113 protein-coding genes and 2 pseudogenes (1 of these 115 only partly in view) are annotated in these 110,511 nt (G+C 60.0%); 64 read left to right on the forward strand and 51 right to left on the reverse strand.

The window, feature by feature from the left end:
- Positions 1-150: 150 nt before the first annotated feature.
- From ACM6IT_RS17930 to ACM6IT_RS17975, 10 genes are all read right to left on the reverse strand, one after another.
- Entirely contained in the window at positions 151-423 is a 273-nt protein-coding gene (locus tag ACM6IT_RS17930; RefSeq protein ID WP_007970256.1) for an HPr family phosphocarrier protein, read from the reverse strand.
- Between the two features lie 15 nt (positions 424-438).
- Positions 439-1,296, reverse strand: a complete 858-nt coding sequence (gene rapZ / locus ACM6IT_RS17935) for an RNase adapter RapZ (protein WP_056728354.1) — start codon at positions 1,294-1,296, stop codon at positions 439-441.
- Between the two features lie 2 nt (positions 1,297-1,298).
- The gene (ptsN, locus tag ACM6IT_RS17940) at positions 1,299-1,763 is read right to left on the reverse strand and encodes a PTS IIA-like nitrogen regulatory protein PtsN (RefSeq protein ID WP_056728355.1); all 465 of its coding nucleotides are present in this window, start codon (positions 1,761-1,763) and stop codon (positions 1,299-1,301) included.
- A 12-nt stretch (positions 1,764-1,775) separates the two neighbouring features.
- On the reverse strand, positions 1,776-2,084 hold the full coding sequence (hpf, locus tag ACM6IT_RS17945) for a ribosome hibernation-promoting factor, HPF/YfiA family (RefSeq protein ID WP_007941242.1): 309 nt from the start codon (positions 2,082-2,084) through the stop codon (positions 1,776-1,778).
- Between the two features lie 74 nt (positions 2,085-2,158).
- On the reverse strand, positions 2,159-3,652 hold the full coding sequence (locus ACM6IT_RS17950; protein WP_056728357.1) for an RNA polymerase factor sigma-54: 1,494 nt from the start codon (positions 3,650-3,652) through the stop codon (positions 2,159-2,161).
- Positions 3,653-3,877: 225 nt separating this feature from the next.
- The gene (gene lptB, locus ACM6IT_RS17955; RefSeq protein WP_008054366.1) at positions 3,878-4,603 is read right to left on the reverse strand and encodes an LPS export ABC transporter ATP-binding protein; all 726 of its coding nucleotides are present in this window, start codon (positions 4,601-4,603) and stop codon (positions 3,878-3,880) included.
- Entirely contained in the window at positions 4,603-5,151 is a 549-nt protein-coding gene (gene lptA, locus ACM6IT_RS17960; protein ID WP_056728359.1) for a lipopolysaccharide transport periplasmic protein LptA, read from the reverse strand. The genes lptB and lptA overlap by 1 nt, the downstream gene beginning before the upstream one ends.
- On the reverse strand, positions 5,138-5,710 hold the full coding sequence (gene lptC / locus ACM6IT_RS17965; RefSeq protein WP_056728360.1) for an LPS export ABC transporter periplasmic protein LptC: 573 nt from the start codon (positions 5,708-5,710) through the stop codon (positions 5,138-5,140). The genes lptA and lptC overlap by 14 nt, the downstream gene beginning before the upstream one ends.
- Positions 5,711-5,717: 7 nt before the next feature.
- Positions 5,718-6,242 (reverse strand): KdsC family phosphatase, encoded by a 525-nt coding sequence (locus ACM6IT_RS17970; protein WP_008046159.1) that lies wholly within the window; start codon positions 6,240-6,242, stop codon positions 5,718-5,720.
- Entirely contained in the window at positions 6,242-7,216 is a 975-nt protein-coding gene (locus ACM6IT_RS17975; protein WP_056728361.1) for a KpsF/GutQ family sugar-phosphate isomerase, read from the reverse strand. The genes ACM6IT_RS17970 and ACM6IT_RS17975 overlap by 1 nt, the downstream gene beginning before the upstream one ends.
- Positions 7,217-7,491: 275 nt before the next feature.
- Between ACM6IT_RS17975 and ACM6IT_RS17980 the strand changes: the two genes are divergently transcribed.
- The 10 genes from ACM6IT_RS17980 (at position 7,492) to hisC (ending at position 15,442) form a co-directional block, all read left to right on the forward strand.
- Entirely contained in the window at positions 7,492-8,301 is an 810-nt protein-coding gene (locus tag ACM6IT_RS17980) for an ATP-binding cassette domain-containing protein (protein ID WP_056728364.1), read from the forward strand.
- On the forward strand, positions 8,301-9,098 hold the full coding sequence (gene mlaE, locus ACM6IT_RS17985; RefSeq protein ID WP_056728366.1) for a lipid asymmetry maintenance ABC transporter permease subunit MlaE: 798 nt from the start codon (positions 8,301-8,303) through the stop codon (positions 9,096-9,098). The genes ACM6IT_RS17980 and mlaE overlap by 1 nt, the downstream gene beginning before the upstream one ends.
- Positions 9,098-9,565: an outer membrane lipid asymmetry maintenance protein MlaD gene (gene mlaD, locus ACM6IT_RS17990; protein ID WP_056728368.1), complete on the forward strand. Its 468-nt coding sequence runs from the start codon at positions 9,098-9,100 to the stop codon at positions 9,563-9,565. Before mlaE ends, mlaD begins: the two co-directional genes overlap by 1 nt.
- Positions 9,566-9,576: 11 nt before the next feature.
- The gene (locus ACM6IT_RS17995) at positions 9,577-10,230 is read left to right on the forward strand and encodes a phospholipid-binding protein MlaC (protein ID WP_056728370.1); all 654 of its coding nucleotides are present in this window, start codon (positions 9,577-9,579) and stop codon (positions 10,228-10,230) included.
- On the forward strand, positions 10,227-10,532 hold the full coding sequence (locus tag ACM6IT_RS18000; RefSeq protein ID WP_056728372.1) for a lipid asymmetry maintenance protein MlaB: 306 nt from the start codon (positions 10,227-10,229) through the stop codon (positions 10,530-10,532). Before ACM6IT_RS17995 ends, ACM6IT_RS18000 begins: the two co-directional genes overlap by 4 nt.
- A gap of 114 nt (positions 10,533-10,646) precedes the next feature.
- The gene (locus tag ACM6IT_RS18005; protein ID WP_008046181.1) at positions 10,647-10,886 is read left to right on the forward strand and encodes a BolA family protein; all 240 of its coding nucleotides are present in this window, start codon (positions 10,647-10,649) and stop codon (positions 10,884-10,886) included.
- A 22-nt stretch (positions 10,887-10,908) separates the two neighbouring features.
- On the forward strand, positions 10,909-12,174 hold the full coding sequence (murA, locus tag ACM6IT_RS18010) for a UDP-N-acetylglucosamine 1-carboxyvinyltransferase (protein WP_056728381.1): 1,266 nt from the start codon (positions 10,909-10,911) through the stop codon (positions 12,172-12,174).
- Positions 12,175-12,299: 125 nt separating this feature from the next.
- The gene (gene hisG / locus ACM6IT_RS18015; protein WP_008018703.1) at positions 12,300-12,935 is read left to right on the forward strand and encodes an ATP phosphoribosyltransferase; all 636 of its coding nucleotides are present in this window, start codon (positions 12,300-12,302) and stop codon (positions 12,933-12,935) included.
- A gap of 126 nt (positions 12,936-13,061) precedes the next feature.
- The gene (gene hisD / locus ACM6IT_RS18020; protein WP_056728382.1) at positions 13,062-14,387 is read left to right on the forward strand and encodes a histidinol dehydrogenase; all 1,326 of its coding nucleotides are present in this window, start codon (positions 13,062-13,064) and stop codon (positions 14,385-14,387) included.
- Positions 14,388-14,389: 2 nt separating this feature from the next.
- Positions 14,390-15,442, forward strand: coding sequence for a histidinol-phosphate transaminase (hisC, locus tag ACM6IT_RS18025; protein WP_414918443.1), 1,053 nt, complete (start codon positions 14,390-14,392; stop codon positions 15,440-15,442).
- A gap of 61 nt (positions 15,443-15,503) precedes the next feature.
- Here the strand turns inward: hisC and algW are convergent, their stop codons facing one another.
- Complete coding sequence (algW, locus tag ACM6IT_RS18030; protein WP_056728386.1) at positions 15,504-16,664, reverse strand: Do family serine endopeptidase AlgW; 1,161 nt, start codon at positions 16,662-16,664, stop codon at positions 15,504-15,506.
- Positions 16,665-16,767: 103 nt separating this feature from the next.
- On the opposite strand from algW, the gene ACM6IT_RS18035 reads away from it, so the two are divergent.
- From ACM6IT_RS18035 to cysN, 3 genes are all read left to right on the forward strand, one after another.
- Positions 16,768-17,526, forward strand: coding sequence for a Nif3-like dinuclear metal center hexameric protein (locus tag ACM6IT_RS18035; RefSeq protein ID WP_414918444.1), 759 nt, complete (start codon positions 16,768-16,770; stop codon positions 17,524-17,526).
- A 247-nt stretch (positions 17,527-17,773) separates the two neighbouring features.
- Positions 17,774-18,691 carry a sulfate adenylyltransferase subunit CysD gene (gene cysD / locus ACM6IT_RS18040; RefSeq protein ID WP_008046199.1) on the forward strand — a complete coding sequence of 306 codons (918 nt, stop codon included), beginning with the start codon at positions 17,774-17,776 and terminating at the stop codon, positions 18,689-18,691.
- 9 nt (positions 18,692-18,700) lie between these two features.
- Positions 18,701-20,599: a sulfate adenylyltransferase subunit CysN gene (cysN, locus tag ACM6IT_RS18045; RefSeq protein WP_414918445.1), complete on the forward strand. Its 1,899-nt coding sequence runs from the start codon at positions 18,701-18,703 to the stop codon at positions 20,597-20,599.
- A 153-nt stretch (positions 20,600-20,752) separates the two neighbouring features.
- Here cysN and ACM6IT_RS18050 read toward each other — a convergent pair whose 3' ends face one another.
- Genes ACM6IT_RS18050 through ACM6IT_RS18060 form a run of 3 tightly spaced genes read right to left on the reverse strand, consistent with a single transcriptional unit; the run spans position 20,753 to position 24,142 of the window.
- Positions 20,753-21,655 (reverse strand): acyltransferase, encoded by a 903-nt coding sequence (locus tag ACM6IT_RS18050; RefSeq protein WP_223542488.1) that lies wholly within the window; start codon positions 21,653-21,655, stop codon positions 20,753-20,755.
- On the reverse strand, positions 21,656-23,755 hold the full coding sequence (pta, locus tag ACM6IT_RS18055; RefSeq protein WP_056728390.1) for a phosphate acetyltransferase: 2,100 nt from the start codon (positions 23,753-23,755) through the stop codon (positions 21,656-21,658).
- 60 nt (positions 23,756-23,815) lie between these two features.
- Entirely contained in the window at positions 23,816-24,142 is a 327-nt protein-coding gene (locus ACM6IT_RS18060; RefSeq protein ID WP_056728391.1) for a DUF3565 domain-containing protein, read from the reverse strand.
- Between ACM6IT_RS18060 and ACM6IT_RS18065 the strand changes: the two genes are divergently transcribed.
- From ACM6IT_RS18065 to ACM6IT_RS18075, 3 genes are all read left to right on the forward strand, one after another.
- A complete protein-coding gene (locus ACM6IT_RS18065; RefSeq protein ID WP_007901600.1) occupies positions 24,111-24,596 on the forward strand; it encodes an FKBP-type peptidyl-prolyl cis-trans isomerase in 486 nt (161 codons plus the stop codon). The two genes, ACM6IT_RS18060 and ACM6IT_RS18065, sit on opposite strands and share 32 nt — an antisense overlap.
- A gap of 122 nt (positions 24,597-24,718) precedes the next feature.
- The gene (locus ACM6IT_RS18070) at positions 24,719-25,201 is read left to right on the forward strand and encodes a glutathione peroxidase (RefSeq protein WP_056728393.1); all 483 of its coding nucleotides are present in this window, start codon (positions 24,719-24,721) and stop codon (positions 25,199-25,201) included.
- A 195-nt stretch (positions 25,202-25,396) separates the two neighbouring features.
- On the forward strand, positions 25,397-26,500 hold the full coding sequence (locus ACM6IT_RS18075) for an NADH:flavin oxidoreductase (protein ID WP_414918446.1): 1,104 nt from the start codon (positions 25,397-25,399) through the stop codon (positions 26,498-26,500).
- 133 nt (positions 26,501-26,633) lie between these two features.
- On the opposite strand, the gene ACM6IT_RS18080 is transcribed toward ACM6IT_RS18075, so the two are convergent.
- Together ACM6IT_RS18080 and cysZ are read right to left on the reverse strand one after the other, a co-directional pair.
- Complete coding sequence (locus tag ACM6IT_RS18080) at positions 26,634-27,833, reverse strand: glycosyltransferase family 4 protein (RefSeq protein ID WP_414918447.1); 1,200 nt, start codon at positions 27,831-27,833, stop codon at positions 26,634-26,636.
- Positions 27,834-27,869: 36 nt separating this feature from the next.
- On the reverse strand, positions 27,870-28,622 hold the full coding sequence (gene cysZ / locus ACM6IT_RS18085; RefSeq protein WP_414918448.1) for a sulfate transporter CysZ: 753 nt from the start codon (positions 28,620-28,622) through the stop codon (positions 27,870-27,872).
- Positions 28,623-28,937: 315 nt separating this feature from the next.
- Here cysZ and trxB point away from each other — a divergent pair, with 315 nt between their 5' ends.
- On the forward strand, positions 28,938-29,894 hold the full coding sequence (gene trxB, locus ACM6IT_RS18090) for a thioredoxin-disulfide reductase (RefSeq protein WP_056728400.1): 957 nt from the start codon (positions 28,938-28,940) through the stop codon (positions 29,892-29,894).
- Between the two features lie 91 nt (positions 29,895-29,985).
- Here the strand turns inward: trxB and ACM6IT_RS18095 are convergent, their stop codons facing one another.
- The 7 genes from ACM6IT_RS18095 to ACM6IT_RS18125 all read right to left on the reverse strand — a co-directional run bounded on the left by ACM6IT_RS18095 (position 29,986) and on the right by ACM6IT_RS18125 (position 34,544).
- Positions 29,986-31,236, reverse strand: a complete 1,251-nt coding sequence (locus ACM6IT_RS18095; protein ID WP_409078294.1) for an aspartate aminotransferase family protein — start codon at positions 31,234-31,236, stop codon at positions 29,986-29,988.
- Positions 31,237-31,445: 209 nt separating this feature from the next.
- Positions 31,446-31,784: a HopJ type III effector protein gene (locus ACM6IT_RS18100; protein ID WP_056728404.1), complete on the reverse strand. Its 339-nt coding sequence runs from the start codon at positions 31,782-31,784 to the stop codon at positions 31,446-31,448.
- Entirely contained in the window at positions 31,777-32,073 is a 297-nt protein-coding gene (locus ACM6IT_RS18105) for a DUF1244 domain-containing protein (protein WP_046040093.1), read from the reverse strand. The genes ACM6IT_RS18100 and ACM6IT_RS18105 overlap by 8 nt, the downstream gene beginning before the upstream one ends.
- A 96-nt stretch (positions 32,074-32,169) precedes the next feature.
- Positions 32,170-32,541 (reverse strand): dihydroneopterin triphosphate 2'-epimerase, encoded by a 372-nt coding sequence (gene folX / locus ACM6IT_RS18110; protein WP_056728405.1) that lies wholly within the window; start codon positions 32,539-32,541, stop codon positions 32,170-32,172.
- Positions 32,542-32,543: 2 nt separating this feature from the next.
- The gene (folE, locus tag ACM6IT_RS18115; RefSeq protein ID WP_008046221.1) at positions 32,544-33,104 is read right to left on the reverse strand and encodes a GTP cyclohydrolase I FolE; all 561 of its coding nucleotides are present in this window, start codon (positions 33,102-33,104) and stop codon (positions 32,544-32,546) included.
- A gap of 19 nt (positions 33,105-33,123) precedes the next feature.
- Entirely contained in the window at positions 33,124-33,834 is a 711-nt protein-coding gene (gene folM, locus ACM6IT_RS18120) for a dihydromonapterin reductase (RefSeq protein WP_414914016.1), read from the reverse strand.
- Positions 33,835-33,974: 140 nt separating this feature from the next.
- Positions 33,975-34,544, reverse strand: a complete 570-nt coding sequence (locus ACM6IT_RS18125; protein WP_409078291.1) for an antibiotic biosynthesis monooxygenase — start codon at positions 34,542-34,544, stop codon at positions 33,975-33,977.
- 223 nt (positions 34,545-34,767) lie between these two features.
- Here ACM6IT_RS18125 and ACM6IT_RS18130 point away from each other — a divergent pair, with 223 nt between their 5' ends.
- Positions 34,768-35,727, forward strand: a complete 960-nt coding sequence (locus ACM6IT_RS18130; protein ID WP_414914015.1) for a MerR family transcriptional regulator — start codon at positions 34,768-34,770, stop codon at positions 35,725-35,727.
- A 3-nt stretch (positions 35,728-35,730) separates the two neighbouring features.
- Here ACM6IT_RS18130 and ACM6IT_RS18135 read toward each other — a convergent pair whose 3' ends face one another.
- Positions 35,731-36,336 carry a hypothetical protein gene (locus ACM6IT_RS18135; protein ID WP_056728415.1) on the reverse strand — a complete coding sequence of 202 codons (606 nt, stop codon included), beginning with the start codon at positions 36,334-36,336 and terminating at the stop codon, positions 35,731-35,733.
- 54 nt (positions 36,337-36,390) lie between these two features.
- A complete protein-coding gene (locus ACM6IT_RS18140) occupies positions 36,391-36,867 on the reverse strand; it encodes a PAS domain S-box protein (RefSeq protein WP_056728416.1) in 477 nt (158 codons plus the stop codon).
- 102 nt (positions 36,868-36,969) lie between these two features.
- Here ACM6IT_RS18140 and ACM6IT_RS18145 point away from each other — a divergent pair, with 102 nt between their 5' ends.
- From ACM6IT_RS18145 to ACM6IT_RS18160, 4 genes are all read left to right on the forward strand, one after another.
- Positions 36,970-37,425 (forward strand): flavodoxin, encoded by a 456-nt coding sequence (locus tag ACM6IT_RS18145; protein WP_223542484.1) that lies wholly within the window; start codon positions 36,970-36,972, stop codon positions 37,423-37,425.
- A 225-nt stretch (positions 37,426-37,650) separates the two neighbouring features.
- On the forward strand, positions 37,651-38,433 hold the full coding sequence (locus ACM6IT_RS18150) for a class II aldolase/adducin family protein (RefSeq protein ID WP_056728421.1): 783 nt from the start codon (positions 37,651-37,653) through the stop codon (positions 38,431-38,433).
- Entirely contained in the window at positions 38,433-39,335 is a 903-nt protein-coding gene (locus tag ACM6IT_RS18155) for an alpha/beta fold hydrolase (protein ID WP_414914014.1), read from the forward strand. The genes ACM6IT_RS18150 and ACM6IT_RS18155 overlap by 1 nt, the downstream gene beginning before the upstream one ends.
- A 170-nt stretch (positions 39,336-39,505) precedes the next feature.
- Complete coding sequence (locus ACM6IT_RS18160) at positions 39,506-40,417, forward strand: SDR family oxidoreductase (protein ID WP_056728425.1); 912 nt, start codon at positions 39,506-39,508, stop codon at positions 40,415-40,417.
- Between the two features lie 74 nt (positions 40,418-40,491).
- Here the strand turns inward: ACM6IT_RS18160 and ACM6IT_RS18165 are convergent, their stop codons facing one another.
- Positions 40,492-41,262, reverse strand: a complete 771-nt coding sequence (locus tag ACM6IT_RS18165) for an N-acetylmuramoyl-L-alanine amidase (protein ID WP_414914012.1) — start codon at positions 41,260-41,262, stop codon at positions 40,492-40,494.
- Between the two features lie 564 nt (positions 41,263-41,826).
- Here ACM6IT_RS18165 and ACM6IT_RS18170 point away from each other — a divergent pair.
- From ACM6IT_RS18170 to ACM6IT_RS18185, 4 genes are all read left to right on the forward strand, one after another.
- Positions 41,827-43,620 (forward strand): DUF1302 domain-containing protein, encoded by a 1,794-nt coding sequence (locus tag ACM6IT_RS18170; protein ID WP_414914011.1) that lies wholly within the window; start codon positions 41,827-41,829, stop codon positions 43,618-43,620.
- A gap of 23 nt (positions 43,621-43,643) precedes the next feature.
- On the forward strand, positions 43,644-45,014 hold the full coding sequence (locus tag ACM6IT_RS18175) for a DUF1329 domain-containing protein (RefSeq protein ID WP_414918449.1): 1,371 nt from the start codon (positions 43,644-43,646) through the stop codon (positions 45,012-45,014).
- A gap of 141 nt (positions 45,015-45,155) precedes the next feature.
- Complete coding sequence (locus tag ACM6IT_RS18180; protein WP_414918450.1) at positions 45,156-47,702, forward strand: LuxR C-terminal-related transcriptional regulator; 2,547 nt, start codon at positions 45,156-45,158, stop codon at positions 47,700-47,702.
- Positions 47,703-47,901: 199 nt separating this feature from the next.
- On the forward strand, positions 47,902-48,213 hold the full coding sequence (locus tag ACM6IT_RS18185) for a hypothetical protein (RefSeq protein WP_414918451.1): 312 nt from the start codon (positions 47,902-47,904) through the stop codon (positions 48,211-48,213).
- Between the two features lie 56 nt (positions 48,214-48,269).
- On the opposite strand, the gene ACM6IT_RS18190 is transcribed toward ACM6IT_RS18185, so the two are convergent.
- Positions 48,270-49,067, reverse strand: a complete 798-nt coding sequence (locus ACM6IT_RS18190) for an IclR family transcriptional regulator (RefSeq protein WP_414918452.1) — start codon at positions 49,065-49,067, stop codon at positions 48,270-48,272.
- Between the two features lie 163 nt (positions 49,068-49,230).
- Here ACM6IT_RS18190 and hmgA point away from each other — a divergent pair, with 163 nt between their 5' ends.
- The 3 genes from hmgA to maiA are packed head-to-tail and all read left to right on the forward strand — an operon-like array spanning position 49,231 to position 52,491.
- The gene (gene hmgA, locus ACM6IT_RS18195) at positions 49,231-50,535 is read left to right on the forward strand and encodes a homogentisate 1,2-dioxygenase (RefSeq protein WP_056728438.1); all 1,305 of its coding nucleotides are present in this window, start codon (positions 49,231-49,233) and stop codon (positions 50,533-50,535) included.
- A gap of 3 nt (positions 50,536-50,538) precedes the next feature.
- Positions 50,539-51,843, forward strand: coding sequence for a fumarylacetoacetase (fahA, locus tag ACM6IT_RS18200; RefSeq protein ID WP_414918453.1), 1,305 nt, complete (start codon positions 50,539-50,541; stop codon positions 51,841-51,843).
- Between the two features lie 12 nt (positions 51,844-51,855).
- Positions 51,856-52,491 carry a maleylacetoacetate isomerase gene (gene maiA / locus ACM6IT_RS18205; protein WP_223542478.1) on the forward strand — a complete coding sequence of 212 codons (636 nt, stop codon included), beginning with the start codon at positions 51,856-51,858 and terminating at the stop codon, positions 52,489-52,491.
- Between the two features lie 87 nt (positions 52,492-52,578).
- Here maiA and ACM6IT_RS18210 read toward each other — a convergent pair whose 3' ends face one another.
- The gene (locus ACM6IT_RS18210; RefSeq protein ID WP_056728445.1) at positions 52,579-53,382 is read right to left on the reverse strand and encodes a SirB1 family protein; all 804 of its coding nucleotides are present in this window, start codon (positions 53,380-53,382) and stop codon (positions 52,579-52,581) included.
- Positions 53,383-53,565: 183 nt separating this feature from the next.
- Here ACM6IT_RS18210 and ACM6IT_RS18215 point away from each other — a divergent pair, with 183 nt between their 5' ends.
- Complete coding sequence (locus ACM6IT_RS18215) at positions 53,566-54,585, forward strand: Glu/Leu/Phe/Val dehydrogenase family protein (RefSeq protein WP_056728446.1); 1,020 nt, start codon at positions 53,566-53,568, stop codon at positions 54,583-54,585.
- A gap of 193 nt (positions 54,586-54,778) precedes the next feature.
- Here ACM6IT_RS18215 and ACM6IT_RS18220 read toward each other — a convergent pair.
- A pseudogene (locus ACM6IT_RS18220) lies at positions 54,779-55,018 on the reverse strand (YebG family protein); the annotation flags it as partial.
- A 275-nt stretch (positions 55,019-55,293) separates the two neighbouring features.
- On the opposite strand from ACM6IT_RS18220, the gene ACM6IT_RS18225 reads away from it, so the two are divergent.
- A complete protein-coding gene (locus tag ACM6IT_RS18225; protein WP_008000650.1) occupies positions 55,294-55,794 on the forward strand; it encodes a phosphate-starvation-inducible protein PsiE in 501 nt (166 codons plus the stop codon).
- Here ACM6IT_RS18225 and ACM6IT_RS18230 read toward each other — a convergent pair.
- Positions 55,791-56,108, reverse strand: a complete 318-nt coding sequence (locus ACM6IT_RS18230; protein ID WP_414918454.1) for a DUF3509 domain-containing protein — start codon at positions 56,106-56,108, stop codon at positions 55,791-55,793. The two genes, ACM6IT_RS18225 and ACM6IT_RS18230, sit on opposite strands and share 4 nt — an antisense overlap.
- Positions 56,109-56,350: 242 nt before the next feature.
- On the reverse strand, positions 56,351-57,727 hold the full coding sequence (locus ACM6IT_RS18235; protein WP_414918455.1) for an L-serine ammonia-lyase: 1,377 nt from the start codon (positions 57,725-57,727) through the stop codon (positions 56,351-56,353).
- Positions 57,728-57,862: 135 nt separating this feature from the next.
- On the opposite strand from ACM6IT_RS18235, the gene ACM6IT_RS18240 reads away from it, so the two are divergent.
- The 5 genes from ACM6IT_RS18240 (at position 57,863) to ACM6IT_RS18260 (ending at position 63,823) form a co-directional block, all read left to right on the forward strand.
- Positions 57,863-58,810: a LysR substrate-binding domain-containing protein gene (locus tag ACM6IT_RS18240; RefSeq protein WP_056728454.1), complete on the forward strand. Its 948-nt coding sequence runs from the start codon at positions 57,863-57,865 to the stop codon at positions 58,808-58,810.
- Between the two features lie 214 nt (positions 58,811-59,024).
- Positions 59,025-59,432, forward strand: a complete 408-nt coding sequence (locus ACM6IT_RS18245; RefSeq protein ID WP_008046771.1) for an HPF/RaiA family ribosome-associated protein — start codon at positions 59,025-59,027, stop codon at positions 59,430-59,432.
- 253 nt (positions 59,433-59,685) lie between these two features.
- Positions 59,686-60,258, forward strand: a complete 573-nt coding sequence (locus ACM6IT_RS18250) for an RNA polymerase sigma factor (RefSeq protein WP_414918456.1) — start codon at positions 59,686-59,688, stop codon at positions 60,256-60,258.
- A complete protein-coding gene (locus ACM6IT_RS18255) occupies positions 60,255-61,244 on the forward strand; it encodes a FecR family protein (RefSeq protein WP_414918457.1) in 990 nt (329 codons plus the stop codon). The genes ACM6IT_RS18250 and ACM6IT_RS18255 overlap by 4 nt, the downstream gene beginning before the upstream one ends.
- A gap of 149 nt (positions 61,245-61,393) precedes the next feature.
- Positions 61,394-63,823 carry a TonB-dependent siderophore receptor gene (locus ACM6IT_RS18260; protein WP_414918458.1) on the forward strand — a complete coding sequence of 810 codons (2,430 nt, stop codon included), beginning with the start codon at positions 61,394-61,396 and terminating at the stop codon, positions 63,821-63,823.
- 86 nt (positions 63,824-63,909) lie between these two features.
- On the opposite strand, the gene ACM6IT_RS18265 is transcribed toward ACM6IT_RS18260, so the two are convergent.
- Positions 63,910-64,785 (reverse strand): helix-turn-helix domain-containing protein, encoded by an 876-nt coding sequence (locus ACM6IT_RS18265; protein ID WP_414914000.1) that lies wholly within the window; start codon positions 64,783-64,785, stop codon positions 63,910-63,912.
- A 137-nt stretch (positions 64,786-64,922) separates the two neighbouring features.
- Here ACM6IT_RS18265 and ACM6IT_RS18270 point away from each other — a divergent pair, with 137 nt between their 5' ends.
- Positions 64,923-65,825, forward strand: a complete 903-nt coding sequence (locus tag ACM6IT_RS18270; RefSeq protein ID WP_056728462.1) for a DMT family transporter — start codon at positions 64,923-64,925, stop codon at positions 65,823-65,825.
- A 6-nt stretch (positions 65,826-65,831) separates the two neighbouring features.
- Here ACM6IT_RS18270 and ACM6IT_RS18275 read toward each other — a convergent pair whose 3' ends face one another.
- Both ACM6IT_RS18275 and ACM6IT_RS18280 read right to left on the reverse strand, forming a co-directional pair.
- Entirely contained in the window at positions 65,832-66,341 is a 510-nt protein-coding gene (locus ACM6IT_RS18275) for a DUF2165 family protein (protein WP_414918459.1), read from the reverse strand.
- 194 nt (positions 66,342-66,535) lie between these two features.
- A complete protein-coding gene (locus ACM6IT_RS18280; RefSeq protein ID WP_414918460.1) occupies positions 66,536-67,510 on the reverse strand; it encodes a 2-hydroxyacid dehydrogenase in 975 nt (324 codons plus the stop codon).
- Positions 67,511-67,704: 194 nt separating this feature from the next.
- Between ACM6IT_RS18280 and ACM6IT_RS18285 the strand changes: the two genes are divergently transcribed.
- Positions 67,705-67,962 carry a hypothetical protein gene (locus ACM6IT_RS18285; protein ID WP_414913996.1) on the forward strand — a complete coding sequence of 86 codons (258 nt, stop codon included), beginning with the start codon at positions 67,705-67,707 and terminating at the stop codon, positions 67,960-67,962.
- 106 nt (positions 67,963-68,068) lie between these two features.
- Here the strand turns inward: ACM6IT_RS18285 and ACM6IT_RS18290 are convergent, their stop codons facing one another.
- The 3 genes from ACM6IT_RS18290 to norR form a co-directional block, all read right to left on the reverse strand.
- Positions 68,069-68,527, reverse strand: coding sequence for a GNAT family N-acetyltransferase (locus ACM6IT_RS18290; protein WP_414918577.1), 459 nt, complete (start codon positions 68,525-68,527; stop codon positions 68,069-68,071).
- Positions 68,528-68,554: 27 nt separating this feature from the next.
- A complete protein-coding gene (locus ACM6IT_RS18295) occupies positions 68,555-69,457 on the reverse strand; it encodes a chemotaxis protein CheV (RefSeq protein WP_056728469.1) in 903 nt (300 codons plus the stop codon).
- Between the two features lie 255 nt (positions 69,458-69,712).
- A complete protein-coding gene (norR, locus tag ACM6IT_RS18300; RefSeq protein ID WP_414913995.1) occupies positions 69,713-71,263 on the reverse strand; it encodes a nitric oxide reductase transcriptional regulator NorR in 1,551 nt (516 codons plus the stop codon).
- A gap of 156 nt (positions 71,264-71,419) precedes the next feature.
- On the opposite strand from norR, the gene hmpA reads away from it, so the two are divergent.
- Together hmpA and ACM6IT_RS18310 are read left to right on the forward strand one after the other, a co-directional pair.
- The gene (gene hmpA, locus ACM6IT_RS18305; RefSeq protein WP_414918461.1) at positions 71,420-72,601 is read left to right on the forward strand and encodes an NO-inducible flavohemoprotein; all 1,182 of its coding nucleotides are present in this window, start codon (positions 71,420-71,422) and stop codon (positions 72,599-72,601) included.
- 226 nt (positions 72,602-72,827) lie between these two features.
- A complete protein-coding gene (locus ACM6IT_RS18310; RefSeq protein ID WP_056728475.1) occupies positions 72,828-73,337 on the forward strand; it encodes a disulfide bond formation protein B in 510 nt (169 codons plus the stop codon).
- A gap of 552 nt (positions 73,338-73,889) precedes the next feature.
- Here ACM6IT_RS18310 and ACM6IT_RS18315 read toward each other — a convergent pair.
- A complete protein-coding gene (locus ACM6IT_RS18315; RefSeq protein WP_056728477.1) occupies positions 73,890-74,150 on the reverse strand; it encodes a hypothetical protein in 261 nt (86 codons plus the stop codon).
- A gap of 27 nt (positions 74,151-74,177) precedes the next feature.
- Between ACM6IT_RS18315 and cyoA the strand changes: the two genes are divergently transcribed.
- The 7 genes from cyoA (at position 74,178) to ACM6IT_RS18350 (ending at position 80,551) form a co-directional block, all read left to right on the forward strand.
- Positions 74,178-75,122, forward strand: a complete 945-nt coding sequence (cyoA, locus tag ACM6IT_RS18320) for a ubiquinol oxidase subunit II (protein ID WP_056728479.1) — start codon at positions 74,178-74,180, stop codon at positions 75,120-75,122.
- 3 nt (positions 75,123-75,125) lie between these two features.
- Positions 75,126-77,156 carry a cytochrome o ubiquinol oxidase subunit I gene (gene cyoB / locus ACM6IT_RS18325; protein ID WP_056728481.1) on the forward strand — a complete coding sequence of 677 codons (2,031 nt, stop codon included), beginning with the start codon at positions 75,126-75,128 and terminating at the stop codon, positions 77,154-77,156.
- 3 nt (positions 77,157-77,159) lie between these two features.
- Positions 77,160-77,786 carry a cytochrome o ubiquinol oxidase subunit III gene (locus tag ACM6IT_RS18330; RefSeq protein WP_056728483.1) on the forward strand — a complete coding sequence of 209 codons (627 nt, stop codon included), beginning with the start codon at positions 77,160-77,162 and terminating at the stop codon, positions 77,784-77,786.
- Positions 77,787-78,134, forward strand: a complete 348-nt coding sequence (gene cyoD, locus ACM6IT_RS18335; protein ID WP_056728485.1) for a cytochrome o ubiquinol oxidase subunit IV — start codon at positions 77,787-77,789, stop codon at positions 78,132-78,134. It abuts the gene before it with no gap.
- A gap of 11 nt (positions 78,135-78,145) precedes the next feature.
- Entirely contained in the window at positions 78,146-79,033 is an 888-nt protein-coding gene (cyoE, locus tag ACM6IT_RS18340; RefSeq protein WP_056728486.1) for a heme o synthase, read from the forward strand.
- A gap of 443 nt (positions 79,034-79,476) precedes the next feature.
- Positions 79,477-80,115, forward strand: coding sequence for a DUF6036 family nucleotidyltransferase (locus ACM6IT_RS18345; RefSeq protein ID WP_414918462.1), 639 nt, complete (start codon positions 79,477-79,479; stop codon positions 80,113-80,115).
- Complete coding sequence (locus ACM6IT_RS18350; protein WP_414918463.1) at positions 80,099-80,551, forward strand: hypothetical protein; 453 nt, start codon at positions 80,099-80,101, stop codon at positions 80,549-80,551. The genes ACM6IT_RS18345 and ACM6IT_RS18350 overlap by 17 nt, the downstream gene beginning before the upstream one ends.
- Before the next feature lie 101 nt (positions 80,552-80,652).
- Here the strand turns inward: ACM6IT_RS18350 and ACM6IT_RS18355 are convergent, their stop codons facing one another.
- Together ACM6IT_RS18355 and ACM6IT_RS18360 are read right to left on the reverse strand one after the other, a co-directional pair.
- Positions 80,653-80,931: a DUF3077 domain-containing protein gene (locus ACM6IT_RS18355; protein WP_056728492.1), complete on the reverse strand. Its 279-nt coding sequence runs from the start codon at positions 80,929-80,931 to the stop codon at positions 80,653-80,655.
- A gap of 493 nt (positions 80,932-81,424) precedes the next feature.
- A complete protein-coding gene (locus ACM6IT_RS18360; RefSeq protein WP_414918464.1) occupies positions 81,425-82,843 on the reverse strand; it encodes a PLP-dependent aminotransferase family protein in 1,419 nt (472 codons plus the stop codon).
- A gap of 148 nt (positions 82,844-82,991) precedes the next feature.
- On the opposite strand from ACM6IT_RS18360, the gene ACM6IT_RS18365 reads away from it, so the two are divergent.
- From ACM6IT_RS18365 to ACM6IT_RS18410, 10 genes are all read left to right on the forward strand, one after another.
- A complete protein-coding gene (locus ACM6IT_RS18365; RefSeq protein WP_414918465.1) occupies positions 82,992-84,092 on the forward strand; it encodes a hypothetical protein in 1,101 nt (366 codons plus the stop codon).
- Between the two features lie 42 nt (positions 84,093-84,134).
- A complete protein-coding gene (locus ACM6IT_RS18370; protein WP_414918466.1) occupies positions 84,135-85,415 on the forward strand; it encodes an ATP-grasp domain-containing protein in 1,281 nt (426 codons plus the stop codon).
- Between the two features lie 51 nt (positions 85,416-85,466).
- On the forward strand, positions 85,467-85,961 hold the full coding sequence (locus ACM6IT_RS18375) for a RidA family protein (RefSeq protein ID WP_008018868.1): 495 nt from the start codon (positions 85,467-85,469) through the stop codon (positions 85,959-85,961).
- 84 nt (positions 85,962-86,045) lie between these two features.
- Entirely contained in the window at positions 86,046-86,531 is a 486-nt protein-coding gene (locus tag ACM6IT_RS18380; protein ID WP_223542468.1) for a cupin domain-containing protein, read from the forward strand.
- A 246-nt stretch (positions 86,532-86,777) separates the two neighbouring features.
- A complete protein-coding gene (gene yfcF / locus ACM6IT_RS18385; protein ID WP_056728502.1) occupies positions 86,778-87,422 on the forward strand; it encodes a glutathione transferase in 645 nt (214 codons plus the stop codon).
- Positions 87,423-87,454: 32 nt separating this feature from the next.
- Complete coding sequence (locus ACM6IT_RS18390) at positions 87,455-88,795, forward strand: KamA family radical SAM protein (RefSeq protein ID WP_414918467.1); 1,341 nt, start codon at positions 87,455-87,457, stop codon at positions 88,793-88,795.
- Between the two features lie 31 nt (positions 88,796-88,826).
- A complete protein-coding gene (locus ACM6IT_RS18395) occupies positions 88,827-89,702 on the forward strand; it encodes a branched-chain amino acid aminotransferase (RefSeq protein WP_056728599.1) in 876 nt (291 codons plus the stop codon).
- Between the two features lie 18 nt (positions 89,703-89,720).
- Entirely contained in the window at positions 89,721-90,479 is a 759-nt protein-coding gene (locus tag ACM6IT_RS18400; RefSeq protein WP_414918468.1) for a TauD/TfdA family dioxygenase, read from the forward strand.
- 67 nt (positions 90,480-90,546) lie between these two features.
- On the forward strand, positions 90,547-91,506 hold the full coding sequence (locus ACM6IT_RS18405) for a diiron oxygenase (RefSeq protein WP_414918469.1): 960 nt from the start codon (positions 90,547-90,549) through the stop codon (positions 91,504-91,506).
- Between the two features lie 14 nt (positions 91,507-91,520).
- A complete protein-coding gene (locus ACM6IT_RS18410; protein WP_414918470.1) occupies positions 91,521-92,321 on the forward strand; it encodes an N-acyl homoserine lactonase family protein in 801 nt (266 codons plus the stop codon).
- Between the two features lie 26 nt (positions 92,322-92,347).
- On the opposite strand, the gene ACM6IT_RS18415 is transcribed toward ACM6IT_RS18410, so the two are convergent.
- From ACM6IT_RS18415 to ACM6IT_RS18425, 3 genes are all read right to left on the reverse strand, one after another.
- Entirely contained in the window at positions 92,348-93,778 is a 1,431-nt protein-coding gene (locus ACM6IT_RS18415; protein ID WP_414918471.1) for a PLP-dependent aminotransferase family protein, read from the reverse strand.
- Between the two features lie 333 nt (positions 93,779-94,111).
- Complete coding sequence (locus ACM6IT_RS18420; protein ID WP_414918472.1) at positions 94,112-94,816, reverse strand: hypothetical protein; 705 nt, start codon at positions 94,814-94,816, stop codon at positions 94,112-94,114.
- A gap of 140 nt (positions 94,817-94,956) precedes the next feature.
- Positions 94,957-95,862: a LysR substrate-binding domain-containing protein gene (locus ACM6IT_RS18425; RefSeq protein ID WP_056728515.1), complete on the reverse strand. Its 906-nt coding sequence runs from the start codon at positions 95,860-95,862 to the stop codon at positions 94,957-94,959.
- A gap of 284 nt (positions 95,863-96,146) precedes the next feature.
- On the opposite strand from ACM6IT_RS18425, the gene ACM6IT_RS18430 reads away from it, so the two are divergent.
- Together ACM6IT_RS18430 and ACM6IT_RS18435 are read left to right on the forward strand one after the other, a co-directional pair.
- Positions 96,147-97,895 carry an amidohydrolase gene (locus ACM6IT_RS18430; protein ID WP_223542462.1) on the forward strand — a complete coding sequence of 583 codons (1,749 nt, stop codon included), beginning with the start codon at positions 96,147-96,149 and terminating at the stop codon, positions 97,893-97,895.
- Entirely contained in the window at positions 97,892-98,836 is a 945-nt protein-coding gene (locus ACM6IT_RS18435; RefSeq protein ID WP_414918473.1) for a CobW family GTP-binding protein, read from the forward strand. The genes ACM6IT_RS18430 and ACM6IT_RS18435 overlap by 4 nt, the downstream gene beginning before the upstream one ends.
- 43 nt (positions 98,837-98,879) lie before the next feature.
- Here the strand turns inward: ACM6IT_RS18435 and ACM6IT_RS18440 are convergent, their stop codons facing one another.
- Together ACM6IT_RS18440 and ACM6IT_RS18445 are read right to left on the reverse strand one after the other, a co-directional pair.
- Positions 98,880-100,400, reverse strand: a complete 1,521-nt coding sequence (locus ACM6IT_RS18440) for an ATP-binding protein (RefSeq protein ID WP_414913979.1) — start codon at positions 100,398-100,400, stop codon at positions 98,880-98,882.
- Positions 100,397-101,116, reverse strand: a complete 720-nt coding sequence (locus tag ACM6IT_RS18445) for a response regulator transcription factor (protein WP_056728524.1) — start codon at positions 101,114-101,116, stop codon at positions 100,397-100,399. Before ACM6IT_RS18445 ends, ACM6IT_RS18440 begins: the two co-directional genes overlap by 4 nt.
- Before the next feature lie 186 nt (positions 101,117-101,302).
- On the opposite strand from ACM6IT_RS18445, the gene msrB reads away from it, so the two are divergent.
- From msrB to msrA, 3 genes are read left to right on the forward strand one after another with little or no spacing between them, the layout of a single operon-like run.
- On the forward strand, positions 101,303-101,821 hold the full coding sequence (gene msrB / locus ACM6IT_RS18450) for a peptide-methionine (R)-S-oxide reductase MsrB (protein ID WP_414913978.1): 519 nt from the start codon (positions 101,303-101,305) through the stop codon (positions 101,819-101,821).
- Between the two features lie 33 nt (positions 101,822-101,854).
- A complete protein-coding gene (locus tag ACM6IT_RS18455; RefSeq protein WP_414918474.1) occupies positions 101,855-103,621 on the forward strand; it encodes a cytochrome c biogenesis protein DipZ in 1,767 nt (588 codons plus the stop codon).
- 30 nt (positions 103,622-103,651) lie between these two features.
- The gene (msrA, locus tag ACM6IT_RS18460) at positions 103,652-104,359 is read left to right on the forward strand and encodes a peptide-methionine (S)-S-oxide reductase MsrA (protein WP_414918475.1); all 708 of its coding nucleotides are present in this window, start codon (positions 103,652-103,654) and stop codon (positions 104,357-104,359) included.
- A gap of 9 nt (positions 104,360-104,368) precedes the next feature.
- On the opposite strand, the gene ACM6IT_RS18465 is transcribed toward msrA, so the two are convergent.
- A complete protein-coding gene (locus tag ACM6IT_RS18465; RefSeq protein ID WP_056728531.1) occupies positions 104,369-105,286 on the reverse strand; it encodes a LysR family transcriptional regulator in 918 nt (305 codons plus the stop codon).
- A 102-nt stretch (positions 105,287-105,388) separates the two neighbouring features.
- Between ACM6IT_RS18465 and ACM6IT_RS18470 the strand changes: the two genes are divergently transcribed.
- A complete protein-coding gene (locus ACM6IT_RS18470) occupies positions 105,389-106,564 on the forward strand; it encodes an aspartate aminotransferase family protein (RefSeq protein WP_414918476.1) in 1,176 nt (391 codons plus the stop codon).
- A gap of 8 nt (positions 106,565-106,572) precedes the next feature.
- Here the strand turns inward: ACM6IT_RS18470 and ACM6IT_RS18475 are convergent, their stop codons facing one another.
- The 4 genes and pseudogenes from ACM6IT_RS18475 to ACM6IT_RS18490 form a co-directional block, all read right to left on the reverse strand.
- Entirely contained in the window at positions 106,573-106,827 is a 255-nt protein-coding gene (locus tag ACM6IT_RS18475; RefSeq protein WP_414918477.1) for a Txe/YoeB family addiction module toxin, read from the reverse strand.
- A complete protein-coding gene (locus ACM6IT_RS18480) occupies positions 106,824-107,078 on the reverse strand; it encodes a type II toxin-antitoxin system prevent-host-death family antitoxin (protein ID WP_056728535.1) in 255 nt (84 codons plus the stop codon). Before ACM6IT_RS18480 ends, ACM6IT_RS18475 begins: the two co-directional genes overlap by 4 nt.
- A gap of 206 nt (positions 107,079-107,284) precedes the next feature.
- On the reverse strand, positions 107,285-107,776 hold the full coding sequence (locus ACM6IT_RS18485) for an adenylate kinase (protein ID WP_414918478.1): 492 nt from the start codon (positions 107,774-107,776) through the stop codon (positions 107,285-107,287).
- 252 nt (positions 107,777-108,028) lie between these two features.
- Positions 108,029-108,232, reverse strand: a pseudogene (locus tag ACM6IT_RS18490) (hypothetical protein); the annotation flags it as partial.
- A 248-nt stretch (positions 108,233-108,480) separates the two neighbouring features.
- Here ACM6IT_RS18490 and ACM6IT_RS18495 point away from each other — a divergent pair.
- Positions 108,481-109,629: a hypothetical protein gene (locus tag ACM6IT_RS18495; protein ID WP_056728539.1), complete on the forward strand. Its 1,149-nt coding sequence runs from the start codon at positions 108,481-108,483 to the stop codon at positions 109,627-109,629.
- Positions 109,630-109,748: 119 nt separating this feature from the next.
- On the opposite strand, the gene ACM6IT_RS18500 is transcribed toward ACM6IT_RS18495, so the two are convergent.
- Positions 109,749-110,511, reverse strand: partial view of an alkaline phosphatase D family protein gene (locus tag ACM6IT_RS18500; RefSeq protein ID WP_414918479.1) — the 3' portion only. Its footprint extends 1,157 nt past the window's final position; the window shows 763 of its 1,920 coding nt (coding positions 1,158-1,920); its start codon lies beyond the right edge, outside the window; its stop codon occupies positions 109,749-109,751.

Below are 110,511 nucleotides of genomic sequence, written 5' to 3' on the forward strand. Positions count from 1 at the left end.
TACACGGCAACCCCCTTGCAGGAGCGAGCTTGCTCGCGAAGCGGAGTGTCAGGCGACATTGAAGTTGAAAGTGGTGATGCCATCGTCGGAACGCCGCCCGGAGCAGGCTCGCTCCTACAATGGCACGGCCTATCTTCTTTTCTGTAGCTTTTATTCGCCTTCGTCGAAGAAGTTGTTGATCAACGCCACCAGCGCATCCAGCGCTTCCTGTTCCTGCTCGCCTTCGGTGCTCAAGTGGATCGTGGTGCCTTTGCCGGCGGCCAGCATCATCATCGCCATGATGCTTTTGCCATCGACCATGGACTCTGGTGTCCGACCGGCCCGGATCTGGCACGGGAACTGACCCGCTACCCCAACGAATTTTGCAGAAGCGCGAGCGTGCAGGCCCAATTTATTGATGATTTCGATTTCCAGAGCAGGCATCGCGATGTGAATCCTTTAGCTGAGGTCGCGGTGGCGGACCTGGACGTTCTTCAGGGATTGTTGCAGCGTCTGCCCCAGACGCTCGGTCAGGTAGACGGAGCGGTGATGTCCGCCAGTGCAGCCAATGGCAATGGTGACGTAGGCGCGGTTGCTGGCGGCAAAACGAGGCAGCCACTTTAGCAGGTATGTGGAAATGTCCTGAAACATCTCTTCGACATCCGGCTGTGCCGCCAGGTATTCGGCAACCGGTTGATCGAGCCCGGACTGCTCGCGCAATTCCGGTTTCCAGTAAGGGTTTGGCAGGCAGCGCACATCGAAAACCAGGTCGGCGTCCACCGGCATGCCGCGCTTGAAGCCGAAGGACTCGACCAGGAAGGCAGTTCCCGGCTCGGGCTGATTCAACAGGCGCAGTTTGATGGCGTCGCGCAGCTGGTACAGGTTCAGGCTGGTGGTGTTGATCTTGAGATCGGCAAGGTCGGCAATCGGCCCGAGCAGGGCGCTCTCAACGTTGATGGCTTCGGCCAGCGAACGGTTGGCGTTGCTCAGGGGGTGACGTCGGCGGGTTTCCGAGAAGCGCTTGAGCAGGGTTTCTTCGTCGGCGTCCAGATACAGCACATCGCACTGGATGTGGCGGGCACGGACTTCCTCGAGCAGGTCGGGGAAGCGTGACAGGTGGCTTGGCAGGTTGCGCGCGTCAATGGAAACGGCGACCAGCGGCTGCAACATCTCGGTATGAACCAGGGCGCGCTCGGCCAGCTCCGGCAGCAGGCCGGCGGGCAGGTTGTCGATGCAGTAGTAGCCGTTATCCTCAAGTACGTTGAGGGCGGTACTTTTACCTGAGCCGGAACGGCCACTGACGATGATCAAGCGCATGATTACTGACCGTTTTGCTCGTTCAGGACAACCTGATACAGGGCTTCGTTACTTGCAGCACTACGCAGCTTTTCACGCACGTCCTTGCGGTCGAGCATGCTGGCGATCTGTCGCAGCAGCTCAAGGTGCGCATCGGTGGCGGCTTCCGGGACCAGCAGCACGAACAGCAGGTCAACCGGCGCACCATCGATGGCGTCGAAATCGATAGGGGCGTCCAGGTGCATCAATGCACTGATGGGCGAAACACAGCCCTTGAGACGGCAATGTGGAATGGCGATGCCGTTACCAAACCCGGTGGAACCGAGTTTTTCACGAGCAATCAGTGCCTCGAAGACATCTTGCATCTCCAGGGCCGGCACTTCGCGGGCGATCAGATTGGCAATTTGTTCGAGGGCTTTCTTTTTACTGCCTCCCGGCACGTTCACCAGGGAACGGCCGGGGGTCAGGATACTTTCAAGTCGGATCATGGGTAGGGAGTGTTAACGACCGGTTGCGCCCTGTAGGAGGCTCTGGGTCTTTTCCTTATGCTTTTTGAGTTGTTTATCCAGCTTGTCGGTGAGTGCGTCGATCGCGGCGTACATATCGGTATGCTCCGCGTTGGCGACCACTTCATTCCCGGGAATATGCAGCGTGGCTTCGATTTTCTGCTTCAGTTTTTCGACGGTCATCGTGACCTGCACATTAGTGATCTTGTCGAAATGTCGCTCCAATCGTTCGAGTTTTTCGCCGATGTAGGTGCGAAGAGGTTCGGTCACTTCCAGTTGGTGTCCACTGATGTTGACTTGCATACAGCTTCTCCTTCGTTGCCAGTGCATAAAGCGGTAGACCAGATGATCTACCACTGGAACGCTGTGGCGTGGCCCTACATCAACCGCTTGCGTTCGCTCGAAGGCGCGATCCCGAGGGATTCGCGGTACTTGGCGACGGTGCGGCGAGCCACCTGAATGCCTTGTGCCTCCAGTAAACCAGCGATCTTGCTGTCACTCAACGGCTTTTTCTGATTTTCCGCTGCAACCAGTTTTTTGATGATCGCCCGGATCGCCGTGGACGAGCATTCGCCGCCTTCGGAGGTGCTTACGTGACTGGAAAAAAAGTACTTCAGTTCATAAATGCCCCGGGGGGTGTGCATGAATTTCTGGGTAGTCACCCGTGAAATCGTCGATTCATGCATGCCGACCGCTTCGGCGATGTCATGCAGGACCAGCGGCTTCATGGCTTCGTCGCCGTACTCCAGGAAGCCGCGCTGATGCTCGACGATCTGGGTGGCAACCTTCATCAGGGTTTCATTGCGGCTCTGCAGGCTCTTGATGAACCAGCGGGCTTCCTGCAGCTGATTGCGCATGAAGGTATTGTCGGCGCTGGTGTCGGCGCGGCGCACGAAACCGGCGTACTGGGCATTGACCCGCAGCCGTGGCACCGACTCCTGATTGAGTTCCACCAGCCAGCGCTCGTTGTCCTTGCGCACGATGACGTCAGGAACGACGTACTCGGCTTCGGTGGACTCGATCTGCGAGCCCGGGCGCGGGTTCAGGCTCTGGACCAGCTCGATGACCTGGCGCAGTTCGTCTTCCTTGAGCTTCATGCGGCGCATCAACTGGCTGTAGTCACGGCTGCCAAGCAGGTCGATGTAATCGCTGACCAGGCGCTTGGCTTCGGCCAGCCAAGGGGTCTTGGCAGGCAGCTGGCGCAACTGCAGCAGCAGGCATTCACCGAGGTTGCGGGCGCCGATGCCGGCTGGCTCGAATTGCTGGATGCGGTGCAGGACGGCTTCGATCTCGTCCAGTTCGATGTCCAGTTCCGGGTCGAAGGCTTCGAGGATTTCCTCGAGGGTTTCGTCCAGGTAGCCCTGATTGTTGATGCAGTCGATCAGGGTCACGGCGATCAGGCGATCGGTGTCGGACATCGGGGCCAGGTTCAGTTGCCACAGCAAGTGGCTCTGCAGGCTTTCGCCGGCCGAGGTGCGGGTGGTGAAGTCCCACTCGTCATCATCATTGCTGGGCAGGCTGCTGGCGCTGGTCTGGTAAACGTCCTCCCACGCGGTGTCGACGGGGAGTTCGTTGGGGATACGCTCGTTCCAGTCACCCTCATCGAGATTATCAACCGTCGGGGCGCTTTCCTGATAGGAAGGTTCCTGGATGTCAGTGTTGGGCTTTTGTTCGGCGTTGTCGGCCAAGGGATCGGAATTGTCGAAGTCGTCGCCTTCTTCCTGGCGTTCGAGCATCGGATTTGACTCCAGGGCCTCCTGGATTTCCTGTTGCAGGTCCAGGGTCGACAATTGGAGCAGGCGGATGGCCTGTTGCAGCTGCGGTGTCATCGTCAGCTGCTGGCCCATTCTCAAGACTAGCGATGGTTTCATGGCAGGGGCTTAACACCTTATTCGCCGGCGCACATGCGCCATCTACTACAGGGCGCCGGGGCGCCAAACTTAAGCAAATTATATGCCTGAAACTAAAGGGTTTGCCTAGAGCGCTGTAACAATAAAAAACTATAAAGCGGTGTTGCTGCGCTGCCCTTGTTGAGGGCTGACCACGCTTGTCGGCACGGTGAGTGCCCGGGCGATGGCCTGGGCACGACTCAGTGCTTACAGGCGGAACTCATGGCCCAGATACACTTCCTTGACCAGGTCGTTGGCCAGGATGGTCTCTGCGTCGCCCTCGGCGATCAGTTGGCCGTCATTGACGATGTAGGCGGTTTCACAGATATCCAGGGTTTCACGAACGTTGTGGTCCGTGATCAGCACGCCAATGCCCTTGGCCTTGAGGTGGTGAATGATCTGCTTGATGTCGCCGACCGAAATCGGGTCCACGCCGGCGAAGGGTTCGTCGAGGAGGATGAATTTCGGGTTGGTGGCCAGGGCGCGGGCTATTTCCACGCGACGACGCTCGCCGCCGGACAGGCTCATGCCCAGGTTGTCGCGGATGTGGCTGATGTGGAATTCCTGCAGCAGGCTTTCCAGTTCCTTGCGACGGCCGGCCTTGTCGAGTTCCTTGCGGGTCTCGAGGATGGCCATGATGTTGTCGGCCACCGACAGCTTGCGAAAGATCGATGCTTCCTGCGGCAAGTAACCGATACCGGCCTTTGCGCGGCCGTGCATCGGCTGGTGGCTGACGTCCAGGTCATCGATCAGGACGCGGCCCTGGTCGGCTTGCACCAGGCCGACGATCATGTAGAAGCAGGTGGTCTTGCCGGCGCCGTTCGGGCCAAGCAGGCCGACGATCTGGCCGCTGTCGATGGACAGGCTGACATCACGCACGACCTGGCGGCTCTTGTAGCTCTTGGCCAGATGCTGAGCTTTCAGAGTTGCCATTACTGGGCCTTTTTCTCGTCGGTTTTCTTCTTCGGCTGGATCACCATGTCGATACGCGGACGCGCCTCGGTGACCTTGCTGCCTGTGGCGCGACCGGCGCTGGCGAGCTTCTTGTCGGTGTCGTAGACAATTTTCTCGCCTTGGGTGACGTTGTTGTCCTTGTCGACAACTTTGGCCTTGTCGATCAGTACGACGCGATTTTGCGCGGCGTGGTACTGGATCGTCACGCCCCAGCCCTGCACGGGCTTGGTGTCGCCAGCCGTTTGCAATTGCTCGAAGTACGCCAGGTTGCCCACCGAGGTCACTACGTCAATGTCGCCAGTCGGGGTGCGGGTGATGGTAACGGTGTTGCCTGTCACCTTCATCGAGCCTTGGGTGATGATCACGTCACCCTTATAGGTAGCAATACCTTGCTTGTCGTCCAGTTGGGCATCGTCGGCCTGGATGCGGATAGGCTGCTGTTGATCTTCCGGCAGAGCCCAGGCGCTCACGCTTCCCAGTGCTGCGCCCAGACTGAGCAAAATCGGGAGGGTTTTAACGAGCCTCATACTGTCCTCTTACGTTCGATAGCAGGTGTATCCTGCTTTCTTTCAAATACGCTTTCATTCCCTTGCCAGTCGATACACCGCCAGCGCCGTCGATTCTAACGTCTTGCTCGGTCTGCGCATATTGCTGCTGCGGGAACACGGTCATGCGGGTGCTGGTGATCAGGGTTCTACGGTTTTTCTCGTCGAACCGCGTGATGCGCACGTCATCGATCAGTTCGACCTGCGTGCCATCAGGATTGACCTCGCCGCGCAGGCTCTGGACGTGCCACGGGAATTCAGTGCCGCGGAACACATTCAGGTCGGGGTTGGTCAGCAATGTCACCTCGGTCGCCTTCAGGTGCTCGACCTTGTCGGACACCAGATCATATTGCAGCTTGCCGTCGGGCAGGTACTGCACGCTGTGGGCGTTGATGGCGTAATAGTCGATCGCGCTCTCATCGACCGGCGTTACCGGCTTGTCGAGGAAGCGTTCCGGGCTGATGTTCCAGTAGCCAACCGCGGCGAATATTGCCGCGATGCAAGTGAACATCAGGGTGTTGCGAAACTTTTTGCTCAGCATAGTGGGCTCACAGGTACGCCGCATTGGCCGCATCGAGGCGGTCCTGGGCGCGCAGGATCAATTCGCAGAATTCGCGAGCGGCACCTTCGCCACCGCGGGCGAGGGTGATGCCGTGAGCGTGTTCACGCACGAAACCGGCGGCATTGGCCACCGCCATGCCCAGGCCGACGCGACGAATCACCGGCAGGTCCGGCAGGTCGTCGCCGAGGTAGGCCACCTGTTCATAGCTCAGGTTGAGTTGGGCCAGCAGTTCGTCGAGTACCACCAGTTTATCTTCGCGACCCTGATAGAGGTGCGGGATACCGAGGTTTTTGGCCCGCCGCTCGACCACCGGGGTCTTGCGGCCACTGATGATGGCGGTCTGCACGCCGGCGGCCATCAGCATCTTGATGCCCTGGCCGTCGAGGGTGTTGAAGGTCTTGAACTCGCTGCCGTCTTCGAGGAAATACAGGCGCCCATCGGTCAGCACGCCATCGACATCGAACACCGCCAGCTTGATCTGTTTGCCGCGTTGCAGCAGGTCCGCACTCATTACATTACTCCTGCACGCAACAAGTCGTGCATGTTCAAGGCGCCGACCGGGCGGTCGTCTCTGTCGACCACGACCAGCGCGTTGATTTTATGATCTTCCATGATTTTCAGCGCTTCGGCGGCGAGCATCTCGGCGCGGGCAGTCTTGCCGTGTGCAGTCATGACCTGGTCGATGGTAGCGCTATGGATGTCGATGCTACGGTCCAGCGTGCGACGCAAGTCACCGTCGGTAAAGATCCCGGCCAGCTTTCCATCGGCTTCCAGGATCACCGTCATGCCCAAGCCTTTGCGGGTCATCTCCATCAGCGCGTCCTTCAGCAGGGTGCCGCGCTGTACTTGCGGCAACTCTTGCCCGGCGTGCATGACATTTTCCACTTTAAGCAGCAGGCGTCGGCCCAGGGCGCCGCCGGGATGGGAGAAGGCGAAGTCTTCGGCGGTAAAGCCACGGGCTTCCAGCAGCGCGACGGCCAGGGCATCGCCCATGACCAGCGCGGCGGTGGTTGATGAGGTGGGTGCCAGGTTCAACGGGCAGGCTTCGTGTTCGACGTGAACATTCAGGTTCACCTCGGCGGCCTTGGCCAGCGGCGAGCCAGGGTTGCCGGTCATGCTGATCAACTGAATGCCCAGGCGCTTGATCAGTGGCAGCAGGGTCACGATTTCATTGGTGGAGCCGGAATTCGAGAGCGCCAGAATGATGTCGTCGCGGGTAATCATGCCCATGTCACCGTGGCTGGCTTCAGCCGGGTGCACAAAAAACGCCGTGGTGCCGGTGCTGGCCAGGGTCGCGGCAATCTTGTTGCCGATGTGCCCCGACTTGCCCATGCCGACCACGACCACGCGGCCTTTGCTGGCCAGAATCATCTCGCAAGCGCGTACGAAATCCGCGTCGATATGGGGCAGCAGGCCTTGCACGGCCTCTACCTCGAGGCGGATGGTGCGTTGTGCTGATTGAATCAGGTCGCTGGATTGGCTCATGTCAGAAATCGTATAGCCTGATGAAAAGGCGGCGATTATAGCGGTTATGATCGAATCCCTCACGCTAGTTCGTCGCGCATTGCCATCCTTGTTGCCGGAAACCTTCTAAACGGGGCTTTCAACCGGTCATGCAGTTGAACATGTCCTGGCTTTGGCCTTGGGCGCGCAGCCTTTGCAATGCTATAGTTCGCCGCCAGTTCGGCCTGCCCGGGAGGTATGTGCTTTCGGCAGAAAGCCAGGCGTCCGAGTGAGAGGCTGCATCGCAAGGAGTTTAGATGAGTGCCGATAACGCCTACGCGGTCGAGCTGAAGGGACTGTCCTTCAAGCGCGGTGCGCGCAGCATTTTCAATAATGTCGATATCCGTATCCCGCGCGGCAAGGTCACCGGCATCATGGGGCCTTCCGGGTGTGGCAAGACCACGCTCCTGCGTCTGATGGGCGCCCAGTTGCGGCCCACCCAGGGTGAAGTCTGGGTCAACGGTCAGAACCTGCCAAAACTGTCGCGCAGCGACCTGTTCGATGCGCGCAAGCATATGGGCGTGCTGTTTCAGAGCGGCGCATTGTTTACCGACCTCGATGTCTTCGAGAATGTCGCTTTTCCACTGCGGGTTCACACGCAACTGCCGGAAGAAATGATCCGCGACATCGTCCTGCTCAAACTGCAGGCCGTGGGCTTGCGGGGCGCCATCGAGCTGATGCCCGACGAGCTTTCCGGCGGCATGAAGCGCCGTGTTGCTCTGGCCCGGGCGATTGCGCTCGACCCGCAGATCCTCATGTACGACGAGCCCTTTGTCGGCCAGGACCCCATCGCCATGGGCGTTTTGGTGCGCCTCATCCGGTTGCTCAACGATGCGTTGGGCATCACCAGCATCGTGGTCTCCCACGACCTGGCCGAGACCGCGAGCATTGCCGACTACATTTATGTGGTGGGCGATGGTCAGGTGTTGGGGCAGGGGACACCGGACGAGTTGATGAACTCGGATGAACCGCGCATTCGCCAGTTCATGACCGGCGAACCCGACGGCCCGGTTCCGTACCACTTTCCAGCGACGGATTACCGCGCAGATCTTCTGGGGAAGCGCTGATGCGCAGAATTTCATTGATAGAGCGCGTTCGCCGCTTCGGCCAGGCCGGCATCGATGTGTTGGCGGTGTTCGGGCGTTCGAGCTTGTTCCTGTTTCATGCCTTGCTTGGTCGGGGCGGCATCGGTGGCGGTTTCGGGCTGCTGGTCAAGCAGTTGCATTCGGTGGGCGTGATGTCCCTGGTGATCATCGTGGTCTCCGGGGTGTTCATCGGCATGGTGCTGGCGCTGCAGGGGTTCAATATTCTTTCCAGCTATGGTTCGGAGCAGGCTGTCGGGCAGATGGTTGCCCTGACGCTGCTGCGTGAACTGGGGCCGGTGGTGACCGCCTTGCTGTTCGCTGGGCGCGCAGGTTCGGCGTTGACCGCCGAAATCGGCAACATGAAATCCACCGAGCAGTTGTCCAGCCTGGAAATGATCGGGGTCGACCCGCTCAAGTACATCATTGCGCCACGTTTGTGGGCCGGCTTCATTTCCCTGCCGGTGCTGGCGATGATCTTCAGCGTGGTGGGTATCTGGGGCGGCTCGTGGGTGGCGGTCGACTGGCTGGGAGTCTATGAGGGCTCCTACTGGTCGAACATGCAGAACAGCGTGACGTTTACCGAGGACGTGCTCAACGGGATCGTCAAAAGCATCGTCTTTGCCTTTGTGGTGACCTGGATCGCCGTATTCCAAGGCTATGACTGCGAACCCACTTCCGAGGGGATCAGTCGTGCCACTACCAAGACCGTTGTATATGCCTCGTTGGCAGTACTCGGCCTGGACTTTATTCTGACCGCCTTGATGTTTGGAGATTTCTGATGCAAAACCGCACCCTGGAAATCGGTGTCGGCCTTTTCTTGCTGGCTGGCATCCTGGCTTTGCTTTTGTTGGCGTTGCGGGTCAGTGGCCTGTCCCCGAGTCCGAGCACCGACACCTATAAACTTTACGCCTACTTCGACAATATCGCCGGTTTGACGGTCAGAGCAAAGGTGACCATGGCCGGTGTGACCATCGGCAAGGTCACGGCCATCGATCTGGATCGCGACAGTTTTACCGGTCGGGTGACCATGCAGCTGGAAAAACGCATCGATAATCTGCCGGCGGACTCCACTGCATCTATCCTGACCGCTGGCCTGTTGGGCGAGAAGTACATCGGTATCAGCGTGGGCGGGGAAGACACCCTGCTCAAGGATGGTGGAACCATCCATGACACGCAGTCATCGCTGGTGCTCGAAGACCTGATCGGTAAATTTCTGCTCAATACCGTTAGCAAAGAAGCTAAATGAGGAACAGTTAAATGATCTCTACCTTGCGACGTGGCCTGTTGGTAATGCTCGCGGTGTTTCCGTTGGTGTCCCATGCCGCAGCGGCGCCTTCGGCGCACGATCTGGTGCAGGACACAACCAACCGTATGCTCGCGGACCTGGCGGCAAACAAAGAGAAGTACAAGCAGGACCCGCAGGACTTCTATACGGCGCTGGACAATATCGTCGGGCCGGTTGTGGATGCCGAGGGTATTTCCAAGAGCATCATGACGGTCAAGTACTCGCGTAAAGCTACGCCTGCGCAGATGAAAACCTTCGAAGAAAACTTCAAGAAGGGCCTGTTCCAGTTCTATGGCAATGCCTTGCTTGAGTACAACAACCAGGGCATCACCGTTGATCCGGCCAAAGACGAGTCGGGCGACCGTACCAGCGTCGGTATGACCGTCAAGGGCAGCAGCGGCGCTATCTATCCAGTGTCCTACACGCTGGAAAAGATCAACGGCGAGTGGAAACTGCGTAACGTCATCATCAACGGCATCAACATCGGCAAACTGTTCCGCGATCAGTTCGCCGATGCGATGCAGCGCAATGGCAATGACCTGGACAAGACCATCAACGGTTGGGCCGGGGAAGTCGCCAAGGCCAAGGAAGCCACCGACAACAAGCCAGGGCAGTCAGCCCAATGAGTGAGTCGGCAGTCCAGATGGACGAAGCGGGCGAGTTGCGACTCAGTGGCGTGCTGGATTACCGCACCGGCCCTGGCCTGCGCGAGCAGGGCAAGGCGCTGATCAAGGCCAGCAAGGCTACGGCGCTGGTGGTCGATTGCTCGGCGGTGACCAAGTCCAGCAGTGTCGGTTTGTCGTTACTGCTGTGCTTTATCCGCGATGCGCAGGCGGCCGGCAAGGCCCTGAGCATCCACGGGATGCCGGAAGACATGCGTGAAATCGCTCAGGTCAGTGAGCTGACCGAGCTGTTGGCGCATCACTAACCCGCATCTATAAGGAAGCCCCCCGTCAGAGTCCTGCTCCGCGGGGTTCGCAGGCGCGGGGCTTTTTTGTATGATGTCCGACCCGCGCGCACAGGGCGCCGATTGAGGTTGAGCATGCAGGCCAACGAAGTTAAGAGCTTTCTTGAAGGAAAGCTGCCCGGAACGAAAGTAGAAGTCGAGGGCGAAGGCTGCAATTTCCAGCTGAACGTGATTAGCGATGAACTGGCGGCGTTGAGCCCGGTCAAGCGTCAGCAGCAGGTCTATGCCCATTTGAACCCGTGGATCGTCGATGGCAGCATCCATGCGGTCACTATGAAATTTTTCAGCAGCGCGGCCTGGGCCGAGCGCACCTGAGCCCAAGGGCGTCGAGATTCTTATGGATAAATTGATTATTACTGGCGGTGCTCGTCTTGATGGCGAAATCCGTATCTCCGGGGCAAAGAACTCTGCCCTGCCGATCCTGGCGGCCACCTTGCTGTGCGATGGCCCGGTGACCGTGGCCAACCTGCCGCACCTGCACGACATCACCACCATGATCGAGCTGTTCGGACGCATGGGCATCGAGCCTGTGATCGACGAGAAACTCGCCGTCGAGATCGACCCGCGCACCATCAAGACCCTGGTCGCACCGTACGAACTGGTTAAAACCATGCGTGCGTCGATCCTGGTGCTGGGCCCGATGGTTGCCCGTTTCGGTGAAGCCGAAGTCGCCTTGCCTGGCGGTTGCGCCATTGGTTCGCGCCCGGTTGACCTGCACATTCGTGGCCTGGAAGCCATGGGCGCAGTCATCGACGTCGAAGGCGGCTACATCAAGGCCAAGGCGCCTGAAGGCGGCCTGCGCGGTGCGCACTTCTTCTTCGATACGGTCAGTGTGACCGGTACCGAAAACATCATGATGGCCGCGGCCCTGGCCAAGGGTCGCAGCGTCCTGCAAAACGCCGCTCGCGAACCTGAAGTGGTCGACCTGGCGAACTTCCTGAACGCCATGGGCGCCAAGGTTTCCGGCGCCGGTACCGATACCATCACCATCGATGGCGTCGAGCGTCTGCACACCACCACGTATAAAGTGATGCCAGACCGTATCGAAACCGGTACCTACCTGGTTGCCGCTGCCGTGACCGGTGGTCGCGTGAAGGTCAAGGACACTGATCCGACCATCCTCGAAGCCGTTCTGGAAAAACTCCGTGAGTCCGGTGCCGAAATCACCTGCGGAGAAGACTGGATCGAGCTGAACATGCACGGCAAGCGTCCGAAAGCCGTCAACGTGCGGACCGCTCCGTACCCGGCGTTCCCGACCGACATGCAGGCGCAGTTCATCTCCCTCAACGCCATTGCCGAAGGCACCGGTGCGGTGATCGAGACAATCTTCGAAAACCGCTTCATGCACGTCTACGAACTGCACCGCATGGGCGCCAAGATCCAGGTCGAAGGCAACACCGCCATCGTCACCGGCACCGAAAAACTCAAGGGCGCGCCAGTGATGGCGACCGACCTGCGTGCTTCGGCCAGCCTGGTGATCTCGGCCCTGATCGCCGAAGGCGACACCCTGATCGACCGCATCTACCACATAGACCGTGGCTACGAGTGCATCGAAGAAAAACTGCAGATGCTGGGCGCCAAGATCCGTCGCGTTCCGGGCTAGACCCTGCTGCATGGGCATAAGGACGTGCCCGTTGATTTGTTGAAGTCGAGCCGTTTTCGGCTCGATGTGTGTCCGGCGCCATTTGCGACCGGGCATGAGTACCTTGATAAGGACTGACGTTTCCCATGTTGACCATCGCACTGTCCAAGGGCCGCATCCTTGACGACACCCTGCCGCTTCTGGCTGAAGCGGGCATCGTGCCGACCGAGAATCCGGACAAGAGCCGCAAGCTGATCATTCCCACGACCCAGGAAGATGTACGCCTGCTGATCGTGCGTGCCACCGACGTGCCGACTTACGTCGAGCATGGTGCCGCCGACCTCGGTGTCGCCGGTAAAGATGTGCTGATGGAATATGGCGGCCAGGGCCTGTACGAGCCACTGGACCTGCAAATTGCCCAGTGCAAGCTGATGACTGCCGGCAAGGTCGGCGCGGTCGAGCCCAAGGGCCGCCTGCGCATCGCCACCAAGTTCGTCAACGTTGCCAAGCGCTATTACGCTGAACAGGGTCGTCAGGTCGACATCATCAAGCTGTACGGCTCGATGGAGCTGGCACCGCTGATCGGTCTGGCAGACAAGATCATCGACGTGGTCGACACCGGTAACACGCTGCGGGCCAACGGCCTGGAGCCACAGGATTTCATTGCCGCCATCAGCTCCCGGCTGATCGTCAACAAAGCTTCGATGAAGATGCAGCACGCCCGTATCCAGGCGTTGATCGACACCCTGCGCAAGGCAGTGGAGTCTCGACACCGCGGCTGATTCACCTGCGCGACGTTAAGTCGCGCCCGTCTATCCGCCTCATAGCCAGAATTCTCAGGTGCCCAAGCGGAAACGACTGCTAAGTTAGGGCGCCTGAGTTTTTGCCATTCCTATGAGGCTCTCGCTATGACCGCACCGACTGCAATTCGCCGACTCAACGCTGCTGACCCGGATTTCGCGCATCATCTGGATCATCTGCTGAGCTGGGAAAGTGTGTCTGACGACTCGGTCAATCAGCGGGTGCTGGACATCATCAAGGCCGTGCGTGAGCGTGGCGACGCGGCACTGGTGGACTTTACCCGCCAGTTCGACGGCCTGGACGTGAAGTCCATGGCCGACCTGATCCTGCCGCGCGAGCGGCTGGAGCTGGCGCTGACCCGCATCTCCGTGCCTCAGCGCGAAGCCCTGGAAGTCGCCGCGGCTCGCGTGCGCAGCTATCACGAAAAACAGAAGCAGGATTCCTGGAGCTACACCGAGGCCGACGGCACCGTGCTGGGCCAGAAGGTCACGCCACTGGATCGCGCCGGCCTGTATGTACCGGGCGGCAAGGCTTCGTACCCGTCGTCGGTGTTGATGAACGCGATTCCGGCCAAGGTCGCCGGCGTGACCGAAGTAGTCATGGTGGTGCCGACCCCGCGCGGTGAAATCAACGAACTGGTGCTGGCCGCTGCCTGCATCGCCGGCGTCGACCGCGTGTTCACCATCGGTGGCGCTCAAGCCGTTGCGGCATTGGCTTACGGCACCGAAAGCGTGCCGAAAGTCGACAAGGTCGTCGGCCCGGGCAACATCTATGTCGCTACCGCCAAGCGCCACGTGTTCGGCCAGGTCGGTATCGACATGATCGCCGGTCCCTCCGAGATCCTCGTGGTGTGCGACGGCCAGACCGATCCGGACTGGATCGCCATGGACCTGTTCTCCCAGGCCGAGCACGACGAAGACGCCCAGGCAATCCTGGTCAGCCCCGACGCCGAGTTCCTCGACAAGGTCGCCGCCAGCATCACCAAGCTGATGCCGACCATGGAGCGCGCCGCGATCATCGAAACCTCAATCAATGGCCGTGGTGCACTGATCAAGGTTCGCGACATGGAGCAAGCCATCGAAGTGGCCAACCGCATCGCGCCGGAGCACCTCGAATTGTCCGTTGCCGATCCACAAGCCTGGCTGCCGCAGATCCGCCACGCCGGTGCGATCTTCATGGGGCGTCACACCAGCGAAGCCTTGGGCGACTACTGCGCCGGTCCCAACCACGTTTTGCCGACCTCCGGTACTGCGCGCTTCTCTTCGCCGCTGGGTGTGTATGACTTCCAGAAACGTTCGTCGATCATCTTCTGCTCCGAGCAGGGGGCGTCCGTACTGGGCAAGACCGCTTCCGTGCTGGCCCGTGGCGAGTCGCTGACTGCCCACGCCCGCAGCGCCGAATATCGCATCGTTGACGACAAGCAGGGGAACTGAACATGAGTAAATTCTGGAGCCCGTTCGTCAGGAATCTGGTGCCTTACGTGCCGGGCGAACAGCCGAAACTGGCGAAGCTGGTGAAGCTCAACACCAACGAAAACCCGTACGGTCCATCGCCGAAAGCCTTGGCTGCGATGCAAACCGAACTCAATGACAACCTGCGCCTGTACCCGGACCCGAACAGCGATCTGCTGAAGAACGCGGTCGCCAAATACTACGGCGTGCAGGGCAACCATGTGTTCCTCGGCAACGGTTCCGATGAAGTGCTGGCGCACATCTTCCACGGTTTGCTGCAGCACGATCAGCCGCTGCTGTTCCCGGACATCAGCTACAGCTTCTACCCGGTCTACTGCGGGTTGTACGGCATCAAGTTCGACGCGGTGCCGCTGGACGAGCAGTTCCGGATCAACCCGGCGGACTACGCCAAACCGAATGGCGGGATCATCTTCCCTAACCCGAACGCACCGACCGGCTGCCTGTTGGCGCTGGAGGCGGTGGAGCAGATTCTCAAGGCAAGCCCGGATTCGGTGGTGGTGGTGGATGAGGCCTACATCGACTTCGGCGGTGAGACGGCAATCACCCTGGTGGACCGTTATCCGAACCTGCTGGTAACCCAGACCCTGTCCAAGTCCCGCTCCCTGGCCGGTCTGCGGGTCGGCCTGGCGGTCGGCCATCCAGACCTGATCGAGGCGCTGGAGCGGATCAAGAACAGCTTCAACTCCTATCCGCTGGATCGCATGGCGAATGTCGGCGCTGCCGCGGCGTTCGAAGATCGCGAGTATTTCGACAAGACCTGCCGGTTGGTGATCGAGAGTCGCGAGAAGGTCGTTGCACAGCTGGAGGATAAGGGTTTTGAAGTGCTGCCATCGGCGGCGAACTTCATATTCGCCCGTCACCCCCGGCACGATGCGGCGGGGCTTGCGGCGAAGCTGCGTGAGCAAGGCGTGATCGTGCGGCACTTCAAGCAGGAGCGGATTGCCCAGTTCCTGCGGATTTCCATCGGCACGCCTGAGCAGAATCAGGCGCTGATCGACGGCCTCGGCGACCTCTAAAACCAGGCACGACCCTGTGGGAGCGAGCAAGCTCGCTCCCACAGTAGTTTTGGGCGCTACGTTACTCTTCTTCTTTATCCTTGACCGGAGCCGGCGGCGGACGCAGGCCGACTTCCGCCGTGAGCTTGAGCTCCTTGCCGTTGCGCATCACCTGGATTGCGACCTTGTCGGTCGGCTTGATCCGCGCCACCTGATTCATTGAGCGACGGCCATCACCGGCCGGTTCGCCATCGATGGCAAGAATCACATCACCCAGTTGCAGGCCGGCCTTCTGTGCCGGACCGTCGCGGAAGATCCCCGCCACGACAATGCCAGGACGCCCGGACAAGCCGAACGACTCGGCCAGTTCCTGGGTCAGCGGCTGCACTTCGATACCCAACCAGCCACGAATCACCTGGCCGTGCTCGATGATCGACTTCATCACTTCCATCGCCAGCTTCACCGGGATCGCGAAACCAATGCCCTGGGAGCCCCCGGACTTGGAAAAGATCGCCGTGTTGATGCCGGTCAGGTTGCCGATGGCATCCACCAGCGCACCGCCTGAGTTGCCCGGGTTGATCGCCGCATCGGTCTGGATGAAGTCTTCGTAGTTGTTCAGGCCCAGTTGGTTGCGCCCGGTGGCACTGATGATGCCCATGGTCACGGTCTGGCCGACGCCGAACGGGTTGCCGATGGCCAGCGCGACGTCGCCGATGCGAATGTTGTCGGAACGCCCCACGGTGATCGACGGCAGGTTTTTCAGGTCGATTTTCAGAACCGCGAGGTCAGTCTCAGGGTCGCTGCCGATCACCCGCGCCAGGGTTTCCCGGCCGTCCTTGAGCGCCACCACGATCTGGTCGGCGCCGCTGGTCACGTGGTTGTTGGTCAGGATGTAGCCTTCCGGGCTCATGATCACGCCGGAACCGAGGCTCGACTCCATGCGTTTCTGCTTGGGCGAGTTATCGCCGAAGAAACGACGGAACTGCGGATCTTCGAACAACGGATGGTTGGGTTTGTTGATGACTTTGGTGGTGTAGAGGTTCACCACCGATGGCGCCGCGGTGGATACCGCTTCGGCATAAGACACCGGGCCCTGCTGCATGCTGGTGGTTTGCGGCGCTTGTTGCAGATTGACGTCGAGGCTCGGGAGCCCGACCCACTGCGGGTAACGCTGGATTATCAAAAGAGCGACAAGCACGCCGGCCAACAGCGGCCAGCCGGAAAAACGCAGCGCCTTGAGCATTAAGCAGTTCCTGAGAGAGTTGCAGGCGGTATGAGACCGCTCATAATGACGCGCATTATACGAGGCCGCACGCGCCTCTGAACGGGATATTTAGGAGTCTTTTATGGCCGTCGCCCTGAGCACCCTGGTCGAAGAAGCCGACCGCTACCTCAACAGCGCAAGAATCGCCGATTATTGCCCCAACGGCCTGCAGGTCGAGGGGCGGCCGCAAGTGATGCGCATTGTCAGTGGCGTCACCGCCAGCCAGGCCTTGCTCGATGCGGCCGTGGAAGCCAATGCCGACCTGGTGCTGGTGCATCATGGCTACTTCTGGAAAGGCGAGAACCCGTGCATCACCGGCATGAAGCAGCGCCGCTTGAAGACCCTGCTCAAACACGATATCAGCCTGTTGTCCTATCACCTGCCGCTGGACCTGCACCCGGACGTCGGCAATAACGTGCAGCTCGCGAAGCAGCTCGACATTACCGTCGAAGGTCCGCTGGACCCGGACAACCTGAAGATTGTCGGCCTGGTCGGCTCGCTGAATGAGCCGATGATGCCCCGGGATTTCGCCCGCCGTGTGCAGGAAGTGATGGGGCGTGAGCCGCTGTTGATCGAAGGCGGCGCCATGATCCGCCGCGTCGGCTGGTGCACCGGTGGTGGCCAGGGTTACATCGATCAGGCCATTCTGGCCGGTGTCGATCTGTATCTCAGTGGCGAGGCTTCCGAGCAAACCTTCCACAGTGCCCGGGAAAACAACATCAGCTTCATCGCCGCCGGTCACCATGCCACCGAGCGCTACGGCGTTCAGGCGCTGGGGGATTATCTGGCCCGTCGGTTTGCGCTGGAGCACATCTTCATCGATTGTCCGAATCCGATTTGACTCTGTCCGCAATGTGATCGCTCCCGTAGGAGCTGCCGAAGGCTGCGATCTTTTGATCTTGAAAAATCAACGTCAAAAAATCGCAGCCTTCGGCGGCTCCTACGTAGGGTGGGCATCCCAAACGGGCAGGCATATTCATATGCTCTTTCGATCTAGTTAGCGTCCTGATTAGAAGAGGTCGCTGTGCTAGGATCCCCGCTCGAACACGGCCCGCTGGCCGTTCATAAGAAAGCTTTCGTGAGTAGCCATGGTCGACAAACTGACGCATCTGAAACAGCTGGAGGCGGAAAGCATCCACATCATCCGCGAGGTGGCCGCCGAGTTCGACAACCCGGTGATGCTGTACTCCATCGGTAAAGACTCCGCCGTGATGCTGCATCTGGCACGCAAGGCGTTCTTCCCGGGCAAGCTGCCGTTTCCGGTGATGCACGTCGACACTCGCTGGAAATTCAAGGAGATGTACAGCTTCCGCGACAAGATGGTCGCCGAGCTGGGCCTCGACCTGATCACCCACGTCAATCCTGACGGCGTGGCGCAGGACATCAACCCGTTCACCCACGGCAGCGCCAAGCACACCGACATCATGAAGACCGAGGGCCTGAAGCAGGCACTCGACAAGTATGGTTTCGACGCAGCATTCGGTGGCGCCCGTCGCGATGAAGAGAAATCCCGCGCCAAAGAGCGCGTGTACTCGTTCCGCGACAGCAAGCACCGCTGGGACCCGAAGAACCAGCGTCCCGAGCTATGGAACGTCTACAACGGCAAGGTCAACAAGGGCGAGTCGATCCGCGTCTTCCCGCTGTCGAACTGGACCGAGCTGGACATCTGGCAGTACATCTATCTTGAAGGCATCCCGATCGTTCCGCTGTACTTCGCCGCCGAGCGTGAAGTCATCGAGAAGAACGGCACGCTGATCATGATCGACGACGAGCGCATCCTCGAGCACCTGAGCGATGAAGACAAAGCGCGCATCGTCAAAAAGAAAGTGCGTTTCCGTACCCTTGGTTGCTACCCGTTGACGGGCGCGGTGGAGTCCGAGGCCGAAAGCCTCACGGACATCATTCAGGAAATGCTCCTGACGCGAACTTCCGAGCGCCAGGGCCGTGTCATCGACCACGATGGCGCCGGCTCCATGGAAGACAAAAAACGTCAGGGTTATTTCTAAGGGGTTGTCATGTCGCACGTATCTGATTTGATCAGCGAGGACATCCTCGCCTACCTGGGCCAGCACGAACGTAAAGAGCTGCTGCGCTTTCTGACCTGCGGTAACGTCGACGACGGCAAGAGCACCCTGATCGGGCGCCTGCTGCACGACTCCAAGATGATCTACGAAGATCACCTGGAAGCCATTACCCGCGACTCGAAAAAAGTCGGCACCACCGGTGAAGACATCGACCTGGCGCTGCTGGTCGACGGCCTGCAGGCCGAGCGTGAGCAAGGCATCACCATCGATGTCGCGTACCGCTATTTCTCCACCGCCAAGCGCAAATTCATCATCGCCGACACCCCGGGCCATGAGCAGTACACCCGCAACATGGCCACCGGTGCCTCCACCTGCGACCTGGCGATCATCCTGGTCGATGCACGTTACGGCGTGCAGACCCAGACCCGTCGCCACAGCTTCATTGCCTCGTTGCTGGGCATCAAGCACATAGTCGTCGCCATCAACAAGATGGACCTCAAGGGCTTCGACCAGGGCGTGTTCGAGTCGATCAAGGCCGACTACCTGCAGTTTGCCGAAGGCTTGAAGCTCAAGCCGACCAGCATGCACTTCGTGCCGATGTCGGCTTTGAAGGGCGACAACGTGGTGAACAAGTCCGAGCGCTCGCCGTGGTACACCGGCCAGTCGCTGATGGAAATTCTCGAGACCGTGGAAGTGGCGGGCGATCGCAACTTCACCGACCTGCGTTTCCCGGTGCAGTACGTCAACCGTCCGAACCTGAACTTCCGTGGCTTCGCCGGTACGCTGGCCAGTGGCATCGTCAAGAAAGGCGACGAAGTCGTGGTGCTGCCGTCGGGCAAGAGCAGCCGCGTGAAGTCCATCGTCACCTTCGAAGGTGAACTGGAGCACGCCGGTCCCGGTCAGGCAGTCACGCTGACCATGGAAGACGAAATCGATATCTCCCGTGGCGATCTGTTGGTTCACGCCGACAACGTGCCGCCGGTGACCGACAGCTTCGAAGCGATGCTGGTGTGGATGGCTGAAGAGCCGATGCTGCCGGGCAAGAAATACGACATCAAGCGCGCCACCAGTTACGTGCCGGGCTCTATCGCCAGCATCGTCAACAAGGTCGACGTGAACACCCTGGAAGAAGGTCCGGCCAGCGCGTTGCAGCTCAACGAAATCGGCAAGGTCAAGATCGCGCTCGATGCGCCGATTGCCCTCGACGGTTACGACAGCAACCGCACCACCGGCGCCTTCATCATCATCGACCGCCTGACCAACGGCACCGTTGGCGCGGGCATGATCGTCGCCCAGCCTTTGGCCCATGGCACCAGCACACACCACGGCAAACTGGCCCACGTCGCCACCGAAGAACGCGCACAGCGCTTCGGCCAGCAACCGGCCACCGTGCTGTTCAGCGGCTTGTCGGGCGCGGGCAAAAGCACCCTGGCATATGCCGTTGAACGCAAGTTGTTCGACATGGGCCGTGCGGTGTTCGTACTCGATGGCCAGAACCTGCGTCACGACCTGAACAAAGGTCTGCCACAGGATCGCGCCGGGCGTACCGAGAACTGGCGTCGTGCCGCGCACGTTGCGCGTCAGTTCAACGAAGCGGGTCTGCTGACCCTCGCTGCGTTCGTTGCCCCGAGTGCCGAAGGGCGTGAACAGGCCCGTGAGCTGATCGGCAAGGAGCGTCTGTTGACGGTCTACGTCCAGGCTTCGCCAAGCGTCTGCGCCGAGCGTGATCCGCAAGGTTTGTACGCGGCGGCGGGGGATAACATCCCGGGCGAGTCCTTCCCGTACGACGTGCCGCTGGATGCCGACCTGGTGATCGACACCCAGTCCGTGTCCCTGGAAGAAGGCGTCAAGCAAGTGCTGGGTCTGCTGCGTGAGCGTGGTGCGATCTAAGCCTTAGCTGCAAAATGAAAAACCCGCCGATGAGTGATCATCGGCGGGTTTTTTGTGTCTTTCAGATCGTCAAAAGATCGCAGCCTTCGGCAGCTCCTACATTGGTTCGGCGTACATCCTGTAGGAGCTGCCGAAGGCTGCGATCTTTTGATCTTAAATCTGCGGATACTCGCGATGCATCTGTTCCAGCAACGCATCCTTGTCCTGCCACAACTGATTGATCCAGCCCTGGAACTGCAGGCGGTATTCGCCGTCCTGGTCATAGTTCTTGCCAATGAATTGCGGCGGAATCTTCAGCTCTTCAAAGTGCACCACCACATCCGCCACGTTCCCGCACAGCAAGTCCCAGAAACCCGGGCGCCCGGCGGGGTAGTGGATGGTCACGTTGACCAGGGATTCAAGCTGCTCGCCCATCGCATCCAGCACAAAGGCAATGCCGCCGGCCTTGGCCTTGAGCAGGTACTTGAAGGGTGACTGCTGTTGCTTGTGCTTGCCCTCGGTGAAGCGCGTGCCTTCGACGAAGTTGAAAATGCCCACCGGGTTGTCGCGAAATTTCGCACAGGTCTTGCGGGTGGTTTCCAGGTCCTTGCCTTTCTTCTCCGGGTGCTTCTCCAGATAGGCCTTGGAGTAGCGCTTCATGAACGGAAAGCCCAGCGCCCACCAGGCCAGCCCGATCACCGGAACCCAGATCAGCTCCTGCTTGAGGAAGAACTTCAGCGGCTGAATGCGCCGGTTGAGCACGTATTGCAGCACCAGGATGTCGACCCAGCTCTGGTGGTTGCTGGTAATCAGGTACGAGTGCTGATAGTCGAGGCCTTGCAGGCCGCTGATATGCCAGCGCGTGCGGCGTACCAGGTTCATCCAGCCTTTGTTGAGGCTGATCCAGGCTTCGTGGGTATGGCTCATCAGCCAGCCCGCGAGGCGCTGGGTGAGGGCGAACGGCAGTACCTTGACGAGTGCCACGCAGAACAGGAACGAACAGAGCAAAATCGTGTTCAGTGCCAACAGCAGCGAGGCGATCACGCCCCGCAACGGGGCGGGTAGGAAGTCCAGCATTTACACATCCATAGGTCGGTTGGCGGCTTGGATCGCGGTCAGGGCGATGGTGTAGACGATGTCATCGACCTGCGCGCCGCGGGGCAAATCGTTCACCGGTTTGCGCAAGCCTTGCAGCATCGGCCCGAGGCTGACGCAGTCGGCACTGCGCTGTACGGCCTTGTGCGTGGTATTGCCGGTGTTGAGGTCTGGGAACACGTAAACCGTGGCACGACCGGCCACCTGACTGTTCGGCGCCAATTGCCGGGCCACGCTTTCGTTGGCGGCGGCGTCGTACTGCAGGGGGCCGTCGATCAGCAGCGAGTGCTGTTGCTCATGGGCGAGCAGGGTCGCTTCGCGGACCTTCTCGACTTCTTCGCCGCTGTCCGACTCGCCGCTGGAGTAGCTGATCATCGCCACCCGTGGCGTGATGCCGAAGGCGGCGGCCGAGTCAGCGCTTTGCAGGGCGATCTCGGCCAGTTCGCTGGCGCTCGGGTGCGGGTTCATCACGCAGTCGCCGTAGACCAGCACCTCTTCCGGGAACAGCATGAAAAACACCGAAGACACCAAGGTGCAGCCGGGTGCGGTTTTGATCAGTTGCAGGGCCGGGCGGATGGTGTTGGCGGTGGTGTTGATCACGCCCGACACGAGGCCGTCGACTTCATCCAGGGCCAGCATCATGGTGCCGATCACCACGGTGTCTTCCAGTTGTTGCTCGGCCATCGGCGCGTTGAGGCTTTTGCTTTTGCGCAGCGCGACCATGGGTTCGACATAGCGCTCGCGGATCGAGTCCGGATCGATGATTTCCAGTCCCGGCGGCAACTCGATGCCCTGGGCGCGGGCGACGGCCTGCACGTCCTCGGGCTTGGCCAGCAACACACAGCGAGCGATGCCACGGGCCTGGCAGATCGCGGCGGCCTGCACGGTCAGCGGCTCACTGCCTTCGGGCAGCACAATACGCTTGTTGGCCGCCTGCGCACGCTGGATCAATTGATAGCGGAACACCGCTGGCGACAGGCGCATTTCCCGTGGCGTACCGCAGCGTTGGTGCAGCCAGTTGGCATCGAGATGGCCAGCGATGAAATCGGTGATGATTTCGGCGCGCTCGCGATCGTCGATGGGGATTTCCTTGTTCAGGCCGTTGAGCAGGTTGGCGGTGTCATAGGAGCCGGTACTCACCGACAGCACCGGCAACCCGGCCTGCAGGGCGCCACGGCACAGGTCCATGATGCGCGGGTCGGGCAGGGTGTCGCTGGTCAGCAGCAGGCCGGCCAGCGGTACACCGTTCAAGGCCGCGAGGCTGACGGCGAGGATGATGTCGTCGCGGTCGCCAGGAGTCACCACCAGCACGCCGGGCTTGAGCAACTCCACGGTGTTGCGCATGGTGCGGGCGCAAATGATGATCTTGGTCATGCGCCGGGTTTCGTAATCACCGGCGTTGAGCACTTGCGCGCCCATCAGGTCGGCAACGTCGCGGGTGCGCGGGGCGTTCAGTTCCGGCTGGAACGGAATGCAGCCGAGCAAGCGGAAATCACCGCTGCGCAGCAACGGCGAATGCTCCTTCAGGCGCGTGGCGAAGGCTTCCATGCTTTCCTCGGTCTTGACCTTGTTGAGGATCACACCGAGGACTTTCGGATCTTTCGGGCCGCCAAACAATTGCGCCTGCAACTCGACGCGACCGGAGAGTTCGGTCAGCACTTCGTTTTCCGGCGCCGAGACCAGGATCACTTCGGCGTCGAGGCTCTTGGCCAGGTGCAGGTTGACCCGCGCGGCGTAACTGGCGCTGCGGGTCGGTACCATGCCTTCGACAATCAGCACGTCCTTGCCGATGGCCGCCTGCTGATAAAGGGCGATGATTTCTTCGAGCAACTCATCGAGCTGACCGTCGCCGAGCATGCGCTCGACATGGGCCAGGCCCAGGGGCTGGGGCGGTTTCAAACCGTGGGTACGCGCCACCAGTTCGGTGGAACGTTCCGGGCCGGTGTCGCCCGGATGCGGCTGGGCAATCGGCTTGAAAAAACCGACCTTGAGGCCGGCGCGCTCAAGGGTACGCACCAGCCCGAGGCTGATGGAGGTCAGACCCACACCAAAATCGGTGGGCGCGATAAAAAAAGTTTGCATGCGGATTCTCTAAAGGTGCATTGCAAAGGCGATGACCTATAACTGGTCGTCTACCGAAATTCAGTCGCCAAGGTTATCGCTAACCGAGCCTTGTGCGCACCAACCACAATCAAAGGGTTGGCCTATTTTTTCCTGGCGCTGCGCAGGGTCCGTGACCCAGGCACGGGATTGCCATGGCGGCTGGTGCCGCAGGTGCTGGGTGTGGCCGCAGGAAAGCTCGGCCACCCAGTGCCCGTCCTCGTCCTGATGGAAGCCTGTGATCGTCGAATCCCGTCTGTCCGGGTTGTGTTCGCTTTCGGACGATTGCTTCGCTAAACTTGGCCTTTCAATCTTCTTATGCAAAAGGTCTCGCCCCATGCTGATCGCCGCCAATAAGGCTGTCTCCATCGACTATACCCTGACCAACGACGCTGGTGAGGTCATCGACAGCTCCGCCGGCGGCGCGCCGCTGGTCTACCTGCAAGGCGCAGGCAACATCATCCCGGGCCTGGAAAAGGCTCTGGAAGGCAAGGCTGTCGGCGACGAGCTGACCGTAGCCGTAGAACCTGAAGACGCTTACGGCGAATACGCTGCCGAACTGGTCAGCACCCTGAGCCGCAGCATGTTCGAAGGCGTCGACGAGCTGGAAGTGGGCATGCAGTTCCACGCCTCCGCTCCGGACGGCCAGATGCAGATCGTAACCATCCGTGATCTGGACGGCGACGACGTCACCGTCGACGGCAACCACCCGTTGGCCGGTCAGCGCCTGAATTTCCAGGTCAAGATCATCGACATCCGTGACGCCAGCCAGGAAGAAATCGCTCATGGCCACGTCCATGGCGAAGGTGGCCATCACCACTGATTTCTGCGCTAAGCTCAGATAACTGGAGAGGCGCCCTGTGGGCGCCTTTTTAGTCTGCGGCCGTCCCTGACGACACCGACAAGTGGCTGTTTCGAGAAGAACACGGGAATCTGGAGTACGCCATGAGTGCTTTTCACGACCTTAAATTGACAGCCCTGGATGGACAGGAGCTACCTCTGGCGCCTTTCAAAGGCCAAGTCGTACTGGTGGTCAACGTTGCCTCCAAATGCGGCCTGACCCCGCAGTACGCGGCGCTGGAAAACCTCTACCAGCAATTCAAGGCCAAGGGCTTCAGCGTCCTGGGCTTGCCGTGCAACCAGTTTGCCGGGCAGGAACCGGGGACCGAACAAGAGATCAAGGATTTCTGCAGCCTCAACTATGGCGTGACCTTTCCGTTGTCCAGCAAGCTGGAAGTCAACGGGCATGAGCGTCATCAGTTGTACCGTTTGCTGGCGGGCGAGGGCGCGGAGTTTCCCGGCGACATCACCTGGAACTTCGAGAAGTTCCTGTTGGGCAAGGACGGCCGTGTACTGGCTCGGTTCTCGCCGCGTACGGCGCCCGATGATCCGACCATCGTTCACGCGATTGAAAAAGCGCTGAGTTAAGCCAGAGATCAAGATCAGAGGATCGCAGCCTTCGGCAGCTCCTACGGCGAATGTGTACCCGTAGGAGCTGCCGAAGGCTGCGATCTTTTGCTTTCTGCCTTTTGACTCTTAATCACCGAAATCAATAATGCTGTTCAATGGGTTGGGCACTCCATATTATAACCGTCATAAAGTCATTCTTCCGTGGAGCGTCCCATGTCCGTCAAAGCCCTGTTCAAACCGTTCCACCTCGGCACCCTCGAATTGCCGACCCGTGTCGTCATGGCGCCGATGACCCGCTCCTTTTCCCCGGGCGGTGTGCCTAATTCCAAAGTGATCGAATACTACCGTCGTCGCGCCGCTGCGGGCGTCGGCCTGATCATCACCGAAGGCACCACCGTCGGTCACAAGGCTTCCAACGGCTATCCGAACGTTCCGCATTTCTACGGTGAAGCGGCCTTGGCCGGCTGGAAGAAAGTCGTCGACGCCGTTCACGCCGAAGGCGGCAAGATCGTTCCGCAGTTGTGGCACGTGGGCAGCGTGCGCCGGATCGGCACCGAGCCGGACGCCAGCGTGCCGGGTTATGGCCCGTCGGAAAAACTGAAGGAAGGCCAGGTCGTGGTGCACGGCATGACCAAACAGGACATCCAGGACGTGATCGCCGCGTTCGCCCAGGCTGCCAAGGATGCCCAGAGCATCGGCATGGACGGCGTGGAAATCCACGGAGCCCACGGTTATCTGGTGGATCAGTTCTTCTGGGAAGGCAGCAACCAGCGTACCGACGAATACGGCGGCAGCCTGGCCAACCGTTCGCGCTTCGCCATTGAGTTGATTCAGGCCGTGCGTGCCGCAGTCGGTGAAGGTTTTCCGATCATCTTCCGTTTCTCCCAGTGGAAGCAGCAGGACTACACCGCGCGTCTGGTGCAAACCCCGGAAGCCTTGGGCGAGTTCCTCAAGCCGTTGGCCGACGCCGGCGTGGATATTTTCCACTGCTCGACCCGCCGCTTCTGGGAGCCGGAGTTCGACGGTTCCGAGCTGAACCTGGCCGGCTGGACCCGCCAACTCACCGGTAAACCGACCATCACCGTGGGCAGCGTCGGCCTGGATGGCGAGTTCCTGCAGTTCATGGTCAACACCGACAAGGTCGCGCAGCCGGCCAGCCTGGAAAAACTGCTGGAGCGCCTGAACAACAACGAGTTCGACCTGGTGGCGGTCGGTCGTGCCTTGCTGGTGGACCCGGACTGGGCACAAAAAGTGCGCGACGGCCGTGAGGAAGACATTCTGCCGTTCAGCCGTGAGGCGTTGATGTCGCTGGTTTAAGCGGCGAGCGGGAAGGTCTCATCGCGAGCAAGCTCGCTCCCACAGGTTCTGCGGTGATCACCAATCATGTGTGAACCAAGAACCCTGTGGGAGCGGGCTTGCTCGCGAAGACCGACTCAAGAACACTGCAAAATCAAGGAACAATCGGTGCAATCGGCACCACCATCTCCCCGGTGCAGGCCCCGCGCAACTGCCCTTCGAACTGCTCGATGATCGTCGCCCAACCCTGGCGACTGGCATGTTGGCGTGCATTGAGGCGCACATTGCGCAAGGCTTCCCTTTCCTCCAGCAGCCATGCCGCTGCATCGCAGAACGCTTCTTCATCCCCCGGCATCGCCATCACACCGTTGTAGCCATGACGAATATGCTGGGCGGCTGCCGCCTGGTCGTAGGCCACCACGCCGAGCCCCGAAGCGAGTGCTTCAAGCACCACATTGCCAAAGGTTTCGGTCAGGCTTGGAAACAGAAACACGTCGCCCGAGGCGTAGTGACAGGCCAGGGCTTCACCCCGTTGGGTGCCGCAGAAAATCGCCTCGGGCATTTCGTTTTCCAGTTCCTGGCGCTGCGGGCCATCGCCGACCACGATCAGTTTCAGCGTGCGCTGTGGATAACTCGCCTTGAGGGTATTGAAGGTGCGCTTGAGCAAGCCGAGATTCTTTTCCGGGGCCAGGCGTCCGACATGAATGACGGCGATGTCTGCTTCGGCCAGTCCCCATTGCTCGCGCAGGGCACTCAAGCGTTTGGCCGGGTGAAACAATTCGCTGTCGACCCCACGGGACAGTAACGCCACTCGCTCGAACTGACGTCGCTCCAGTTCCAGGCGCTGGCTGACGCTGGGCACCAGGGTCATGGTCGAACGGTTATGGAACCAGCGCAGGTAGTGGGTCAGCAGGCGCGTGAGCAAACCAAACCCGTACTGGTTGGAATACTGCTGGAAATTGGTGTGGAAACCGCTGACCACGGAAATCCCCAGTCGCCGTGCCGCACGTAGCGCAGAGAGACCCAGCGGGCCCTCGGTGGCGATGTAGAGCACATCCGGGCGGTGACGCGTCCAGCGCCGCAGCAGTTTGTGCATCGACGACTGACCCCATTGCAGGCCGGGATAGCCCGGTAGCGGCCAGCCGCGGCACAGCAGCAATTCATCGTCGCTGCCCAACTGCTGGTCGCAGCCCTGACGTGGTCGCACCAGCTCCACTTGATGCCCGCGCGCGCGCAAACCGTCGCACAAGCGACCCAGGGTATTGGCCACGCCGTTGATTTCCGGTGGGAAGGTTTCGGTGATCAGGGTGATATGCAGAGCTGTCGTCATGACCCCAGTGTCGACCGGGGCCATGTCGTCAGTGTGACGTCAGGATGATGGATTTATGAATTAGCGCTGGGTCACCAGGTTTTCCGCGCCGCGTTCACGCACCCAGAACAGCGTCGCCCCGGCCACGGCCGCCGGCATCATCAGGATGTTGACCACCGGAATCAGCAGCACCAGGTACACGCTGCCGCCGAAGCTCATGCTCTGCCAGCGCTTCTGCCGCAGCCAGGCGAGCATTTCGTTCCAGCCCAGCTTGTGGTTGTCCGCCGGGTAGTCGATGTACTGGATCGCCATCATCCACACTCCGAACAATAGCCACAGCGGCGCGGCGATGATGTTCACCACCGGGATGAACGAGAGGATGAACAACCCGACTGCCCTGGGCAGGAAGTAGCCGAGCTTGCGCATTTCCCGGGCCAGGGTGCGCGGGATCATGGCGATCAGCTCACCCCAGCTGAAGGCCGGGAAATCATCGGTGCCGCGCACCACCACTTCGACTTTCTCCGCGAGGAAACCGTTGAACGGCGCGGCGATGATGTTGGCGAGCATGGTGAAGGTAAAGAACACCATGAACACTACAAGCACCACGAAAATCGGCCAGAGGATGTAGCTGAGAAAACTCAGCCAGTCGGGCAGGGAAGGCATCAAGGTATCGACCCACAGGCTGAATTGATGGCCGGCCAGGTAGATCAATCCGACGAACAGCACCAGGTTGATTGCCAGCGGCAACAGCACAAACAGACGCAGGCTGGGGCTCAGCACCAGCTTGAGGCCTTCGCGCAGGTATTGCGGGCCGGACAGGACAGGGGCGGGCATAAGAGGCTCCAGGCAGAGGGAAAACGCGCCGACCTTACCGGCTTTGCTTCACAGGCGAAAGCGCGATGGAGGTATCGACATTCACTGTAACAAAGACGTCGATATCATCGGCGAGATGGCATAGAGACCACCTATGAGCTGGATTGTTAAACCGTATTTCCTTAATCTTCGCCCCCTCGATACGCTGCACCCAATCTTTTTACAGGACGGTCGGGTTCAAGCCTTCCCCAAGTGCTTTCAACCGTTCTTTTTTATTCCAGCCGGCAATCCGGCGTTCCGCGCCAGGTATTCCGGGCCGGTCAACAGGAGCAGGTCATGTCTGAAGTCCGTCATTCGCGAGTGATTATTCTCGGTTCCGGCCCTGCCGGTTACAGCGCCGCGGTCTATGCCGCCCGTGCCAACCTCAAGCCGCTGCTGATCACCGGCATGCAGGCCGGCGGTCAACTGACCACCACCACCGAAGTCGACAACTGGCCGGGCGACGTCCACGGCCTGACCGGCCCGGCGCTGATGGAGCGGATGCGCGAGCACGCCGAGCGCTTTGAAACCGAGATCGTGTTCGATCACATCAATGCCGTCGACTTTGCTGCCAAGCCATACACCCTGACCGGCGACAGCGCGACTTACACCTGTGACGCGCTGATCATCGCCACTGGCGCCAGCGCTCGTTACCTGGGCCTGCCATCGGAAGAAGCGTTCATGGGCAAGGGCGTTTCGGCCTGCGCGACCTGCGACGGTTTCTTCTACCGCAACAAGCCTGTGGCTGTGGTCGGCGGCGGCAACACCGCTGTAGAAGAAGCCCTGTACCTGGCCAACATCGCCAGCAAAGTCACCCTGATCCACCGTCGCGAAACTTTCCGCGCCGAGAAGATCCTGATCGACAAGCTGAACGCCCGTGTTGCCGAAGGCAAGATCGAGCTGAAGCTGAACGCGACCCTGGACGAAGTACTGGGCGACAACATGGGCGTGACCGGTGCCCGCCTGAAGAACAACGACGGCAGCTTCGACGAAGTGACTGTCGACGGCGTGTTCATCGCTATCGGCCACACTCCGAACACTTCGCTGTTCGAAGGCCAGTTGACCTTGAAAGACGGTTACCTGGTAGTCCAGGGCGGCCGTGAAGGCAACGCCACTGCCACCAACCTCGAAGGTATCTTCGCCGCCGGTGACGTGGCTGACCACGTGTACCGTCAGGCCATCACCTCCGCTGGCGCCGGTTGCATGGCGGCACTGGATGCCGAACGTTACCTCGACGATCTGCAGAACGCTTGATTCTGCTTTCGTTGAACTGAAAAAACCGGCTTCGGCCGGTTTTTTTTGCCCGCGATTTACCACCCGATCACATTCCAGTGTGGGATTGTGTTCAGGTCAGTCTTGCCAGGCATGCCTCAAGGATGTCCAGCCCTTCCTCCAACACTGACGCCTCGATGGTCAGCGGCGCCAGCAGCCGGATGATGTGCCGCGATTTGCCGCTGGGCATCAGCAGCAGGCCCGCATCCCGCGCCAGGGCGAGCAGTTGGGTCAATTGCGCTGATGCGGGTGAGCCATCGGCGTTGATCAGCTCGATACCACGCATGGCGCCGACACCCGTCAGGCGTCCCAGGTACGGCGTCAGGTTGTTCGTGCGCCAGGTTGCATGGCGACCGACAATCGCTTCTTCCTGTTGGGAGCCCCAGGCATGCAGGTTGGCATCGGTCATTTCATCCAGGGTTGCCAGTGCCGCTGCGCAGGCGATGGGGTTGCCGGAGTAAGTGCCACCCAGCCCGCCCTTGGGCAGGTTGTCCAGCAGCGACTTGCGTCCGACCACCGCACCCAGCGGCACACCGCCGGCGATGCTTTTGCCGAGCAGGATCAGGTCCGGCTCGATGCCCAGCCGCGAGAACGCGAAGCGCTGTCCGGTTCGGCCGAAACCGGACTGGATTTCATCGGCGATCAGCACGATGCCCTTGTCGTCGCAGAACTTGCGCAGTGCCTGGGCGAACTCGACATCCATGGCCACGAAGCCCGCTTCGCCCTGCACCGGTTCGACGATAAAGCAGGCGACGTCTTCGACATCAATCTCGACGCTGAACAGGCGCTCCATGGCTTTGAGGGCCTCGGCACAGGTGACGCCGTTGTCCTGGCTGGGGAAGGGCAGGTGAAACACCGGCCCCGGCAGCACGCCGACTTTCTGTTTGTAGGGCGCGACTTTGCCATTGAGGTTGAGTGTCGCCAGGGTGCGGCCGTGGAAAGCGCCGTCGAAGGCAATTACAGCGGTGCGACCCGTTGCGCCACGGACGATCTTCAGCGCGTTCTCAGCCGCTTCGGCGCCACTGTTGGTCAGCATGCCGCTGACCGGGTAATCGACCGGGATAAAGGCGCTGAGGCGGTCCATCAAGTCGATGTAAGGCCTATGAGGCGCGGCGTTGAACGCGTAGTGGGTCAGTCGGGTGGCTTGTTCGCGAATGGCTTCGACGATGCGCGGATGGCAATGGCCGAGGTTTAGCACGCCGATGCCGCCGACAAAGTCGATATAGCGCTTGCCATCGGTGTCCCAGACCTCGGCATTCTTGCCGTGGCTGAGCGTGACAGGGTGAACGATGTTGATCGACTGGCTGATGGTTTCGCTGCGCATGGAGGATCGGCTCGGAAGAAGGAGGACTTCTTTTTATCTAAGCCGTGAGCGGTGGTACGGGGCAAACGAAATAAAGTTGCCGGGTCAATCTTAAAAGTCGGAATGTGCAGGGCGAAACAATAGAGATCAAAAGATCGCAGCCTTCGGCAGCTCCTACATTGAGGTTTGATTCCCTGTAGGAGCTGCCGAAGGCTGCGATCTTTTTGGTATCAGCGGCGGGTCAGTGGCTGCTGAGCGAATTTCACACCAGCCAGGCCATGGGCAATCAACGCGCGGATGTTGCCGTGGTCGCTGCCTTCAGGTGTGGCAACGACCGAACGGTAATGCTCGCCAAAAGCCAGCAGTGCTTCTTCATCGCTCAAGCCTTCGAGCAGCGCCAGGCCCAGGGTCTTGCACGAACCTTCGTTCTGTCCGGCCGCGTTTTCCACGCCACCGTTGTTGAACGCCTGAGGTTGGTAGTCGTAACCGGCGGCGATGAAGGCCAGGGTATCGGCGAAGGCGTGTTCGCCGGTCTTGAGGCTGGCACGCAGGGTGTTCAAATCACTCATTGGGTTTTCCTTTGGCGAACGCCGCTTGCTGGTCGGCGCTGGCTTCTTGCTGATATTGGGCTTTCCATTCGGCGTACGGCATGCCGTAAACCACTTCGCGGGCTTCGTCGAGGCTGACCTCGATCTGGCGGTCGTCGGCCGCCGCCTTGTACCACTTGGACAGGCAGTTGCGGCAAAAACCCGAGAGGTTCATCAGGTCGATGTTCTGTACATCCTTGCGGCTGTCCAGGTGGGCCACCAGCCGGCGAAAGGCGGCGGCTTCGAGTTCCAGGCGTTGTTGATCGGTCATGGCGGTCTCTGCGAGTCAGCTTCAAACGGCACGCTTGAAGCTGCAAGTTGGATGGCGGTGGCTGCAAGTTTACAGCCTGGCGCTTGTGGCTTGAAGCTAGCGGCTCGCTGCAAGCGTAATCGATACCGACTCGGCGAATCGCAGCGCGTGGGGCTTGTCGACCTCGACCTCGGCGTACAACACCGATGCGTTGGCCATCACCAGGTCGAGAATTTCCTGGGTCAGGCGTTCGAGCAGCGCAAAGCGGTTGCCTTCCACATGGGCGATGATCGCCTTGGTGATCGTGCGGTAGTTCAACGCGTGATCGATGTCGTTGTCCCGCACTGCTTCCTGGGCTGCGTACAGAATGGTGAGGTTGATCAGCACATCCTGCTTGTTGAGGATTTCATCCTCGTTGATGCCTATGAAGGTACGCAGGCCCAGGTCTTTGACCCGGATGCGTGCCATGCCTGGCTGAAGTTGTGGCATTGCTACTTGCTCCGTCCAATCAATTGCAGGAACTCCTGACGGGTGTTGCTCGACTCGCGGAAGGCGCCGAGCATCACCGAGGTGTTCATGGTCGAATTCTGTTTCTCGACGCCGCGCATCATCATGCACATGTGCTGTGCCTCGATGACCACTGCGACACCAGCCGCGCCGGTCACTTGCTGCACCGCGTCGGCGATTTGCCGGGTGAGGTTTTCCTGGATTTGCAGGCGCCGGGCGAACATGTCCACCAGCCGCGCGATCTTCGACAGACCCAGCACCTTGCCGGTTGGAATATAAGCCACATGCGCCTTGCCGATGAAGGGCAGGATGTGATGTTCGCAAAGCGAGTACAGCTCGATGTTGTCGACGATCACCATTTCATCGTTGTCGGAGGCGAACAGCGCGCCATTGACGATCTCTTCGACACTTTGCTCGTAACCATGGCAAAGGTACTGCATGGCTTTGGCCGCACGCGTCGGCGTATCGAGCAAACCCTCGCGGTCGGGGTTTTCACCGAGACCGATGAGGATCTCTCGATAATTCTGGGGCAGGGATAACGTCATGGGAAATCCTCGCGGGACACTATTTGATGTGCCTTCCGCCATTGACGGTCAGTGTGGTGCCGGTGACATAAGGGTTGTCGAGCAGGTAGCGCAGGCTCTGGTAGACCACTTCGCAGCCGGGTTCGATGCCCAGCGCGGACTTGGCCAGCGCCTTGGCGCGGTAGGCCGCGTCGTCCTCAGGGTTGAACAGTAGCAGGGCCGGCGCGATCCCGTTGACCTTGATGGCCGGCGCGTACCTGGCGGCGAAGGACAGGGTCAGGCTGTCGAGCCCGGCCTTGCTGGCGCAATAGCCGATGTGCTTGCTGCTGCCCTTGCGGGTCACGTCATCGCTGATGTGCACGATGTCGGCGGGGCTTGAGCGTTGCAACAGATCGGCGCAATGCAGGTTGATCAGGTAGGGCGCCAGCATGTGCACGCTGAACATGCGAGTGAATGCCGCGGCGTCGGTGTCCGGCGTTTCGGCCAGCCATTCGGAGGCGTTGTGGACAATCGCCCGCAAACAGTCGGTATGGGTTCTCAGTTCGCTGATGAAGGCGAGGATCCCGGCCTCGCTGGCGAAGTCCGCGAACACCGCGGTGGCCCCGAGGTCGCGCAGGGCTTGTACGCCGGGGCGCTCGCTGCGGTAACTGAATATCACCCGATGGCCATCTTCCAGCAATCGCCGGGCGCAGTGCAGGCCGACACGCTGGCCGGCGCCGGTAATGAGGACAGGGGCTGCGGAAGAAGTCATGAACGGCTCGCATCGCGGTGAGAGCAAAACTATACCAGCGAGGAGTCGTGAGATGTCTCGGAAAAGATCGCAGGCTTCGCCAGCTCCTACTAATCGACAACAGATGACGGCCCGTAGGAGCTGGCGAAGCCTGCGATCTTTTAACGATTTTGCGGTACTGAGGTCGTGGGCAATGGACGTACCGGCGTGCGGTTAAGCCAGCCGGCCAGCAAACGGGTCGACAACGGAATGAACAAATAAACCATCAGCGGCGTCAGGCACAGTGTGCTGAGCAATACCCGCGGCAGCAGGCTCATGTCGCTGATCAGCGGACCCAGTACAAAGTTGAACAGCAACGAAACCGGAAAGAACGCCAGCCAGATCGCCACTGCCTGTTTCCAGCGCGGCGGGCGTTGACCGACGGCACCGAACCAGCCCTCGATGCCGCTGACCCGGTGTTCTGTCGGGTGGGCGAACAGGTCGCTGCCACGTGCCAGCCAGGCAGTGCGCGAGGCCGAATGCTCCCAGGCGTGCAGGGTCTGCTCGTCGGCGAAGCGGAAAATGATCTGGAATTCGTCGTCCTCGGGCGGCGGAGCGAGCACACCGGAGCCGAGATAACCGGGAAAATCGGTGGCCAGTTGTTCGCCTTCGCGCAGCCAGGCAATCAGGTCCTGGTAACGTCCATTGGCAACGCGGCGAGCAACCATCAGCGTGACGGGAGGGGTAGACATTGTGTATCTCCGTAAGGCATTTGCGTCGCTCCGGATAGGAACTTCGCCAGGCACAGCGCCGGGGTGGTGGGCTGCGACTCGAAACAAGCAAGGATTATTCCTGATTCCGTCCCTGGCGTCTGTGACCTTGATCCGTCGATTGGCGGTATCGATTTTTTACGGAAACTTTACGGGGCAGGGGCGTTAGAATAAGGCTCGGACGATACAGGGATGTTTCAACAGGATGCCCATAATTACAGACGTCGCTTCAGGCTCCACGCAGGCCGTCGCTCTCGAACAGGAAGAACTCTTTCCCATTCGCGAGGTGGCGCGACTGACAGGTGTCAACCCGGTCACGCTTCGAGCCTGGGAGCGACGATATGGCCTGATTGCTCCAACACGCACCGATAGTGGGCATCGCCTGTATTCGATGTCCGATATCGAGCGTGTCCACCGCATCCTTGGCTGGATCGAGCGCGGGGTTGCCGTCAGCAAGATCGGCAAGATACTGGCCAGGACCAAGCCGCTCCAGCCGTTGTCGCACATCATCCCCAACAGCCTTGTGGAAGCCGATTACGCTCAGTGGCGGCAGCAGGTGCTTGCTGCGGTCAACGGGTTTGACGACCTTCGGCTGGAGCAGGTCTACGGGCAGATCTTTTCCAGCTACTCCCTGCCGGTGGTGTTCCAGGACATTCTGATCCCCGTCTGGAAGCAATTGTTGCAACGCCAGGACCAGTTCGGTGGAACCAGCGAGTGGCTGTTCCTGGATGGCTTTCTGCGGTCCCGGGTAGTGCAGCGTCTATTGTTGATGCGCGAAAAACAGCCGCGTGGCGTGGTCATTTGTGCTCTGGATGGCAATTGCCGGGAACTGGAACTGCTGGTCGCCGCGCTGTTCCTGAGTTCCGGACCATTGGCCGTTCGTGTACTGAACATGGGCCAGCCATTCGAGGAGCTGGCGCTGATGTGTGAAAGGATCAAGCCCCAGGCACTGGTGCTGTTTTCCAATCATGCGCCTGCTCCCGAGTTGCCGCGGCGCCTGAATCGCCTGGCCATGAGTCTGGAGTGTCGGTTGTTGTTGGCCGGCGATGCTTGCGACCTGGTACAGGAGAGCCTGGCCGGGTCATCGATCGGTTGCCTGGGCAATGAAGGGGAGTTCATGAGCCAGCGTCTGAAGCAGTTCCTGGCGGGTACTCTGGATACTTGAAGTTCAGAGATGCAGCGTTGGATGAGTCAAACGATGCTGTTGCAGGATGAACTGGCGCAGACGCTCGGTTTCGTCCGTATCGCCCTGGCTCAGTTGATAGGCGTAGAAGCCCTTTTCGTTTTCTTTCTCGAAGGTGCCGCGCAAGGCAATCCGCTCGTAGCCTGAGGGGCTGAACCACAAGGCGAAATGCTTCGGCGGTTTGGTCTTGTTGCGAGCTTCCAGCAAAACCCCTTTGCACGACACTTCGTGTACCCACAGGGTGCCGGGTTGACCCTTGGCGTTTTCCAGCGCTACCGGTTCGTCCAGCACCAGGCGCCAAGGCCGGACCATCGGGCCGTCTTCATAGATGCTCGGTACGCCGAGACGCAAATGCAGCGCATGGAACTCGTCTTCCACCAGGTGCAGGGGGAAGGTCATTTGCTGGTTTTCGAAGCTGGCTTGAATGGTGACCTGCTCATGGGCCGCCAGGCGGGTGAGCAGGTCACGGATTTGCGAACCACCGTTGACGAGCAGGCTCGACGTCGCGTCCCGCACATTGAGTTGCGGGTTGTGTTGCATGGTCTGGATGAAATCCAGCTCATCCTGGGTCAGGAGCGCGTCGCGTTGCATGGCCAACTCGAAGGATATAGTTACAAAATCATTGGTGATTGTAGTTACTGACCATTAATTCCGGGTTTCGTTTGCGCCGTTCGTCGCCTTGAGCGCGGCAAGCTCGGCCTGGAGTTCAGCCAATTGCCCTTCCAGCTGTGCCACGCGCTGTTGCGCCTTGACCTGTACGGTGACGTCTTTCTGCACTCCAACGAAATAGGTTTGCCCGTCCGCCGGATTTTTCACCGTTGAAAGGGACAGCTCGTTCCAGAACGGTGTGCCGTCCTTGCGGTAGTTGCGCAGTATTTCCCGGCAGGATCCTTCGCGGTTCAATGCATCGCGAATCAATGGCAGGGCTTCCTGATCGCGGTCCCCCGACTGCAGGAAGCGACAGTCCTGATAGAGGATTTCTTCACTGGAGTACCCCGTCAGGCGTTCGAATGCGGGGTTGACGTAAATGAGGATCTTGTCCTGTTCGCCTTCCTTTTCGGCAATCACGATACCGTCATTGGAGGCGTTGATTACCATTTGCAGCAGTTGTGCATTAATCATCGGAGTATCCTTTCCTGATTGATTGTCGATTGCATTCTAAAAGAACTATCACGACCGTGCTGTTAATATCCGGGTCTTTTACTCGGATTCAGGATCAGATTGATGAAAGTCGCCATCATTTCCGGCTCGGTGTACGGCACGGCCGAAGAAGTTGCCCGCCACGCCGCCAGCCTGTTGAAAGCCGCCGGTTTCGAAACCTGGCACAACCCCCGTGCGACCCTCGCCGATGTCCAGGCGTTCGGCCCCGAAGCTTTTCTGGCGGTGACCTCGACCACCGGCATGGGTGAGCTGCCGGACAACCTGCAACCGCTGTATTCGAACATTCGTGACCAGTTGCCAGCAGCCTGGCGCGGTTTGCCGGGCGCGGTGATCGGGTTGGGCGATGCGAGCTATGGCGATACTTTTTGTGGCGGCGGCGAGCAGATGCGCGAATTGTTCGGTGAGCTGGGCATTCGCGAAGTACTGCCAATGCTGCGCCTGGATGCCAGCGAGAGCGTGACCCCGGAGACGGACGCCGAGCCTTGGCTGGCGGACCTGATCAACGCACTGCGCGACTGACCGTTGCCACGACACCCACGTCAGTCATGGTTCTGACAGTGCGCTGAAAACGGCCTGTCTGACCCTCGCTGGCGCCGGTCAATTGACATGGATCCAAGGCGGCAGAACGGCTGACTCGCTGGGTCATCAAGCTGGCTGCCAATGCAACTACAGGAACCTCAAGGGCTGGCTAGACTCGGTAAAGATAGGAAACACTCCATCATAAAAACACCGAGGCTTCCTGCCGTGACCGTCGCTCCCGTCCAATCATCTCCGAGTGTCAAAGACCAGGTCAGTGCTGCCGAGTGGCAGACCCGCATTGACCTGGCAGCCTGTTATCGCCTGGTCGCCCAGCATGGCTGGGATGACCTGATCTTCACCCATATCTCCGCCAAGGTGCCCGGCACCGAAGATTTCCTGATCAACCCGTTCGGGTTGATGTTTCACGAAATCAGCGCGTCTAGCCTGGTCAAGGTGGATCAGGCCGGCAACAAGCTGATGGACAGTCCTTACGAGATCAATCCGGCGGGTTACACCATCCACAGCGCCGTGCACGAAGTCCGCCACGATGTCGTCTGCGTGCTCCACACCCACACGGCTTCGGGGGTTGCGGTGTCGGCACAGAAGCAGGGCGTTCTGCCGATCAGCCAACAGTCATTGTTCGTGCTTTCCAGCCTGGCCTACCACGCCTACGAAGGCGTGGCGCTCAACCATGAAGAGAAAGTGCGGCTACAGGCCGACCTCGGTGAAAACAATTTCCTGATGTTGCATAACCACGGTTTGCTCACCTGCGGCAGCACCATCGCCGATACGTTCCTGATGATGTTCACCTTTCAACGTGCCTGTGACATTCAGGTCATGGCGCAAAACGGTGCCGCTGAGCTGATCGCCATCGAACCGCAGATTCTGGCCGGCGCCAAAGCCATGATCGCGGGTGTCACCCGAAGTGCTCAAGGAATGGGCGGAGCGCTGGCCTGGCCGGCGCTGCTGCGCAAACTCGATAAACTGGACCCGGGTTATAAACTCTAATGACGCTCGCCGAGATCCCCTTGTGTGTCTGGCGCAAACGCAGCCAGGCGTTCGTGTTCCGTGGCCAGACCATCCGTTACTGGACAGCAGGGCAGGGTGAGCCGTTGTTGCTCATTCACGGCTTTCCGTCCGCCAGTTGGGACTGGCATTACCTGTGGCAGCCATTGGCCCAGCGCTTTCGCGTGATCGCTTGCGACATGCTGGGCTTCGGCGATTCGGCCAAACCGGTGAATCACGAATACAGCCTGCTGGAGCAGGCGGATCTGCAGCAGGCACTGCTTGAACACCTGAATGTCCAGCAGCCAGTGCACCTGCTCGCCCACGATTACGGTGACAGCGTGGCCCAGGAACTGCTGGCCAGGCATTACGAGTCGCGGTTGGAACTGGCCAGTTGCGTGTTTCTCAACGGCGGGTTGTTTCCGGAAACCCACCACCCGCTACTGATGCAAAAACTCTTGCTCAGCCCGTTGGGCTGGATGATTGGCCGCGCCTTCAGTCGAGAAGGCCTGGTGAGAAGCTTTCGGCAGATTTTCGGCCCGCAAACCCGTCCCAGTGAAAGCCAGATGGATGACTTCTGGAGCCTGGTCGAAAGCCAGCGCGGGCCACGGATCATGCACAAATTGATCGCCTACATCCCGGAGCGACGCGTCTGGCGCAACCGCTGGGTGAGCGCGATGCAACGTGGTGAAGTGCCGCTGCGAGTGATCGATGGCGGGGTCGATCCGGTCTCCGGGGTGCACATGGTCGAGCGTTACCGTGAGCTGATCCCGGATGCGGACACAGTGGTATTGCCCGACATTGGCCACTACCCGCAGATCGAGGCGCCCTGCGAGGTGCTCAAGCATTACCTGGTGTTTCGCGATCAGCTGCTCTTGCCGCCGCGCAAGGTGGCGTGTTCCTGAATCGCAGCGTTGAATCTGTCCTTCTTCTGTGGGATCGCGTCATCCTGTCCGACACGATCATCATCCCCCAGCCTTATCGCGCACCATTCAGCCTCCCCCGTGTTCATTGTGACCCGCTACGCCGTGCCTGAAACTCGGACTCACTGTCCCTTGGCCTGCTGGAGTCCCCCATGAATGAGTCTGTGCGCTTCGAAGATAAAGTCGTGATCATCACCGGAGCCGGTGGCGGCCTGGGACGGACGCATGCACTTCTGTTCGCCAAACAGGGCGCCAGGGTGCTGGTCAACGATCTTGGCGGCTCGGCCCAGGGCGAAGGCGCCAATGCCTCGGCCGCCGACCGCGTGGTCGCAGAGATCCGCGAGGCTGGCGGCATTGCCGAAGCCAACCACGACTCGGTCACTGACGGTGACAAACTGGTCCAGCACGCCCTGGACGTCTTCGGTCGCGTCGATGTGGTTGTCAACAACGCCGGGATCCTGCGGGACAAGACCTTCCACAAAATGGATGACGCCGACTGGGACCTGGTTTACCGCGTCCATGTCGAAGGCGCCTACAAAGTCACCCGCGCCGCCTGGCCGCATATGCGCGAGCAAAACTACGGCCGGGTGATTTTCACTGCGTCGACCTCGGGCATCTATGGCAACTTTGGCCAGTCCAACTACGGCATGGCCAAGCTCGGTCTCTACGGCCTGACGCGCACCCTGGCCATCGAAGGCCGCAAGAACAACATCCTGGTCAACGCCATCGCCCCCACCGGAGGCACGCGCATGACCGAAGGCCTGATCCCGCCGCAAGTCTTCGAACAGCTAAAGCCCGAACTGGTCAGCCCGCTGGTGGTGTACCTGGCCAGCGAGAACTGCCAGGAAACCTCCGGTCTGTTCGAAGTCGGCGGCGGCTGGATGGGCAAGGTCCGCTGGGAGCGCAGCCTCGGCATCGGTTTCGATCCACGGGCCGGTTTCTCCCCGGAAGACGTGGCGGCGCACTGGCAGCAGATTTGCGACTTCGAAGGCGCGGCGCACCCGAAGGACAACATCGAGGCGTTGAAGGAAATGATGGGAAACTTGCAGAAGTATTCGCTCTGAAAGCGCCGGCAAGGTCACATTGACCGACCTTGCCGGTTGTTGCATTTGTCGGCTGCAAAGCCGTTTGCCAATGGTCAGCCCGGGAAGTATTTGACTACCAGCGCCTTCAGGTTGGCGGCTGTTTGCGCGTCCATTTTTCCATCGAAGTTTTCCGGGCGAAAATGTAACTGGAATGCCCGCACCAATTGTTGAAAACCGCCTTCCGTGGACGCGCCCGAAACATCGTATCCATAGGTTTTGAACAGCCCCAGCAATTCGCTTCGGGCTGGAGCGCCGGATGTGTTGTATTGGCGCAGATACTCGTCCCGAGTGCTTTCATCGAACCAGGCCCCGACTCCTTTCAAGTAAAGCTCCCGCCAGGGAAGCATCGGTCCCGGGTCACTTTTGCGGCCGACCGAAACATCGGAGTGGCCCAGAACCTGGGTCGGCGTGATATCCGGGTAGCGATTGAGGATATTCAGCGCCAGTTGTTCAATCGCGGCAATCTGCTCGGAGTGATACGGCGGGAAGGTGAATTTACCTTTGTTGTCGGTTGCCAGATTCACGACTTCAATGCCGATGGACGTGTCATTCAGATTGCTGCGGCTGCCCCACTGACTGACACCCGCGTGCCACGCGCGATGGGTTTCATCCACCAGGTTGAAAACTTCCTGCCCGGTATAGCCGGCTTTCAGGTAAGTGGGGTCCGTGATATCTGGAACCAGATAGTGCGCGCTGACATTCGGGCCGGTCAGGGCACTGACAGAACTCGCAAAGTCAGCGGCCGTGTAGTGAAGAATCAGAAAGCGGATTCGACTGTTGAAGCTTCGGGTGGATCGATAGTGGTTGTAGTTGATGGATTTCATGTTTGCACTCGCAATAAGTAAGTTTGAAGTCGGACGAAGATCAAAATCGTTCGCCGACTTGCTGTTCAACTTAAAGACTCGAGTGCTTTTGGTGTTTACCTATGCTTGTAGGTACTTTCTGAAAGAAATGTAGGTATGTGAAGTTTTGACTGGCAGCTGTTACTCATCAAGAACCATCGCCCATAAAAAAGGCCGCTGCAAAGGCAGCGGCCAAAGTAAGACGTTGGATCAGGAGCTACAAATCAACGTCAGTGAACACGGGGTGACGAACCGAATACTCAATTCATCTGAAATCTTTCAGTCACGGCGCAGGCCAGTACATCTACATCGTGCCTTGCGGTGGATTACCGTGGCAGCCAGGCAAGAATAAACCCTCTGTACTGTAGGAAAAATACCAATTCCCGACATGCACTGTTGCAGCCCCGGCAACAGTCGGGATTCGGCTGCTCGTCGTCTGTGCCTGTCATCCTTTAGAGGTACACCACGAATACCTCCTTGGTGCGCTTATCGACCCCGAAGTCCGGCAGTAGGGTGAGGCCTTCTGTCACTCACCGGGGAAGACGCATGACAAAAACAACAATGCGCGCCATCTTCACACCACAGGCGCTGGCGGCTGCGGTCGCCTTGGGTTGCTGTGCCCAGGCGCAGGCCATTTCGTTCAACATCGGGGAAATCGAGGGGACATTCGACTCCTCGCTGTCGGTCGGCGCGAGCTGGGGCATGCGTGATGCGGATGACACCCTGGTGGGCACCGTCAATGGCGGTTCCGGCCAGTCTTCGACCGGCGACGACGGGCGATTGAATTTCAAGAAGGGTGAAACCTTCTCGAAGATCTTCAAGGGTATTCACGACCTCGAACTGAAGTACGGCGACACCGGTGCGTTTGTGCGTGGCAAGTACTGGTACGACTTTGAACTCAAGGATGAAAGCCGCCCCTTCAAGGACATCAGCGATCACAATCGCAAAGAAGGCGCCAAGTCTTCAGGCGGGCAAATCCTCGACGCATTCGTCTATCACAATTACTCCCTCGCCGATTTGCCAGGCACGGTCCGCGCCGGCAAGCAGGTGGTCAGTTGGGGCGAGAGCACGTTCATCGGCAACTCGATCAACAGCATCAATCCGGTCGACGTGTCCGCGTTCCGTCGTCCCGGCGCCGAGATCAAGGAGGGCCTGATCCCGGTCAACATGCTGTTCGCTTCCCAGGGCCTGACGGAGAAGTTGACCGTGGAAGGCTTCTATCAGCTGGAATGGGACCAGACGGTCGTCGATAACTGCGGCACCTTCTTTGGTGTCGATGTGGTGGCGGATGGTTGCAACAAGGGCTACACCGTCGCCAATCCGGCCATTGCGCCGTTGCAGCCGATTGCGGCTGCCTTCGGCCAGGGCTTCGAAGTCAGCAAGGAAGGGGTGATCGTTCCCCGTGGCGGCGACCGCGATGCCCGGGATTCCGGACAGTGGGGTACAGCGTTGCGCTGGTTGGGGGATGACACCGAGTACGGCTTGTACTTCATGAATTACCACAGCCGTTCACCGAATGTCGGGACCACCACCGCCGGCCCCGGTACGCTGGCAAGCATTCCGGGGATCGTTGCCGCCGCCAACCGCATCGCCCCCGGCAGTGGTTCGGGCCTGGCCCAAAGCGTGATGCTCGGTCGTGGCCAGTATTACCTCGAATACCCGGAGGACATCCGCCTCTACGGCGCGAGCTTCTCCACCACCTTATCCACCGGCACCGCGTGGAGCGGGGAAATCAGCTACCGCCCCAACCTCCCGGTGCAGGTCAACACCAACGACCTGACCCTGGCCATGCTCAATCCGATTGCGGGTGGTGCGGCATCGCCCATCGCCACGTCGCCCGGGGCTGACAACAAGGGTTATCGCCGCAAGGAGGTGACGCAGATCCAGAGCACCCTGACGCATTTCATCGATCAGGTCGCGGGTGCGGATCGCCTGACCCTGGTGGGTGAGGCCGGGGTGGTCCGGGTCGGTGGACTGGAGTCGCGCGGCAAACTGCGCTATGGCCGCGACTCGGTGTATGGCCAGTATGGTTTCGGCGGCGATACCGACGGCTTCGTGACCTCGACTTCATGGGGTTATCGCGGCCGGGCCATCCTCGACTACAACAACCTTATCGCCGGGATCAACGTCAGGCCCAACCTCTCGTGGTCCCACGACGTCGCAGGCTATGGCCCCAACGGTCTGTTCAATGAAGGCGCCAAGGCCATCAGCCTCGGGGTCGATGCGGACTATCGCAACACCTACACCGCGAGCCTCAGTTACACCGATTTTTTCGGCGGGGACTACAACGTCCTCACCGACCGTGACTTCGTGGCGTTGAGCTTTGGTGTGAACTTCTGATCTGGCTGAAAAGGATGATTTCAATGCGCAAGATGATTCTGCAATTGGGCACCGTTCTGGCCCTGAGTCTGCTGGCCGCCAACGTTATAGCCGCGGTGTCGCCGCAAGAAGCCAACAAGCTCGGCGCCAGCCTGACCCCACTCGGTGCCGAGAAGGCCGGCAATGCCGATGGCTCGATTCCGGCCTGGACCGGAGGCATCCCGAAAAACGCTGGCGCGGTGGACAGCAAGGGTTTCCTGGCTGACCCCTTCGCCAACGAAAAGCCCTTGTTCGTGATCACCGCGGCGACCGTCGACAAGTACAAGGACAAGCTCTCTGACGGCCAGGTCGCGATGTTCAAGCGCTATCCCGAGACCTACAGGATTCCGGTCTACCCGAGCCATCGCACTGTGGCGTTACCGGCAGAAATCTATGAGTCGGCCAAGCGCAGCGCGCTGAACGTAACACCGATCAATGACGGTAACGGTCTGGCCAATTTCACCGGCAATCGCTACTACGCATTCCCGATTCCGAAGAATGGCGTGGAAGTGATCTGGAACCACGTCACTCGTTACCACGGCGGTAATCTGCGCCGCACCATCACCCAGGCGACACCACAATCCAATGGTGACTTCACCGTGATCCGCTTCAAGGACGAGGTCGCCGTGCCGTCGTTGCTCAGCGATCTGAAACCGGGCAGCGACGATAACGTCCTCAACTACTTCAAGCAGGAAGTGACCGCACCGGCGCGGCTGGCGGGCAACGTGTTGCTGGTCCACGAGACCCTGGACCAGGTCAAGGAGCCGCGCAAGGCCTGGATCTACAACGCAGGCCAGCGCCGGGTACGGCGTGCGCCACAGGTTGCTTATGACGGCGTCGGCACCTCGTCCGACGGCCTGCGCACCACCGACAACTTCGACATGTTTTCCGGCGCGCCGGATCGCTACGACTGGAAACTGATCGGCAAAAAGGAGATGTACATCCCCTACAACAGCTACAAGCTCGACTCGCCAAACCTCAAGTACACCGATGTGATCAAGGCCGGGCACATTAATCAGGACCTGACTCGCTACGAGTTGCACCGGGTCTGGGAAGTCGTCGCCACGGTCAAGCCGAGCGAACGCCACGTGTACGCCAAACGCCACATGTATATCGATGAAGACAGCTGGCAAGTGGCGCTGGCCGACCACTACGACGGGCGTGGTCAACTCTGGCGCGTCGCCGAAGGGCATGCCCAGTTCTACTACGATCACCAGGTACCGGCCTACACCGTCGAAGCGCTGTATGACCTGATTGCCGGTCGCTACATCGCCCTTGGAATGAAGAATGAAGAGAAGCGCAGCTTCGAATTCAACATCGATGCAAAAGCGGGGGACTACACGCCAGCAGCCTTGCGTAGCACGGGGGTTCGGTAGGTTTCCTACAGGCTCCTACACAAAAGGGTGACTTTGCGGTCACCTTTTTTATAGCGGTCGATCAGTGTGTTGAATACTTCTTCAACAAGCGCTCGGGAGGGGGCTAGGGTGGCGCCAGAACTATAAAAAAGGCGCACCACAATGACTGCAATGACGCACTGTCTGGACCGCCCTGGCTTCCTGCCCCGACTGTCGTCCCATCATCTGTCCCGCGAGCGGCTGATCGAGCCCATGCTGGTTTCGACTGCGCGGGTGAAGTTGCTTTGCGCGCCGGCCGGTAGTGGCAAGAGTGCATTGCTCACCGAATGCCTGCTGCGGGCGCCGGAGCACGTTCGGGTCTGTTGGCTGCCGCTGGCGGGGGCGTCGTTGAGCGCCGCCGATTTTTTGTTGCGCCTGACGCAAGCGCTGGGCCTGCCCTCGAGGGATGAGCCCGGGCTGCTGGCGTATCTTGCCCGATTACAGGCGCCGACCTGGCTGTTTCTCGATGATTACTGCCGGGCACCCGATCCGGAACTCGACCGGATGCTCGATCGTCTGTTGGCCGTCGCCAGCCCGGCACTGACCTGGTGGCTGGGTTCCCGTCGACGACCGCCCTGCAACTGGCCGCGGCTGCTGCTCGATGATGAGTTGTACGAGTGCGAAGCCCGGGCGCTGGCGTTTACCGAGGCCGAGGTCGGGCAGTTGCTCGGTCATGTCGAGCCGAGCCTGGCGGCGCAAACCGCCAAACGGGTGGTACAGCGCAGCGGTGGCTGGTGCGCTGGCGTGCGGATCGCGTTGCTCAATGGTTGTCCGTGGTCGGGTGAGCAGGGGCGTTCGGCGACATTGCTCGATTATCTGCAGCACGAATTGTTCAATACCTTGCCGCCGGAACTGGTTGAGGTCTGGCAGGTGCTGGTTCATCTGCCCCGCTTCAACGCCAGCCTGTGCGAGCATCTTTTCGGTACGGGTGAGGGCGCGCAGTGGCTGCACGCGTTGCAGGACATGGGCTGCTTCATTGAACCCTGGGAAGACTCCGTCGAGTGGTTGCGAATCTTCGAGCCACTGGCCCGGGAGATGCGTGAAGAGCCGACCCCGGCCGGACGATCCTGGCATCGCCGCGCGTGCCAGTGGTTCAGCGCCGAAGAAGACTGGCAGGGTGCCTTCGAGCAGGCGTTGCTGGCGCAAGAGCACGAAGTCGCGGTCAGCCTGATGCAACACTTCAGTTTTGAGCATCTGTTCAAGCGTCAGAACGTCAGCTGGTTACTCAAACTGCACGAGCAACTGGGTGAACAGTTGACCCTGGGCACGCCGCAACGGGTGGGGTTGATCACCGCGGCGTTGCTGTTTGCCGGGCGTTTCGAGCAGGCGGCTGCCTGCATTGGGCAACTGTCCCGATTTGCCCCGCAACCGACGGCATCCTTGCAACGGCAACTGCTGGCACGTTGGCAGGCGCAACAGGGCTGGTTGCTGCATTTGCAGGGACGCCTGCCGGCGGCACGGGCGCATTTTATCGAGGCGCTGGGCGAGTTGGCGGCCGAGGCGTGGCCCGCACGGTTACTGTGTCTGTCCGGGTTGACCCAGCAAGCGCTACTCAACGCCGACCTCGATGCCGCCCAGGCCTTCAATCGTGACGCCCTGTGCCTGGCGCGGGCACAAGGCTCGTTGCTGTTTGAAGGCTTGCTCGAACTCGATCATGCCCAGTTGCTGGAGCAGCGTGGTGCGCCGCGGCGAGCAGCGCAGTTGCTGGCCGACATCCATGAAATGCTCGGGCGACAGGCCGATCGACCGACGCCACTGCTGGGACGAATCGCCCTGCGGCGTGGTCGGTTGGCCCTGTGCCAGGGCCAGGATGAATTGGCCGGCGAATGTTTCCAGGCGGGCCTTGATGACTGTTTGCACAGTCAGGACAAGCACGTGTTGTACGGATTTTTGGGGCAGGCGCAACTGGCGGCCAATCAACGCGACTACGCCCATGCGTTTGATCGTCTGCGCGAGGCCGAACGGTTGATGCAGCAACGGCAGATCCCCGACACGGTGTATCGCGGGGTGCTGCTGCAAATCAGCAGTCATTTCTGGCTGCAACAAGGGCGCCCGGAATTGGCCCGGGAAGCGTTGACCCGAGTCTTGCGTCATTACCACGGGGCCCACGCGCGCCAGGCACCGCCGGCCACGCTGCACTTGATTGCACGTATCGAATACCAGCTGGTGTTGGCCGAAACCCAACTGCAACTGGTGCAACGTCCATTGGATCGACTCAGGGCGTTACTCGAGCACGCCCAACAACACGCCATGCTGGCGCTGGAAACGGAACTGCATTTGGCGATCAGCGAAGTGGCGGACCTGACGGGTGAGCCGGACATGGCCCACGCAGCTCTGCAGGCCGGTCTGGCGTTGGTCAAGCGTTGTCAGGGGCAACAGGCGTTGCGTGATTTGAACTTGCGCCAGCCGAGCCTGATCTGTCGATTACAAGGCGAGGAGACGGTGACCGCGCTGGCCCTGGATGCCAGCCTGCTGAGCAGTCGGGAGCTGGAGGTGCTCGGCCTGATTGCCCAGGGTAATTCCAATCAGCAAATTGCCGAGCAACTGTTCATTTCTTTGCATACGGTGAAAACCCATGCCCGGCGCATTCACAGCAAGTTGGGTGTGGAACGGCGGACACAGGCAGTTGCCATGGCGAAGAAGTTGGGGTTGATAATGCAGAGTTGGTAGTTGTTTGTTTTTCGTTTGGAAATGAATTAAAACATACGGTTTCGTGCATAAATAACCATGTTGATTAGTATGGTTGTCGGCGCTGACCAATTTGCGTGCATTGCGCGGTGGGTTGATTAATATGTTCGATAGTGCTCGGTCAAGGTCATGTTTGTCAGGGCACTAGCGCTAATAACTATTAATTATGGAGTTTTAAGATATGGGGCAACTGACAAGGGAGTTGGTGCGGGCCAAGTTGCATGCAAGGCTCGGTGGTCGCGGCATTGATGTCGATAAGGTATATATCAATGCAATTGCGTCGGCTAACGATTCGACGGTTATTTACTCTCAATCACTGGTATGGGCATTTTTCCTTAAGTTGCAGGACGGTGAGGTCCCAAGATTCTCCAGTGAGAATCTTGGGATCTTTTCCGAACGGTACACCTTTGACCGGAAATATCGTTTCGATGGTGTGAAACTTGATGAGCTCAATGAAATGGGTGCAGCAATTGCCCGGGATTTACTGAGCTGATTGGTGGTTCTATCAAAGTAGTTGTGCCAACCCCTTGGTTGGCACAGCTGCCGCAATCAGGTTGCGGATACGGCGGGTTCAAAACCCAAGCGCCAGCTGACCGCATGGCTGGCGGATAACAGACGCTGCGCCGCCGGACCGTTTTCATCGGCATGGAACAACGATGTCGGCCCCACCACCGTCAGCACGGCAACCACTCTGCCCATCGCGTTGAACACTGGTGCCGACAAGGCATCCACCCCTGGCAGCAGTAAACCATGTACATGGTGCAAACCGCGTGCGCGGATTTGTTCGCACTGGGCCGCATAGGCCTGATCGTCTGCCAGCGCGTGGGCTGCTTGGGACTGCAATTCCTGCACGCGCAGATCCTCGGTTTCGCGTTTCGGCAGGTAGGCGCCAAACACCAGTCCCGTCGAAGAACTGAGCAACGGCAACACCGAACCCAGTTGTGTCACCACCGTCACCGCACGCACCGCCGGTTCGATATGCACCACGGTTGCGCCCTGATTGCCCCATACCGCCAGGAAACAGGTTTCGTTCAAGTCGTCGCGCAGTTCAGCCAGGGGCAGGGCGGCGACTTTTAGCACGTCCATGCTGTTGAGAGCCGCCAACCCTACGCGCAGGGCTTCGCGGCCCAGGCCGTAATGGTTGGTGGCGGCGTTCTGTTCGGCGAATCCACTGGCGATCAAGGCCTGCAAATAGCGGTGAACCTTGCTCGCCGGCATCTGCACATGTTCGGCCAGGCGCGACAGCGAAGTCGAAGGCGACAACTCGGCCAGAGCCTTGAGGATGTCTGTACCAACCTCGGCCGAGCGGACTTTCTGTTTACCGTTGTTGTCGCTGGTTTTTTCCATGGTGGCTGGGATCCCGGGACGAATGGGCGTCTTTATAGCTTGACGGTCAATACCAATCAAATTACGTTATGCGTAATCAAATTACGATAAAAACAACCCGGGCGTGCCTCGACCTCTGCAACAGAGCGAGCGGCCACTGCCGACTCCCTGTTCAGGAGGCTCCATGAACCCCGATTCAACGATGCCAGCGCTGGCCTACCAGTCAGGCTTCGGCAACGAATTCAGCAGCGAAGCGTTGCCCGGCGCACTGCCTGTCGGCCAGAACTCCCCGCAAAAAGCCCCGTACGGTCTTTACACCGAACTGTTCTCCGGCACGGCGTTCACCATGGCGCGCAGCGAAGCGCGGCGGACCTGGATGTATCGCATTCAGCCGTCGGCCAATCACCCGGCATTCGTCAAACTGGACCGGCAACTGGCGGGCGGCCCGCTGGGTGAGGTGACCCCCAACCGCCTGCGCTGGAACCCGCTGGACATTCCTGCCGAGCCGACCGATTTCATCGACGGCCTGGTGAGCATGGCCGCCAACTCGGGCGCCGAAAAGCCGGCCGGGATCAGCATCTATAACTACCGCGCCAACCGTTCCATGGAGCGCGTGTTCTTCAATGCTGATGGCGAGATGTTACTGGTACCTGAACTGGGGCGCCTGCGCATCGCCACCGAACTGGGCGTGCTTGAACTCGAACCGCTGGAAATTGCCGTACTGCCACGCGGCCTTAAATTCCGCATCGAATTGCTCGATCCGCAAGCCCGCGGTTACGTCGCCGAAAACCATGGCGCGCCGCTGCGTCTGCCGGACCTGGGACCGATTGGCAGCAATGGCCTGGCCAATCCACGGGACTTCCTGACCCCGGTGGCGGCCTACGAAAACCTGCAACAACCCACCACGCTGGTGCAGAAGTTCCTCGGCGAGTTGTGGGCCTGCGAGCTCAATCATTCGCCACTCAACGTGGTCGCCTGGCACGGTAACAATGTGCCGTACAAATATGACCTGCGCCGTTTCAACACCATCGGCACCGTCAGTTTCGATCACCCCGATCCGTCGATCTTCACCGTGCTGACCTCGCCGACCAGCGTTCACGGCCTGGCCAACCTCGACTTCGTGATCTTCCCGCCACGCTGGATGGTGGCCGAGAAAACCTTCCGTCCGCCGTGGTTCCATCGCAACCTGATGAACGAATTCATGGGTTTGATCCAGGGCGAGTACGACGCCAAGGCCGAAGGCTTTGTGCCGGGCGGTGCTTCGTTGCACAGCTGCATGAGCGCCCACGGTCCCGACGGCGAGACGTGCACCAAAGCGATCAACGCGGACCTCAAGCCGGCGAAAATCGACAACACCATGGCGTTCATGTTCGAGACCAGCCAAGTGTTGCGCCCAAGCCGTTTCGCCCTCGATTGCCCGCAACTGCAAAACACTTACGACGCCTGCTGGGCTACGTTGCCCGCCACTTTCGACCCGACCCGGAGATAACCCATGACGCAGACTTCCATCACACGCAGCTGGGTTGCATCCGCCAACGGCCACGCGGATTTCCCCCTGCAAAACCTGCCACTGGGCGTGTTCAGCCTCAACGGCTCGGCACCGCGAAGTGGCGTGGCCATTGGCGAGCATATCTTTGATCTGCAAGCAGCCCTTGAGGCCGGATTGTTCGATGGCGCCGCGAAGACTGCCGTCGAGGCTACCCGTGGCGGCGAGCTGAATGCGTTCTTCGAACTGGGCCGCGAGGCTCGCGTCGCCTTGCGCGAGCGTTTGCTGGAACTGTTCGCCGAGGGCTGCACCCTGCACGGCAAGATTGAAGCCCAGGGCGCAAAACTGCTGCCGCTGGCGGCGGATTGCCAGATGCACCTGCCGGCGAAAATCAACGACTACACCGACTTCTACGTCGGCATCGAGCACGCGCAGAACGTCGGCAAACTGTTCCGTCCCGACAACCCGTTGCTGCCGAACTACAAGTACGTGCCAATCGGCTACCACGGTCGTGCGTCGACCATTCGCCCGTCCGGTACCGACGTACGTCGCCCGAAAGGCCAGACCTTGCCGGCCGGTCAAACCGAGCCGACCTTCGGTCCTTGCGCGCGCCTGGACTACGAACTGGAACTGGGTATCTGGATCGGCCAGGGCAACGACATGGGCGACTCGATTGCCATTGGCGACGCCGCTGATCACATCGCCGGTTTCTGCCTGCTCAACGACTGGTCGGCACGGGATATCCAGGCCTGGGAATACCAGCCACTGGGACCGTTCCTGTCGAAAAGCTTCATCACCAGCATCTCGCCGTGGGTGGTCACCGCCGAAGCGCTGGAGCCGTTCCGTCGTGCCCAGCCTGCACGTCCCCAAGGCGATCCGCAGCCGCTGCCGTACCTGCTCGACAAGCGCGATCAGGCTGCTGGCGCGTTCGACATCGAGCTGGAAGTATTGCTGCTCACCGAGGCCATGCGCGAACAGAACCTGCCAGCCCATCGCCTGACCCTGAGCAACACCGGGCACATGTACTGGACCGTGGCGCAAATGGTCGCGCATCACAGCGTCAACGGCTGCCAATTGCAGGCCGGTGACTTGTTCGGTTCGGGCACCTTGTCGGGGCCGCAGAACGGTCAGTTCGGCAGCCTGCTGGAAATCACCGAAGGCGGTAAAAAGCCGATCGAACTGGCCTCGGGCGAAGTGCGTAAATTCCTTGAGGACGGTGACGAAATCATCCTGCGCGGCCGTTGCCGCCGCGACGGTTTTGCTTCCATCGGTTTCGGCGAATGCCGCGGCAAAGTGCTGCCGGCGCGCTAACAGGAGCGGGGCATGGAACTCTATACCTACTACCGTTCGACGTCCTCGTACCGGGTGCGTATCGCGTTGGCGCTCAAGGGCCTGGATTATCAATCCTTGCCGGTCAACCTGATCGCACCGCAGGGTGGCGAGCATCGACAGCCTCCTTATCTGGGCATCAACCCTCAGGGCCGCGTGCCGGCCTTGCGCACCGATGAAGGCGATTTGCTGATCCAGTCTCCCGCGATCATCGAGTACCTGGAGGAACGTTATCCACAGGTGCCATTGCTGTCCAAAGACCTGGCTGCCCGTGCCCACGAGCGCGGCGTGGCGGCAGTGATCGGCTGCGATGTGCACCCGCTGCACAACGTCAGCGTGCTCAATCGGCTGCGCCAGTCGGGCCACGATGAACCGCAGGTGGTGGAGTGGATCGGTCACTGGATCGGGCAGGGGCTTTCCACGGTGGAGCAGTTGATCGGTGATGAGGGTTACTGCTTCGGCCCCGAACCCGGGCTGGCGGACGTCTACCTGATCCCGCAGTTGTACGCGGCCGAGCGGTTCAATGTTTCTCTTGAGGCTTACCCTCGGATTCGGCGAGTGGCGGCATTGGCGGCGACGCACCCGGCGTTCATAAAGGCGCATCCGGCGAATCAGCCAGACACGCCTTAAGTCAGAAGCAGGATCAAAAGATCGCAGCCTGCGGCAGCTCCTACCCCGATCCTCGTAGGAGCTGCCGCAGGCTGCGATCTGTTGCGTTTAATGGACGATGGAATTGGGCGGCAAATGCCCCAGCCTTTCCGTCAGGCGAATCCGCTGGATCGGATCGTCGCTGAGCAGCAACGCATGCTCCAGGTCAAAACGCTCGGCGTTCGGGCAGTCCAGCCGTTGGTACAGGCTGGCCCGGGCCAGATAGTCGGCCGCAGTGGCATTGCCCAGTTCCAGGACGCGCTCGGCGTCGATCAAGGCATTGATGAAATCGTCGTGGGACAGGTACAACTGGCGCAGGTTGCGCGACAACCGTTGCAGCATCTGCACCGGCTCGGCGGTTGTCAGGTGATCGGCGTTGAGCTTCATGTTCGGGCCATACTGGCGCTGCAGCAGTTCCCGACAATCGTTCGGATAAAGGCGACGGCCACCGCAGGGGTCGAGCAAATGATCGGCGCCCGGCACCCGCAGCAGGAAATGCCCGGGGAAGTTGACCCCGACCATGGGAATCTCCAGGCCCCTGGCCAACTCCAGCGCAATCAGCCCCAGCGTCAAGGGTTGCCCACGTCGGCGCTCCAGTACTTTGTCCAGCAGTGCCACTTGCGGGCGCAAGGGGGTGAAGTCGTCCTGGGCGAAGCCAAGGTCATTCAAGCGCCGCAGCAGCGGCTGGGCCAGCTCACTGACCGGCAGCATCGGCAAGCCGCCACTGACCCGTTGTTGTAGCTCCTGAAAATCGGCCAACAGTGCTTGCGGCTGCACCTCGCTGTCGTGCTCGGCCGCAATCCACAGTGCCGCCTCGAACAGCGCGGGCGGTGAACGTTGCAGGCAGGCGAAGAACGATTGGCGCGGGGTCATCAAAATCTCCGGGCAATGCCTCGTTTTAGCCCCCTCTCCGGCGTTCGTCCAGTGCTGTAAAAGGGCGACCACAGGATATTTCCGAAAGTCTGCATCGGGACCGTGCTTATTCCGGTGCGCTTCTGCAATTTTTGGGCGCAAGCCTATACTGGCGTCTACAAGAAGTGATTCGGGAGCCTTACGATGTTCGCTCTCATGCAAAGTACTCGCCTTGAATCGCTGCATCTGAGCGTTGACTCGGTCACCGGGTTGAAGGCGGTCATTGCCATTCATAACAGCCGGCTGGGGCCTGCCCTGGGCGGTTGTCGTTACCTTGCCTACCCTAACGACGAATCGGCGGTCGAGGATGCTGTGCGCCTGGCCCAGGGCATGAGCTACAAGGCTGCGCTGGCTGGCCTGGCCCAGGGCGGCGGCGTGGCGGTGATCGTGCGCCCGGCCCATGTGGAAAACCGCGCGGCATTGTTCGAAGCCTTCGGACGCTGCATAGAACAGCTCGAGGGCCGCTACATCACCGCCATCGACAGCGGCACCTCAGTGGCGGACATGGATTGCATCGCCCAGCAAACCCAGCACGTCACCAGCACCACTTCGGCGGGTGACCCAGCGCCCCACGCGGCGATGGGCGTGTTCACCGGTATCCGCAGCACCGCCATGGCCCGGCTCGGCAGTGACAACCTCGAAGGCCTGCGCGTTGCCATCCAGGGCCTGGGCAATGTCGGGTATGCATTGGCCGAACAGCTGCACGCCGCCGGTGCCGAACTGCTGGTCAGCGACATCGATCATGGCAAGGTGCAATTGGCCATGGAGCAACTCGGCGCCCACCCGATTGCCAACGACGCGCTGCTCAGTACACCTTGCGACATCCTCGCGCCCTGCGGACTGGGCGGAGTACTCAACAGCCATACCGTGACGCAGTTGCGATGCTCGGCGGTGGCCGGTTCGGCGAACAATCAGCTGACACATCTGGATGTCGCCGACCAACTGGAACGCCGGGGCATCCTGTATGCGCCTGATTACGTGATCAACGCCGGTGGGCTGATTTACGTGTCGCTCAAGCACCGCGGCGAAGAGCTGCCGACCATCACCGCACACCTGTCGAAAATCAGTTCGCGCCTGACCGAAGTGTTCGCCCACGCCCAGGCGGAAAAACGCTCCCCCGCACGGGTGGCCGACGAGTTGGCGGAGAAAGTGTTGTACCGATAGAAGCTCGGGCGATCTTTTTTGTAACGGGCATGAAAAAGGCCCTGGGTCATTCGACTCAGGGCCTGTTCAATTCGGGCTTTGCCTACTTGGCGGCTTTGGGGGCCTTGGCAGGCTTGGCCGGGGTGACAGGCTCAGCGGCCTCAACGACCTCGACCTCTGCAACAGGTTGTGCGACTTCAACCGGTGCGCTGAGCAGTTCGGACAGGGCATCCGGCTGGCTCTTGAACGCCTTGGCGAATACGTCGCGATTTTTCGCCATGTAAATCCCGGCTTCTTCCACTTGCTGCTCGGTCAGGGACGGAACGGCTTTCTGTAACACTTCAGCCAGCAATTCGGCCAGTTCGAGCATTTTGTCATGACGGTCAGCTTCGGCTTTATCCATGAACAAGCGCTCCAGATCTCGGCTGCTGCGGTATACCACTTCGACGGCCATTCACCACCTCACATGCCTTCACATTGGTTGTCGATTTCGACTACTGTATCTATATACAGCTAAAGGATAAGCGAAACCCTGTCTTTTGGGTAGTGGCTTTTTAATGTAGACCGGATTCGGGATTTGTCAGGCAAGGCGTGCGCAGGTGCGACCAAACGCCACGGCGCGTAATCCAGAGCGGCTCGCCATCATGGGCTGGCCTTTTTTCTGCATGCAGGAAAACCGTCACGTCCAACCCGCATCATCCGGTCGAATCGACCTAAGGAAGCAGCATCGTGAAAATCAACTGGGCCGAAAAACTGCGGCAGAACGTGCATGAACTGGCCGAGTCCCTGGGCAATCTGTTCGTCGAAACCTTTCACTACCTGGCGTTGTTCGCCATTGGTGCGGTGACCGCGTGGGCGGCGGTAATGGAGTTTCTCGGGATGATCGAAGAAGGGCACATCAAGATCGATGACATCTTGCTGCTGTTCATCTACCTGGAACTGGGGGCGATGGTCGGGATTTACTTCAAGACCAACCACATGCCCGTGCGCTTCCTGATCTACGTGGCGATCACCGCGCTGACGCGGCTGCTGATTTCCAACGTTTCGCACCACAACCCGCCGGACCTGGGGATCATCTACCTGTGCGGCGGGATTCTGCTGCTGGCGTTTGCGATTTTGGTGGTGCGGTACGCTTCGTCGCAATTTCCTTCGGTGAAGATCGAGAACCCACATCGCAAGACCGGTGCGGGCTCCAGTGAACATCCGGAAGTAGAAAAGGGCGAGCTTTAAAGCCCCATGGCGGGTCGGGGACGGCCATTGGCTGATGGCAGCGGCAGGCTGCGCGTGCCGCCATCGGTCATGGATTCGAGGATGGCCACGGCGCTGTGGCCCTGCTCGATGGCAATGCCGAACTGGATGCTTTGCACCAGTCGTTTCAGGCGCTCGGGATCATTGCGTTGTTCGGCGCTGATCATGCGTTTTGCGACTACGCGGCCACTGTTGGACAGGGTCAGCATGATGCTGCCATCCAGGCCCTGAATGCTCAGGTTGATCTGGTAATCCGCTGCAAAGGCATCGGTAATGAGCTGAAAAGGGTTGTCCATGATGCGTCACCGCCTGATTGAACGTGCAGTTGTTGACCGGCCGTGATCGGGTTGGTTCGCAATGCCTGACCACCGGCCATCTCGCCATCATTGTTCCAGCAGGGAAGTAGCAAGGCCCATGCCGGAAAATTGTCGGACAAAAAAACCGGTAACAAAAAGGCGGGCACTGAGGCCCGCCTGGTTTTTGTCTGCCTTTGCCTGCCCGTTTCAGGGCAATAACGGCTGGCGTGCAACCAAAATGGTCAACATTCCACCCAGTTCACCGCCAGGCCGCCCCGTGACGTCTCTTTGTATTTGTCGTGCATGTCGGCCCCGGTGTCGCGCATGGTACGGATCACCCGGTCCAGGGAGATGAAGTGCTGGCCATCGCCGCGCAGGGCCATTTGCGTGGCGTTGATGGCCTTCACGGCGGCGATCGCGTTGCGCTCGATGCACGGCACTTGCACCAGTCCGCCAACCGGGTCGCAGGTAAGACCGAGGTTGTGTTCCAGACCGATTTCGGCGGCGTTCTCCAGCTGCTCCGGGGTGGCGCCAAGCACCTCTGCCAGGCCGGCGGCGGCCATGGCGCAGGCGGAGCCGACTTCACCCTGGCAGCCGACTTCAGCCCCGGAGATCGATGCGTTTTTCTTGCACAGGATGCCGACCGCAGCTGCGCCCAAAAAGAACGAGACCACGTCATCGTCAGACGCATCGGCATTGAACTTCATGTAGTAGTGCAGCACTGCCGGAATGATCCCCGCCGCGCCGTTGGTCGGTGCCGTGACCATGCGCCCGCCGGCGGCGTTTTCTTCGTTCACGGCAAGGGCGTACAGGTTGACCCATTCCATTGCCGACAAGGTGGACGTAATGACATTCGGCTTGCCGATTTCCTGCAGGCTGCGATGCAGTTTCGCCGCTCGACGCGGCACATTCAGACCGCCGGGCAAGATGCCTTCGTGGCGCAAGCCCTGTTCGACGCATTCGCGCATCACCGACCAGATATGCAGCAAGCCCTGGCGAATGTCTGCGTCACTGCGCCAGGCCCGTTCGTTGGCCATCATCAGTTCGCTCACCCGCAGCCCGTGCTGGTTGCAGAGCTTGAGCAGTTCGGCGGCGCTGGAGAAATCGTAAGGCAGCACCACATCACCGGCCGGTGCGATCCCGGATTCGGCTTCGGCCGCTTCGATGATGAAACCGCCACCCACCGAGTAGTAGGTCTGCTCGAACAGTTCGCCGGTTTCACCGACGGCTGCCAGGGACATGGCGTTGGGGTGGTAAGGCAGGCTTTCGTTTAGCAGCAGGAGGTCGCGTTGCCAGTCGAAGGCAATTTCCGTTACGCCTGCCAGGCACAATTTACCGGTTTCGCGCAGGGTGTGAATGCGGCTGTCGATGGTGGTCGGATCGATGCGGTCGGGCCATTCGCCCATCAGGCCCATGACGCAGGCGCGGTCCGTTGCGTGGCCGACACCGGTCGCCGACAGAGAACCGTAAAGGCGAATTTCCACGCGTCGCACGTCAGCCAGAAAACCCTGATTGAGCAGCGCTTGGGCAAAGGTTGCGGCAGCGCGCATCGGACCGACGGTATGGGAACTGGACGGGCCGATGCCGACTTTGAAGAGATCGAAAACACTGATAGCCATGCTAAAGCCTGTACATGTAATGGAAGGGGAATCGCTGCCATTTCTGTAGGACAAGCGCAATTTGGGCGATACTGCCTGTCACGATCCTGCGTGACCAACGAAAATTCCTAAGACATCCTTTAGCAGGACTAAACGATGAGCCGTCAATTACACGCCCAGACGTATGTCTGGCTGAACGTGTTTGCCTGTGCCGCGCGGCACCTGTCGTTCACCCGGTGCGCCGAAGAGCTGCACATCACACCGGGAGCGGTCAGCCAGCAGATCCGCCAGCTGGAAGAACGCCTGGGCTTTCGCCTGTTTCACCGTCGCGCCCGCGGGGTGGAGCTGAGCGCAGAAGGCCAGCGCCTGGCCATTACCGTCAACGAGGCCTTTGGCAGCATCGACGCGGAATTGCGGCGACTGGATGCGGGCATGATCAGCGGGATCCTGCGGGTGCGTTCGATTCCGTCGTTCCTGAGCAAATGGCTGACGCCGCGCCTGCCGCGCTTGCAGCAGCGCTTTCCGGACATTCAGTTGCGCCTGGTGGCCGAGGACAGCAGCGTGCCGTTGCATGAAGGCGACTTCGACCTGGCGATCGACCTCAATGACGGCAGTTATCCGGGCCTGTTATCCACAGCCTTGCTTGATGAACAGATTTTTCCGGTGTGCGCGCCGAGCCTGTTGCGTGGTCGTCCGCCGCTGCACGGTCCGGCAGACCTGATGCACTTTCCCTTGCTGCACGACATCACCGCCTGGCGCGGCAGCTATGAGTACGCGGAATGGGAGTTTTACCTCAATGCCATCGGCTTCGAGGGCGCGGATGTGCGACGTGGCCATACCTTCAATCGCAATCACCTGACCATCGAAGCGGCCATCGCCGGGATGGGCGTGGCGATTGCGCGCCGAACCTTGCTCAATGATGAGTTGGAGCGTGGAGCCTTGATCGTGCCGTTTGGCCTGGCGGTGCCCAATCACAAGCGCTACATGCTGCTTTACGCACCGGGGGCGTTGAGCCATCCGGGTGTGCGTGCGGTGCACGATTGGTTGGTGGAGGAGGCGGGTGCTTTTCGCAGCCTGCACCCGCTGGGGGAGCAGCAGATGTGAGAAATTTTGGCGGGTAAGCAGGGCGACCCGACTCCCGACAGTAACAGCGCTTTTGCTCGTTGTCCGGCTTTTTTTGCGTATGAATATTTATCTTTTTTCAGGGGTTGAATTGTTCAGCGTACAGACCGATTGTGTAAGTAAGAGGTCACGGTGATGACGCCCAAGGGCTTAGCTGACCGGCCTCTCGCGAGCTAGCTGAAATAAGGGATGAACTATGCAAATCCAAGTCAATAGCGATAACCATATTCAAGGCAGTAAACGACTGGAGGAGTGGGTACGTACGACCATTGAGAGCACGCTCGAACGCTACGAAGAGGACCTGACACGAGTCGAGGTCCACCTGCGGGACGAGAACGGCGACAAGCCGGGTCCCCACGACATGCGCTGCCAGCTGGAGGCGCGGCCAAAAGGCCATCAACCGGTTTCCGTCACCCATAAAGCCTCCACCATGGAGCAGGCGATCGACGGAGCGGCCACCAAACTTGAACATGCGCTGGAGCATATGTTCGGCAAATTACGCGGAAAACGAGCCAATGTGGTGCCCATCGAGAGCGCTGCCCATGCCGACCATCTGCTGGAAGAAGAGTTTCTTGAGAACGAACAGGCAGCGCTTAACGGCTGACACCTGATTCACTTTTTTACCTTTCCATGAAAACGGGCCTGCATTGCAGGCCCGTTTTGTTTTCGGTGGCTTTTGGATTCCATGGTCATTGACTGGCTGTGGGACAGCCAGGTTTGCGCTGCAATCAACGCGCGTACATAGAGGGCTACACCCGATCTTTTTGCATGTGAGAATATTTATCATTATTATCGCGGCCTTGCCGGCCCCCTGACGCTGTCGTGGCCTCACCGGTTTTCAGGTCGAAACATGAACGATGATCACTCTGCCCCCCGACCCCCACGATATCGAGCACGATCAACAGCGTGGCGACCGTGCGCATTTTCTCCAGGTGTTTCTCTCCCAGCGTTCGCAAATGGAAGCACTGGTGAGTCGGCGTGTCGGTTGCCGGGCGACGGCGGCTGACCTGGTACAGGATTTGTTCCTGCGTTTCTGGAAGCGGCCGCTGGTGCAAGTCGAGGAACTCAGCACCTACCTGTTGCGCTGTGCCAGCAACATCGCCATCGACCATTTGCGCAGTGAAGGCACGCGGGGCCGGGCCAGCGAAGGCTTGATGGTGGAACCAACGGACGGCGATGGCAGCGGACCGCAAGCGGCACTGGAGGCGGGCAACGATTTGCGCAACGTCGAAGCCGCGTTGCGCACCTTGCCGGAGCGCACGCGGCAGATCTTCTTGCTCAATCGCATTCACGGCCGCAAATACGCCGAGATCGCCAAGGCCATGGGCTTGTCCCAAAGTGCCGTGGAAAAACATATGATGCGCGCCCTCGAAGCCTGCAAGGCCAGCCTTCGGGAGCCCGATCCGCGTACGCCAGGGAAAGCACCGTGAACCACTTCGAACGCGTCGTTCCGACACCTGCGCAGGAGCAGGCCGCGCTGGGCTGGCTGAGCCTGTTACATGACCAGCCCGGCAGGGGTGACCAAGTGAAGTTCAGCCAATGGTTGCAGGCCGACCCCGCCCATGCCGAGGCCTATGCCCGGGCGCAGGTCCTGTGGGAGTTGAGCGAAGGGCCGGCGCGCACACTTGCCAATGAAGACGCTTTTGCCTTGCAGGGGTATCTCAACGCCATGGACAAGCCGCGGCGCAGCACGGTTGGGCGCTGGTCCGGTGTGTTGGCGATGGCCGCATGTCTGCTGTTGATGATCAGTCTCGGCACAGGCTGGCAGCCGATGCGCTGGATCGATGACCTGGGGGCGGATTACGTCTCGGCACCGGGAGAAATCCGCACCGTCACCCTGGCCGATCAGTCACAGGTGACACTGGATGCCGACAGCGCCATCGCCGTGGATTTCAGTCGCGGGGAGCGACATGTGCAACTGCGTCGTGGCACCGGTTTTTTCAGCGTGACGCATACGGGGGAACCCTTTGTGGTCGACGCGGAAAAAGGTCAGGCGCGGGTCCTGGGGACGCAGTTCGAAGTCCGTTTGCAGCCCCACGGTGCACAGGTCACGGTGCTGTCGGGACGGGTTGGCGTGACGGCGCAGCAGAACGCCGAGCAACAAATCCTCACCGCCGGCCAGCAAGTGGCCTATGGCGAAGGCTCGGCGGAGAAACTCCACGCGGTAGACAGCGAAGCGCAGTTGGCCTGGCGCCAGGGCTGGCTCAATTACTACAAGGCGACGCTGGCCGATGTGGTGCAGGATTTGGCGCGCTATTACCCCGGGCGGATCTTGATACTCAACGATGAACTGGCGATGCGCCGGGTCAGTGGCAGCTTTCCGAGCAGGAACCCGCAGGCGGTGTTGAGTTCGTTGCAGGGAGTGTTGGGGTTTGAGCAGCATCAGGTTATGGGGCATCTGATTATTTTGCGTTGAATCGATTGGCTCCATCGCGAACAGGCACCCAATAACTCAATGTAAAAATATTTTCATTTTTTTGCTGAGGTAAACCCGATTGCCATTCGTGTAGTGACTGAAACTGCGAGTCATTCGCATCCGTTGCGGTTCTACACAGGTCATGAGTCATGAAGTCCAGGGCAAAATCGGGGTCGATCAAACAATGGTTGGGTGTGTCGGCGTTGAGCTTTTTGGCAATGGCGTTGTTGGCGCCGAGCGTGGCGCTGGCCGCAGAGGCTGGCAGCAGTCAGTCCCGTGGGCAATTCAATTTCGCACTGGCCGCCAAACCGTTGCCCCAGGCCCTGAGTGATTTCAGCCGAGTGACCGGCATCAGCGTCGTCTACACCGATGAAGCGCCGTACGGTCTCAATGCGCCGGCCATCAATGGCCAGATGAGCGCCGAACAGGCTTTGCAACGTCTGCTCACCGGTTCGGGTTTGACCTTTCGTCGCACCGACGGCCACACCATTGCACTGGAACCACGGCCGACTGAAGGTGCGTTGAACCTGGGGGCGACCACCATCACCTCGGTGATGGATGACTCCATGAGCTATCAGCCGCCACCGACCTCTTCGGTGATGCGCTCCTCGGCCCCGGTTCAGGAAATCCCGCAGACCATCAATGTCGTCCCGGCCCAGGTCATCCGCGACCAGGCGCCGCGTAATCTCGATGACGCCCTGGCCAATGTCAGCGGCATCACCCAGGCCAACACCTTGGGCAGCACCCAGGACTCGGTGATGGTCCGCGGCTTCGGCGACAACCGTAACGGCTCGATCATGCGCGACGGCATGCCGATCGTGCAGGGCCGTGGCCTCAACGCCAGCGTGGACCGGGTCGAAGTGCTCAAGGGGCCGGCCTCGTTGCTCTATGGCATCCAGGATCCGGGCGGCGTGGTCAATATGGTCAGCAAGCAGCCCGAGCTTGAGCAGTACAACGCACTGACCGCGCGCGGTTCGAGTTATGGCGACGGCAAGAGCGGCAGCGGCGGCGGTCTCGACAGCACCGGAGCCCTCGGCGATTCCGGACTGGCCTACCGGATGGTTCTGGACTACGAAGATGAAGATTACTGGCGCAACTTTGGTGTGCATCGCGAGAGCCTGATCGCGCCTTCCCTGGCCTGGTATGGCGAAAGCACCACGCTGCTGTTCTCCTATGAGCACCGCGAATTCCTCACACCGTTCGACCGCGGCACGCTGATCGATCCACGGACCAACCATCCGCTGGACATCTCGCGCAACGAGCGTCTCGACGAACCGTTCAACAACATGGAAGGGCGTTCGGATCTCTATCACTTCCAGGCCGATCACGAACTCAACGACAACTGGAAAGCCCATTTCGGCTACAGCTGGAACCGCGAAACCTACGATGCGAGCCAGGTGCGCGTGACCGCCATCGACACTAAAAAAGGCACTCTGACCCGCAGCATGGATGGCACCCAGAATGCGATCAGCACCGACCGGTTCACCACTGCGAGCCTCGAAGGCAACGTGAACGTGCTTGGCATGCAGCACGACCTGCTGTTCGGCGTCGATGACGAGTATCGCAAGATCTACCGCGAAGACCTGATCCGCCAGAAAAGCCTGACCACATTCAGTTACGTCAACCCGGTCTATGGTCGGGAAGTGGCAGGCACCACTGTCAGTGCGGCCGACAGCGCGCAGACCGATGAATTGCGCAGCGATTCGGTGTTCCTGCAAGACTCCATCCACCTCACCGATAAGTGGATTCTGGTGGCCGGTGCGCGTTTCCAGGCGTACGACCAATACGCCGGCAAAGGCGTGCCGTTCCACGCCAACACCGACAGCAACGGGCAGAAATGGGTACCGCGCGCGGGCCTCGTGTACAAGTACACCGATGCCTTGTCGTTCTACGGCAGCTACACCGAATCGTTCAAACCCAACTCCACCATTGCGCCATTGAGCGGCAGCAGTACCGTGCTGGACGGCGGTATGGCGCCGGAAGAAGCCAAGTCCTGGGAGCTGGGTGCCAAGCTTGATCTGCCGGGCCGCGTCACCGGCAACATCGCGCTGTTCGACATCAAGAAACGCAATGTGCTGGTGGCCAATGCCGAAGGTCCGACCACGATTTACAGTGCCGCTGGTGAAGTGCGTTCCCGTGGCCTGGAAGTGGATCTGAGCGGTCAGCTGACGGATCGTTGGAGCATGATCGGCAGCTACGCCTACACCGATGCCGAGGTTACCGAAGACCCGGTTTACAAAGGCAATCAGTTACAGAACGTGGCGAAGAACAGCGGCTCGTTGTCGGCTGTCTATGACTTCGGCAGCGTCATTGGCGGCGATCAGCTTCGGGTTGGCGCCGGGGCGCGTTATGTGGGGGAGCGCGCGGGCAATGCGGTGAACGATTTCGACTTGCCGAGCTACACCGTGGCCGATGCGTTCGCCACTTACGACACCAAAGTCGAAGGGCAGAAGGTCAAGTTTCAGCTCAACGTGAAGAACCTGTTCGACCGCACCTACTACACCTCGGCGGCGAGCCGGTTCTTTGTTTCGATGGGGGATTCGCGGCAGGTGACGTTGTCGAGCACCTTGGAGTTCTGACGACAGACCGCGTCATCGTTTTTCGTCGGAACGCCGCCCGGAGCCTGCTCGCGATGGCGGCCTGAAAGGCGCTGAAGATCCCGGATCTAGCGCAAAAACGCCTGCCGATACTCACCGGGCGTCCCGCCAAGTGACTGGCGAAAGCGATTGGTGAAATGGCTGGCACTGGAAAAGCCGCAAGCCAGTGCAATCTCCCCCAGTGGCTGCGAGGTCGTGCGCAGCAACTCCCGCGCCCGGTCAAGGCGCCGCGCCAGCACGTACTGGTGGGGTGGCAAGCCGAAGCTTTCGCGGAACATCCGCGCAAAGTGGTACTCGGACAACGCGCACAACGCCGCCAATTGACCGAGGCTGATGGCCTCGTCCAGATGGCTGTCGATGAACTCCACCAGATACCGACGCTGATGCGCGGCCAAGCCGCCTTTAAGGCGCAAGCCTTGGCGTACGTTGACCTGGCTGAGCAGGGCATGGCTGAGCAGTTCGTGAGCCAGGCTGCTGGTGAGCAGGCGCTCGCCCGGCTCATCCCAGTTCAAGGTGATCAACTGCCGAAAGCGTAGCGCCTGCTGAGGATCATCAAGAAAAGTCTGCTCGCGCAGCTGCATTTCCCGTGGCTCGCGATCGAGCAAGGTGATGCAGCCGAGGGCAAATTGTTCGGGGCTGAAATACAGGTGCGCCAGGCGAATATCGCCGTTGATCACCCAGCCTGACTGGTGATCGGCCGGGAGGATGCACAGTTTGTCCGGACCACCCTTGTTACCGGGCTGGTCACGGCGAAAGGTGCCGGTGCCGCCGGCGATGTAACAGGACAACGTGTGATGGCTGGGCGCTTCGTATTCCTGGGCGTCGTGGTGATTGCTCCACAAGGCTGCGGACAAGCCGTCACCGAGCTCGGCGCTGTGCTCAAGGCGAGCATTCGGCGAACGGTTGAGGGCTTGAAAGACTTGCAGGTTGTCCAGTGCGGCCATATGGGTTCTCTCCAACGCCTTGCATCCTACTCCGTAGACGCGTGCCTGCCAGCCTGTCGCCAGACAAAAGCGCAAGTTTATGCAAGTGCGCCCAGGCGTGGCGCCGGAGACTGGGCTCATATCGAGGAGCCTTAGTCATGAACCTTTCTTTGTACCTGCTGACCGTGTTGATCTGGGGGACCACCTGGATTGCCTTGAAATGGCAACTGGGCGTGGTGGCCATTCCCGTGTCGATCGTCTATCGCTTCGGCCTCGCCGCGCTGGTGCTGTTCGTGATCCTGCTGCTCAGCCGACGCCTGCAAGTGATGAACCGTCGCGGGCACCTGATCTGCCTGGCTCAAGGCTTGTGCCTGTTCTGCGTCAACTTCATGTGCTTCCTCACCGCGAGCCAGTGGATCCCCAGCGGTCTGGTGGCCGTGGTGTTTTCCACTGCCACCCTGTGGAATGCCCTCAACGCGCGGGTGTTCTTCGGTCAGAAAATCGCCCGCAATGTGCTGATGGGCGGTGCGTTGGGCCTGCTGGGGCTGGGCTTGCTGTTCTGGCCGGAACTGGCTGGGCATACCGCCAGTGCGGAAACCTTGCTCGGTCTCGGTCTGGCCCTTTGCGGCACCTTGTGTTTCTCGGCGGGCAACATGCTTTCGAGCCTGCAACAGAAGGCCGGTCTCAAGCCGCTGACCACCAATGCCTGGGGCATGGCTTACGGGGCGGCGATGCTAACCGTGTGGTGCCTGGTCAAAGGCATTCCCTTCGACATGGAGATGAGCACGCGTTACATCGGGTCACTGTTGTACCTGGTGATTCCGGGATCGGTGATCGGGTTCACCGCTTACCTGACGCTGGTCGGGCGCATGGGGCCGGAACGTGCTGCCTACTGCACTGTGCTGTTCCCGGTGGTGGCGCTAAATGTCTCGGCGTTCGCCGAGGGTTACCAGTGGACCGCTCCGGCACTGGCGGGGCTGGTGATGGTCATGTTGGGTAATGTGCTGGTGTTTCGCAAGTCCAAGGCAAGTGCCGCTCCGGTGGCGGGCAAGCTGGCCTGAAACTATTCAGGTATCCTTTACCGCCAACAGATAAATAATACCGAAGAACATGTATTGAATGTGGGTTTGTGCCCATTCAAAGGCGTTGGCCTGTTTGGAATACTCTAAGTCAAACCATTCGTTTAGTATGATGATGTAGAAAATCTGATACGCAAAAATGGCTGTAATAAAGCCTATTATGGAAAATTTTTTGGCTTCGTTGAACTCGCCGTGTGGTGCGCCGAGTTTGCGGTAGAGCTGATAAACTCCAACTATGAAGCTGCATGTGAATATGGTCTCTAGTGTTATCAGTGCCCAGTAAAAACGGTGGTGAAACAGGGTTGAGCTGATAGCTCGGTAGCGGCGGGAGTCATTGCCGACGGTGTCGCTCATGCTGATGATTCGCCCGATATACTCGGCGTATGCAGTGTAGTCGGTAATGTTGTTGATAAGGGTTGTTGTACCGAATAATGCCGCCATGAAGACAACTATTAATTTGCTCCGCCTTACTAAGCCGGCAGTGGTGAAATAGCTCATGCAGGATACTCTCCGAATGTACGATTGATGCGTTTTTGTCTTTCGGAGTTTATAGGGGTTTAGAGGGTGTGGGGGTGAAGAGTGGTTTGCAGGTTATGTCGCTTTTTATATGGGCTGGACGGTAAATTGTTTGAGGGAGATGATTCCAGTATGTATATAAAGTGGCACGCCGATTATGACGTGCCATTGTTTAATCAGACTTTCCACACCTGCGGATTGACCAGATCCTGCGGCCGTTCACCCAGCAAGGCACTGCGCAAGTTGGCCAGGGCACGGTTGGCCATGGCATCGCGGGTCTCATGGGTGGCCGAGCCGATGTGCGGCAAGGTCACGGTGTTTTTCAGCTGGAACAGCGGCGACTCGGCCAGTGGTTCTTTTTCGTATACGTCCAGCCCGGCACCACGAATGCGGTTGTTTTGCAGCGCTTCGATCAGCGCCGGTTCATCTACCACCGGACCGCGGGAAATGTTCACCAGAATGGCACTCGGCTTCATCAGCGCCAGTTCTCTGTGGCTGATCAGATGCTTGGTTTTCTCGCTGAGCGGCACCACCAGGCAGACGAAGTCGGCTTCGGCCAGCAATTGATCGAGGCTGCGGTACTGTGCGCCAAGTTCCTGTTCCAGCTCGGTCTTGCGGCTGTTGCCGCTATAGATGACCGGCATGTTGAAACCCAGGCGACCGCGTCGGGCGATGGCCGCACCGATATTGCCCATGCCGACGATACCCAGGGTCTTGCCGTGCACATCGCAACCGAACAGTTGCGCACCGACAGTGGCCTGCCATTGCCCGGCCTTGGTCCAGGCGTCAAGTTCGGCGACGCGACGGGCGCTGCTCATCAACAGGGCAAACGCCAGGTCGGCGGTGCTTTCGGTGAGCACATCCGGCGTGTTGGTCAGCATGATCCCGCGTTCGTTGAAGTAGTCCAGGTCATAGTTGTCGTAGCCCACCGAGACGCTGGATACCACTTCCAGGCTGGCGGCGTTCTCCAACTGCGCACGACCGAGTTTTCGGCCTACACCAATCAAGCCATGGGCATGGGGCAGGGCTTCGTTGAACTGGGCATTGATGTCGCCGTTTTTCGGATTAGGCACGATGACGTCGAAGTCTTGTTGCAGGCGTTCAACCATTTGTGGAGTGACGCGGCTGAATGCAAGGACGGTCTTTTTCATGGAGGGCGGGCTCGTCGGGCGGTGAAGAATGATGAGCACGCTAACATTCTTCACGGGATTTGTGCGAGTCGTCAGGCGGTCAATGCAAGCTTGCAGCTTGCCGAGCTCCATCCAGTTATACTGCCGCACTTCTTATACTGTGGCATGCGGCTCACTCACCGGGCCCGACACTTCATGCACCACCCGGAGCTTTCATGACTTCCCCGAAACAACCGCCAGTCGCCGACGCCATGAGCGACGTGCAGGCCGAGCTGCCAGACAGCGTCGACTCCAGCGCCGATAGCGAAACCAAAGCCGAGATCCCGGCCTTCAGATTCCCGTTCAAGCCGGGTGAGCTGGCAGCTGCCAAGGGCTCCAACCAGCCGTGGTACAAGAACGGCGCCAAGAACGGCCACACCAAGACGCCGGGCATGGCCCCACCGGGGACTCGTCGGTCGATGGGTAAGCGCTGAGTCTTTATCTCTGCGGTGCCTGATCTGCCATCTTCGCGAGCAAGCCCGCTCCCACATTTGGAATGCAGTCCCCTGTGGGAGCGGGCCTGCTCGCGATGGCGCCGTGTCAGAGCGGTATCGGTTCCCGGCGAACCGCGCGCATCCCGACGCTTTCATACAAGCGCCGCGCCCGAAGGTTGTCTTCACGTACCTTCAGATCCACGAAGCCTTCACGCCGCTGCTGGAACACCTTGAACGCCTGCAACAACAGTGCACGCCCCAACCCCCGGCCCTGAAACCGCGGATGCACCACCAGGTTCTTGATATAGGCACTGGTCCAGCACTGGCAAACACCCACCACTTCCCCAGCATCCAGGGCAATGAAGCACAGGGCCGGGTCGTATTCCGGATCGGTTTCGAACTGCCGTAGCCACATCTCCAGCGCGGCTACGCGACCACCGCCGTCGAGATAACCGAACTCCATCAACCGGTGCACAGCGGCGCCCAGTTCGGGGCGGTACTCGCTCAATTGCAGGCCGGCTGGCCAAGCGGGGGGCGGCACGATTAAAGAGAGGTCGCGCCGCATCAGCCAGCAGAATTCTTCGTTCAACACTCAATAACCCTGTTCGGCGACAGCCTTGGCCGCGGTAATCAGGCACTGGGTCAATTCCGGCGAAGAGAATTTGGTCAGCACCGCGTTCGCTCCTGCCAGTCGTGCTTTTTCGGCGTTCATCGCACTGTCCAGCGAGGTGTGCAGCAGTACATAAAGATGCGCGAAATCCGGGGTTTCCCGCAGGGTGCGGGTGAAGGCGTAGCCGTCCATCTCCGACATCTCGATGTCCGAGACGATCAGGTTGATCTGTTGCGCTGTGCCTTGCAAGTCCAGCAGGCAGTCGATGGCTTCCTTGGCGCTGCGGGCGGTATGGCATTGCAGGCCAAGGTTACGCAGGGTGTGCACCGATTGCTGCAAGGCGACCTGGCTGTCGTCAACCACCAGGATGCGCGCGTTGCCGAGCAGTTCGGCGTCTTCCATGCTCAGTTCGGTCGGCGCCATTTCGATTTGTGCCGGGGCGATGCCGTGGATGACTTTTTCGATGTCCAGCACTTGCACCAGGGTGCCATCGACTGACGTTACGCCGGTGATGTAGGCGCGCAATCCACCGGAGCCGAAGGGTGGAGGGCGGATGTCGGTGGTCAGGCAGTGGACGATTTTGCTCACGGCCTGCACATGCAGGCCCTGCTTGGAGCGGCTGACGTCGGTGACGATCAGGCAGCCGCCGTTCGGGTCTTCCAGCGGACGCTCGCCAATGGCACGACTGAGGTCGATCACCGACAGCGAGGCGCCGCGCAGGCTGGCGATGCCTTTGACGTGGGGGTGCGACTCCGGCAGTTTGGTCAGCGGCGGGCAGGGAATGATTTCACTGACCTTGAGCAGGTTGATTGCCATCAGCTTGCCGCTGCGCAGGGTAAACAGCAGAAGCGAAAGTGAGTCTGCGCGGGCTTTGGTGGAGGACATAGGAACCTTCTCTGGAAAAAGGTGACGGGCAATCCAGGGATCGCCAATGACTTCGATGCCGGGTTATCGACTTGTCGGGGGCAGGCTTTAGGGTCAATACCTATCTCGGACCAAATGGTGGACCTTTGTGGCGAGGGAGCTTGCTCCCGCTCGGCTGCGCAGCAGTCGCAAAATCGTCTTGCCTGAAACTGTGCACCCCCGGATCTGGGAGCGCTTCGCACTCCAGCGGGAGCAAGCTCCCTCGCCACAGGATGCTCACTTCATGCCGAGTCTTTTGGCCATCCGCCCCAGGTTCGCCCGATCCAGGCCCAGCTCACGGGCCGCGCTTGCCCAGTTGTTGTTGTGCCGCTCCAGGCAGGCACCGATCAATTGACGCTGATAATGCTCGGTGGCTTCGCGCAAGTCGCCGGTCACCGCTTGCGTGAGGGTAGCGACGGGTTGCTCGGCAGCGGTTTCAACGCTGGCGTTGGGCAAGTCCAGGTCGGCGGCGCTCAAGCTGAGAATTTTCGGCCGTTCCTTGCAATTGCCCAGGGCCTTCAAGGCGCTGCGGCCGATCAAGTGTTCAAGCTCGCGCACGTTGCCGGGCCAGTCGTAGGCCAATAGCGCGGCCTGGGCGTCGCTGGTCAGGCGAAGGCTGTTGAGGCCCATGCGTGAGCGGTTCTGCTCCAGGAAGTAACCGCTGAGCAACAGTACATCGCGCCCGCGATCGCGCAGGGCCGGCACCAGCAGTGGATAAACGCTGAGGCGATGGTAGAAGTCGGCGCGGTAACGGCCGCTGCGCACTTCTTCGGCGAGGTCACGGTTGGTCGCCGCGATCAGGCGCACGTCGACCTGATGCTCCTGGTCCGAACCCAGTCGCTGCAACTGGCCGCTCTGCAGCACTCGCAACAACTTGGCCTGCACGGTCAGCGACAACTCACCGACTTCATCGAGGAACAGCGTGCCGCCATTGGCCAGTTCGAATTTGCCGCGGCGGTCGTTCATTGCCCCGGTAAAGGCGCCGCGAACATGGCCGAACAACTCGCTCTCCACCAATGTGTCGGGCAACGCGGCACAGTTGAGGCTGATGATCGGTTTGTCGGCGCGGGGCGAGGCCGCATGGATGGCCTGGGCCACCAACTCCTTGCCGACCCCGGTTTCGCCGGTGATCAACACGGTCAGGTCGCTACCGCCCACCAGGCTGATTTCTTCGACCAGACGCTTGTGGGCCTTGCTCTGGCCGATCATTTCGCGATTCTGCTGGCCGCTGGCCTGGCGGTAGACCTCGGCGCGTTGATGTTCATCTTCGACCCGGTTGTTCAACCGCTCGATGCGCTCGGCGGCGTTGACCGTGGCCGCTGCAAGGCTGGCGAAGGCTTGCAGGGCGTCCAGTTCGATCGGTTCGAAGCGCTCCGGGTCGAGGGCATCGAGGGTCAGCAGACCCCAGGGGCGCTCGTCGATGAACAGCGGGCAACCCATGCAGTCGTGGACTTCCAGATGATCATCCAGGCCATCGACCAGGCCGTCATAGGGGTCAGGCAAGTTGCTGTCGGCAGCGAAACGGGTCGGGCCGGGGCCGCTGAGCAGCGCTTCGAAGCGCGGATGCTCGCTGACCTTGAAGCGCCGGCCGAGGGTGTCGGTACTCAAGCCGTCGACGGCCAGCGGCACCAGCCATTCACCATCAAGGCGCAGCAGGGCGGCGGCATCGCACGGGAGCAGGGCGCGCATGGCTTCCAGCAAGCGTCGATAACGCTCACCTTCGGGCAGTTCGCGGGACAGGTCGGAGACCAGGGGCAGCAGGGCGGTGAGCAGTGATTTTGCAGTCATAGTGACTCCGTGTAGTCGGTATGACTATAAAGCAGGCAGTGTCTAAATGACTATTAAGTTGTTAAAGTATTGATTTATAAGGATTAAATAGTTGGCACGAAAGCTGATACGCATAGGGTAATCCGTTAGCAACCCAAGAAGATCAGGAGTCACCTTATGCTGAGCGCTCAAGACCGTGCCATCGTCAAATCCACCGTGCCGCTGCTTGAAAGCGGTGGTGAGGCGCTGATCACGCACTTCTACCGCATGATGCTCTCCGAATACCCGGAAGTCCGCCCGCTGTTCAACCAGGCCCACCAGGCCAGCGGTGATCAGCCGCGTGCGTTGGCCAACGGCGTATTGATGTATGCGCGCCATATCGATCAGCTCGACCAGTTGGGCGACCTGGTGGCCAAGATCATCAACAAGCACGTGGCCCTGCAGATCCTGCCTGAGCACTATCCGATTGTCGGCAGCTGCCTGCTGCGGGCCATCGCCGAGGTATTGAGCGAAGAGATCGCCACCCCGGAGGTGATCGCGGCCTGGGGCGCGGCCTACGGCCAGTTGGCGGACATCCTGATCGGTGCCGAAACCAGCATCTATGACCAGAAGGAACAGGCACCGGGCGGCTGGCGCGGGGCGCGGGAATTCATCGTGGCAGGCAAAGTCCAGGAGAGCGCCGAGATCACTTCGTTCTACTTCGAGCCCGCGGATAAAGGTCCTATCCTGCTGGCAGAACCCGGCCAGTACATCGGCATGAAACTGATCCTCGACGGTGAAGAGATCCGTCGTAACTACTCGCTGTCGGCGCTGGCAAACAAAGGCCAGTACCGCATCAGCGTCAAACGTGAGGACGGTGGCCGCGCTTCCAGCTTCCTGCACGACCAGTTGCAGGTTGGCGCCAGCATCGAGTTGTTCCCGCCATCGGGCGATTTCGTCCTGACGGCCAGCGACAAGCCACTGGTGCTGATCAGCGGTGGCGTCGGCATCACCCCGACCCTGGCAATGCTCGAAGCGGCGCTGGAAACCCAGCGGCCGGTGCATTTCATCCACTGCGCGCGCAACGGCAGCGTCCATGCCTTCCGCGACTGGATCGACGGCCTGGCCGAGCGTCACCCGCAACTCAAGCGCTTCTACTGCTACGCCGAAGATGACGGCGTGAGCCCGGCAGCGCACAAGGTCGGTTTGTTGAGCCAGCAGCAGTTGAATGCTTGGCTGCCGGAGCAGCGTGATCTGGATGCCTACTTCCTGGGGCCGAAAGGTTTCATGTCGGCCGTCAAACGCCACCTGAAAGCCTTGGGGGTGCCGGAGAAGCAGAGCCGTTACGAGTTCTTCGGGCCGGCAGCGGCGCTGGAGTAACCCCTAATAAAGATCGCAGCCTTCGGCAGCTCCTACAGGATGCAATCCATTCCGATGTAGGAGCTGCCGGAGGCTGCGATCTTTTGATCTTTCTGGTTAAAAGTTAATCCCTCCTTAACCGTCCTGTCGTCTATTCCCTGCGACATCCCCCTTGCTACGCGCCAGCTCTCAAAGATCAGGCCAGCGTGTAGACTGGCGGGCAATCGATATCTTGAAGGGAAACGCGATGAGCGATGAATCCATGCGGTTGGGCCGTGAACGGCGCTATCTGGTGTTGCTGGGCATCATTTGCCTGGCGCTGATCGGCGGTGCGCTGTACATGCAAATTGTTCTGGGCGAGGCCCCTTGCCCGCTGTGCATCCTGCAACGTTACGCGTTGCTGCTGATCGCGATCTTTGCCTTCATCGGCGCGGCCATGCGCGGCCGTCGCAGCATCACGGTGTTTGAAACCCTGGTGGTGATCTGTGCTGTGGCAGGCGCAGGCGTTGCCGGGCATCACGTCTATACGCAGTTTTATCCGGCGGTCAGCTGTGGCATCGATGTGTTGCAACCGATTGTCGATGACTTGCCGCTGGCGAAGATCTTCCCGCTGGGTTTCCAGGTCGACGGTTTCTGCTCCACGCCATACCCGCCGATCCTCGGCCTGTCGCTGGCGCAGTGGGCGCTGGTCGCCTTCGTGCTGATCGTGGTGCTGGTGCCGTTGCTGACCTCGCGTAACCGCAAAGCGCTGCGCTGAGTTTATCTGCCGCCACGCATTGTCGGACAAAAAAAGCCCCGGTCCTCGAAGAGAGGGCCGGGGCTTTTTTTGTCGTGCAGAGCACATTTCAGAGGCCGGGTAAAAAGACCGTGACGGGCGGCAATCAAGGGTGCGACACATGTGCGACATGTTGTCACAGAGTCGGTGTCGCAGGGCGTTCGAGGAGGCCGGATTGGTACATGGAAACGTAACGAAATCGGGTTGTTTTGCAGGCGGGCGGTTTTTTCCATTGCAGGCACGAACAGGCAGTTTTAACAGGCTCTGGCGAATGCCCGGAGCCCCCGTCATATCGGGCCTTGGGCAAGGTCAAGGGCAGAGAAGAGGGACTGGATACTGTCTGAACCGTGGGTGGAAGGCCTACTTATTTTGGTGTTTTTGTTGAGAATGAATTTCGATAAGATGCGCCACTTTTGCGAAAACGGTTAATGATTGTTGCCGGTTCGGATAAAAATTATTTCGGGATGAGACATGGTTTATAAAACGTTACATATCTACAATCGCCCGCACTGAATTCCCGGCACTGCTCAATTCTTAACCAGAGGTGAGCAGGAACAGGGTGTCGAGAGGTCTGGTGGCTTCATGCGATTCCCAGGTGTCGGAGCCTCCAACTACCCGCACCAAATGGAATTGGTCTGTAACAAGGCCTTTGACCACGTATTCGAATAAGAACTCACCGCAGGCCCGGGATTTGTCGTACAGCGTCTGACGCACGACGGGCATGCCCTTATTCAATCCAAGAAAAATGCCAACCCTTGGCAGGGTGAAGTGTTGGCGATCAAAACCCAACTGCATTGCGCAAGCTGCTTTAGAGGTCGTGAGATGAGTAAAAACAGGTACCCCAGACTACTAGGCTTATTGCCGCTGATCGGCACGTTGTTGCTGTCAGGCTGCAACATGACCTTGCTCAATCCCAAGGGCCAGGTTGGTCTGGACGAGCGAAACCTGATCATCACCGCAACGCTGCTGATGCTGTTGGTCGTGGTTCCGGTCATCGTCATGACCTTCCTGTTCGCCTGGAAATACCGCGCGTCCAACACCAACGCCACCTACACCCCGAAATGGAACCACTCCACCAAGATCGAGATCGCGGTGTGGGCTGTTCCAGTGCTGATCATCATTGCCCTGGGTTACGTCACCTACAAGTCGACCCACGCCCTTGACCCGTACAAGCCGCTGGAATCCGACGTCAAGCCTGTGACCATCGAAGTGGTCGCGCTGGACTGGAAGTGGCTGTTCATCTACCCGGAACAAGGCATCGCCACGGTCAACAAGATCGTGTTCCCGGCCCACACTCCGATCAACTTCAAGATCACTTCCGACGCCGTGATGAACTCGTTCTTCATCCCTGCGCTGGGCGGCCAGATCTACGCGATGGCGGGCATGCAGACCAAACTGCACCTGATCGCCAACGAAAACGCTGAGATGGACGGTATCTCCGCCAACTACAGCGGAGCGGGTTTCACCGGTATGAAATTCAAGGCGATCGCCACTTCCCAGGAAGATTTCGACGCTTGGGTAAGTGAAGTCAAAAAGGCACCTAAACAGCTTGAACAAGCTGAATACGCAGCCCTTGCCAAGCAGAGCCAGAACAACCCAGTCGAGCTCTACTCCTCGGTGACACCGAACCTGTTCCAGACCATCGTCGACAAGTACGAAGGCATGAAACCGGGTCCGAAAGTGAAGCACGAGAAAGAAGAGAAAGAAGTGGCCGCTACGCAAGGAATGGACATGAACGCGCATTCAGCTGCCGGGGCAGAGGAGTAAACGATGTTTGGTAAATTAAGTTGGGAAGCGGTCCCGTTCCACGAGCCGATCGTAATGGTGACCATCGCCATGATCGCGCTCGGCGGTCTGGCACTGTTCGCGGGTATCACTTACTTCAAGAAGTGGACCTACCTGTGGACCGAGTGGCTGACGTCGGTCGACCACAAGAAAATCGGCGTGATGTACATCATCGTCGCCATGGTCATGCTGCTGCGCGGCTTCGCCGACGCCATCATGATGCGTACCCAGTTGGCCATGGCCACCGAGGGTTCGCCTGGCTACCTGCCACCTGAACACTATGACCAGATCTTCACCGCTCACGGTGTGATCATGATCATCTTCATGGCGATGCCATTCTTCACCGGCCTGATGAACCTTGCAGTGCCGCTGCAGATCGGCGCGCGTGACGTTGCCTACCCGTTCCTGAACTCCCTGAGCTTCTGGCTGCTGGTATCCGGCGTAGTGCTGATCAACCTGTCCCTGGGCGTCGGCGAATTCGCCAAGACCGGCTGGGTTGCCTATCCGCCGCTGTCGGGCCTGCAATACAGCCCTGGCGTGGGGATGGACTACTACATCTGGGCGCTACAGCTATCGGGCCTGGGTACGACGCTGACGGGGGTCAACTTCCTGGCCACCGTGCTGAAAATGCGTACCCCTGGCATGAAGCTGATGGACATGCCGATCTTCACCTGGACCTGCACCTGGGCGAACGTCCTGATCGTGGCTTCGTTCCCGATCCTGACCGCTACCCTGGCACTGCTGACGCTTGACCGTTACATGGATTTCCACATTTTCACCAACGAACTTGGTGGCAATCCGATGATGTACGTGAACCTGTTCTGGGCGTGGGGTCACCCTGAGGTGTACATCCTGATCCTGCCAGCGTTCGGTATCTTCTCCGAAGTCATCTCGACCTTCACCGGCAAGAAACTGTTCGGCCACCACTCGATGGTCTACGCATCGGGCGCGATCTCGATCCTGGGCTTCATGGTTTGGCTGCACCACTTCTTCACCATGGGTTCGGGTGCCAGCGTCAACGCCTTCTTCGGTCTGGCGACGATGCTGATTTCCATCCCGACGGGTGTGAAGCTGTTCAACTGGCTGTTCACCATCTACCAGGGCCGTCTGCGTTTCACCAGCCAGGTGCTGTGGACCCTGGGCTTCATGGTGACCTTCGCCATCGGCGGCATGACCGGCGTACTGCTGGCCATCCCGGGTGCCGACTTCGTTCTGCACAACAGCCTGTTCGTGATCGCGCACTTCCATAACGTGATCATCGGCGGTGCGGTATTCGGTTACATCGCAGGTTTCGCGTTCTACTTCCCTAAAGCGTTCGGCTTCAAGCTGCACGAAGGCTGGGGCAAGGCAGCATTCTGGTTCTGGATCAGCGGCTTCTTCGTCGCGTTCATGCCGCTCTACGCTCTGGGCTTCATGGGCATGACCCGTCGCCTGAACGCCACCACCAACCCTGAGTGGGTGCCGTACCTGTACGTCGCCATGTTCGGTGCGGTGATGATCGCCGCGGGTATCGCTTGCCAGCTGATCCAGCTGTACGTCAGCGTGCGTGACCGCAACAAGCCGGAAAACATGTGCGAACACGGCGACCCGTGGAATGCACACACCCTGGAATGGTCGACCTCGTCGCCACCTCCGTTCTACAACTTCGCCGTGCTGCCAAAAGCCGACGTAGTCGACCCGTTCACCGAAGCCAAGGAAAACGGCACTGCGTACAAGGCCCCGGCCAAGTACGAGCCGATCCACATGCCAAACAACACCGCCACCGGTGTGGTCATGGGTGCTCTGTTGACCGTGTTCGGTTTCGCGATGATCTGGCACATCTGGTGGCTGGCAATCGCTGGCCTGGCCGGCACCGTGATCTACTTCGTGATCCACGCGGCCCGTGATGATCAAGGCTATATGGTGCCGGTCGACGTGATCGAGCGCATCGAAGCCGAGCAGCACAAGCGTCTGGTAGCGGCAGGGAAAATCCCGGCCACCGCCACCCGTGTTGAAACCTCGTTGGAACAGGCTTAAACCATGTCGAACTTAGTGACCAATGCTGGACACACCCATGTCGATGGACATGGGCATGATGACCATCACCACGACTCGGGCGAGATGACCGTATTCGGTTTCTGGCTCTACCTGATGACCGACTGCATTCTGTTTGCGTCGATCTTCGCGGCGTACGCGGTACTGGTTAACAACGTAGCGGGTGGCCCGTCGGGCCACGACATCTTCGAACTGCCATACGTACTGGGCGAAACCGCCTTGCTGCTGTTCAGTTCGATCACCTACGGCTTCGCCATGCTGGCGTTCTTCCGTGGCAACAAGAAGCAGGTCCTGGGCTGGCTGGCCATGACCTTCCTGTTCGGTGCCGGCTTCATCGGCATGGAGATCAACGAGTTCCACATGTTGATCTCCGAGGGCTACGGCCCTAGCCGTTCCGGCTTCCTGTCCGGGTTCTTCACCCTGGTCGGCACCCACGGTCTGCACGTGACCAGCGGTCTGATCTGGATGGCGATCATGATGTATCAGGTGCAGAAAAACGGCCTGACGGCGACCAACAAGACCCGTCTGAGCTGCCTGAGCCTGTTCTGGCACTTCCTGGACGTCGTGTGGATCTGCGTATTCACCGTTGTTTATCTGATGGGGACTATGTAAATGGCTAACACAGCTCATTCCCAAAATGGCCATGACAGCCACGACGCCGGTCACGGCAGCGTCAAGTCCTACGGCATCGGTTTCATCCTGTCGGTGATCCTGACCCTGATCCCGTTCGGGCTGGTGATGTACCCGACGCTACCGAAGTCGATCACCCTGATGATCGTCGTCGCGTTCGCAGTCATCCAGGTGCTGGTGCACCTGGTGTACTTCCTGCACCTGGACCGTTCGGCCGCGCAGCGTAACAACGTGATTGCGTTTGTCTTTGCCGCGATCGTGATTGTCCTGCTGGTTGGCTTGTCGCTGTGGATCATGTTCAGCATCCACACGTTCATGATGGCGAAGTGAGGTAGATCCGCATGTCCCTTAAGCACTTTATCCAAATCACCAAACCGGGGATCATTTTCGGTAACGTGCTTTCTGTGGCAGGCGGATTTTTCCTGGCCTCCAAAGGGCATGTCGATCTGGCCATCTTCCTGGCCGCCATGATCGGCACGTCCCTGGTGGTTGCCTCCGGTTGCGTGTTCAACAACTGCATCGACCGCGACATCGACATCAAGATGGAACGCACCAAGAACCGCGTGCTGGTCCAGGGCTTGATCTCCCTGAAACTGGCCCTGATCTATGCGACCGTCCTGGGTGTTGCCGGCGTTGCCCTGTTGTACAAGGTGGCCAACCCGTTGGCCGCGTTGTTCGCGGTAATCGGCTTCGTGATCTACGTCGGCTTCTACAGCCTGTACCTCAAGCGCAAGTCGGTTCACGGCACGCTGGTGGGCAGTCTGTCGGGTGCCATGCCGCCAGTGATCGGTTACGTCGCAGTCAGCAACACCTTCGACATGGCCGCGCTGACCCTGCTGGTGATGTTCAGCCTGTGGCAGATGCCGCATTCCTACGCCATCGCGATCTTTCGCTTCAACGATTACCTGGCCGCATCGATTCCGGTGCTGCCAGTGAAGCGCGGCATCCAGGTGGCCAAGAAGCACATCCTGCTCTACATCCTGGCCTTCCTCGTGGCGACCTTGATGCTGACCTTCAGCGGTTACGCCGGCATGAGCTACCTCGCCGTCGCCGCGGCCATGGGCATGTACTGGCTGTACATGGCCTGGACCGGCTACAAGGCAGTGGATGACACGGTCTGGGCACGCAAGCTGTTCGTGTTCTCGATCTTCACCATTACCGCGTTGAGCGTGATGATGTCCCTGGACTTCAAAGTGCCGACCGAGTTGCTGCTGACGTACGCGCCGTAAGCGTCGGATGCTGTAAAGAAAAGCCCCGCCTTCGAGAGAAGAGCGGGGCTTTTTGTTTGGGCGTTTTCTGCTGGACCAAGTTACCGCCATCGCGCACTAACAGGCGAATTCGATATCTGTCCGCTTAAGAAAAAATTGAGAAAATCCCAAATTATTAAGATTTTCTTGGCCCACTTAAGAAAAAATGCGCGGTCAGACCCAATAAATGGGGTAAGGCGGAGGGTTCCGAGGTCTTGGGGGGGAATTTGTCATTGGGTTTCCATCTCCTGTGTTTCGTCCGTTGCCGCCATCGCGACCAAGCTCGCTTACGATAGGGAGACCTGACCGGCAAAGATGCCTACGGTTTTGCCTGAACTTTCCCACGAGTTTTTCAGGTTGAGGGTCGGAAGTCGCATATCTAGCCTCGGGGATGCTGTCATTACAAGCATCTCAGAGGCTCTACGATGGAACTGCCAGAGGTAATCACCCCGCGTGTTAATACGAATACAGCGTTGGGGCAGGCTTTGATTTCGATGTTCAAATCTGTCGAAGCGGAACTGGAGCTTGAGAACGCAGGACCAGGGGCGGTCAAAATTATCCTGTTCGGTGGCTGCGCGGTTCACCTTTATACCCATCATCGCGTTTCCACCGACGTCGATGCAGAAATTTATGAGGCTAATGTTCCCAAAGGTCTTCGCTTACAAACGATGCTCGCAGAGATACCCGAACAGTTTGTTGATGAGCGATCCGGTCGATTGATGGAGCTGAACTACGACCTGCAATACAACACCAGTTTTGGTCCGATACATGAGGACTATTGGGAGCGGAGCCTTCCCTTTACAGAGTTCCCGGTTGAGTCCCCGCTGCACGTTCATATCGCAGCACCTGTCGACATTGCCATCTCCAAGCTGGGCAGAGCGACCGATCAGGACATTGGTGATATCAAGGCACTTCTCAGGGCTGGTTTCATCCTGACTACCGAGTTCCGTCGGCTGGCATTGCAGGCGATTGATGTATATGTTGGCAACAAGGAGCCATCAATCTCCGTTCTCACTAATATTTTGCATGATTATCTGGAGAGCACAGATGACGAAGCCCCATAGCGGCCACGTCCTCTCATCCGCCTTGGACACGCTGGTAAAAAGACCTTTGAATCAAGCGGATGACGCTGCTCTCGTGAGCGCCGCCAAAGCTGTCTGGTACTCGGACTCAAATCTTGAAAGCGAGGTAACCGCTTTTTTGACTCGGCACACTGACGAAGTGGAGGTTCGGCGTGCTGGCTATCTGCTCGAGCGATTCACTCGATTTACTTGCTTGTCCGATCTCCGGGTGTCGGAAACTCTCAATGTCCTCGAGCTTTTTGCACATTCGACCTCCGTGCAAGCCGTGATGCTACAAACCATCACGCCACTGCGTCGACGCCGTGATGAACTCGCTGTCTCTTGGGGGTTGAGTGAGGGCCTCGGCCTAAAAGCCCAAACCCTCATGCCTTTTCAGACCCGGCATTACGAAGCTGAGCAGCGCGCCATGTTTTCCTGAGCTTTGGTTGCAGCGAATAGGCTGCATTGTTTGGCCCAAAAGTTGAAACGGCTTGCAGCGCAAAAGCCCCTCCTTTCGAGAGAACGGTGGGGCTTTTTCATTCATGCGCGGTTGTTACACGGTGCGTTGAGTACCTTCACCACGTCGTCGATGATTGCCTTGCTCATGTCCTGCAAAAAATGTGAGGCCCAGGCATGTCGGTCGGAGTCGCGAACCATGGCGGCGTCTGAGGCGAGCAGTTTGGCTACGTGGAGCAGGTCTGAAGCGTGGTAGAGGGCTTCGATCACCGGGACACCGGCGTTGATGCGGAACAGGGGTTCGTTGGCGTGGTAGGAGAATGGGGTGAGGCCGATGGTTTTGAGGTCTTGGGGATTGGTCATTGGGCTTCACCTCCTGTTGGTCAGGTGGTGTGGGATGACCGGTGAGGCGGACAGATCAATAGCGTGCATTGGCAATACTCCAGAAATCAAAGTAGAGCCGCCACGTTCGTTCTCAGGCGAATGGGTGGCAGCTATGCGCAGGCTGAGAAACCGGTTGCACGACCCGGCAGACCCGAAGGTCTCCCACGCACAGCCGCCATTGCACGAAATGCGGGCATAAAAAAACGCCAACAATCGTGATTTGGGCGCTAGTGCGCGTGCAGTTTACCCGGGTTCTCAGGCCCGGTCGCTGAATTGGCAGCGACCGGGCGAAGTTAGCCGGCAAGGATGAGGTCGGCAATCGTAGCGATCTGGTGGCCGGGGATGGCCGGGACACCGCAGACCCTGTGGGAGCGGGCTTGCCCGCGATGGCAGTGTGTTAGGCGACATTGATGCTGGATGTGACGGCCCCATCGCGGGCAAGCCCGCTCCCACAGGATTTGAGGTGTGTCGGTTATTTTTGGGCAGTGTCGAGCAACCGGAAAAACCGCTCCCGCACCTGCAAGCTGTCGCTGTGAGCCACATTGAATCGCAGGAACTGGCTGGCATCCGGCCCTTTGCTCAGCAAGGTGCCCGGTGCCAATACCATATTGTTCTCCAGCCCCTGGCGAGCCAGGTTCTCGGCGTGTAAACCCTCCGGCAACCGCGCCCAGATAAACACGCCTTCGCCGGGCAACGAGGAAAGCGAACACCCGGCCTGCGCCAGCCAACCGGCCACACGGCTATTGGATTCATACAACCGATCTACCGTGCGCCGCGCATGCTTGGCATAGCTGCCGTCGCTGAGCATGGTGCAGGTGATCTGCTCTGCCAGCTCCGACGTTACCCCGCCGCAGGCCATTTTCAGGGCGACCATGCGCGCCGCCAGTTGCGGCGAGAGCACGGTGTAGCTGACGCGGCTGTTGGCGGTCAGGGTCTTGGAGAAACCGGAGACGTAACTCACATGATCCAACCCGCTGGCGGCCAGGCGCGGGGTGCGGCGTTGCTGGATGTCGCAGTACAGATCGTCTTCGACGATGTGCAAGCCATAACGGTGGCTCAGTTCCAGCAAGCGGTAGACCTGGGCCGGGGTGAACGAGTGACCGGTGGGGTTATGCAGCGTGCTGTTGGTCATGTACAGCACGGGTTTGTGGGCGATCAGCAGTTGCTCGAACGCGTCGAGGTCCATGCCGTCGCAATCCCGGGCGATGGTGATGACTTTGGCTCCATGCAACGCCAGGTTGGCGTGCATGTTGAAGTAGCAGGGGTCGTCGAGCAGCACGGTGTCGCCGGGTTTGACCAGCAGGCGCATCAGCAGGTCGATGGCCTGCATGGTGTTGGCGGTGGTGATGATCTGGTCCACCGACGCCTCGATGCCGAAGGTTGCCAGTTTGACCCGCAGGGCTTGGCGCAACGGCAAGTAACCGCCGGCTACGCCGTACTCGCCCATGCGCAACGAAGTTGCTCGCAGGGTAGCGCGCACGGCTTTCTGCAATTCTTCGGCGGGTAGCCACGAGGTTGGCAGAAAACCGCAGCCGGGGCGCAGCGCGCCGTTGTCCAGCAGCAAGGCGCGACGAATCACGCTGAGGGTGTCCTGGGGTTGCAGGTCCGGGCCGGTGCCGCTTTTGAGCGCCGCTTCGGAGCGGTGCACGTAATGCCCGGAGCCCTGGCGAGACACCACCAGCCCCTTGGCGCGCATGCGGTCCAGGGCATCGACCACCGTGGACTTGCCCACGTTCATCAAGTCGGAGAGTTCGCGAATCGGCGGCAGCTTGGCGCCGTGGGGCAGGCCCCCGGTGCTGATGGCTTGCGTCAGCTGATCGACGATCTGCTGCACCAGCGGCACGCCGGGCTGGAATTCAATGGCGGCGATGACTGCGCGTTGAACCTGCATTTTACTGGTCTCTCCGGCAGTAAAGTTCGTTGGATTCTATACGAACTTGCCCTGATCAGGACAAGCCTCTCTCTCTACCATGCTCTTACAGACTTTTCTGAATGTCGGCCTTTGTCGGCGGGCGTTCACCCGGTTCTTGAGGTGCTGCATGAGTGTCGAAACAGCGGTCGCGGTGGCTAAACCGGTCATTAACCTGCGGTTATTCACGATCCGGATCATCACCGCCGTCTCGCTGTTCGCGGTACTGGGCAAGGCCAACGTCTGGCTCGACACGGCCACCAACAGCATCCTGGCCCTTGGGTATCGCGCTTTGTTGCTGCTGTTGCCCCTGACTTTACTGGTGCTTGGCCGCCGTTCCCTGAGCGTCACCCTGCTGTGTGCCGGCCTTGGCCTGGTGCTGCTGGCGCTGACCAGCAATCAAGGCATGGTGATGTTTGCTGCCGCGCTGTTTGCCTACGGCATCGCCATTGCCGGTTACCTGATCAAGAGCGAAGCGGCCCAGACCAAGGAAGGCGCGGCCTACAACCGCGTGGCCATGAACATGGGCAGCCTGGTGGCCGGTTTGATCCTGCTGTCGCCGCTGCTCACGCCGACGATGTTTTTCCTTGGTGCGGCGGCCTTCGTTTTGCTGTGCCTGCCGATCGCCCTCGGCGCGACCTTCACCACCGAGCCGGTGGTCTCCCGCCCGGCCAGCCAGACCGGCAGCAACTGGGGCAACAAACTGCCCTGGGTGATCGCCGGCATCATCATGGGCATCAAGCTGTTCGGGGTGTTCTCGATCCTGCCACAGGCAATCCTGCTCAAGACCGGCGAACTGCCGGCCTGGTACGGCTTGATGCTGATCCTCAACAGCGCCGTGGTGGTGTTCGCCCAGGTGCCGGTGATGAAGCTGATCGAGTGCACCGGGCGCTTCAAGGTCGTGTCGGTGATCGCGATCATCGTCGGCGGTTTTGCGGTGCTGTCTTCGCCTGCAGCGTTCCACGTCGAAACCCTCGCCGGGGCGTTGGTCTGGGTGGCGCTGCTGTCCATCGCCGAATGCGCCTTCAGCTACCTCGATTACTTCTCGGTCAAGCAAAACAACATGTTCGTCAAGGAAGTGTCCCTGGGCGTCGGGGCCGGGCTGACCGTATTGATCATGCGGGTGGTGCCGGCGCCGTACAACGCGCTGGTGCTGGCCGCCATCGGTGCCGCAGGGATCCTGGCCTGGTACTGGTTCAACCGTAAATCCAATGCGTCGTTGCATGACTGAGTCATCGCCGTTGCGGTTTTCACCTTGCAGGTCGGGGGCATTATGAATACGACTTCATGCGTAGTAGTGGTCGGTTACAACGGCAATCGGGTGCACGACATCCAGAAGCTGCGCGAGCTGTGCAAGTCGCTCTACAACGCCAGGCTCATCCTGCTGGTCGAGAAAATTCAGCCCCACGACGACCAGGTGGCCGATCACGTCTGCAGCACTTCGCTGGCCGAAGACGATGTGGCGGCGTCCCTTGAACTGGTGGTGGGTTGCCTGAATGCCGACAGCTGGAAGCTGATCGGCGTACTGCCGTTCTCCGATCGTGGCGTGCTGCTCGGTGCAGCGCTGGCCACTCACTTCGGCCTGCCGGGCATTACCCCTGGCGAAGCGCGGGCGGGCCTGGACAAGCAGATCTTCCGCCAACTCGAAGCGGCGGCCAGCAGTGCCCCCGAAGAATACCGGCCAGTGTTTTCCGCGCGGGTCGCAAGCCTGTCGGAACTGCGCCAGCGCGTCGTCGAACTGGGCGGAAAAGCCTTCATCAAGCCGGCCTGCGAAGGTGCGAGCCGGGGCTGTCGCGTCATCCACCACCCTTCGGAATGCGATGACGCCTGGCTCGCCCTGAAGCCTTACCGCGAAGGCGGCATCGTCCTTGAAGAGCTGGTGGAGAATGCCCGGGAATACAGTTGGGACTGTGTGGCCGGCAGCACCTGGGTGACGGAAAAAACCACCACCGAAGGCGCCTACCGCGCCGAGATCCAGCAAGTCGTGCCCGCACCGCTTGCGCCTGAGGTACAGGCGCGTTTGATGGCAGCCGGTCGGCATATGGCGGGCTTGGTATCCCTGGCCAATGGCGCCTGGCACAACGAAGTGTTCCTGCGCCGCGACAACCTGACCTCGGCCGTGGAAACCAACATGCGCCCCGGCGGCATGCACATCTGGGACCTGGCCAAACGCGCCTTCGTCAATTTCGATCCGTGGGAACGTTGGGTGCGCTGGGCAGTGGAAGGCCAGAGCGAACAGCACGAGCCAGTGGCCCGCGGTTATTGCGGCATCCGCCTGCTCAGGGCGCCGGCCGGCGGCATCCTGCGCGCAACGCCTGACATCGAGGCCCTGGCCCGCGCCCTGCGCATCGAGCTGGTGGAGGGGCAGTACGCCAGGCGTGTCGGTGACTCGGTCAGCGCCCAGATCAAGGACAACTTCTCATTCATCGGCCACATCGTGCTGTTCAACGAACACTACGGGCAACTGAGCAACGACCTGTTGCGCCTGACCGAGGCGATTGAGTCACGCATTGAGGTGACTTGCCTGGCACCGGCCACCCGCGCCGTGTGTTGAGCCGGCAAGCGACCGTTTTTTTTTGCATTACTGATCAAGGGGGTTCGATCAATGATCCAGCACATGACCTGCGATGAACGTTTCATCGCCCTGGCCAAAGAGTTTGGTTATGACATCTACGGCGAAAACACCGCAGGCGGACATTACGCGCCGCTGATCCGTCATCACGATGAGCTGTACATCAGCGGCCTGGTGCCGCGCATGAACGGCAAGATCCATTACCCCGGCCGCGTCGGGCTGGATCTCACCATGGCCGATGCGCAAGCGGCCGCCAGCATCAGCGCGATGCGCGGGCTGGCGTTGATCGTCGATGCCATTGGCTCGCTGGACAAGATCAAGTCATTGATCCGGGTAACGGTCTATGTGAAGTCCACCGCGGACTTTGTCGATTTGAGTGAAGTGGCCAACGGCGCCTCGGATGTGTTCAGCCATGTGCTGGGCGATGCCGGTAAACATACCCGCACTACAGTGGGTGTTTATCAGTTACCCAAGAATGCCGCGATAGAAGTGGACATGATCGCCGCCTTGCGCCCATCGGTTTTGTAAGTTGTTTCCAGACTTTACAGTGCTGAATAGTTAACTTAAGGTTTGGCGCTAAAGTATGGGTAATAATAAAAAAAGGGCGTGCGAATGGATAACTTTCAAGGTGCGTTTTTTTCATATAAGGACTTTCGTCAGAGCCTGCACCATCGAGCGCCAAGTCCCAAGGTATGGAAAGGCACTGAACTGGCGGGTATGCGTCAGACCCTTGAAGCCAGCGACGTTGATATTGTCGCGCTGGCTCACGACAAGAGCATTGCGGGCTGTGAAGTGACACCTGGCATGGCGATCGCCATGCAATGGCTGAACCCCGGCGTGACGCTCAACGGCCATGCCCATTCCTGGTGGCATCTATTTGTCATCCAGTGCGGCAGCGGCGTGTTGACCCTCGGCGATGCCGACGGGGTCAATGTCAGCAATGGCGACGTGCTGCTGGTACCGGCCTGGACCAGACATGGCTTCGTCAACAGCAGCAGACACGAGCCCCTTGCGATGCTGAACATGAGCAATATGCCGCAAATGGCACTGCTCTCGAACTTTGCCGACAGCCATGGCCTGATCACCACCCAACCGTAATTTTTCGGCGCATCAGCCGCCCAGGGAGCCCACCTTCGTCGGCTCCCTTTTTTTGTTTTTCAGACCAGCCCCGGTATCGCCTTTTGCAGCGTTATTACCGGGATTCTGGCTGCGTATCTGCCGCTGGAAAACAACTTTCTGTATCGATTGAAACGGACAAATTCTGTATCTATTCAGCCTTCATTCAACTAACTACGATCACTCCCAATGCACGTCAATCCCTGCAGTTGGTCAATGGAGTGTTCTATGGAAAACAGGAAGCTAAAACTGTATGTCGGCGCCGATCATGTCAGCGCCTTTGCGATGTCGGCTTTTGTGGCGCTCAAGGAAAAGCAACTTTCATTTGAACTGGTTACTGTTGATCTAAAAGCGCGCGAAAACTATCTGCCGAGTTATCGCGATCTTTCGCTGACCTGCAAGATTCCAACGTTGGTTCACGACGATTTTGCCTTGTCGGAATCATCGGCGATTGCCGAATACCTCGATGAACTCTCCCCAGGGCATAAAAAACTCTATCCGCAGGACCTCCGTCAGCGTGCCCGTGCCCGTCAATTGCAGGCCTGGTTGCGCAGTGACTTGCTGGTGGTGCGCAAGGAGCGCCCGTTTGACCTGGTGTACTTCGGCAAGAAAAACACCGCGCTGTCCGACGAAGCCCAAGCTGCCGTCGAGCGCCTGTTCTTCGTCGCCGGGCATTTGCTGGAGGAGGGTGCCGAGCATCTGTTCGGTGACTGGAGCATTGCCGACACCGACCTTGCAATCATGCTCAACCGACTGGTTGCCAACGGCGATCCGGTGCCTGCACGGCTCGCGGCGTATGTGCGCCGCCAGTGGGATCGCGACAGCGTCCGGGCGTGGATGGACATAGAGCGCAAAGCGCCGGCCATCGCGTAACGACACTCAGGGCAATCACCAGGAGCGCGGCCATGCAAGGACTGTCAGAGCACGAACGCTACAAACCCTATAGCTCACGCACCATCCGCGACTCACCCTACTGGCACAAGCTGACGCCGGCGTTGCAGGAGGCCATGACCGTGGTGGCCCGGGTCATGCCGTTTCGCACCAACGAATACGTGCTGGGCACGTTGATCGACTGGAACAACATTCCGGACGATCCGGTTTTTCGCATGACCTTCCCCCACAAGGACATGTTGCTGGCGGAGGAATATGCCTCGCTCAAACAACTGATCGAACTGGATGACAGCGCAGCGATCAAGCGTCGGATCGAGGCGATCTGGCGGCGCATGAACCCGCATCCGGCCGGGCAGTTGACCCACAACGGTGTGACCCTCAACGGCAAGATCCTGCCGGGTATCCAGCACAAGTACCGCGAGACCGTGCTGTTTTTCCCCGGTGCCGGTCAGACCTGTCACGCGTACTGCACCTTCTGTTTCCGCTGGGCGCAGTTCATCGGCGAAGAAGAGCTCAAGTTCAATGCCCGCGAGTCCCAGGAGCTGGTCAGCTACTTGAAGGTGCACAGCGAAGTGACCGACGTGCTGATTACCGGCGGCGACCCGATGATCATGAACACCCGCTCCCTGGCCGGTTACATCGAGCCGCTGTTGGATTTGCCACACCTGAAGAACATCCGCATCGGCACCAAGTCCGTGGCGTACTGGCCGCAGCGTTTTGTCAGTGACAAGGATGCGCCTGAACTGCTGGAGCTGTTCCAGCGCATCGTCGCGGCGGGGAAAAACCTGTCGATCATGGGCCACTACAACCACCCCGTGGAGATCCGTCAGACCATCGCCCGCCAAGCCATCGAGCGCATTCGCTCGACGGGCGCGACGGTGCGCATGCAGGCGCCGCTGATCCGTCACATCAACGAAAACCCCGCCGATTGGGCCGCGCTGTGGACCGAAGGGGTACGGCTTGGTGCCGTGCCTTATTACATGTTCGTCGAGCGCGATACCGGCCCCAGCCACTATTTCGCGATGCCGCTGGCCAGGGCCTTCGAGATCTTCCAGGCGGCGTACCGCACGGTGTCGGGGCTTGCGCGCACGGTGCGCGGGCCGTCCATGAGCACCTTCTACGGCAAGGTGTTGATCAACGGCATCGAGACCGTCGCCGGGGAAAAGGTCTTCGTCTTGCAGTTCCTCCAGGCACGCAATCCGCAATGGGTGTTGCGCACCTTCTACGCGCGCTTCGATCCGCACGTGACCTGGTTCGACGACTTGCAACCGGCCTTCGGCGAGCGTTCGTTCTTCTTTCAGACCGAGCTCACCGCCGTGCCGGAATTGATACCCGTGTTGCTGGAAACGGCGTAGGAAAAATCATGAACAATGGGGAGATATGGATATGAGCAGTATCCCGTTTGACCAGCGCGAGGGCGTTATCTGGCTCGACGGCGAGTTCGTCGAGTGGTCCCGGGCGCAGTTGCATGTGCTGACCCATGGCCTGCATTACGCGAGCACTGTGTATGAAGGCGAGCGGGTCTACAACGGCAGGATCTTCAAGCTGCGCGAACACAGCGAGCGCTTGTATCGCTCGGCGCAACTGATGGACTTTGCCATCCCCTTTGAGCTGGCTGAACTGGAGGCGGCCAGCCACGAACTGCTGCAACGCAACCAGGTCGTTGACGGTTATCTGCGCCCAGTGGCCTGGCGCGGCAGCGAAATGATTTCCACCTCGGCGCGTTTCAACCGTGTGCACGTGGCCATCGCCTGCTGGCAATGGCCGAGCTATTTCGACCCGGCGGCGCGCATGGCCGGCATCCGCTTGAAAACCGCGAGCTGGCGTCGTCCGCCACCGAGCAGCAGCCCCTTCGAAGCCAAGGCCTCCGGGCATTACCAGATCGCCACGCTGAGCAAGCACGATGCCGAGAACACGGGCTACCACGATGCGCTGATGCTCGACTGGCGTGGCCATGTTGCCGAAGCCACCAGCGCCAATGTGTTCTTCGTCAAAGGCCGGACGCTGCACACGCCGCTGCCGGAATGTTTCCTCAACGGCATCACCCGCCAGACGGTGATCGAACTGGCCAGGGCGCTGGACTACCAGGTGGTCGAACGCACGATTCTGCCTACGGAGCTTGGCGACTTTGATGAGTGTTTTCTCACCGGCACCGCCGCCGAAATTACCCCGGTGCAGAGCATCGACGGGCAGCGCTATCGACCGGGTGACGCCTGCCGCGACTTCATTGCCGCGTACACCTCAACTGTCAACGCCGGATAACCCGCCAGGAATCTCACCATGTCAGACCAAGGGATTGTTGCGTCTCAACCTTGCATTGCGCTCGGCCATCGTCATGAAGAACTGTCGACGTTGGGCTGGACTGTGCTGACCCCGGACGAATTTGCCGATGATGTCGTAGGCACCTTGAGCGAATTCGGCCCGATCATTCCGCAGTTCAACGGCCAGATGGCCTTTGCCATTACCCGCAAGCCGGGTTACGAAGACTTGCCGTATTCCCAGAGCATGAACGGCATCGGCCCGCACACTGAAGCGCCAGTGTACGGGCCGCCGCCGCGCTACCTGGCGTTGCATTGCCATAAACAGGCCACGTGCGGCGGTGGGCACACCGGTTTGGTGGACGGTTATGAATTTCTCAAGTACCTGGAACGCAGTGAACCAGAACTGCGTGAGTGGCTGGATGACTCGCCGGTAGAATTTGTCGCCACCGCCAAACCGGGTGAACCGGGGCAGCGGCGGGTCAAGGAATACATCCTCACGCCTACGCAAGACGGGGATATTTTTCGCTTCAGTTACAACCAGTTTCACTACGGCGACGTGAACCCGTCCAAGGCTGCCCTGCAGCAATCGCTGGTGACCAACAGCACCTCGCCACTGGCCAGGTTTGCCGCGCTCGGTGAAGCGTACTTCGTCGAGCACAACATTGCGGTGCTGATTCCCGACGGGTGCCTGCTGATTTGGGACAACTGGCGAATGATCCACGCCCGCAGTCGTTACACTGACCCGGCGCGCAACCTGACCCGCTATTGGCTGGCCTGATTTTTCCGTCGCCCTTCATTCTTTTGGCGTACCCCTTGGCGGGTACGCGTCTTACAGGTATCGCGTCATGCAGACAGCAATCGAGATCGCCCGGGTCGATCATCAACTGATCGTGCGGCTCAACCAGGGCTGGACCAAGCGCGCCTCCGTTTGTGATCCGGACAGGGCCCGGATCAACGAAGTGTTTGACCCGCTACGACCGGATTACCCGGAGTGCATGGTGCCGTTCTTCCACCATCCGAAATTCCAGGCCTTGAGCGACGAACTCAAAAGCAGCGTGGTGACCTGGGGCTGGATCGGCTACAACCTGCGCACCATCACCGCCGAAGAACATGTGGTCAATCCGGCGCTGAGCGTCATCGCCAATCAGTACCTGGGCAAGGATGACTGGCATTTTCGCGAGGCCATGCAACAGACCCTGATCGACGAGCACTACCACACGCTGATGCACCTGCGGGCCATCGAGCGGACCAAGCTCGACCGGGCGCTGGATCAGGATCTGGACTTGCCGCCGTCCGTCACGTATCTGCGCCTGAAGGCCCAGCGTGAAGCACTGCCCGAGCAATGGCAGCGGGATCTGGCGGCGATCACTTTTGCGGTGGTGGCCGAGATCAGCGTCAACGCCTATCTGGACTTGCTGGCGGACGACCAGACCATCCAGCCGCAGAACCGCCGGGTGGCCGAGCTACACAACCGTGATGAGTACGCCCACAGCAAGGTGCTGGCCGAAGTGTCCAAGGTCATGTACGCGAACATGCAGCCCATGCAGCGGGAATTTTTCGCACGCAACCTGTCGGTGGCGCTGAGTGCTTTTATCGCTCAGGACTACTCGATGTGGGAGGCGATTCTCACGCAGCTCGGGGTCGAGGATGCGGCGCTGATCATTGCCGACACCCGCGAGAGCAACAAGAGCGCGACCATCATGCGCGACTACAGCGGCCTGCATAAGCTGGCTCAGGACCTGGGCATCAGCGAGCAGATCGATTTCGATTTCCGCCCGACCCTCAAAACCACGGCGGTCGCCTGAACCCGGAGGTGTCCATGTCTGCTCCTGTGTACGAAGTGTTCGCTATTCGCGTCGGCGCAAACGCCCAGCGCACCGCCAGGGAGAACTTTCTCTACGACGCCTGCTGCGGTGATCCGAATGCGCCGATGCCGCTGGACTACTACTTCTGGGTCATCCGCAACGAGCAGCAGGTGATCGTGGTCGACACCTGTTTCCAACCGGCCACGGCGCACCGGCGCAATCGCCAGATGTATCGCCTGCCGGAAGAGTCCCTGCGGCAACTGGACATCGATCCGGCCCGGGTCGAGCATCTGATCCTGACCCATTTGCACTGGGATCATGCCGGCAACCTCGGGCTGTTCCCGAAGGCGACCGTGCATCTGCAGGAAGCGGAATTGCGTTTCTGCACCGGGCCGAAAATGGCCCATCGCCCGGTGAACAAAACCTACGAAGTCGAGGACGTGATGTCGGCGTTGCCGCCGCTGTTCGAAGGGCGGATGCGTTTGCACAATGGTGTTGTCGAGGTCGTTGCGGGCGTGACCTTGCACCCGGTGGGCGGACATACGCCGGGCAGTCAGGTGGTGCGGGTGAACACCGAGCGCGGCTGGATCGTGCTGGCCTCGGATGCCGCGCATTTGTGGGTCAACATTCGCGAGCGCAGTCCGTTTCCGATTCTCGATGACCTGGCGCAAACCCTCGAAGCCTTCACCGAAATCGACCGCCTGGCCGGCAGCGAAGACCACGTCATCCCCGGCCACGACCCGCTGATCGCCGAGCGTTTCCCGCACTGGAATGACGACCCGCATATCATTTGCCTGCACCAAAACCCTCACTAACCCCGCAACTCCTACAGGGGATTGTGTTAAGGCTGGTTTTTCAGGATATGGCCGAGGGTCTCCAGCGCCTCATCAATCCGCGGTGAATACGGCGCCCCACAACCCATCCGCACAAAGTGATCAAAGTGCCGGGCATTGGAAAAGATATCCCCAGGTGAAATCTGGATGCCGACCTTCAACGCATCATGAAAAAACGTCATCGATGAATACCGGTGAGGCAGTTCCACCCATAACAGCGTGCCGCCCTGGGGGTTGGTCACGTGGGTGCCGAGGGGGAAGTGGCGAATGATCGCCTCGCTCATCTGTTGACGTTGTTGGGTCAGGGCTTTCCTCAACCGCCGCAGGTAGCGCTCGTAGGACGGTGTGCGCATGAATTCGCTGGCCGCCAGTTGCGATAACGCCTCGCACCCCCGCGACTGCGCATGCTTGAGCATCTCCACACGGTCGTGCCATTTGCCGGCGCTGATCCAGCCCAGGCGCATGCCCGGTGCCAGGGTTTTGTTCAGCGAGGCGCAATGGATCACGTTATCGGTGCTATCCCAATGTTTGAGCGTGGACAGCGGCTGCTCGGTGTCCACCAGGTCGCCGTAGGTGTCGTCTTCGATCAGCACGGTGTCGTGCTCGGCGCACAGTTTCACCAGCCGCGCCTTGTTGGCGTCGGGCATGATGCTGCCCAACGGGTTTTGCAGGTTGGGAATGACGATCAGCGCCTTGATCCGCTCGGGGCCTTGCAGCAGCCGTTGCAGGGCCTGCAGATTGAGCCCGGTGTGGGCCGAGGCCGGGACTTCCAGCACGTGCAGGTTCAGGCTTTCGAGAATTTGCAGCAGACCGTAGAAGGTCGGTGACTCCACGGCCACGGTGTCGCCAGGGCGGGTGACCGCACGCAAGGCCAGGTTGATCGCTTCGGTGGCGCCGTTGGTGATCACGATCCGCTCGGGGGGCAGGTGAGTCTTGCTGGCCAGAGCACGCCGGGCCAGGATACTGCGCAGTGCGCTGTTGCCGCAGGCACCGCCCGCGGTGCCGAGCAGGCAGGCGTCGTGGCGCAGCGCCTTGATCATGTTGTCTTGCAAGGTCTTGAGTGGGTAAAGCTCAGGCGCGCAGTAGGCGCTGGCGAAGTTGACCTTGATCGTCGCGCGCTGACTGGCCTTGAGCACCGTGCAGACCTGTTCATGAATGCCGACATATGCGCGGGTATCCAGCGCTGGCGCCAGGGCGATCGGGGCGGGCCTGGACAGGGTGTCGGGCTTGCGAATGTAGTTGCCGGAGCGCGGCCGGGCTTCCAGCACACCGCAGTCTTCCAGCTCCCGGCACACCTGCACGGCGGTCGACAGACTGACGGCGTGTTTTTCCATCATCAAGCGGATCGAGGGCAGGCGTTCACCGGTTTTCAGGGTGCCGCTGCGGATAGCGTCCAGGTAGTGGTTGGCCAACTGGCGATACAAGGGGGGCGTGTTCATGATGACCTCGGCAGTTGCACCACTGAGGACTGGGCTGGAAAGTGAGTTGACGCTCCCCGCAGGCGGACCCGTGGTGCTCATGGGTGAAGGGAAGTGGTGTTCTGCGTCGATACTGGAAGAGTAATCGCGGTTTTGCCCGAATCACGGGCAATAAAAAGCCCCGCTCTGATGGCGGGGCTCTTGAGTGGGGCTGTGAAGTATCTGTGGCGAGGGAGCTTGCTCCCGCTTGAGTGCGGAGCACTCACAAAATGTCGGCAAGTGTTGTCAGATTTTTGGGGCCGCTACACAGCCCAGCGCGAGCAAGCTCGCTCGCCACAAATGCGGGCGGTCGCCTTACTGTGCGGCGATGGAGTAACCATCGAACGCGGTCTGCTGCTGCAGGGCGGTGATGATGTTCTTGCGGTTGACAGCTTGCTCGGCGCCGCTGTTGTCCAGGAACGTTTCGCTTTCCAGTTCCGCTTCGTCGCCTTCGCCAACGAAGGTGAAACCGAGGAATTCCAGGGCTTCACGGTCGACGTTCAGGCGCGAGCGCGGGGTGCGCAACGGCAAGGTGACGCTCATGCCGTCCTTGCTGATGGTGAAGACTTCGACTTCTTTCTTGACCTTGGCGGCTTTGCTCTTGCCGCCGCTCGGGTTGCTGATGGCCTGGTGGGTCTGGTTCAGCACCTTCAGGGCCAGGCCGTAGACGATTTCCTGGAACGCCGGGTCGTCCTTGAAGCTGGACAGGATGCGGCTGATCGGGAATTTGCTGCTCAAGTCTTCGAGGGCGGCGATGTCCGCGGCCTCGGCGTCCTTGAGTTGCTTGAGCTGGCCCATCAGTTCGTAGGCTTTGTCATCGTCGAAGCTGTCGTGGGCCTGACGGATGGCGGCACGCAGTTCGCGGATCTGGTCGCTTTCGCGGGTGGACTGGAAAGCGTCCAGCACCATCTCGCTGATGGTTTTTGCCTGAGGCACGTGTTGTGAAAGATTGATGGAGTTTTCGTATTCCGCTTTGGACGACAGGGTGGCTACGGTTTCAGCGGTATTGGAATCGGACATTGAAATTTCACTACTTCTATAACTTGAATTGGGGCGAGAAAGCCCAGGGGCTTTTTCAGGTCGCCTAATCTATTGGACCGGGGCGGCGTTGTCACGGATCAACGGGCGGCTGGTCATTTTTTTGCCTTTCTGTGGGAGCGTTACAGGGTGTCCTGCCAGGTCTGGCGGGACGATTGCAGTTGCGTCTTGACCCAGTTGCTGAAGGCCTGGACTACCGCGCGGTCCGCCTTTTGCGGGTCGGTGGCCAGGTAGTAACCACGGTGCAGATCGATGCTGATGTCGAACGGTCGCACCAGCAAACCCTTGGAAAGGGCATCGCCACTGATCAGGGTGTCGCCAATCGCGATGCCCTGGCCGGCAATGCAGGCGGACTGTGCGCAGTGGGCATCGGAGAACAGGATGCCGCTCAACGCATTGACCCCCGAAGCGCCGGCGGCGGTCAGCCAGATGCGCCAGTCCGAGTAGTCGGTCATGTGCAGCAAGGGGTAAGTGCTGAGCTCCTGCGGGTTTTTCAGTCCGCCCAGGGCGTTGATCAGGCGTGGGCTGCACACCGGGAAGAAGCGCAAAGCCACAATCTCTTCAACATTCATTTGCGGCCAGTCGCCGATCCCGTAGGCGATGAACAGATCGACGTTGGGGTTGTTGGTGTCGTCCGGCGTGCGCGGGGAAATCAGCTGCAACTGCACTTGCGGGTACTGCCGCAAAAACGCACCGATGTGGTGGCACAGCCAATAGGTGGCGAACCCCGGCGCGCAACTGACGCACAGCCGGCCGGAGATTTCCTGATCGTCGATCAACTGCCCGGCATCGAGCAGGTTCAGCAGAATTGCGTGCACCTCCCGCGCATAACGCTCGCCCTGGTACGTCAGGCCAATGCCACGGCCGATTCGTTCGGTCAGGGCGAAGCCGACACACTCCTCCAGCTTGCTGATCTGGTGGCTGATGGCGCTGCGGGTCAGGTTCAGCTCACGGGCCGCGACCGACACGCTGCCTGTGCGGGCAACCGCATCCAGCGCACGAAGGGCTGTCATCGAAGGAAATCGCATAAATCATCCCGTTCAAAGGTGGAAGAAAGGCCTGCAGACACCGATCACCGATGGCTTCCCTTATGGTGAGGTAAATCGAACAGTCAGGCCAAAAAAAATCGATTGTTGTATCGGTTGATTCAACAATACTAGCGCTAATTGTCATCGGCCGGTCAGGCCCACCCTCAAACAGGGTGCTGCCCGCGACCTTTCCTGCTGACGAAAACAACAACAGTTTTTTCAGGTTCCCGACTCGCCTGGCGCCCGGTGGACCTTTCAATCTCCTGAACTCGAAGGTGGCTGACATGGCTGAGTCCGACAACTTTTCCTCTACCCATTCCACGCAGGGGACTTACGCCGACCTGATCCTCGCCAACGGGCGTATCTACACTCAGGACCCGGCCAACCCGTGGGCCGAGGCCGTGGCCATCCGCGACGGCAAGTTGATCGGTGTCGCCAGCCTCGGCCAGATCGAGATGTTCAAGGGCCCGAACACCCGCGTGCATGACCTGCAAGGCGCGTTCTGCATGCCCGGCCTGCACGACATGCACACCCACCCCGACCTCGCGTTGGCACCGCGCTACAGCGACGACCTCGACGTCGGCATCGAAGACCCGACCCCGGAGCAACTGCGCGAAAGCATCCTTGCCTACGCCGACAGCCATCCCGGCGACGGCTGGATCTACGGTCAGTACTGGGTGCGCTACACCTTCCGCGAAGCGGGTTTGACCCCGGGCCGCGCCTGGCTCGACAGTGTCATGCCGGACCGTCCGGTGGCGCTGCTCGATCGCATGTGGGGCACCATGATGGTCAACTCCAGGGCCCTGGAACTGGCCGGCATCGATGGCAACACCAGCGATCCGCGCAACGGTTACTTCGAGCGTGACGAACTGACCGGCGAACCGACTGGCCTGATGATCGACGGAGCCTACGCGATGATCCACGCCGCGATGCCGCCGACCCCGGTCAGCGTGCTGCGCCGCGCCTATCGCGATGGCGTGCATTTCCAGAGCTCACGCGGCGTCACGGCGAGCAAATACGTGCACGTTTGCGAACAGCGTTTGCAGGCCCTCAAGGAACTGGACGACAGCGGCGAACTGACGGTGCGCATCGAAGCGGCGATCAGTTGGCAGGACGACATTTTCCCGGTGCGTCGTCGCTGGGAACTGCTGGCGGGCGAGCGTCACTACTACCGCAGCGCACGCCTGAGTGCCAACGCGGTGAAGTTCCACTTCGACGGCACGGTCGAGCCGAAGTCTTCGTACCTGCTGACCCCATGGCCGCAGGAATCGAGCTGGCGCGGCAAGCTCAACCTGACCCCGGAGCACATCACCGACATGGTGGTGGACATGGACCGCAAGGGCATCCGCGTGATTGCCCATTGCACCGGTGACGGTGCGTCGGACGTGTTCCTCGATGCCGTGGCCGAGGCCCGTCGTCGCAACGGTTTCAGCGGCGTGCGCCACCAGTGCGCCCACAGCACCTTGTTGCACCCCGGTAACCTGCCGCGCTTCAAGGAACTGAACGTCATCGCCGAATTCTCCCCGGCCGCCTGGTACCCGACACCATTCGCCAGCGGTGCACGTTCCGGCTACGGCCAGGAGCGACTCAAGCGCATCTACGATTTCAAAGGCGTGCTCGCCGCAGGCGGCACCGCGGTGATGGGCACTGACTGGCCGGTGGCGTCCATCGACCCGTGGCTGGCGCTGGAAACCATGATCACCCGGCAGAACCCGTGGAACGACGACCCGGCCTGCTTCGGCGACCCGATCAGTCTCGAACAGGCACTGACCGTGATCACCAGCAACGGCGCCGTGGCCATGGGCCTGGAACACAGCACCGGTAGCCTGCAAGTGGGCAAGGCGGCGGACCTGATCGTCATCGACCGCGACCTGTTCGCCGAGCCGGCGCGCAACTACATCCACAAGACCCGGGTGCTGCTGACCTTCGTTGAAGGGCAACTGGTCTACGACCGTCATTCGACGCTGCAAGCCTTGGGCCTCAAGGCGGTGTGGCAGGGCGAACCACCGGTGCTGGAGGGCAAGGCAGAATGACTTCCCCACGCATTGCCGTGACCGTCGTCTCGGGGTTTCTCGGCGCCGGTAAAACCACGCTACTCAACCGCATGGTGCGCCGTGCCGAAGGCAGTCGGCTGGCGGTGATCGTCAACGACTTCGGTGAGCTGAACATCGATGCGGCCATCGTCTCCGAAGTCTCCGACGCGGTGTACAGCCTGCAAAACGGCTGCATCTGCTGCACCGTGCAGGAGGACCTGCTGGCGCAACTGGGCAGCCTTGCTCAATTGGAACCACGGCTGGAGCGCATCGTCATCGAGTGCAGCGGCGTGTCCGATCCGCAGCGCATCGTGCAGACCCTGGCTTATCCACAGCTGCGCAGCCAGATGCAACTGGACATGGTGATTACTGTGGTCGATGCCACCCGTCATCTGCAACTCGATGGCGAGTACGCGCGGCTGGCCCGGGCGCAAGTGGCGGCCGCCGACCTGCTGTTGCTCAACAAGATCGACCTGGTCGACGAACCGCAGTTGCGGGCGCTGCGCGAGGTGTTGGGCCTCAGGACTCGAGTGCACGAAAGCGTGCAGGCGCAGTTGCCCGATGCGCTGTGGCTCGACACCGATCTGGAGCTTGAGCCGCGCGCAGTGAAACCGCTGGCACGGGTGTCCGATGGCGATCACGGCGATATGTTCAGCAGTTGGCTTTGGCAAAGCGACCAGGCGCTCGATGCCGAGGGGTTGCGGGGCTGGTTGCAGGCGCTGCCCGGCGATGTGTTTCGGGTCAAGGGGCTGGTGAAGCTTGCGCAGGGCAACAAGGCCCACTGGCTGCAACACGTCGGCACCCGCAGTCAGTTTCTGCCGGCCACGGATGAAGCCCAGGCAAAGACCACACGCCTGGTGTGTATTGCCCGCCGTGGTTTCGACGGCTGGGAAGCCTTGGGGCAGGGGCTTGAGGCCTGCACCGTGAAGGTGAGCGCATGACTGCGGCCGGGCTGGCCTCTTCGCGAGCAGGCGCCTCGGTCAGTCAGGCCTGCCTCGGTGTGTTGAGGTTCATCGAGCGCACCGCCAATGCAGTCGCCGTTTCCTCATCGATCGGCAACGAAAACCGGAACGTCGCCCCGCGCCCCGGCACGTCGATCAACTGAATCTCGCGTCCGTGCAATTGCAGGATGCGATGCACGATCCGCAGCCCCAACCCGCCATCGCGCCGTGCACCGCCGATATTGAACGGGCGCAGGAATAACCCTTCGCGCAGTTCCGGGGCGATGCCGGGGCCGGTATCGCTGACCGTGACTTCGATGAATGAGCCTTGCGGGCGCAGGTCCAACTCGACCTCACCACCGGCCGGGGTATGGCGCAGGGCGTTGTCGAACAGGTTGGTCAGCACCCGCTCGATCAAGCCGAGGTCCGCGCAGGCCGCCGAGGCATTCGGTGCGAAGGTGGCCTTGAGTTCGACTTTGCGCGCTTCGGCGCTGAGTTCGAATTTCTGGAAGATGTCCTGGGCCAGGTCAGTCAGGGAAAAGCGTTCCAGCACCGGTTGCACGAAGCCGTGTTCCAGCCGCACCAGTTCCAGCAGCGACTGCGCCAGACCGCCGACCTTGCGGCTCTGGTCCAGGGCGATGCCCAGATAGCGACGGCGGTCGGCAGGGGACAGCGTGGCGTCCTTGAGCGACAGGGTTTCCAGATAACCGTGCAACGAGGCCAGCGGCGTGCGCAAGTCGTGGGAGATGTTCGCCACCAGTTCGCGGCGTTCCTGATCCTGGCGGGTCAACGAACGCCATTGTTCGCCCAGGCGTGCCTGCATCTGCCGGAACGCGGCATCGAGCACGGCGATTTCATCGTGGCTGGCGGCTTTTTCCACCGTGACGGGCAGGGCCGGGGTGACCGGCACGCCATCGATGTCGAACTGGCTGACGGTTTCTGTCAGGCGGCGCAACGGCCGGGTAATCAGGGCAAACGCCGTGAGACCGGCAATCAGGCACAGCAGCGCCACCAGGCCGATAGACAACAGCGCTGTGTTGAGCGCCGCGCTGGTTGCACCGCGTTCGGACAGTCGATCATGGTCTTCACCGAGCAGCACCACGTAGAGATAACCGGCCGGTTTTCCATCGACCTTCAGCGGCGCAGCGCTGAACACCTTGCGCGCATCGACGCTGCGCGGGTCGTCGCCGAGAATCGGCAGGGCATCACCGCGCAACAGGCGCTGGATCGGTGCCAGGTCGATCCGCTCACGACGGATCCGACCCTCGGGCGCGGCGCTGCCGACAATCTTGCCCGCGGAATCGAGCAGGTACACCTCGACGCTCGGGTTGACCTGCATCAGTTTGCTGAACAGGTCACGCACGGCATTGGGCATCAGGCCCTGGGTGTCCATCAGCACCGTGTCGCTGGCGATGTGCTGCGCCAGGTCCCGGGACAAGCCTTGCACCACTTCCTGCTCGTGCATCTGGTTGGAGCGCACCTGCAACCACGCCGAGGTGCCGCAGCACACCAGCAGCAGTACGGCGAACACCAGGGACAGGCGTTGCGTCAGGGTCAGCCTCATGGCTGCGGCTCCTCGCCTGTGGCGAATTTGTAGCCGCGGCCCCAGACCGTGAGGATGCGCACCGGTTGCGCCGGGTCGGCCTCGATCTTGGCGCGCAGGCGGTTGATGTGGGTGTTGACCGTGTGCTCGTAGCCTTCGTGGCTGTAGCCCCACACGGCATTGAGCAGGTCCATGCGCGAAAACACCTTGCCGGGCTGGCGGGCGAAGAAATACAGCAAGTCGAACTCCCGGGGCGTGAGGTCCAGGCGCCGTCCGTCGAGGGACACATCGCGGGTGATCGGGTCGATGGCCAGGCCGTCGGTGAGCAGGCTGCCGGCGTCCATCTTCAGGTTGCGCGCCATGGCATCGACCCGGCGCAGCAGCGCTTTGACCCGGGCCACCAGTTCGAGCATGGAAAAGGGCTTGGCCAGATAGTCGTCGGCACCCAGTTCCAGGCCGAGAATCCGGTGCACTTCGCTGGAACGCGCGCTGGTGATGATGATCGGCGTGTAGCGGGCCATGGCCCGGGCGCGGCGGCAGATTTCCAGGCCGTCGACACCGGGCAGCATCAGGTCGAGGACCAGTGCGTCCCAGTTGCCCTGTTGCAGCAGGCGCATGCCTTCATCGCCATCGGCACTGTGCACCACCTCGAACTGTTCATCGCGAAGATGCAGGCAGATCAGGTCGGCGATGTGCATATCGTCCTCGACCACCAGGACGCGTTTGGTCTGTTCCATACAGCTCAATCCTTCAGTGCGATGCACGCATGATGCGCAATACCCCTACTGTTCGGGCAGAAGCATTGTGCGGGTTTTTCGGGGTCTGAGTTATCACGAATTGTTTAACTTCCCGTGAGGATTTGGCGATCACCCAAAGCCTAGGCTGTGTTCCATGAAACACCCCCGGATTTTTTGGAGACGAGCATGTTTTCACGACGGCAATTTCTTTTAGTGAGCGGCGGACTGGGGGTGGCAACCCTGGCAATCGGCCTGTTGCCGAAGTTTTCCACAGGCACTGCACTGATCAGTGAGGCCAGCGCGGCCGAGGCGTTCGAAGTGATCCACAGCGACAGCGAATGGCACGCGATCCTCAGTGACGAGCAGTACGACATCCTGCGCGAAGAGGGTACCGAACGGGCCTACAGCAGCCCGCTGAACAACGAGCACGGTGATGGCACCTTCGTCTGTGCCGGTTGCGAGTTGCCGCTGTTTTCCTCGGCGACCAAATTCGACAGCCGCACCGGTTGGCCGAGTTTCTGGGCACCCCTGGACAAGGCCGTGGCGACCCGCCAGGACCGAGCGTTCGGCATGGTCCGCGAAGAGGTTCATTGCCGGCGCTGCGGCGGGCATCTGGGGCATGTCTTTGACGATGGCCCGAAACCCACTGGCCTGCGTTACTGCATGAACGGCCTGGCGATGAAATTCGTGCCCAAGACGGTGTGATTCCCTACCACTCACTTTTTGCAGGTAATCGCCATGTGGCTGCTGGTCCTCGCTTATCTCGGTGGTGTGCTGACGATTGTCAGCCCGTGCATTCTGCCGGTGTTGCCGTTTGTCTTCGCCCGCACCGGGCAACCCTTCGTCAAAAGCGGGTTGCCGCTGCTGGTGGGCATGGCGCTGACCTTCGCATTGGTCGCCACGTTGGCGGCGGTGGGCGGTGGCTGGGTGGTGCAGCTCAACCAGTACGGGCGCTGGCTGGCGCTGGTGTTCGTGGCGCTGTTCGGACTGACGTTGTTGCTGCCGCAATTGGCCGAGCGCCTGACCCGACCATTGGTGGCGGCGGGCAGTCGTTTGTCGGTGGCGGCGGGCGCCGATGCGCGGCCACGTCCTGGTGCTTCGTTGTTGATCGGCGTGGCCACCGGCCTGCTGTGGGCGCCCTGCGCCGGGCCGATTCTCGGTTTGCTGTTGACCGGTGCGGCGTTGCAAGGCGCGAGCATCCAAACCACCTTTTTGCTGCTGGCGTATGCCGCCGGCGCTGCCACATCCCTCGCGCTGGCCTTGTTGCTGGGCGGCAAAGTCTTCACCGCGATGAAGCGCTCGATTGGCACGGGCGAATGGCTGCGTCGCGGTCTTGGCGCGACGATGTTGGCTGGTGTGGCGGCGATTGCCCTGGGCCTGGACACGGGGGTTCTGGCGCGGATTTCCACGGCGTCGACCGGTGGTATCGAGCAAGCGTTGGTGGAGAAGCTGAGCGGCAAGTCGCCGCGTAACAGCGCGGCGCCGAATGCGATCGCCGAGGGTGCGGTGCAAGTGGCTGGCAAAACCCCGGGCACCTTGCCGGTCGAGGGCAACCTGCCGCCACTGGACGGCGCCGTGCAATGGCTCAACTCGCCGCCCCTCGATGCCCAGACCTTGAAAGGCAAGGTCGTGCTGGTGGATTTCTGGACCTACTCCTGCATCAACTGCCTGCGCTCGCTGCCCTATGTGAAGGCCTGGGCCGAGAAGTATCGTGATCAGGGCCTGGTGGTGATCGGCGTGCATGCGCCCGAGTTTGCCTTCGAACGCGACGTCAGCAACGTCACCAAGGCCATGAAAGACCTGGGCATCACCTACCCGGTGGCCATCGACAACGAGTTCAAGATCTGGCGCGCCTTCAACAACGAGTACTGGCCGGCGCATTACTTTGCCGACGCCCAGGGACGCATTCGTTATCACCACTTCGGCGAAGGCGCGTACGCCGAATCGGAGCGGGTCATTCAGCAATTGCTGCGCGAGGCGGGGGCGGCCAAGGTTGCGGACGGGCTGATCAGTGCCCAGGCCGAGGGTGTGCAAATGGCCCCGGACAGCGACGCCGTGCAGTCGCCGGAAACCTATGTCGGCTACCAGCGCGCGGAACATTTCGTATCGCAACCCGCGCTGGTGCCGGACAAGGTCGCGGCCTACAACCCGCCGGCGCAATTGGCCCTCAACGACTGGAGCCTGGGCGGCCAGTGGCATGTCGGCCCGGAGCGGGCCACCGCCAGCGCCCCGGCCAGTCGCATCGTCTATCGCTTCCATGCCCGTGACTTGCATTTGGTGCTCGGCCCTGGCGCCGATGGCAAGCCGGTGCGCTTCAAGGTGCTGATCGACGGCAAGGCCCCCGGCGATGACCACGGCATGGACGTGGCCCCCGATGGCAGCGGCACCGTGACGGACCAGCGCTTGTATCAACTGGTGCGCCAGAGCGGCGGCGTGACCGACCGGATCTTCAGTATCGAGTTTCTTGACCCGGGTGCGTCGGCTTACGCCTTCACCTTCGGCTGATTACTTTCCTGCGCTTGAGGAGTTCGCCCCATGAAAACACTCATTACCTGGCGCCGTGCCCTGCTGGGGCTGGCAGCTGCCGGCATCATCAGCCAATGCTCGGCTTTCTCCTTCGGTGGTGCCGAAGAGGGGGTAGTCCTTCCACCGCCGGCCCTCGACGAAACCACCCAGGCCCGCAGCGAAACCGCGGTGTTTGCCGGCGGCTGCTTCTGGGGCGTCCAAGGGGTGTTCCAGCATGTCAAAGGCGTGAAGAACGCCGTCTCCGGCTACGCGGGCGGGGCGGCAAACACCGCGCAGTACGAGCGCGTCAGCAACGGCAATACCGGCCATGCGGAGTCGGTCGAAGTGACCTTTGATCCTGCTCAGGTCAGCTACGGCACCTTGCTGCAGATCTACTTTTCAGTGGCGCACAACCCGACCGAACTCAACCGCCAGGGACCGGACAGCGGCACCCAGTATCGTTCGGCGATCTTTGCCAAAAGTGCCGAGCAGCAACGGGTCGCACAGGCCTACATCGCCCAGCTCGACGCCGCCCATGCCTTCGACAAGCCGATCGTGACCAAGCTGGAAACCTTCAACGGTTTTTACCCGGCGGAGGAGGAACATCAGGACTTCCTGACCGAACATCCGACCTATCCATACATCGTGATCAACGACTTGCCGAAGGTCGCGCAGTTGAAGCAGCTGTACCCCAGTCGTTATCAGGAACAGCCGGTGCTGGTGAAGGCAGGGATGTAAATGCATGGCCTAGTCGGCGGACGGGTGCTTGCCCCATCGCTGTACGGCGAATTCGACGAAGCGCCGCAGCTTCGGCAAACGGTGGCGATCCTGGGCGTAGACCAGGTGCATCGGCCGGCTGGGCGGGCAGTAATCGGGCATCAGGGCCAGCAGCTTTCCGTCCTTGAGGTCCTGCTCGACCAGGGCGTCGGGCATCATCACGATGCCCATGCCGGTGCGCGCTGCCTGATGCAACCCCGCCGAACTGTTGATCAGCATTGGTCCGCCGACCCCGACGCTGACTTCGCCATCGGGACCGGCCAGGCGCCATTCCTTTTGCACCGATTGCCAGTCATCCCCGGCCGGATAGGCAAAGGACAGGCAGTCGTGATGCCGCAGGTCTTCAGGCGTTTGCGGTGTGCCGCGCCGGGCCAGGTACTGCGGTGACGCGCACATGGTCAGGGTGTAGTCGATCAGCGGGCGGGCGATCAGGTTGGAGGGCTCCAGCGCGCCGAGGCGAAACGCTACATCCAGACCGTTTTCCAGCAGATCCGGGCGCCGGTTGGTCAGGACCACGTCGAGTTTCACCCGCGGGTTTTGCCGGCTGAACTCACTCAGTGCCGGCGCCAGGCGTTCGGTACCGAAGGTCAGGGGCGCGGTGATGCGCAAGATGCCGCTCGGTTCGTCCAGCGCCTGCTCGGCCAGGCGCTCGGAGTCGGCCACCAACCCCAACACTTCCAGGCAGCGCTGGTAATACGCGGTGCCGAACTCGGTCAGCCGCTGGCGCCGCGTCGTGCGGTTGAGCAGGCGTACACCCAGCCGTTGCTCCAGGGCCTTGAGGTGGTTGCCGACCATGGTCGTGGACATTTCACACTGCAAGGCGGCGGCGGTCATGCTGCCGGTCTCCACCACTTTCACGTAGACAGTCATTGCCTGGAACAGGTCCATTATCAAGCTCTGCTTTTAAATGATTGAAGTTTTTCGGTGTTTATCCAGTTCTGGTGGCTAACCATACTGCAAAAACACCGACCCTTGCTGGAGCTTGATGTCATGACCGTCGCCTGCCTGATGAGCACTTACCAACCCTTGGCCTTGAGTTTCAACAAGGGCCTGGGCACTCGCCTGTGGGATCAGGGCGGTCGCGAATACCTGGATGCGGTCGCTGGTGTGGCGGTGACCAATGTCGGCCACTCCCACCCGAAAATCGTTGCCGCCATTACCGAACAGGCCGGGTTGTTGCTGCACACCTCGAACCTCTACAGCATCGACTGGCAACAGCGGCTGGCGCAGAAACTGACGCGGCTGGCGGGCATGGACCGGGCGTTCTTCAACAACTCCGGGGCCGAAGCCAACGAAACCGCACTGAAAATCGCCCGGCTGCATGGTTGGCACAAGGGTATCGAGCAGCCGCTGGTGGTGGTCATGGAGAACGCGTTCCATGGCCGCACCCTTGGCACCTTGTCGGCCAGCGACGGCCCGGCGGTACGCCTGGGGTTCAACAAGCTGCCGGGGGATTTCGTCAAAGTACCGTTCGGCGACCTCGACGCGCTGGACAAGGTGCAACAGGCTTTTGGCTCGCGGATCGTGGCGGTCCTGATGGAGCCGATCCAGGGCGAAAGCGGCGTGCAACTGGCGCCACCGGGTTATCTCAAGGCCGTGCGCGAACTGTGCAACCGGCGCTCATGGCTGATGATGCTCGATGAAATCCAGACCGGCATAGGCCGCACCGGCCAGTGGTTCGCGTTCCAGCACGAAGGCATCGTCCCGGACGTCATGACCCTGGCCAAAGGCCTGGGCAACGGCGTGCCCATCGGCGCGTGCCTGGCCCGTGGCAAGGCGGCCGAACTCTTCACGCCGGGCAGCCACGGCAGCACCTTTGGCGGTAATCCGTTGGCCTGCCGGGTCGGATGCACCGTGCTGGATATCGTTGAAGAACAAGGCCTGCTGGAAAACGCCCGGCTTCAGGGGGAACGTCTGCTCGAAAGATTGCGCACAGAACTGGCGGGCAACCCGAACGTCTCGCAGATCCGCGGCCAGGGCCTGATGATCGGCATCGAACTCAAGCAACCGATCCGCGACCTGAGCCTGATCGCCGCCCGGGATCACGGCTTGCTGATCAACGTCACGCGGGGCAAAACCATCCGCCTGCTACCGCCGCTGACCATTGATGAGCGGGAGGTGGAGATGATCGTCAGAGGGGTGAGTGGGGTGGTGAAAGCGGGCTGAAGTTCGGCTCAGTAATGGTATCTGCACATCACGACGCGTATTTCGCCGTCTTCAACGGCGTAGACCAGACGATGTTCAGCCGTAATCCGGCGTGACCAGAATCCGCTCAAGTTATGCTTGAGCGGTTCGGGTTTTCCCAGACCGTCGAAAGGCTCGTGCTGGATAGCTTTGATCAACAGGTTGATACGTTTGAGTCCTGCCTTATCGTTCTGCTGGAACCAGAGATAATCGTCCCAGGCTTCAGGGGTGAACTCGATATTCATTCTTCAATCAGTTGCCTGGTTTTGGTTTTGCCCGCTCGCAGGTTACCGATTGATTTGATCAGGCGTTCAGCGTTGGCTGGGGAGCGCAGCAGATAAGCTGTCTCTTCGAGAGCGTTGTATTCGGCCAATGACATCATCACTACCGGCTCGCCTTTCTGACGGGTTACCAGTAGCGGGGCGCGATCTTCATTCACCCGGTCCATGGTTTGCGCCAAGTGTGCCCGAGCGTTGGTGTAGTTGATGGTTTCCATGTGATTGTCCTCGCTTGATGCAGAGAACGTACAGAAATGAGTACATGTTAGCAAGGCGATACCTACGAGTGGTTGTTGCGTGGAAAGTGCATCCACGCTTGTATCGAGTATCGCCGAATGTTCCTCAGGACGTTTGCGTGGCTGATGTAATCCCATTCTGAGCTACACGCCATCCATCAGGATTGTCCGAGCGCAGCTGCGAAAATTTACGAGTGAAGAACCAACGCCGCGATTTCCTCCCGATCCCGCAGACGGATTTTTGCGCCGGAAAACTCCTCGAACAGTCGCTGATGCGCCGCAAACCCACTTGACCCCTGCCGCTGGCGATAACTGCCCGCCCACTCCAGCAAGGCGATCAGCAACAGGTCTTGTTCATCGCGCCCGGCCTCGCGTTGTCGAATGTTGGCCACGCAATCCTCGTCCCCGACGCTCAGCCAGATCAGCGCAGTTGCCCGTGGCAGGAGTTCGCAGGCGATCCAGCCATACACGCCTTCGATCACCCAGCGCTCTTGTTCGGCCGCGATCCGCGCCATGGTCAATGCTTCGGTTCGGGGGCGGGGGATGCTGTGTTCGTCGGACAGCCAGTGAATCCGGTCAAGATCGGTCCAGGGCACACGCAGTTGCTCGGCCAGCCGTTGCGCCAGCCAGCTCTTGCCCGAGCCGGAGTTGCCGATGATCAGCGTTCGGGTGAGGTTCATGAGAGACACCGATCAATAGTGGGGGCGAACCTGCTCGCGAAAGCAGTGCTTCAGTCAGCATTGATGCTGGATGTGCTGCTCTCATCGCGGGCAAGCCTACAGGTGCACCAGAATCCGCCGGCCTGTGCGCCTTGAGGTCCATCGGTAACTTGCCGCGCGTCACTGCTCATCATTACTGTAAGCCATTTTATAGTGTCAGTTTTTAGACATTGCCGTGATGTGGGAGGTTGTAGTGAGGGCGATCAGGTTGGCTCAGTTGTGAGTTGGGCTTACCTTTACTGCTGGGCTCAGGAAGTCTATGTGATAGCCAGAGGAACCGTCCCCAATTGCTATATGAACGCCATTAATCCCTTCGTTTAATTGAGAGTTGATTTTGTAGTCAATGCTATTTGCGATTGTGTCGTTTACTCCAATAGCAAACTCAGTCAGCTTGAGGCCTCTAGGTCCTGCTGCAATTCAATAACCGTATTGCACTCAGCTCCTCCAACCGCCGTTGGTTTTAAGTTTTTTTAGAATTAATCATGCTCGTTAGGTGTCTTGTACGAAGCTCTTGGTTATTTGTGTAAGTAGTGGCTGTAGTCCTCTTCTGAAAATTTAGTGTTCCACCGAATTTGGTTGTGATGGACGATCTGAAATCGTTAGGTTGGTCTATGGGGCTCTTCTTACAGGGGGTATGCATTCAATCGTTAATAAGGGGTTGTGTAGTGCAGGAATCAAAGAAGTATCTGACAGAGACATCCGTACACCAAGCCTTGTTACTGGCTGATCTAACAGAACCCGCTGCACCCGATCACGCCATTCGACTATTACTCAAGGAGGTCCTTCAAGGGTTAACGGATAAAGGCTGGCCACAAGCGCAAGTGCAGACGGGGCCGAGAATTGTTTCCGCTGAAGAAAACTACGGATTGCTTGGTTATGACCCATCTGAGATTACGCTTGGAAGTGCACACACTCGATGGGTTGACGAGTGGTCTCTGTTACGGACGCAAACCACTAGCCAAATTCCCTCCGCGCTTCAGCGAGCGGCCAAGCTACGACAACCAGGGCAGTCAATATTATTGGCCGCGCCTGGTATCACTTTTCGTCGCGACAGCCGGGATCGTTGGCATTGTGCGGAGCCGCATCAGATGGATATCTGGGTGCTCGGCGATCCTGAATTGTCGACGCATGAGCATTTGCTCTGCTTGGTCGGCGATATCCTCAAATCTGCCGTGCCTGATATGCCTTGGATCTTCAGTGATAGTCCGCATCACTACACTGAGGGCGGGATCGAAGTAAATCTGTTGAATGACGGCGTCCCTGTAGAGGTTCTGGAGTGCGGTCGAATTGCCAAATCATTATTGGAGCGACTGAAGATCGATCCTCTGCGTCATGGAGGACTGGCGCTGGGAATGGGGTTGGATCGCTTGACCATGCTGCGCAAAGGCATCCCGGATATTCGTTTGCTGCGTGATCAGAACGAACGCGTACAGGCCCAGATGCATGATCTGAATCCGTGGAGTGCCGTCTCTCGGTTGCCTTCGATTACTCGTGATATTTCGTTGGCGGTGACGCCGGGGCTCAGCGAGGAAGTGTTGACTGAAAGGATGTTGCAGGCCGCTGGCGATTGTTCAGATTGGATCGAGGAAATGCAGATCAAAGGGCGCTGGGCGTTCACAGAACTGCCTCTGCAGGCCATCGATCGCCTCGGATTGCTGCCGGGGCAGGAGAATGTGCTACTACGTGTTGTACTGCGTGATTGTTCGCGATCAATCACCACTGCTGAGGCGAATGCCTTGTATTCGAAAATCCAGGTGGCACTCCATGAAGGTGCGCCGGGGGCAGGTTACAGAATGGATTCCCCCAATATTTAACTGGCCACTTCGCGAGCAGGCTCACAGGATCTGGAAATAGTACACGCCAGAAATCCAGTGTGTGCGAGCCTGCTCGCCGCACTGTCGCTCCCACAGTTCTTTGTGGTGTCTTCTCTACCTCAATCATCACCGTCCGGCGCAATCATCCGGGTCTTCGGCGAGCCGTTCGAGTTGTGCTGATAGATGGTCTGCGGCTGCCCCAGGTCATTGAAATACACCTGGCCGATCCCCGCCGAGTTCCATAGCCGCTCACCGGCTTCGGCGTGCTCGGGCACGTGGGGCACGATGCGCATGCGTCGACGCTTGGTCAGCCAGTTCAACGGTGAGCGTGGCGAGTACAGCCAGCGGTTGAGGCGGTCGAACCACTCGAGCAGGGCGGGGGGGAATTCATTCTTGATGCCGCTGCTGGTGACCTGCCAGATGCGCGGCCCGGCCTTGCGGTGGCGGATCAGCACTTCGTAGACGAAGGAATAGTGCACATCGCCCGACAGCACCACGTAGTTACCCGGGGTGCGCGAGTGGCGGAAAATATTCAGGATCACCTGTGCCGCGCCGCGATGGGCCATCCAGTTTTCCGCGTCCACCAGCAGTGGATAACCGCACCAGCTGAATACCCGTTGCACGGTTTCAATCAGCTTGACGCCGAAGATCGGTGCTGGCGAAACGATGATCGCACTCGGGTGGTCCAGCAGTTCCTGTTGCAGTTCACTGAGGGCTTCCCAGTCGAGCAAACCGGAAGGCTGCTTGAGGTTTATTTCGCTGCGCCAGCGTCGGGTGCGGGTGTCGATCACCACCATGGCCGGGGTGGTCGGCAGCACGTAATGCCAGTGCTGAAACTTAAGCAGATCATCGATCAAATCATCCTGAACCCTGCTGTCGAGG

The sequence above is a fragment of the Pseudomonas sp. IT-P4 genome (genome assembly GCF_949767755.1).
Lineage (GTDB): Bacteria > Pseudomonadota > Gammaproteobacteria > Pseudomonadales > Pseudomonadaceae > Aquipseudomonas > Aquipseudomonas monachiensis.

Coding starts and splice junctions, on each gene's coding strand:
- ACM6IT_RS17930 (WP_007970256.1), bottom strand. CDS start 423: ATGCCTGCTCTGGAAATCGAAATCATCAATAAATTGGGCCTGCACGCT.
- rapZ (WP_056728354.1), bottom strand. CDS start 1,296: ATGCGCTTGATCATCGTCAGTGGCCGTTCCGGCTCAGGTAAAAGTACC.
- ptsN (WP_056728355.1), bottom strand. CDS start 1,763: ATGATCCGACTTGAAAGTATCCTGACCCCCGGCCGTTCCCTGGTGAAC.
- hpf (WP_007941242.1), bottom strand. CDS start 2,084: ATGCAAGTCAACATCAGTGGACACCAACTGGAAGTGACCGAACCTCTT.
- ACM6IT_RS17950 (WP_056728357.1), bottom strand. CDS start 3,652: ATGAAACCATCGCTAGTCTTGAGAATGGGCCAGCAGCTGACGATGACA.
- lptB (WP_008054366.1), bottom strand. CDS start 4,603: ATGGCAACTCTGAAAGCTCAGCATCTGGCCAAGAGCTACAAGAGCCGC.
- lptA (WP_056728359.1), bottom strand. CDS start 5,151: ATGAGGCTCGTTAAAACCCTCCCGATTTTGCTCAGTCTGGGCGCAGCA.
- lptC (WP_056728360.1), bottom strand. CDS start 5,710: ATGCTGAGCAAAAAGTTTCGCAACACCCTGATGTTCACTTGCATCGCG.
- ACM6IT_RS17970 (WP_008046159.1), bottom strand. CDS start 6,242: ATGAGTGCGGACCTGCTGCAACGCGGCAAACAGATCAAGCTGGCGGTG.
- ACM6IT_RS17975 (WP_056728361.1), bottom strand. CDS start 7,216: ATGAGCCAATCCAGCGACCTGATTCAATCAGCACAACGCACCATCCGC.
- ACM6IT_RS17980 (WP_056728364.1), top strand. CDS start 7,492: ATGAGTGCCGATAACGCCTACGCGGTCGAGCTGAAGGGACTGTCCTTC.
- mlaE (WP_056728366.1), top strand. CDS start 8,301: ATGCGCAGAATTTCATTGATAGAGCGCGTTCGCCGCTTCGGCCAGGCC.
- mlaD (WP_056728368.1), top strand. CDS start 9,098: ATGCAAAACCGCACCCTGGAAATCGGTGTCGGCCTTTTCTTGCTGGCT.
- ACM6IT_RS17995 (WP_056728370.1), top strand. CDS start 9,577: ATGATCTCTACCTTGCGACGTGGCCTGTTGGTAATGCTCGCGGTGTTT.
- ACM6IT_RS18000 (WP_056728372.1), top strand. CDS start 10,227: ATGAGTGAGTCGGCAGTCCAGATGGACGAAGCGGGCGAGTTGCGACTC.
- ACM6IT_RS18005 (WP_008046181.1), top strand. CDS start 10,647: ATGCAGGCCAACGAAGTTAAGAGCTTTCTTGAAGGAAAGCTGCCCGGA.
- murA (WP_056728381.1), top strand. CDS start 10,909: ATGGATAAATTGATTATTACTGGCGGTGCTCGTCTTGATGGCGAAATC.
- hisG (WP_008018703.1), top strand. CDS start 12,300: ATGTTGACCATCGCACTGTCCAAGGGCCGCATCCTTGACGACACCCTG.
- hisD (WP_056728382.1), top strand. CDS start 13,062: ATGACCGCACCGACTGCAATTCGCCGACTCAACGCTGCTGACCCGGAT.
- hisC (WP_414918443.1), top strand. CDS start 14,390: ATGAGTAAATTCTGGAGCCCGTTCGTCAGGAATCTGGTGCCTTACGTG.
- algW (WP_056728386.1), bottom strand. CDS start 16,664: ATGCTCAAGGCGCTGCGTTTTTCCGGCTGGCCGCTGTTGGCCGGCGTG.
- ACM6IT_RS18035 (WP_414918444.1), top strand. CDS start 16,768: ATGGCCGTCGCCCTGAGCACCCTGGTCGAAGAAGCCGACCGCTACCTC.
- cysD (WP_008046199.1), top strand. CDS start 17,774: ATGGTCGACAAACTGACGCATCTGAAACAGCTGGAGGCGGAAAGCATC.
- cysN (WP_414918445.1), top strand. CDS start 18,701: ATGTCGCACGTATCTGATTTGATCAGCGAGGACATCCTCGCCTACCTG.
- ACM6IT_RS18050 (WP_223542488.1), bottom strand. CDS start 21,655: ATGCTGGACTTCCTACCCGCCCCGTTGCGGGGCGTGATCGCCTCGCTG.
- pta (WP_056728390.1), bottom strand. CDS start 23,755: ATGCAAACTTTTTTTATCGCGCCCACCGATTTTGGTGTGGGTCTGACC.
- ACM6IT_RS18065 (WP_007901600.1), top strand. CDS start 24,111: ATGCTGATCGCCGCCAATAAGGCTGTCTCCATCGACTATACCCTGACC.
- ACM6IT_RS18060 (WP_056728391.1), bottom strand. CDS start 24,142: ATGGAGACAGCCTTATTGGCGGCGATCAGCATGGGGCGAGACCTTTTG.
- ACM6IT_RS18070 (WP_056728393.1), top strand. CDS start 24,719: ATGAGTGCTTTTCACGACCTTAAATTGACAGCCCTGGATGGACAGGAG.
- ACM6IT_RS18075 (WP_414918446.1), top strand. CDS start 25,397: ATGTCCGTCAAAGCCCTGTTCAAACCGTTCCACCTCGGCACCCTCGAA.
- ACM6IT_RS18080 (WP_414918447.1), bottom strand. CDS start 27,833: ATGGCCCCGGTCGACACTGGGGTCATGACGACAGCTCTGCATATCACC.
- cysZ (WP_414918448.1), bottom strand. CDS start 28,622: ATGCCCGCCCCTGTCCTGTCCGGCCCGCAATACCTGCGCGAAGGCCTC.
- trxB (WP_056728400.1), top strand. CDS start 28,938: ATGTCTGAAGTCCGTCATTCGCGAGTGATTATTCTCGGTTCCGGCCCT.
- ACM6IT_RS18095 (WP_409078294.1), bottom strand. CDS start 31,236: ATGCGCAGCGAAACCATCAGCCAGTCGATCAACATCGTTCACCCTGTC.
- ACM6IT_RS18100 (WP_056728404.1), bottom strand. CDS start 31,784: ATGAGTGATTTGAACACCCTGCGTGCCAGCCTCAAGACCGGCGAACAC.
- ACM6IT_RS18105 (WP_046040093.1), bottom strand. CDS start 32,073: ATGACCGATCAACAACGCCTGGAACTCGAAGCCGCCGCCTTTCGCCGG.
- folX (WP_056728405.1), bottom strand. CDS start 32,541: ATGCCACAACTTCAGCCAGGCATGGCACGCATCCGGGTCAAAGACCTG.
- folE (WP_008046221.1), bottom strand. CDS start 33,104: ATGACGTTATCCCTGCCCCAGAATTATCGAGAGATCCTCATCGGTCTC.
- folM (WP_414914016.1), bottom strand. CDS start 33,834: ATGACTTCTTCCGCAGCCCCTGTCCTCATTACCGGCGCCGGCCAGCGT.
- ACM6IT_RS18125 (WP_409078291.1), bottom strand. CDS start 34,544: ATGTCTACCCCTCCCGTCACGCTGATGGTTGCTCGCCGCGTTGCCAAT.
- ACM6IT_RS18130 (WP_414914015.1), top strand. CDS start 34,768: ATGCCCATAATTACAGACGTCGCTTCAGGCTCCACGCAGGCCGTCGCT.
- ACM6IT_RS18135 (WP_056728415.1), bottom strand. CDS start 36,336: ATGCAACGCGACGCGCTCCTGACCCAGGATGAGCTGGATTTCATCCAG.
- ACM6IT_RS18140 (WP_056728416.1), bottom strand. CDS start 36,867: ATGATTAATGCACAACTGCTGCAAATGGTAATCAACGCCTCCAATGAC.
- ACM6IT_RS18145 (WP_223542484.1), top strand. CDS start 36,970: ATGAAAGTCGCCATCATTTCCGGCTCGGTGTACGGCACGGCCGAAGAA.
- ACM6IT_RS18155 (WP_414914014.1), top strand. CDS start 38,433: ATGACGCTCGCCGAGATCCCCTTGTGTGTCTGGCGCAAACGCAGCCAG.
- ACM6IT_RS18160 (WP_056728425.1), top strand. CDS start 39,506: ATGAATGAGTCTGTGCGCTTCGAAGATAAAGTCGTGATCATCACCGGA.
- ACM6IT_RS18165 (WP_414914012.1), bottom strand. CDS start 41,262: ATGAAATCCATCAACTACAACCACTATCGATCCACCCGAAGCTTCAAC.
- ACM6IT_RS18170 (WP_414914011.1), top strand. CDS start 41,827: ATGACAAAAACAACAATGCGCGCCATCTTCACACCACAGGCGCTGGCG.
- ACM6IT_RS18175 (WP_414918449.1), top strand. CDS start 43,644: ATGCGCAAGATGATTCTGCAATTGGGCACCGTTCTGGCCCTGAGTCTG.
- ACM6IT_RS18180 (WP_414918450.1), top strand. CDS start 45,156: ATGACTGCAATGACGCACTGTCTGGACCGCCCTGGCTTCCTGCCCCGA.
- ACM6IT_RS18185 (WP_414918451.1), top strand. CDS start 47,902: ATGGGGCAACTGACAAGGGAGTTGGTGCGGGCCAAGTTGCATGCAAGG.
- ACM6IT_RS18190 (WP_414918452.1), bottom strand. CDS start 49,067: ATGGAAAAAACCAGCGACAACAACGGTAAACAGAAAGTCCGCTCGGCC.
- hmgA (WP_056728438.1), top strand. CDS start 49,231: ATGAACCCCGATTCAACGATGCCAGCGCTGGCCTACCAGTCAGGCTTC.
- fahA (WP_414918453.1), top strand. CDS start 50,539: ATGACGCAGACTTCCATCACACGCAGCTGGGTTGCATCCGCCAACGGC.
- maiA (WP_223542478.1), top strand. CDS start 51,856: ATGGAACTCTATACCTACTACCGTTCGACGTCCTCGTACCGGGTGCGT.
- ACM6IT_RS18210 (WP_056728445.1), bottom strand. CDS start 53,382: ATGACCCCGCGCCAATCGTTCTTCGCCTGCCTGCAACGTTCACCGCCC.
- ACM6IT_RS18215 (WP_056728446.1), top strand. CDS start 53,566: ATGTTCGCTCTCATGCAAAGTACTCGCCTTGAATCGCTGCATCTGAGC.
- ACM6IT_RS18230 (WP_414918454.1), bottom strand. CDS start 56,108: ATGGACAACCCTTTTCAGCTCATTACCGATGCCTTTGCAGCGGATTAC.
- ACM6IT_RS18235 (WP_414918455.1), bottom strand. CDS start 57,727: ATGGCTATCAGTGTTTTCGATCTCTTCAAAGTCGGCATCGGCCCGTCC.
- ACM6IT_RS18240 (WP_056728454.1), top strand. CDS start 57,863: ATGAGCCGTCAATTACACGCCCAGACGTATGTCTGGCTGAACGTGTTT.
- ACM6IT_RS18245 (WP_008046771.1), top strand. CDS start 59,025: ATGCAAATCCAAGTCAATAGCGATAACCATATTCAAGGCAGTAAACGA.
- ACM6IT_RS18250 (WP_414918456.1), top strand. CDS start 59,686: ATGATCACTCTGCCCCCCGACCCCCACGATATCGAGCACGATCAACAG.
- ACM6IT_RS18260 (WP_414918458.1), top strand. CDS start 61,394: ATGAAGTCCAGGGCAAAATCGGGGTCGATCAAACAATGGTTGGGTGTG.
- ACM6IT_RS18265 (WP_414914000.1), bottom strand. CDS start 64,785: ATGGCCGCACTGGACAACCTGCAAGTCTTTCAAGCCCTCAACCGTTCG.
- ACM6IT_RS18270 (WP_056728462.1), top strand. CDS start 64,923: ATGAACCTTTCTTTGTACCTGCTGACCGTGTTGATCTGGGGGACCACC.
- ACM6IT_RS18275 (WP_414918459.1), bottom strand. CDS start 66,341: ATGAGCTATTTCACCACTGCCGGCTTAGTAAGGCGGAGCAAATTAATA.
- ACM6IT_RS18280 (WP_414918460.1), bottom strand. CDS start 67,510: ATGAAAAAGACCGTCCTTGCATTCAGCCGCGTCACTCCACAAATGGTT.
- ACM6IT_RS18285 (WP_414913996.1), top strand. CDS start 67,705: ATGACTTCCCCGAAACAACCGCCAGTCGCCGACGCCATGAGCGACGTG.
- ACM6IT_RS18290 (WP_414918577.1), bottom strand. CDS start 68,527: ATGCGGCGCGACCTCTCTTTAATCGTGCCGCCCCCCGCTTGGCCAGCC.
- ACM6IT_RS18295 (WP_056728469.1), bottom strand. CDS start 69,457: ATGTCCTCCACCAAAGCCCGCGCAGACTCACTTTCGCTTCTGCTGTTT.
- norR (WP_414913995.1), bottom strand. CDS start 71,263: ATGACTGCAAAATCACTGCTCACCGCCCTGCTGCCCCTGGTCTCCGAC.
- hmpA (WP_414918461.1), top strand. CDS start 71,420: ATGCTGAGCGCTCAAGACCGTGCCATCGTCAAATCCACCGTGCCGCTG.
- ACM6IT_RS18310 (WP_056728475.1), top strand. CDS start 72,828: ATGAGCGATGAATCCATGCGGTTGGGCCGTGAACGGCGCTATCTGGTG.
- ACM6IT_RS18315 (WP_056728477.1), bottom strand. CDS start 74,150: ATGCAGTTGGGTTTTGATCGCCAACACTTCACCCTGCCAAGGGTTGGC.
- cyoA (WP_056728479.1), top strand. CDS start 74,178: ATGAGTAAAAACAGGTACCCCAGACTACTAGGCTTATTGCCGCTGATC.
- cyoB (WP_056728481.1), top strand. CDS start 75,126: ATGTTTGGTAAATTAAGTTGGGAAGCGGTCCCGTTCCACGAGCCGATC.
- ACM6IT_RS18330 (WP_056728483.1), top strand. CDS start 77,160: ATGTCGAACTTAGTGACCAATGCTGGACACACCCATGTCGATGGACAT.
- cyoD (WP_056728485.1), top strand. CDS start 77,787: ATGGCTAACACAGCTCATTCCCAAAATGGCCATGACAGCCACGACGCC.
- cyoE (WP_056728486.1), top strand. CDS start 78,146: ATGTCCCTTAAGCACTTTATCCAAATCACCAAACCGGGGATCATTTTC.
- ACM6IT_RS18345 (WP_414918462.1), top strand. CDS start 79,477: ATGGAACTGCCAGAGGTAATCACCCCGCGTGTTAATACGAATACAGCG.
- ACM6IT_RS18350 (WP_414918463.1), top strand. CDS start 80,099: ATGACGAAGCCCCATAGCGGCCACGTCCTCTCATCCGCCTTGGACACG.
- ACM6IT_RS18355 (WP_056728492.1), bottom strand. CDS start 80,931: ATGACCAATCCCCAAGACCTCAAAACCATCGGCCTCACCCCATTCTCC.
- ACM6IT_RS18360 (WP_414918464.1), bottom strand. CDS start 82,843: ATGCAGGTTCAACGCGCAGTCATCGCCGCCATTGAATTCCAGCCCGGC.
- ACM6IT_RS18365 (WP_414918465.1), top strand. CDS start 82,992: ATGAGTGTCGAAACAGCGGTCGCGGTGGCTAAACCGGTCATTAACCTG.
- ACM6IT_RS18370 (WP_414918466.1), top strand. CDS start 84,135: ATGAATACGACTTCATGCGTAGTAGTGGTCGGTTACAACGGCAATCGG.
- ACM6IT_RS18375 (WP_008018868.1), top strand. CDS start 85,467: ATGATCCAGCACATGACCTGCGATGAACGTTTCATCGCCCTGGCCAAA.
- ACM6IT_RS18380 (WP_223542468.1), top strand. CDS start 86,046: ATGGATAACTTTCAAGGTGCGTTTTTTTCATATAAGGACTTTCGTCAG.
- yfcF (WP_056728502.1), top strand. CDS start 86,778: ATGGAAAACAGGAAGCTAAAACTGTATGTCGGCGCCGATCATGTCAGC.
- ACM6IT_RS18390 (WP_414918467.1), top strand. CDS start 87,455: ATGCAAGGACTGTCAGAGCACGAACGCTACAAACCCTATAGCTCACGC.
- ACM6IT_RS18395 (WP_056728599.1), top strand. CDS start 88,827: ATGAGCAGTATCCCGTTTGACCAGCGCGAGGGCGTTATCTGGCTCGAC.
- ACM6IT_RS18400 (WP_414918468.1), top strand. CDS start 89,721: ATGTCAGACCAAGGGATTGTTGCGTCTCAACCTTGCATTGCGCTCGGC.
- ACM6IT_RS18405 (WP_414918469.1), top strand. CDS start 90,547: ATGCAGACAGCAATCGAGATCGCCCGGGTCGATCATCAACTGATCGTG.
- ACM6IT_RS18410 (WP_414918470.1), top strand. CDS start 91,521: ATGTCTGCTCCTGTGTACGAAGTGTTCGCTATTCGCGTCGGCGCAAAC.
- ACM6IT_RS18415 (WP_414918471.1), bottom strand. CDS start 93,778: ATGAACACGCCCCCCTTGTATCGCCAGTTGGCCAACCACTACCTGGAC.
- ACM6IT_RS18420 (WP_414918472.1), bottom strand. CDS start 94,816: ATGTCCGATTCCAATACCGCTGAAACCGTAGCCACCCTGTCGTCCAAA.
- ACM6IT_RS18425 (WP_056728515.1), bottom strand. CDS start 95,862: ATGCGATTTCCTTCGATGACAGCCCTTCGTGCGCTGGATGCGGTTGCC.
- ACM6IT_RS18430 (WP_223542462.1), top strand. CDS start 96,147: ATGGCTGAGTCCGACAACTTTTCCTCTACCCATTCCACGCAGGGGACT.
- ACM6IT_RS18435 (WP_414918473.1), top strand. CDS start 97,892: ATGACTTCCCCACGCATTGCCGTGACCGTCGTCTCGGGGTTTCTCGGC.
- ACM6IT_RS18440 (WP_414913979.1), bottom strand. CDS start 100,400: ATGAGGCTGACCCTGACGCAACGCCTGTCCCTGGTGTTCGCCGTACTG.
- ACM6IT_RS18445 (WP_056728524.1), bottom strand. CDS start 101,116: ATGGAACAGACCAAACGCGTCCTGGTGGTCGAGGACGATATGCACATC.
- msrB (WP_414913978.1), top strand. CDS start 101,303: ATGTTTTCACGACGGCAATTTCTTTTAGTGAGCGGCGGACTGGGGGTG.
- ACM6IT_RS18455 (WP_414918474.1), top strand. CDS start 101,855: ATGTGGCTGCTGGTCCTCGCTTATCTCGGTGGTGTGCTGACGATTGTC.
- msrA (WP_414918475.1), top strand. CDS start 103,652: ATGAAAACACTCATTACCTGGCGCCGTGCCCTGCTGGGGCTGGCAGCT.
- ACM6IT_RS18465 (WP_056728531.1), bottom strand. CDS start 105,286: ATGGACCTGTTCCAGGCAATGACTGTCTACGTGAAAGTGGTGGAGACC.
- ACM6IT_RS18470 (WP_414918476.1), top strand. CDS start 105,389: ATGACCGTCGCCTGCCTGATGAGCACTTACCAACCCTTGGCCTTGAGT.
- ACM6IT_RS18475 (WP_414918477.1), bottom strand. CDS start 106,827: ATGAATATCGAGTTCACCCCTGAAGCCTGGGACGATTATCTCTGGTTC.
- ACM6IT_RS18480 (WP_056728535.1), bottom strand. CDS start 107,078: ATGGAAACCATCAACTACACCAACGCTCGGGCACACTTGGCGCAAACC.
- ACM6IT_RS18485 (WP_414918478.1), bottom strand. CDS start 107,776: ATGAACCTCACCCGAACGCTGATCATCGGCAACTCCGGCTCGGGCAAG.